We start from the raw sequence: 115343 nt of genomic DNA on the forward strand, positions 1-115343 counted from the left end.
TTGCCTATCGATCTATAAGGGAAATAGTGCAAGTTCATGATTCTTGCCGTTTTTAGATATTGATTTTTGGGAGACAGGTCAAATTGAGCCCCCGATTTTGCTTTTTCCCAAAAAAGTTGTTTTCCCATTGTGAGGTGTATCCCCATTTGAGGTACAATATTGTCATGGGAAGAGTTTTACATAAAAGGTAGTGATGCAGATGCATAAAGGATACGATCGTTCCATCGCAAATTATCAACAAGCGGTCAAAGTGATTCCCGGCGGGGTGAACAGCCCGGTTCGCGCGTTTAAATCGGTGAAGATGAACCCGGTGTTCATCGATCGCGGATCCGGTTCCACGGTGGTGGATGTGGACGGCAACCGCTATATCGACTATATTGGCTCTTGGGGTCCCCTCATCTTGGGGCACGCCCATCCCAAGGTGGTGGAAGCCGTCAAGACCACGGCGGAAAAAGGAACCAGCTTTGGAGCACCGACTGAATTGGAGACGATGATGGCCGAATTGGTGGTTGAACGCATGCCATCCGTAGAGATTGTACGCATGGTCAACTCGGGCACGGAAGCGACGATGAGCGCGTTGCGCTTGGCCCGCGCATATACCGGTCGCAATAAAATTCTGAAATTCGAAGGGAGTTATCACGGGCACTCCGACAGCCTGCTCATCAAGGCCGGCTCAGGTGTGGCCACCCTCGGTTTGCCCGATAGCCCTGGTGTGCCTGAAAACACGGCTCAGCATACGTTGACGGTGCCATACAACGATTTGGAAAGCGTGAAGCTGGTATTTGAAAAATACGGCCATGAGTTAGCCGCCGTAATCTTGGAGCCGGTGGCGGGAAACATGGGCGTGGTGCCGCCGCAGCCAGGCTTCTTGGAAGGGCTGCGCGAGCTGACGGAACAACATGGCACGTTGCTCATTTTTGACGAAGTGATGACGGGTTTCCGGGTGGATTATTATTCCGCGCAAGGCCGCTATGGCATCACGCCTGATTTGACGACGATGGGAAAAGTGATCGGCGGCGGCCTCCCGGTGGGGGCGTACGGCGGCAAAAAGGAAATCATGGAACAAATCGCGCCGGTCGGCCCGGTATATCAAGCGGGCACTTTGTCAGGGAATCCGTTGGCCATGGCGGCGGGTTTCGCAACATTGACGGAGATGACCCCTGCCGCTTATGAAGAGCTGGAGCGCAAAGGACAAATTTTGGAGGAAGGGTTGCGACGCAATGCGGAAGAAGCGGGCATTCCGCATCATATCAACCGCGTCGGCTCGATGGTTTGCCTTTTCTTCACGGGTGAAGCGGTGATGAGCTACACACAAGCGAAACAAGCTGATACGGAGCGCTTTGCCGAGTATTTCCGTCATATGATGGAGGAAGGCGTGCTCATTCCGCCATCGCAGTTTGAAGGCATGTTCATCTCGATGGCCCACAGCGAAGAAGATTTGGCCCGTACGTTGGAAGCGAATCGCCGCGCGTTGGCCAAGCTGAAAAAATAATTGGTTGGCATGGTGAAGCACAAAGCCCAACTTTCCCCGGTTTGGGGAGGGTGGGCTTTTTTGGTTTGCAATTTTTTAGAGACGGGGACTTCCAGCGTAATAGAAGTTTCATGGCAACATAGATAGAGGTAACGGGTTTTTCTCCGTATCCTCATAATCTTGTTTTTGATGACTTGTCTGGTTGGGGTTATAACTCCATTTTGACCGCATATAGATACAGTAACGTCTAACCGATGACCTCATGCGAGAGCTAGAAAAGGGGTCAAGAGGTACGGCACTGCCTCAGAAGGAGGGACTGTGTATATGGAAAACTGTTTTACCCAACTCCGCTTTGATATCTCGGAAAATGTTCGACTCCAACCACAACAACCGGGCATCGATACCCTCCTGGAGCTGGATTTATATCCGGATATTGAGATCAAAGATGAAGGGCAACATCTGAAAATTCAGGGGTATCTGCGGTTAAATGGGGTTTATCTCAGAGAACAGGAAGATGGGCCGGATTTACATACGGATAGGATGGAGGAGAATCAACAAGAATTGGCTTATGTCATTCCAGTGGAGATAACATTGCCACGTGACCGTGCGGAAGAAGAGAAAATCTCGGCGGAAGTGGAGACGTTTGATTATCAAGTCTTGTCTCCCTTTGAACTGAAGATTGACGCGATTCTGATGATTGACGGATTGTTGCCTGAAAGAAAAGAGGTGGGCCATGAAGCGGGTGGGCCGGAAGAACTAATGGAGTCGATGCCGGTTTTCACGGGCCAATCGGCGCAACCGATCGCTTCTTTGTCGCATCAAGAGGATTTCTTACAAGATGATCCCAAAGTGGAGATTGAATTGGAAACGCCGGATGATCCGCCGGTGGAAGAGGGAGGGGAACAAGCAGTTCACCTGATTCAGCCGATCGAGTCGTTGCAAGCCCAAACGGAAGAACAAAAACCGCAAGCAATTAACCCACGAGATTTCTGGAGCGAACGTCAGGCGAGCAAGCAGGCGCAAACGGCGGAATCGATCAAGGAGATGGATCAGGCCGAGCCAGTGGACATGACGGGCGGGCGAGAGGAAGCGGTAACAGAAATAGAAACAGAAGTGGAAACAGAAGTGGAAACAGAAGTGGAAACAGAAGTGGAAACAGAAATAGTAGAGGCAGAAGCGGATGCGGAAAAAGCGCAAGACAAATCAGGGGAACAGGAGTCCTCTTCCTGGATCGGCTGGTTGCTGCGGGACAAAGAAGAGTCGTTTGTGCCGCTGAAAATGGTGATCGTGCAGCAAGAAGACACGATTGATACGCTGGCCAACAAATATGAAGTATCAGCGAATGAGTTGATCAGATTGAACCAATTGCAGACGGATTTGTTGACCGAAGGGCAGATTTTGTGTGTGCCGCAGCGGTCGGGCCCCAACCAAAAAATTCAGAATCCGGTTATTTCCTCGTTTGGTTGGTATGGCAAAAAGCAATGATGTCAGGCGAAAGGGGGTACGGCAGTGGATCAATCGGCTATAGTGTGGGAAGTGTTGCGTCAGTATGGGTATGAAGATGCGTATATGGAGAATGCGGGTGACGTGGTTTATCTGGCAGTTCCGGAAGGGGAATATGCACTAAAGCGTTCCAGCGCACCGCGGGAGAAATTAATCCTTCTGCATCACCTGTTGGATAGGGCGATCCAATCGGGATGTGACCATCTTTTGCCTTGGGTCAAGACCAAACAGGGAGATCCGATTGTGGAAATCCGGGGCACTTGTTGGTATTTGGTGCCTTGGAAACGACAGTCGACCCAGGAGGGGAAACGCTGGTCATCGACGGAAGGGATGGCGGCTTTGGCTCGGTTGCATCAGGCGACCGAGCCGGGTTGCAAGGAGTTAACCGAACTGGCTCCGTCCATTAAGCAAAAGGAGATCGAAGTCTGGAAGCAAAAGTTGGAGAAACTGGAACAGTATGCGGAACAAGGGAAGGGACGCGAATTTGCTTCCCCCTTTGATCGGGCGTTTGTGAGCAGCAAGGATCAACTGGTGCGCAGTTTTCAATTTGCCATTCGCGGACTGGAACGCTACAGGGAAAGTGAGGATGGAGCCGTTCCGCGCGCGGTTCTCTGCCATACTCGCCTTCATCCAAGCAATGTGGTACAGGACGGAGAACAGTTATATTGGATCGATTTCGATCATGCGCAGGTGGATACGCCTGTACGTGATGTGGCCTTGGCGATCCAACGGTTTTCACTCTACGATGGGGAAAGCCCGTTTGCGTTATTGGAGGCATATGAGCGGGAGTGGAAGTTGGAACCGAAAGAGAAGCGCTTGTTGGCTTTGTATCTGTCCTATCCCGAGCGGATTCTGAAAACGTTGGGACGGTATTACGACCAGCCGCGCACCGCCACGGTGGAGCCGCAATTTACCAAGCGCTTCGAACGGGAGATTGGACAGTTTGAACAGATACAAGAACTGGTGAAAAGCTTATGGCCGTCCAAAAAGAAACAAGAAGAAGGGGAAAAAGCCCAGGTCGCAACGGGCCAACCCGGACGCAAAAAGAAAAGAAAAAAGAACCATCGCCACTCTTAACCGGGTCATCCCCGGTTTTTTATTTTTTGTAAAAGTTTGTCCAGGGCTTTTAATGGTAAACTAAGGGCAAGCACCCATAAGATCACTTCCAACATATGGATCTCCTCGCTTACATAAAGGATTGCAAAGAAAAATAAGAAAGCAGGAAAAGTAGGACAAGCGTCCCGCCATTTTTTATAGCCCAAAGAAAAAAAGTTGCTTTCGACCAAATTATATGCGGGATGTCAAGATTTTGTTTGGTTTTTTGGCTAATTAGGGAGAAAGACTAGACAGATGTGTACGAAACATGGAGAATAAGAATATGTTATAGGGATAAGAAACTGGATGCTGACAGGAAGGGGATTTTGAAGTTGAGTATGGTAAAAGCCATGGTGAAAAAGGCATATCGCGGTGTATTGTTTTTGGTTTTTCTCAGTATCCTGATGCTCGTAACGGTATTGTTGATGACGTTCTTGGCTGACCCTCAAGCGATGTATGATCACATCAGACATACGTTTGGTGTTCGCTGATATATGTAAGTCCGGACTCATATTTTTATCGGCGATGTCGATCGCCGTTTTTATTTTGCATGGGTGTTTGTTTGACTCTCTTATCTAAACGTTGTAATATAATAAACAAACAATGGATGGTTAGTGAGCTATGAGAGGGAAGAGTAGACGGGAGATACCTGTCAGAGAGAGAAGCCCACGGCTGGAAGGCTTCTTCAGGCAAAGCCGTTGAACGTCACCCTTGAGCTGAGCATCTGAAGGCGTTCTCGCTGTGTAAGATGTTCCGGCGCCAACCGATACCTGGCTCTTGAGTGCGCTGAATCAAGTGAATGGGTTCAGTGAACAAAGGTGGTACCGCGAAATAACCTTTCGTCCTTTGCAATGGGACGGAAGGTTTTTTATTTTTCGTTAAAGTAAGGAGGACTCCAAATGGGTGAAACTTTGAAAAGCAATTTGCCTCCTGCCTATGATCCAAAACAGGCGGAAGCGAAATGGTACAAGTATTGGATTGAAGGAAAGTTCTTTGAAGCGGGGAAGGACCAAGAGAAAGAGCCTTTTACCATTGTGATTCCCCCACCGAACGTGACGGGCAAACTCCATATCGGCCATGCGCTGAATATGACATTGCAGGATATCTTGACACGGTTTAAGCGGATGAAAGGGTATGATACGCTCTGGTTGCCGGGGATGGACCATGCCGGGATCGCCACCCAAGCGCGGGTGGAAGCGAAACTGCGTGAACAAGGACTGAGCCGGCATGACCTGGGGCGCGAGAAGTTCTTGGAAGACGTGTGGAAATGGAAAGATGAGTATGCGGCCAACATTGCGGACCAGTGGCGCAAGATGGGCTTGGGATTGGATTATAGCCGGGAGCGTTTCACATTTGATGAAGGGTTCTCCGACGCCGTTAAGGAAGTGTTTGTGCGTCTCTACGAGAAGGGGCTGATTTACCGCGGCAAGTACATCATCAACTGGGACCCGAAAGCGCGTACCGCACTGTCCGATATTGAGGTCATCCATAAAGAAGTGAAAGGCGCGCTGTACCACCTGAAATATCCACTTACAGACGGATCGGGCTTCATCCGGGTGGCGACGACGCGCCCCGAGACCATGCTGGGCGATGTGGCAGTGGCCGTTCACCCTGAGGATGAGCGGTATCAGGATCTGATCGGCAAAACAGTGATCTTGCCGTTAGTGGAACGGGAGATTCCCATTATTGCCGATGAATATGTGGATCCGGAGTTTGGCAGCGGAGCGGTGAAAATTACGCCAGCGCATGACCCGAACGACTTTGAAATGGGCAACCGACATCAGTTGCCACAAATCCTGGTGATGAATGAAGATGGCCAGATGAATGAACTGGCGGGCAAATACCAGGGGATGGATCGGTTTGAATGCCGCAAGCAGATCGTCAAAGACCTTGAAGCGGACGGTTTCTTGATCGAAATCGAAGAGCATGTGCATTCCGTTGGCCATAGTGAACGGACGGGAGTCGTGGTCGAACCCTATCTGTCCACCCAATGGTTTGTCGCCATGAAGCCTCTTGCCGAACGGGCGATCGACGCGCAAAAGAGTGGCAAAGGCGTTCGGTTTGTACCAGATCGGTTTGAGAAGATTTATCTGCACTGGATTGAAAATGTACGTGATTGGTGCATTTCGCGCCAATTGTGGTGGGGACACCGCATTCCGGCATGGTATTGTGACACGTGTGGCGAGATGACCGTTGCCCGTACCGCGCCGCAGGCTTGTTCACACTGCCAAGGCGAGAAGTTGCGCCAAGACGAAGACGTGCTCGACACTTGGTTCAGCTCGGCGTTATGGCCTTTCTCCACGCTGGGATGGCCAGAGCAAACGGCCGACCTCAAACGTTACTTCCCTACGGATGTGTTGGTGACAGGGTATGATATCATTTACTTCTGGGTAGCGCGCATGATCTTCACGGCGCTTGAGTTCACGGATGAGATTCCGTTCAGGGACGTATTGCTTACGGGTCTGGTCCGCGATGCGGAAGGCAGAAAGATGTCCAAGTCGCTGGGGAACGGGGTTGACCCGATGGATGTGATTGATCAGTACGGCGCTGATGCGATGCGGTATATGCTGTCAACGGGATGCACTCCCGGAAATGACCAACGTTTCCGCTATGAACGGGTAGAAGCGGCGCGCAACTTTGCCAATAAGATTTGGAACGCTTCCCGTTTTGCGCTCATGCATCTGGAAGGCGTATCGGCAGAAGAACTGGAGCTGAAAGGTCCGTTCTCCATCGCTGACAAATGGATTTTGCATCGCCTGAACGAAACGGTAAAAGATGCGACCCGTCTCTTGGAGCGTTATGACTTTGGTGAAGTGGGCCGTGTCATCTACAACTTCATCTGGGATGAACTGTGTGATTGGTACATTGAATTTGCGAAGTTGCCTCTCTATGGGGAAGATCATGAGGCGAAGCGCGTGACCCGGGCCGTTTTGAATTATGTGTTGGATCAGTCGTTGCGTCTGTTGCATCCGATGATGCCATTCATCACGGAGGAGATTTGGCAGCACCTGCCGGTTGAAGGGGAAAGCATCACCATTGCCGCATGGCCGGAAGCGAACGAAGTGTTTGAAGCCCCGGAAGCAGTCCGTGAAATGCAAGTGTTGATTGAAACGATTCGGGCCGTGCGCAATATCCGTGCCGAGATGGAAGTGGCCCCCAAGCATCAAGTGGAGTTGTTGGTGCGTCCTGATGAGGACACGGTCCAAGTGATTGAACGGAATGAAGCGGCCATCAAGCGGTTGTGTGGCGTAAACCGACTCATCGTCGATCCCGATTTGCGGCGCCCGGATAAATCGATGACAGCGGTTGTGACCGGCGCTGAGCTGTTCTTGCCCCTTGCTGGATTGGTCGATATTGAACAAACAGTGAAACGTCTGGAGGCAGAGCTGAAAAAGCTGAACGCTGAAGTGGAACGCGTGGAGAAGAAATTGTCCAACCCCGGGTTTGTCGCGAAAGCCCCGGACCATGTGGTGGAAGCCGAGCGGCAAAAAGGGGAAGAGTACAGGGAAAAACGCGAAAAAGTGTTGGCGCGGATTCAAGAGATCAAAGGATAATATAGAGACTGGAGATGGGAGGAAACAAAGGGATTTTCCTCCCTTCCCGTTGTTGTTGACGGGACGTCTATTTAAATGCAAAATGTACAGAGGTAGTTTTTATTGTCTAGTGAAGGGGAAGAAGCTCATGCATCAAATGACTTCGTTTGCTACACCAAGTGATGTGTTTGGCTGGATGGAGCAAACTTGTGCTCAAGCGATTCAGCCCGGGTTGGAACGAATGGAATGGATGCTTGAACGATTGGGACATCCCGAACGAAGATGCAAATTCATTCATATTGCCGGAACCAACGGCAAAGGATCAACAGCGGCGATGATCGCTTCGGTATTGAAAGAAGCGGGATACCCCACAGGCTTATTTGTTTCTCCTTATATCCTTTCATGGCGTGAACGGATCCAAATGGATGGGGAACCCATTGCGGAGGAAGCGTTTGTGCATTGGGCCAATCAATTGCGTCCGTTGGCTGAAGAAATCAAAACGGAAGGTCCCGGCGCGATCACTCCGTTCGAATTTTGGACGCTGTTGGCCATTTTATATTTTGCCAAAGATGCGGTACCTTGGTTTGTCGTGTGGGAAACGGGCCTTGGCGGTCGCTTGGATTCAACCAATGTCTGCCATCCGCTGGTGTCTGTGATCACCCAAGTCGGCTTGGATCACCAAGAGTGGCTGGGAGATTCCCTTGGCGAAATCGCGCAGGAAAAAGCGGGCATCATTAAAGCGGGCGTCCCCGTCATCTGTGGCGCGGAACAACCGGAAGCGCAAGCGGTGATCCATGAAGTGGCGCAATTGAAAAAATGCAAAGTCTATCAATCGGGTCGCGATTACCGGACTGAGGCGATTGCGCAACAGACAGGAGAGACGGGACAAGCATTCTCTTTCACCAATGTTTATCGTCAGTTCACGTCCCGGGTGTCCCTGATGGGTGAACATCAGCTGAAGAACGCCGGTACGGCTTTGATGACGTTGGATGTATTGCGTCAGGGATATGCCACGGTGATTGAGGAAGAACATATCCATCGCGGTTTAGCCAATGTCCATTGGCCTGGCCGGTTGGAAAAGGTGAGTGAACATCCGCACATCCTATTGGATGGCGCTCATAATATAGATGGGGTTCGCTCATTGGTCAAGGCGCTCCATGACCAATATACTTATGACCGTCTCGTTTTGGTGTTGGCGATGATGAAAGATAAGCAGGTGGAAGAAATGCTTCAGCCATTGGTGGAGATAGCGGATCTGGTTATTGCCACCCAAGTCGCTGGGCAACCGCGTTCGATGAAGGGAGAGGAGTTGGCTGAGTTGATTCGACGTCTCAAGCCATCCATTCCGGTGTCGATCACATCAAAAGTAGGCGAAGCGTGTGGGCTGTTACGGGAACAGTTGGGTGAACGTGATCTCTGCGTGGTCACGGGTTCTCTCTATCTCGTATCAGAAGCGCGCCCGTTACTGATACAAGCAAAAGGCGAATAAGGTATTTAAAAAGGCTGGTGATTCTGTTGGATAAGAAAAAAGTGCATTTTGTAGGAATTGGCGGATATGGGATGAGCGCGATTGCGCGCGTGTTGTTGGATTTGGGACATGAAGTGTCCGGTTCTGACGTGGCGGAAAACGCCTTGGTGCAAAAGTTGATTGAGCGTGGCGCCAATGTGACCATCGGACATCACGAGGACAATGTCAAAGGGGCGGACATGGTTGTTTTCTCCACAAGCATCGCCGAAGATAATGTGGAGCGCGTCGCAGCCAAAGCGCAAGGGATTGAAGTGTTGCACCGCTCTCAAATGCTGGCCCGTCTGTTGAATGACAAGAAAGGGATCGCCGTAGCCGGAGCGCATGGGAAAACAACGACTTCGTCCATGATCGCCCAAACATTGGAATTGTGCGATGTTGATCCGACTTACATCATCGGCGGGGAAATCGTCAGCCTGAAGGGCAACGCCAAAGCGGGCCAGAGTGATTATGTGGTGGCCGAAGCGGATGAGAGCGACGGTTCTTTCCTGGAATACCATCCCTACTTGGCGGTCGTGACCAACATTGAGCCGGACCATTTGGAAAACTATGACGGCGATTTCGAAAATCTGAAAAAGGCGTATCGCCTGTTTGCCAGCCAAGTGCGTCCTGAAGGGGCGGCGATTTTGTGCTGGGATGACGCCTTTGTCCGCGCCATCGCCCCCGAAGTGCGCGGCCGTTATATCACTTATGCCCTGGATCATCCAGCTGATTATGTTGCGACCAACATCCGTGAACAAGAGCGCGAGATGACGTTTACGGTGGTCAAAGGGGAAGAGGAGCTGGGAGAGGTGACCCTCCGCATCCCAGGCCGTCACAATGTGGCCAATGCGCTTGCGGCCGTCATCGCTTGTTTGGAAGTGGGCGTGCCATTTGAACGTATTGCGGCGGCACTGTATCAATTCCAAGGGGCGAAACGCCGCTTCCAAGTGATTGGCGAAGTGGATGATATCTTGGTGGTCGATGACTATGCGCACCATCCAACCGAGATCGAAGCGACATTGAAAGGAGCCAAAGCGTTGGGCCGCCGGATGATTGCCGTATTCCAACCGCAGCGGTATTCCCGCACGCATTTATTGATGGATGAGTTTAGCCGGGCGTTTGGTTTGGCGGATAAGGTCATTATCAACACGCTGTATGCTCCGGCTGGGGAGCAACCGATCCCGGGCGTGACTGCTGAGCGTTTGGCGAAATTGATTGCGGAGAACAGCAACCCAAATACGCAATTCATCGCCGCCAAGGAAGATGTGATTGATTATCTATTGAATCATGTCCAGTCGGGTGATCTTGTGCTCACCATGGGTGCCGGCGACATCTGGCGTGTTTCCCACGGATTGGTGCCCGAGTTGGAGAAACGTGTTGTGAAAAAATAAAGCTCTTTGCACTCATCAATTGCTTTAATCAAGGTGTGCAGGGTAACCGCTCAGAGGTTGCCCTGTTCAATCCCATCACATTTGCAGATAGGAGATGACTTTTTGTGAATTTATTCACATATAAATGGCTCCCCCTGTGCATTTGCCTCTTTTTGCTGGTGACAGCTTGCGCGCCAGCCGACCCTGCCCCCACCGATTCTGAGCAACAGAACACGGCGGACAATAATGATGTGTCAGATTTGAATTGGCGTGTGCCTGATTTTGAGTTTACCGATCAAGCGGGGAAGACTTTTGGCTTGAAGGACCTGAAAGGCAAGGTTTGGTTGGCGGACTTCATTTTTACCCGCTGTCCCAATGTGTGCCCGCCGATGACGGCCAACATGGCCAAGGTGCAGGACGAATTGAAAAAGGCCGAGGTTCAGGTAGAATTGGTTTCTTTCAGCGTTGACCCCGATTATGACAAACCGGATGTGTTAAAAGCGTATGCGGAAAAGCATCAAGCGGACTTCAGCAATTGGCATCTTTTGACCGGTTATTCGTTGGATGAGATAACGAAGATGACCAAAGACACGTTTAAGGCGCAAATTGCGCATCAAAAAGGGACATCCCCTGACGTGCCGCTATTGGTTACCCACCCGACGCAATTTTATTTGATTGACGGTACGGGGAAAGTTGTCCGTTTTTACAATGGGTTGCAACCCGATGCGACACAGATCGCGAAAGATATTAAAGCTATGGGTAAATGAAACAAAACAATAGGCGATGGAAGGGTTGAAGAAGGGATTGGAAAGCCATTCCCTTCTTTTATTTTTTCCTGCGGTTGAGCATGAGCGCCCCCGCGCCATTGATGACAAGGAAGAGAACAAGTTCCGTCCCGCCCAGCCATCCGGCCAGGAAGCTCACGAGCGCGGTGAATCCGGTAAACAGGGCCATCAACAGGAAGGATATCTGCCTGATGGCTTGCACTCGTTCAGATGCCGGGCGGGGCATGAGCTTAAAGAAAATCGGATAATGCACGGCATCCCCGACGCTTTGCAATTGCACGATAAACATCCAGTTGCCCAAGAAGGTGAGAAGCGTGATCACCGCGGGATGAGGCCAGCAAAAGGCGAGAAGGAGCACCCAGGCCAAGAGGCGGACATGGATCGTTAACAGATCGCTTCGCCTTGCCAACGTGCGCCAAAAGAGGTAAGGATAGACGGCCTCTCTGTTGATCCAGGGGTTGACAAGGCGAATCAGCCACTTGCGTTCGCGCAAGGGACGTTTGTATTGGGGCACGTCCACAAACCAATTGGCGATGGCGTAGTAACGCGCAACGGTTTCCTGCTCCAACTGGCTTAAGCGTCGCCATGGGTAAGGGGCTCGGGGCACGGCATGAGTCCAGTAACGGTACCACGCCCCCAACACGGCGAGAGCCAAAATCGCGAGCCACCATACTGATTCCAGCGCCGCGTAGGAGAGCAGAAAATTCAAGACTCCACGCAGTCCCTTCAACGTGTGTAAGCGACGCCAACGCCCACTCACTGTCAGCCGCAAGGATTGCCACTCCAACAGCAGGTTGAGCGTATGGGCACACGCCAACAGAAGAAGCGTGACCGCATAGGGGCCCGCTGTTCCCAACTTGGCGTGATACAACGGATAAAGGATAACGCCCAGGACACTCAAGTTGAAGAGTTGAATCGCTCCAGTGTAGAGCAAGCTTGCCCGGAAATACCCTCCCATTTGTGGTTCCAAAGGCAATAAAAACACCAGATCGGTTGGGGTGATCCAAGTGCGGATGCGATGACGGGTCAAGAAGAGTCCAAGGATCACTGCCAAGACAGGGGCAAGCGGGAAATCGTTCGGCAACCAGGCCAGCAGTTGGTTATATCCAAACGAAAAGGCGATAATGGTGATCCCCACAAGGAGCGGGGTGCCGCCTCCGCTCGCGATGACGCCAATCAGGCGCAGCGCTTTTGTCCAGGATCGGCGCATGCGGTCCCTAAATAGCATCGATGTCTCCAAGCGTTTCACCCTTTCGCGATCTTAATGAATAGTTGCTCCAAGCTGGCCTGCGGCTGAGAGAGCGTTTGCCGCATCTCCGACAAATTTCCTTTTAACTGAATGCGCCCATCGTGCAATAAGATAAAGCGGTCGCAATATGTTTCGGCCATCCCCAGAATGTGAGTGGACATCAAAATGCCCATTCCTTGCCGTTTGCCTTCTTGCAAGAGATCAAGCAGCGCCTGGATGGCAAGCGGGTCAAGGCCGACAAAGGGTTCATCGACGATCAGAAGGGATGGTTGAACGAGAAACGCGCATAAGATCATGATTTTTTGTTGCATCCCTTTGGAAAAGGTATGGGGGAACCAGTGTTTCACTTTACTCATGCGAAATTGATCCAGCAAGGCATTGGCGCGTTCGATATAAAGGGTTTCATCTAATCGATAAGCCCGGGCGGTTAACTCCAGATGCTCCCATAAGGTGAGTTCCTCATAAAATTGGGGTGATTCCGGTATGAAGGCGATTTGGGACCGGAACGCGGCGGGATCTTCGCGCAAGGTCTTGCCGTTCAGTGTGACGTTTCCTGCAATCGGGGTCATTAAACCGAGGATATGCTTGATCGTCGTGCTTTTGCCGGCCCCGTTTAAGCCGATCAAGCCGACGATTTCACCCGGTTGCACATCAAATGATAGGGCATGAATGACGGGTTGCTGGCGTGAATAACCGCCTGTCAGTTGTTGAACTGTAAGCATACGTCGCTCCTTTGGAGTAGGATGGATTCTTCTGTTAATCTACTTGATTGTGGGGTGGGAAGCAAGCGATTAATAGGAGATGCCCAAATTTTCTTGATATGGACATGTTCCTTTTCTTGTTTTTTCCTTAAAATGGAATTGGGTGATCATAGAAAAGGAGGAAGTCATGTGCAAATCATTGATTGGATATCCTTGGCCATCATGAATGAAGCCTCTGACCTGCACTTGGTGGAAGGCCAACCTCCACGGGCGCGCATCCAGGGGAAAATGGAGTTGTTGGCCGAAGAAAAGGTGGAAGGAAAAGGGATCAAGTCGTTTTTGGCTGAACATGAACAAGTGATTCGGGAACGAGAAGTTGATTTTGCTTATCAGTTTGAAGAAATTCGCGTGCGTATCCATGCTTACCGGCTACAATCGGGCATCGGGCTGGCGATCCGCTTTTTTCCGCGCGAGATCCCCAGTCCGGAAGAGCTGCGCCTTCCTTCGACGCTTCTCGATTTAAGCCAAAAGAAACAAGGAATTCTGTTGGTCACCGGTCCGACGGGGAGCGGAAAATCGACTACGCTTGCTTCATTGTTGGAGTGGAAGAACCAGACCAGCCCTTCCTTGATCATGACATTGGAAGACCCGATTGAATATGTGCATCATTCCCGGCAATCCCTCATGATCCAGCGGCAGGTCGGGACGGATACCGGCAGTTATTACGCTGGCGTATATTCGGCATTGCGCCAAGATCCCGATGTCTTGATGATCGGGGAATTGAGGGAGCGGGAAGCAGTGCGCGCGGCGTTGTATGCGGCGGAGGCGGGAAGATTGGTGATGGCCACTATGCACGCTTCACGGGCGGTGCAAGCCATCCATCGGTTAATCAATCAATTCCCGGCCGAAGAGCAACCGCTGATCCGCACGCAGTTGTCATTCAGTCTGCTGGGAATCGCTTCGCAACGTTTGTTTCCCGGCAAGGGATACCAAAATCGGATCGCGGCGTTTGAGGTGCTGGTGAATACCCGGGCTGTGCAACATTTGATTCGGGCTGATCAAATCCATCAAGTCGACTCCATCATGCAGGCAGGCCAACAAGCGGGGATGCAGACGATGGAGATGGCCGTTCAGTCATTGATGAGACACAAGAAAGTGGAGCAGTCTGCGGTGAAAGAAGAAGGGGTGTTAACCCATGGCTGACGAACAAGCGCTGGGCGTGGTGCTGGCGGGGATGGGGGCCTATTGGCTGCCCGAATGGGCGGAAAGCTTGCTGAGGCGAAGAACGACTGACCGATTTGTGCGCGCTTTTTACGATGAAATGCGGAGCTCAACAGAACGGTGGTTTTTTGCTTATTCCCGGCTGGGAGGGATGGCGCTCCATGCGTCCATCGCTTGGTGGCTGATTGAGCAACCGTTTCTTTTTCTCGAGAAGCTGATCATGTGGATTTTTCTTGTGATGCTGCATGTGATTGTTCTGACAGACCTGATGGCCTGGCTGATTCCCAATTCGGTCACATATGGAGGGAATCTTCTCTTCGCTTGCTACTGTTGGCTCGACCGACCGGCTTCGTTTACGCGGATTGGTTTGGCGGCTTTACTCACCTACGGGATCGGCTATTTGGTCTGGCGAATCACGGGCGGGATTGGAATGGGAGACGTTAAGTTATTGTTGATGTCTGTCTGGTTGTTGGGCTTTGATTTGCTCATCGCCTTATGGCTGTCCAGCTTGAGCGCTTTGTTGACGGTGATCGGGAGATCGCTTGTTCAAGGGAAATGGACAGGGGGTTCCCCTTTTCCATATGGTCCCCATCTGGCAGGAGGAATCACCGTGACGCTGTTCTGGGGTGATGCGGTAAGCCGCTGGATCGGTTTATAGAAAAAAAGAGGGTTCTAGTTCTATCTTCTCTATGAATTCATAAACTCTAGTAACAGATTTTTGAAGGAGCGGATCAATGACATGGAGTACCCAAAACCGAGAATCTCTTCCCATCAATCAGGCATGAAAGTGACGATACAACCCCATCCTGAATCGTCTTCTCCCGGCAAGGCGGGAAGGGGGGCAGAGGGACAAGCCATCGCGATTTCGAAACGGCAGGAGAGAATCAACGGCCAATCGGATTGCGCCGGCAACCAATCGGCCAATTGGGAAAAGATAGAGAAGACACCGATTTCGGCTGCGTTCCAGCAGGAAGAGGGACGGCGAGCGAAGAAATCAGCTGTCACCCAAGTTTGGGAAGAGCGTTCTTTTGCCAAGAGCTTCACCGATAATAAACAGCATGTCATCGAGTGGAGTTCGCCCAACAATCCCTTCCTGCAAAAACGGCTGAAAATTCGCCCGCCGGCGGCCAACTTGGGACAACTCTTGTTATCGATCGCCGCCGCCATTTTGGTGGGTTTGGTTATGGGCTTCTCCATCTTGCGGATTTTCTTTTTGGAAAATGCCCCCCATTCCGCCCGTTCGATCGATGATCATCTGCCCAAAACCAATGTCGTGGCGGAAAAGCCACTCATAGATCAAAAAGGAGTGGGAAACCTAGAGAAAGAGGTGAGGAATCCCCTTCCTTCCTTGCGTGTCGTGATGTTGCAAGCGGGACATTTCCAAACCAAACTGCATGCCCAAAAGAAAGTGCAGGAATACCGCACGCAAGGGCTGGCGGCGGTGATGTCAGACCATCCGCCTTATCGCATTTTCTTAGGACTAGGATTGACACGCGACGATGCCTTAAAACTTTCCGCGATTTATCAAAAAAAAGAAGTGGAAGTGTATTTGAAAGAGTGGCGGATGGTTGGACAAATGCCAAAGGGAATGAAGAAAAAAGAAAAACTGGCGCAATTGCTTGAAGGCGGGAACCGGCTCATTCAACAGTTGGGAAACGCTTCGATCGCCAACATACAGAGCAACCCCGTGAAAGAAGCGCCCGCTTTTGCCTTTCAAACCACCTGGAAAAAAGAGTATCGCCAGATTCTCACCGACTTTCATGCGCTGGAAAAGGAGTTGCCTCCAAAGTTGAAGACTTCACTCAGCCAATGTATCGCTGCATTGGATCTTGCGATTCAGAGTGGAGAGACGGCCAACAAGCACCCGAATCAAGTCCTACTGTGGCAGATCCAAGAAGGGCTGGTCAGGTATGCGTTGGCGTATGAACGGGTGGTTGGGGCGATGGTGGGAGATGAGGAAAACAAATTTTGACAAAGCGTTGTCCATCGCTTGTTGAGTGTATCTTCATCTGCTAAACTGAAATTGTTCCAAGGTTGGAAGGCACCTTCATTCGAAGAGGTGCTTTTTTCCGTGAACGGGATGCGATCCGTTTGAAAAAGGACCATCCTCCTTTTAATTTTTTACGATACCGAAAGGTGTGTGCTCGATATGCGGCCGAAGATTGTTCTGGCATCCGGTTCTCCGCGAAGACGTGATTTGCTTGCGAGCTTGGGAGTGCCGTTTGAGGTGAAATCAAGTCAAGTCGATGAAACTTTTGATGGGACGTGTTCACCCAGTGAAGTGGTAGAAGATTTAGCGCATCGCAAAGCAATGGATGTGGCCAGAACGTGCGATACCGCCCTCGTGATCGGTGCGGATACGATTGTCGTGTGCGATGGTGAAATCTTGGGCAAGCCGCGGGATGAGACAGAAGCGGTGCAGATGCTATCGAAACTGCAAGGCCGCGCACATCAAGTATATACGGGGATTTCTTTGGTTGAAGTATTGGAGGGTCAAGTGATTCGTGAACGCGTCAGCCATCGAATGACCCATGTTTGGATGAGGCCACTGTCAGATGAGAAAATTACTTGGTACGTGGACTCAAAAGAGCCGTTGGACAAAGCGGGGGCCTATGGCATTCAAGGATTGGGCGCATGTTTGATCGAAAAAATCGAAGGCTGTTACTTGAATGTGGTTGGATTGTCTGTAGCTGAGCTGGATCAAATGTTTGCGGACCTGAATTATTCTTTGGTGCAATAACACAAAATCAATGAAAAATACAACACCTCTGCCGAGCGCATCCGAGGAAAATTTCCTGAATTGGAGTGGAGAGAGGCAGAGGAGGGAATATATGATGGATGAAACCGGGCGGAATTACATGCTGTTGCGCGATGTGCCGGAAGAGGAACGGCCGCGCGAACGCATGGTTCAGTTGGGGCCCGAACACGTCTCCAATGCGGAGCTGATCGCCCTCTTGTTGCGCACGGGAAGCACGGGTGAATCCGTGATGGTGTTGGCGCAGCGGGTTTTAAGCAAAGCCGGTGGGTTAAAAGGTTTGACTCGACTCTCGTTGCAAGAATTGATGGAAATTCACGGGATCGGGCCGGCCAAAGCGGTTCAATTGATGGCGGGGATTGAGTTGGGACAGCGGATTTCACGGATGTTGCCTGAGGACCGCTATGCGATTCGTTCACCGGGTGACGCCGCCTTATATGTAATGGATGAACTCCGTTTTCAGCAGCAGGAGCATTTTATTTGTCTATTTTTAAATACAAAATATCGTGTAATTGACAAAAAATGCATATTCAAGGGCAGTTTGAATACCTCGGTAGTTCATCCGCGCGAGATTTTTCATGAAGCGATCCGTTCCAGCGCCGCCGCTGTCATTTGCGTACATAACCACCCAAGCGGAGATCCCACGCCTAGCCCTGAAGATCTGCTGGTTACGGAGCGGTTGGTGGAAGCGGGAAGACTATTGGGGATCGAAGTGGTCGATCATCTCATTACTGGAGACCAAACGTATTTCAGCATGAAAGAGAAAGGGCTGATTCCAGACTAGAGGCTAACGGACGCGATTCAGCCCTTGCGCTCCGCTCTTATTTCCTTATTGACGAAATTGTTGGAATCCATACCAGAAATAGAGCAATATGAATTGGCTTACTCCATGAAATGGCTTTCATTATCTAAATAAACGGATTGTGAACGAACGAGAGGAGGTTTTTGTTGTGTTGGGCGGATTTGTAAAAGATATGGGGTTGGATTTGGGCACAGCCAATACCTTGGTTTATGTGAAGGGACAAGGGATTGTGGTACGTGAACCCTCCGTCGTGGCGATGGAAGTGGGGACAGAGGAAATCAAAGCGGTGGGGAACCAAGCAAAAGCGATGATCGGGCGCACCCCTGGCAACATTGTGGCCATTCGGCCAATGAAAGACGGCGTGATCGCCGATTATAACACGACGGCGGCCATGATTGAATACTTCTTAAAACAGGCGTCGGATCAGCACATTATCTTGCCTCGCAAGCCCAATGTGATGGTCTGTGTGCCTTCGGGTGTGACGGCGGTTGAAAAGCGGGCTGTCGAGCAGGCGACTGTAAGGGCAGGTGCCAAGGAAGCGTATACGATTGAAGAACCATTGGCAGCGGCGATCGGGGCAGGCTTGCCCGTCTGGGAAGCGACCGGAAGCATGGTGGTTGACATCGGCGGCGGGACAACGGAAGTGGCGGTTATTTCCTTAGGGGGGATCGTGACTAGCCATTCGCTAAGGATCGCCGGCGACAAAATGGATGAAGCCATCATCCAATATATCCGCAGAAAATTTAATTTATTGATCGGAGAGCGTACGGCGGAAACGTTGAAGTTGGAGATCGGCTCGGCCCTTCCCGAAGACCAGGCGAAAGACTCGCGCGAGATCAAAGGGCGCGATTTGATCACAGGTTTGCCGCGCATGATTGAGATCACGTCACAAGACATCGCTGAAGCCTTAAGCGAAACGGTGTCTGCGATCATTGACTCCGTCAAGCAGACATTGGAACAAACGCCACCGGAGTTATCGGCGGACATCTTGGATCGGGGCATTACTTTAACGGGTGGCGGGGCACTGTTGCGCAATTTGAATGTCCGCCTCAGTGAAGAAACGAATATGGATTGCCATGTGGCGGAACACGCGCTGGATTGTGTGGCGATTGGAACGGGCTCGGCGCTTGAGCAAATCGAGCTGTTTAAACCGACTTCCACGATGGACCGCTATCGTCGCAAACGTTTTTTCTAGGTAAGGAGTTGACCCAATGAGACGCAATGAGGCTCATCGAATTCTCATCTTCGTTTGTTTGGTACTTCTCCTGTTCATCTCGGTTGGGATGACGCGTGGTGAGCGAGGGGTTCTGGTCGGACCGGAAAGTTGGGTGAAGAATACGGTTGCGGTGATTGAGGGCATTTTTTATTCGCCTGTGCGTTCGGCACTGGCCCTTTCTCCGTCGTCTGAGGCTGCATCCCCCAAGTCGGAGGAGATCGCCCGGTTGGAAGCGAAACTGAAAGAGTTGCAAAGGGAGAACGAGGAGTTGAAAAAGCAGTGGGGATACGCCAAAGAAAAACCCATCGACTATATCGCGGCGCGCGTGGCCTTTCGCAATCCCGACCGCTGGCATAACCGGGTAGTGATCAACCGGGGCAAAGAAGATGGTGTGGAACCCAAAATGCCGATTGTGACATCACAAGGGTTAATCGGACGGGTGCAGTCCGTGACGGGACACATGGCCGATGTCCAGCTGTTGACGGACATGGGAGACGGCCCCAGCATCGCCGCAATGATCCAAGGGGAGAAGGAAGAGGTTTTGGGCATCATTGAGGGATACGATGCGCTGAAGAAACGGTTGATCTTAAAAAAAGTGGCGGTCACCGCGAAAATCAAAGCAGGGGAACCCGTGGTCACATCGAGATTGTCAGATATTTATCCAGGTGGTATTCTGATTGGGACGGTTGCTGAGATCAAACTGGGCGAAAGTGGGGCGGAACAGTTGGTGTATGTGAAACCATCCGCCACATTTGAACAGCTGGACTATGTGATGGTCGTAAGGGATCCGGAGAAACTGCAACTGAATCAACACAATAACGAGGTTCAATCCAAAACGGGAGGGGAAAAACGATGAAAAAGAGTTTCGTCGCTTTCCTCTTCATCCTCTTCTTATTTGAAGGGTCAGTCTTCCAGTTGTTGCTCCCTCAGGCGTGGGGGAGCACTTTTGTCGTTATTCCCCAATTGGTGGTTAGTGGGATCATTGTCATATCTTTGTATTTGCCTAAACGCTATGTGCTGATTTTTGCCGTCTCCTTTGGTTTGTTGCATGACATCGTGTATGGGCCAGCGTGGGGAATCACCGCTTTTACCCTGGCGATGGTGGCCTATGGCACATACTTGCTTGCCAATCATTTTCCGCCTTTTGTTTGGATTGTTGGTGTGGCGGTCGTGTTGGGACAGCTCAGTTTTACGCTCTTGGTATACGGTTGGTACCGCTTGTTTGGGTTTACAGATATGCCCTTCCTCCTTTCATTCGCGACGCATGTGTTGCCGACGTTGGCCTTTAACACGGTCTGCGCTTATCCCATTTTTCGTTTCATTCATTATATTTATGTGAAAAAACGGAATCGGCAGGTTGTGTTTGATACGATCATTCGTTGAGCGGCTTGAATCGGCAAAGGAAGGAAAATAAAGGGAAGAAGCGAAATCATTAGTAAGGCGGGTGACGTGAGTATGGGGAAAGTGATGAAACCGGGCGTAACGATTAAAGGCAACAAAGACGGCCTGCTCTTTATTTTAGATGATTCGCGCCCCTTTTCTTATGTTCTCGAGGAATTAAAGCATAAGTTGGAAAACACGCAGGCGGCCCAGATTTGGGATGGGCCGGATATGAAAGTCACCATCAAATTAGGACAAAGGCAGATTACCCGAACAGAAGAATTGGCGGTGCGAGAGCTGTTTTCCATCCGTCAAAACCTGATTGTTCATGCGTTTGAATCGGAGGGCATGACGTATTTGCGAGGGGCGGAGACGGACCTGCAGATCAAGGCTGGGACGGTGCGTTCCGGACAAGTGTTAGTACATAGTGGAAACTTGTTATTTTTAGGTGATGTCAATCCTGGAGGGACGATCCAATGCACCGGCAGCATTTATGTGCTTGGCGCACTTCGCGGATTGGCTCATGCGGGTAGTCAGGGAGATCAACATGCGGTTATCGTCGCTTCCACATTGCGTCCAACCCAACTTCGCATCGCTGATGTCATTTCCCGCCCGCCGGACAGATGGGATGACTCAGAAGTAGGGATGCGGTTTGCCTATATGGCAGATAATCAGATCATCGTGGAAAAAATTTCTCAACTTGGACAATTGCGTCCCGAGCTCGAGTGGAATGAGAGTCGCAGACGATTAAATTTATAAACATCTTACGTTCGCACATTGAAATAAACAGATGTGGTTCATGAGAGTGTAGGATTTAGACGGAGGTTCAGGATGGGGGAAAGTATCGTTGTCACATCTGGTAAGGGGGGCGTGGGCAAGTCGACCACTTCAGTCAATATCGGGACCGCGCTCGCTTTAACCGGTAAAAAAGTATGTCTTGTCGATACGGATATAGGTCTTCGCAATCTCGATGTGTTGATGGGTTTAGAAAATCGCATCATTTATGATTTAGTCGATGTGATTGAAAAAACGTGCCGCATAGAACAAGCGCTGATTAAGGACAAGCGCTGTGAAGAGCTTTATTTGCTTCCGGCAGCGCAAACCAAAGACAAAACGGCAGTGACAAGCAATCAATTGCGCTGGTTGGTGGCGGAGTTAAAAGAGCAGTTTGATTATGTGATCATTGACTGTCCGGCCGGAATCGAAAACGGCTTTAAAAACGCCGTGTGCGGTGCTGATCAAGCAATCGTCGTAACGACACCGGAAAATGCCGCGATCCGTGATGCGGACCGGGTAATTGGGTTGTTGGAGAAAGAGGAGATCGCCCCGCCCAAGTTAATCATCAACCGCATGCGCAAGCAAATGGTGCGGGATGGGGGCATGATGGATGTGGATGAAGTCGTGGCGGTGTTGGCGATTGATCTTTTGGGGGTTGTGCCGGATGATGAACAAGTAATCCGTTCAGGCAATCTGGGAGAACCGATTACCTTTGAGAATAAAAACCTCGCCGCCAAAGCTTACCGCAACATCGCCCGCCGCATCCAAGGCGAAATGGTGCCGCTTTTGTCCTTGGACAAAGAACAAAGTGTGGTCATGCGGATGAAGCGTTGGTTAGGGTTTGCTTAGGAGTAGCTAAGGAATGGTCCCTGGATGGGGAGCCATTCCTTTTTTGTATTCTGCATATCATGAAGCGGTCGTTCATATCTTGTTAGAAAAACATGGGACAAACAGGTGATGACGATGCGCAATGAATGGTCGTTCCAGCATAAAAAACGGCGTCAAGAACAAATGCGATTATGGAAGAAAGGACTCCCCGCCGAGCGAACGTGGGGAAAAGAGGTGGATTTCTATAAGGAGCATCCAACCCCCGAGCTTGCGCCGTGGAATCAGACGACTTGGAAACAGCGGGTTTCGGCCAAAGGAAAAAAGAAATTTCAGACGCAACTCATTGTGACAATGATGTTGTTTGCATTAACTTTTCTGGTGTTTCGCTCACAGTCACCTGCCATGCATCCGGTGCAAGCGTGGATGACGGATTCTTTGACGAAAGAAACGGCATTCACCCGCATATCAGAGTGGTTTGAGCGGTATGCGGGGGGATCTCCCGCGATTCTGCCCGCCTTTTTGCCAGGGAAAAAATCGGCATCCCAACCGCAAGAAGTGCCCTGGCTCATTCCTGTACGCGGGGAACTCGTGCTGCCATTTGATGAAAAGCGGAAGGGGCTGATTCTCCGTACCGCCCCCCATGCCTCCGTCCGTGCGGCCCGGGATGGCTGGGTCACGTTTGCGGACGAGAAGAAAGGGATGGGGCGGTTAGTGGTCGTTAAGCATGCCAATGGACAAGAAACGTGGTATGGTTGGTTGCAGGAAATCAAAGTGAAGCAAAAGGATTGGATCAAGCGCGGGCAAGTGATTGGCTCGGTCCCTGAGATGAAGGAACAGGCGTATTTTTATTTTGCCCTAAAGAAACAACAGCAATTTGTCGATCCCGCGGATGTGATTCCATTTGAATAAACATCGGGGCGGGAGAACACCGTTCAAAATCCATCCGCTGTTTTGGCTGGTGATCGGATCGGGCGTATGGACAGGATATTTTATTGAGTTATTCACCCTGTTTGTCGTCGTACTTGTCCATGAATTGGGCCATCTCGCCGCGGCACAGGCGGTGGGATGGCGAATACGCTCATTGGAACTGCTCCCGTTTGGCGGGGTGCTGCATGTAGATGAATGGGGGACGGTGCCAGCGCGGGATGAAGTGGTGGTGGCCCTGGCCGGCCCCTTTCAGCATTTATTCATGATTTTATTCAGTCTCCTCTTTTACCGCATCGGCTATTGGAGTGAGCATTGGACGGTGTACTTTATTCAGGCGAACTGCATGATTGCCTGTTTTAATCTGTTGCCGATTTATCCGCTTGACGGCGGAAAAGTGCTGCAAGCGGTGATGAGTTATTTCTTTCCTTATCGTTTGTGCATCAGCTTTACCCTGATCTTCAGCATGGTCTTGTCCTGTTTTTTGCTTGTTTGTGCGTTTCTCCTGCCTGAGACCGGGATATGGCTCCACCTTGCCGGCATCGCCCTGTTTCTCCTCTTTTCCAATGTTATGGCCTGGCGGCAGAAGAACTTCCAATATATCCGCTTCTTGCTGAGCCGTTCCGAGATTCACCCACCACCGTCCGGACATAAGAAAAAACTGAGCGTTTTGGCGGATACGCCCTTGAAACGGGCGATTAAACACTTATACAAGGAAAAGATCCATGAGTGGGAAGTGTTGGATCGACAAGGGCGTGTACTCGGGTGCGTGACGGAAAAACGTATGCTGGACATGTGCGTGAACAAAGGCTTGCATTATCTGAAAGTGAAGGAACTCTTGCCCAAGAGCGGCTAGCGAAGCAGTATATGTGTTATAATATTGACTATTTTTCGCGCTCTTAGATGCATAGTTGCAAAAATCATTCGCCAACCGACTAGGGCGTGTCTGGCAAATCAAGTTGACCATTGGGAGAAGGCGGAAAACCCTTTTCCCAATGAGCGCCGATGGACAAGTGAAGCGAATGGGAATACGGTTTTGGAGCCGCCGACATATTTATCAGACACGTCCTAATAAAAATTTATTTAAGTCCCATCATCCTTTTTGCAGGATTTTCATAAAGGTTAGCAAGAGTTACCATCAGAAAAGCTTTTGACAAGAGCAAACGGGTATGCTAACATAAGTCTTGTTGTCATTACCGCACATTACAGGATTTGAAAATAGGCCTAAGCCTTTCCTGACCATGGCGAGTCTCTATTAAGAGGAGGATTGTAGATGTACGCTGTAATTGAAACTGGTGGTAAACAATACCGCGTGGAGAAGAACAGTGTTCTGTTCGTCGAAAAACTGCACGCTACTGAAGGCGAAACTGTGACTTTTGACAAAGTATTGCTCGTGAATAATGACGGTGAAACCAAAGTGGGCTCTCCGGTTGTTGAGGGTGCCAAAGTAGTTGGTAAAGTAGTTAAGCACGGCAAAGGAAAAAAAGTAACCGTGTTTAAATATAAACCAAAGAAAAACTACAAGCGTAAAAAAGGTCATCGTCAGCCATTTACCCAAGTTGTGATCGAAAGCATCGAGGGCTAATGATACGGATTCTGGTGGAACGAAACGCGACTGGGCAAGTGGAGCGAGTGCTGGTCAAAGGGCATGCGAATTTCGCTGAAGAAGGGAAAGACCTCGTCTGTGCGGCAGTATCGGGGATCTCCATCGGTATGGTGAATGCCATCGAAACGATGTTCGGTGTACAAATTCATGCAGATGATGATGGAGATGGCAAAGTAGATTGCCATCTGCCACGTGATGTGCATGATCCCGAGACTAGAGAAAAAATTCACTTGTTGCTGGAAGCCATGGTCGTTTCACTAAAGAATATGGCTGATGAGTTTCCGAAATATGTTACAATACAAGAACGTAATAGAAAATGAAAAGAGGTGGACAACATGTTAAAACTTAACCTGCAATGCTTTGCATCTAAAAAAGGTGTAGGTTCCACAAAAAACGGTCGTGACAGCATTTCCAAACGTCTGGGCGTAAAACGCGGAGACGGTCAATTCGTATTGGCTGGCAACATCCTCGTTCGTCAACGCGGAACCAAAATCTACCCAGGTCTGAACGTAGGCCGCGGTGGAGACGACACCTTGTTTGCAAAAGCTGATGGTGTAGTACGCTTTGAGCGCTTTGGTCGTGACAAAAAGCGTGTAAGCATCGTTCCTGTAGCTGAAAAAGAAGCCGCTGCAGCACAAGCTTAATCATCGAAACTGTAGCGCAACCACAAGCCCTGGCAACTTGCCGGGGTTTTTATTTTCCCGCAAAGTAAGGTAAAATAAGAAATTAAATGATAAAAGCAAGATGGGAGAGATTAGAAGTGGAGCGAACCCTGTTTCAAATGATCAAAACCTACCTGCCAACCATTCTTATCATGATCGGTTGGTTGATTCAACCATTTGGAAAATTGGGGGAGCTCATTTTTTTTCTAGCCACTCTGGTTACGCTATTATGTAGTGGTTATTTCTCTTACATAAACTTCAAAAAACAAACTTGTCTTAAAGAAGCGGAACGGATTAAACAATTGCTGAGCCATGAACGGCATGATGCACTAAACCACATCCAAGTGATGATGGGTTATATGATGCTGAAAAAAACGGATCGGATCAAGACGTACTTAGAGCAGTGGGTGGAACGCGCCGGACAGGAGCGTCTGCTGTCCGAGTTTCGTTTCGCCCCGTTGGCGGTTGCCTTATTGACGCTCAAATATCGTTTTAAACATTGGGATCTTCAAGTGAAAATGGATGAAGCGATGAAGATGATCAGCCAAGAGGATGAGCAGCGGCTTTTATACTCCATGAACGCGCTCTTGGGCTGGTTGGAGAAAAAATTGGCGGATGAGAAAAGCTATCTAAAAGTGACGCTGACATTGAAGCAAGAAGCGGATATCATGGTAATGGCGATCGACGTGCTCGCAGATCAGGGGGAGCCCGTCACCTTGTTTGGTTCGGCGCAGGATTGGAGAAAATTACAACGAACCGTTTGTCGTTGGAAAGGGTCATGTAAGCTGATGGAGCACGGCAAAGGCTTGGAGTTGCAATTGAAGACGGGTCAGCAGAAATAGACAGGAAGGTGACGCTACGCATGTTTGTAGATAAGGTCAAGGTATATGTAAAAGGCGGCGACGGCGGCAACGGGATGGTGGCGTTTCGACGCGAGAAGTATGTCCCGCTGGGAGGTCCCGCCGGTGGTGATGGCGGCAAAGGGGGCGATGTGGTTTTCGTGGTGGAAGAGGGGCTTCGCACCTTGATGGATTTCCGCTTCCAACGCCACTTCAAAGCCAAGCGCGGCGAAAATGGACGGTCCAAATCACAACATGGTGCGGGTGCGGATGATCTCATCGTGAAAGTGCCTCCGGGCACCGTGGTGCGTGATGCGGAAACGGGAGCCTTGATTGCTGACCTGACCGAACACGGACAACGCGCGGTCGTGGCGCGGGGCGGAAAAGGGGGACGTGGAAATATCCGTTTTGCCACACCCGTCAATCCGGCACCAGAGATTGCGGAAAATGGGGATTTGGGTGAAGAGCGATGGGTGGAACTGGAGCTGAAACTATTGGCGGATATCGGTTTGGTTGGGTATCCCAGTGTGGGAAAATCCACTTTGCTATCCGTCGTGTCTGCCGCCAAACCCAAAATAGCTGCTTACCACTTTACCACCTTAACGCCTAACTTAGGCGTGGTTCGCATTGATGATGGCCGCAGTTTTGTCATGGCCGATTTGCCCGGTTTGATTGAAGGGGCGCATCAAGGCGTCGGATTGGGACACCAGTTTTTGCGCCATGTGGAACGTACCAAAGTGATCGTGCACGTGATTGATATGGCGGGATCCGAAGGACGCGATCCTTATGAAGACTATGTCCAGATCAACGAGGAATTAAAGTTGTACCGACAAGATTTGGAACATCGTCCGCAGATTATCGCTGCCAATAAAATGGACTTGCCTGAGGCGGAGGAACAACTGGAACGGTTTAAAGAGCAATTGGGGCCGGATATTCCCGTATATCCCATCTCTGCGGCAACCAGACAGGGACTGAAGGAATTGTTGTACGCCGCGGCCGATCTCCTAGACAAAGTGGAACGGGAAGCGCCGCCCGAACCGGTGGCGGAGCAACAATTTATTGCGGAACGGAAAGTGTACAAAGCGGAAGCGGACAAGCCAGACTTTACGATACGGCGTGAGAACGAGCTGTATGTGGTCGAAGGGGAGCGCATCGACCGATTGGTGCAAAAAACCAATTTTCAATATCAAGACAGCGTGATGCGGTTTGCGCGCACCTTGCGCCAGCTTGGCGTTGAAGAGGCCCTTCGCAAGCGTGGGGCGGAAAATGGAGATACTGTGATTATCGGTGGCATGGAATTTGAATTTAACGATGAACTTGATTTTTAAGCTGGACGGGCAAAGGTCCAGCTTTTTTTGCAGGTGATAACAAAGACCGGTGGGTGGTAACGATTGTGGAGCGCCGTATGGCCATGGATCACCCATAACTATCAGTTCCGCTTGGTTGAGTGGCGGGACTGGTGGCGCTTTACAGGTTGTGCTCTTTTTTGATCTTGTCAAGCAAATAGCGGCAACCGGCGGAGATCAAGCGATAGGTTTCTTCAAAATCGCCGGTATACCAAGGATCAGGCACTTTGGTATAAGTGGTGCCGGGGATGAAATCGACAAACCGGTACAGGGTGACGTCCGGGTTGCGGGCAATCTTGCGCATATTGCTGACATTGCTGTCATCCATGCCGATGATATATGTAAACTCATCAAAGTCGTTGGGCTTCACTTGACGCGCTTTTTGTCCGGCGTAGGAGATTCCCGCTTCATCCAATTTGGCGCGGGTTCCATGATGGGGCGGTTCCCCGATATGCCAGTCGCCGGTGCCGGCAGAATCGATATGGATTTGATCTTCAAGTCCTTCAGCTTTGACATAGTGGCGAAAAACCGCTTCTGCCATGGGTGAACGGCAAATGTTGCCCAAGCAAACGAATAATACAGAAATATTCAAGGACAATTCCCCCTTGATGTTGATTTTTATCATATGTTTGGCAATAACGTTATCTTAACATAAAATAAGCAAAATCTGACTAGAAGCTATTTCAGAAGGCCACAGGAATGGGGAATATTGCGGTTATACCTGCTTTGGCATAGTTATTATAAATAAAAATGATCCACGGCATGCAACATATTTGGTCAAATGGAATGTCAAGGGTTATCACTACCTGGAAGATGTTGGGGAGGATGCGTTCATTCTGGTTGTCATGGTGCCGGGTTTATGATAATGTATGTGTAAACGGTTACATAAAGGAGGGGGGAGATTGGCTACCATCAGAGATGTGGCAAAAGCAGCAGGAGTATCGGTCGCCACCGTTTCGCGAGTGTTGAATGAAACGGGATATGTGCATGAAGACACAAGAAAGCGCGTGCTGGAAGCGATCAAACAGTTAGACTACAGCCCAAATGAAGTGGCTAGATCCCTTTTTAAAGGAGAATCAAGATTAATCGGGCTTCTACTTCCTGATATCACCAACCCCTTCTTCCCGCAATTGGCGCGCGGCGTGGAAGACGTGATGCAAAAACAAGGATTTCGCTTAATCTTTGGCAATAGCGATGAAAACGCGGAAAAAGAACTTGATTATATCAATACGTTTATGCAAAACCATGTGATGGGCATTGTTTCGGCGACGTACAAGCCGGGCAACACCAACTACCGGAACTTACCCATTCCCATCGTTTTTCTTGACCGGACGTCAGATGGCAATCCTTCGGTATATGCGGATGGGAAAGAAGGCGGAAGAATAGCGGCGACTGAGATCATAAAGCGGGGAAGCAAACGGGTCACTTTATTAAAGGGTCCGGAACATATACGGCCGGCACTGGACCGCTTTCAGGGTGCGCTGGAAGTATTGAGTGGATCCAAAGTGGATTTTTATGTGATGACCACAAACTCTTTTTCGTTTCAAGACGCCAAAAAGTGGGCAAACGAGCTGTTTGTCAAATATCCTGACACAGACGGAGTCATCGCCAGCAATGATATTGTGGCGACGGCGATCCTGCATGAAGCGTTGCGCCTCGGAAAATCGATCCCCCAAGAGCTTCAAATTATAGGATTTGACGATATTCCGCAGAGCAGTTTATCGTTTCCGCCCCTGTCCACAATCAGGCAGCCAGCGTATGACATGGGGAAAGAAGCGGCCAGGTTGCTGATTAAGCTCATAAAGAAAGAGAAGATAAAGAAAAAAAATATTCAAATGCCCGTTACATTTGTCGAGAGAAATACGACAAGAGAGGTTGATGAACATGGTTAAGATAGCGGTTGTCGGAAGCGCCTCGATGGATTTGGTGGTGACTTCTTCCAAACGCCCGGGTGCGGGGGAAACGGTGCTCGGGGAGGCATTCAAAACCGTCCCGGGTGGAAAAGGCGCCAACCAGGCCGTCGCAGCGGCGCGTCTGGGAGCGATTGTCTCCATGATCGGATGTGTGGGGGATGATCACTATGGAAAAGCCATCCTGCAGAACTTTAAAGAAAACAATGTTCGCACCGACTATGTGAAACCGGTTACAGATATGGAAAGCGGAACAGCCCACATCGTGTTGGCTGAAGGAGATAACAGCATTGTCGTTGTAAAAGGGGCAAACGATCGCGTCACTCCGCAATATGTCGAAAAAGCACTCAAGGTTATTCGTGAATCGGATATTGTTTTGATTCAACAGGAAATTCCGGAAGAAACCGTGGAGTATGTGAGCAAGATTTGTCACGACATTCGGGTTCCGCTTTTATTGAATCCGGCTCCCGCCCGGGCTTTAAGCCAAACCGTGATTGAAAAAGCGACATATTTGACACCAAATGAACATGAAGCATCCATCTTATTCGGTGGACTTAAGTCTGAAGAGGCATTGCGACGGTATCCAAACAAAGTGTTTATCACAGTTGGGAACAAGGGAGTGCGTTATCACGATGGTGAAAACGAAGTGCTCGTTCCAGCTTATCAAGTGGAAGCGGTGGATACGACGGGGGCGGGAGACACCTTTAATGCAGCGTTCGCGGTGGCTTTGGCAGAGGGAAAAAGCTTGCGGGAAAGCTTGCGTTTTGCGAACCGGGCAGCCTCTTTGTCCGTGATGAAGTTTGGAGCGCAAGGCGGAATGCCAACAAGAGCAGAAGTAGAGGAGAGCCTTGAATGAAACGGAACGGGATTATAAACAGCCATATCGCGAAGGTGTTAACAGACCTTGGACATACGGACTATATTGTGATTGCCGATGTGGGCTTGCCGATTCCCGAGGGGGTGCGACGAATTGACTTGTCTTTAAAGTTGGGGGTTCCCAGCTTCAAAGATGTGGTCGATGTTGTAGCGGATGACATGGTCATTGAAAAGGTTTTTCTGGCACACGAAATCATAGCGGCAAATCAACCATCCTTTATGTATATAAAGCAAAAGTTTTCCGACGTGACAATCGATTATCTGTCCCATGAAGAGTTTAAACAATTGACGAAACAGGCGAAAGCGGTGATTCGAACAGGAGAGGCAACGCCTTATGCCAATTGCATTTTACAGGCCGGCGTCATCTTTTAGCAAGGGGTGAGTTTCATGCGGATCGAGATGAGCAATATCCATAAAGCATTTGGCAAAAACCAAGTGTTAACGGGTGTCGACTTTGTTCTTGGCGAGGGGGAAGTCCATGCGTTAATGGGAGAAAACGGCGCGGGCAAATCAACCTTAATGAATATCTTGACCGGACTTCATGAACGGGATCAGGGAACGATTCTGATTAATGGCACAGAAACGGTTTTTTCCAATCCCAAAGAAGCCGAGCAAAACGGCATTGCTTTCATTCATCAAGAATTAAACATATGGCCGGATATGACCGTTTTGGAAAATTTGTTTGTAGGAAAAGAGTTGCGAACCAAATTTGGTTTTTTAAATTCAAGCGAAATGAAAGCGCTAGCAAAAAAGCAATTTGACAAACTGTCTGTATCGATACCATTGGATCAGGAAGCGGGCCGGTGTTCAGTGGGGCAACAGCAGATGATTGAAATTGCAAAAGCGTTGATGGCAAACGCTGAAGTCATCATCATGGATGAACCGACAGCGGCTTTGACGGAGAGGGAAATTGAAAAGCTATTTGAAGTGATTGACTCTTTAAGAACAGAAGGCGTGTCCATCGTCTACATTTCCCACCGGATGGAAGAGATTTTTGCGATTTGCGACCGAATTACGGTCATGCGTGATGGAAAAACCGTTGATACCAAGCCGATAGCGGAAACCCATTTTGATGAAGTGGTGAGAAAGATGGTTGGCCGCGAACTGACAGAACGCTTTCCCGAACGGAATCCCACTTTGGGTGAAACCGTACTTGAAGTGAAGAAGGCAACGAGAAACGGTGTGTTTGAAGATGTCAGCTTTTCCGTGCGCTCGGGTGAAATTCTCGGCATAGCGGGCTTGCTGGGAGCCGGGCGAACAGAAATAATGAGGGCCATATTTGGGTTAGACCCAATGGATGCCGGAGAGATCTGGATCAACGGCCAAAAAGAGGTCATTAAAACGCCACATCAAGCGGTGAAGCTGGGTATTGGATTTATTACGGAAGACCGCAAAGACGAAGGGCTTGTTTTAGATTTTTCCATTCGGGAAAACATGGCGTTGCCCAACCTGTTCAGCTTCGCTCCAAAGGGTTTAATCAATCAAAAGAGTGAACAAGAGTTTGTGGATATGCTGATTAAACGCTTAATGATCAAAGCTGAATCGGCGGAAACGAGCGTGAAAAATCTCTCGGGCGGAAATCAGCAAAAGGTGGTGATAGCCAAATGGATCGGCATTGGACCGAAAGTGTTGATTTTAGATGAGCCAACAAGGGGAGTGGACGTTGGAGCAAAAAGGGAAATCTATCAACTCATGAATGAGTTAACATACCGTGGGGTGGCCATTATTATGGTGTCCTCTGAGCTTCCCGAAATACTGGGGATGAGCGATCGCGTGTTGGTTGTTCATGAGGGCAGGATACGTGGAGAGTTGGCCAAACATGAAGCCACGCAAGAAAAAATCATGAAACTTGCAACAGGAGGGAAGTGACATGAAAACAATGAGTGAAAGGAAAGCCGTAAATAAAGGTGATCGTGCCGGCCACGTGATTGAGAAGCTCGGGCCATTGCTGGGACTTTTCATCCTCATCTTTATCGTTTCTACCTTAAACCCAAGCTTCTTGGCCCCTTTAAACATTTTGAATCTGTTGAGGCAAGTCGCCATCAATGCGCTGATTGCGTTTGGCATGACATTTGTCATTTTGACGGGTGGGATTGATTTATCCGTTGGCTCCATTTTGGCATTGTCCAGTGTCTTGATGTCAGGGATGATTGTTGCCGGTTTGGATCCCATTTTGGCCATTCTGGTCAGCTGTATGATGGGGGCCGTGATGGGAATGGTCAATGGTCTGATCATAACGAAAGGGAAAATGGCCCCCTTCATCGCGACGTTGGCGACGATGACTATTTTCCGTGGATTGACGTTTGTATACACGGACGGCAATCCAATCACAGGGCTTGGGGATGATTACTTATTTCAATTGTTTGGTCGTGGATACTTTTTAGGGATTCCCGTACCCGCCATCACCATGCTCATCTCATTTGCGGCGTTATGGATAATTCTTCATAAAACTCCATTTGGCCGCAAGACTTATGCGATCGGGGGAAACGAAAAAGCGGCGATGATATCAGGCATTAAGGTGCCGCGCGTGAAAGTGATCATTTATTCATTGTCCGGTTTGCTTTCCGCTTTGGCGGGAGCCATTTTGACCTCTCGTTTAAATTCGGCTCAACCGACAGGGGGAACCTCTTATGAGTTGGATGCCATTGCGGCGGTTGTCTTGGGTGGCACCAGTTTATCGGGCGGACGTGGCCGCATTGTTGGCACGCTCATTGGCGCGTTGATCATTGGCACATTGAATAACGGACTCAATTTGCTGGGCGTCTCTTCCTTTTATCAAATGGTTGTCAAAGGGATTGTTATTTTAATCGCCGTCTTAATCGATCGCAAAAAAGCGGCATAGGAGGGATTCTCATTGAAAAAGGTTTTATTGTTATTCTTGTCACTGTCGTTTCTCATCTTGGAAGCTTGTTCATTGGCGCCTCCAGAATGGGCAAAACCTGCCGCAAAAAAGGATTTGCAAAATGTTAAAATCGGATTGTCCGTCTCAACGCTGAACAATCCGTTCTTCGTATCATTAAAAGGCGGGGTTGAACAAGAGGCGAAGAAACGTGGGATCGAAGTGATTGTCGTGGATGCACAGAATGACACATCCAAACAGATTAATGATGTGGAAGACCTGTTACAACAAGGTGTGGACGCGCTACTCATCAATCCCACAGATTCAGCCGCGATTTCCACAGCTGTGCAATCAGCCAATAACGTGGGCGTGCCCGTTATTACACTTGACCGCTCGGCGGACAAAGGGGATGTTGAAGCATTTGTTGCCTCCGATAACGTAAAAGGCGGGAAAATGGCCGCGGATTATATTGCGGAGCGGCTCGGTGAGGGAACGAAAGTGGCTGAATTGGAGGGTGTTCCAGGCGCTTCGGCGACACGTGAACGCGGCGAAGGATTTCATCTGGTTGCGGATAAAAAATTGAACGTTGTGGCGAAACAATCGGCAAATTTTGACCGCGCCAAAGGCCTGACGGTCATGGAGAATATTTTGCAAGCAAATCCGGATATACAGGCTGTATTTGCGCACAATGATGAAATGGCGTTAGGCGCGATTCAAGCGATTAACAGTTCGGGCAAAGAGATTCTTGTCGTTGGTTTTGATGGGAACGAAGACGCTCTGAAATCCATCAAACAAGGAGAATTAGCCGCCACTGTGGCCCAACAGCCGGATCTTATCGGAGAATTGGCGGTAAAAGCAGCGGCAGACGCATTGCGGGACAAGAAAGTCGCCAAAAAAATCCCTGTTCCCTTAAAGCTTGTGACAAAGGAATAGTCCGGAGAACAGCCTCTTGCTCTTGTTAAAGCAAGAGGCTGTTCCTCTTCATTGCGGACGAAAACAAAAAGAACTTGATTGATAGCGCTTTCAAAAGGTAAAATGTGCGCAATATTAACGCAAGATCGCATGGTTGGAGGAACATGATGGGTAGTGAACCATTTGTATTGGTGCGATTAGATATGTTGCCGGAAGCGATGCAAAAAACGTTGGAAGTGAAGCGGATGCTTTCGGCGGGCGAAGTCAGCAATGTGCAGGAAGCAGTCAAACGTGTAGGACTAAGTCGCAGTTCATTTTATAAATATAAGGACAGTGTATTTCCTTTTAACGCCATGGTAAAAGAGAAAATCATCACGCTGTCCCTCACCTTGGCTGACATGGCTGGGGTCTTGTCCAGCGTCTTGGTCTACTTGGCGCAAGCCCATGCCAACGTCTTGACGATCCATCAAACCATTCCCCTCCAAGGGGAAGCCAATGTGTCCATGTCCATAGACACTTCGCAAGTGGAAGCGATTGAAGAGGTGATCGCCGGCTTGCGCCATATAAATGGCGTCCGTCGGGCCATGGTGGTGGGGACGGGGGAAAAAGATGAAGGAGCGAAGGTTCGATGAAAATAAAAGTTGCTTATTTGGGGCCGGTAGGTACCTTTACGCACGCAGCCGCCAGCTCGTTGTTCGAAGGGAAAGAAGTGCGGTTGGAGCCTTATCCCACGATTGTTGACACTCTGCAGGCTGTGGCTGAAAAGAAAGTGGATGTGGCCGTAGTCCCCATCGAAAACGCGTTGGAGGGGTCTGTGCATATGACATTGGACCATCTTGTGCACCAAGTCGATTTGCCGGTGTTGGCGGAGCTGATTTATCCGATCTCCCACTGTCTATTGGCGCACCCCGATCAAGCCACAACCCAGCTGTCGGAGTTTACGCATGTGTTGTCACATCCGCAGGCGATTGCCCAATGTTATCATACGGTAAGGAAACTGATACCACATGCGACATTTGTCCATACGGACAGCACTGCTTTGGCGGCGGCACAAATCGGACAGCAACCGGCCAACAAGTGGTTGGCGATTGGCACGTCGCAAGCGGCCGAATGTCATCAACTTGTGGTGCGTCAAGAAAATGTGCAGGATCAGGCCAACAACTATACCCGGTTCTGGGCGGTGGGCTATCAACCGTTGGAGATCAATGACGCCGATTCAAAACAAAAAACTTGTTTGCAAGTCACCTTGCCAGCTGATTACCCAGGTGCGTTATATCAAGTGTTGGCTGCTTTTTCTTGGCGCAAAATCAACTTGTGTCGGATCGAGTCGCGTCCGACCAAAACGGGACTCGGCAATTATTTTTTCTTGATTGAAGCGGAGATGGCCATCAATCATGTGTTGATGCAAGGAGCGATTGATGAAGTGACCGCGCTTGGATGTAAAGTGCGGGTATTGGGATCGTTTCCTTATCATTACCATCAGGAGCGCCAGACTTTGTTGGGGAAGTAAGTTTGGTTCGCTGTGGGTGAAATCTGAAAATACGCGGTTTTTTTATCGGTGATTCCCATCATCGACAAAGAAAAGACTACCGACAATCAAGAATCCTGTCGGTAGCCCGGGCACCTGTGGGGCAGGTGCTTTTTTATTGACTAAGTCGTTGCAAACGCTCATGCACCTGTTCCGGAGTCATCCCATGCGCATTGATGACGGGACATTGTTGCACCACGTCTTGCATCCCTCCCACGTTTTCGTCTTGACCGGAAAGGATGATGGCGGCATAATTCCCTTGATTCGTTTGGGCGGCAGAGGCGTTCAGGTTCTCCACCTGATAGCCTTGTCGGCTTAAGTATTCCCGAATAGGGGAAAGGGTCGCTTCTACGGCAACGCGTTTCATCTCAAGTCCTCCCAATGAGTATATTTACCTTTAGTTTGTTTAAACCAAGGAGCTTTATACGGAAACCGGAGAGGAAACTCATGCTAACACATCGCGCTGTGTGAACGACACAAACGCGACAATGAGGGAGGCGACTGACCAAACGCCTAAGATCGTCAACGAGAAAGGCAGCGTGACATTTTCCAACATCATCGGTTGTCCAGCGAGATAATCAGTCAAGTTCAAATGAGTAAAAGCCAGATATTTGAGCGCGCTCCAATTGGGGGCGAGTTGGGACAATAAACTGCCAGAGATCACCGCAGCCAACATGACGCCCATACTTGAGGCCGTATTTTTCATCAGCACGGACACCATAAATGAAATGGTGGCGACAGCGATGCAAGAGAACCAAGCCAATCCATAAGCCATTAAAATATATTTCCATTGCGGGATCAGCTGCACATGATCCACATTGAGATGTTCCCCTTGCTGGTTGAATCCGATCATGACTTGGAGTGACCATCCATTATAGCCGAAGATGATGCCTGAGAGCAGATAGCCGAGCACGATCGTCAACAGAAGCATGAGCGATACGCTTAAGAGCAACGCGATATATTTGCTGAGCAATATTTTCCAGCGCGATACGGGACGTGTCAACAAAAGTTTGATGGTGCCGCCCGCATGCTCTGATGAAACGATATCGGCCGCCAAAATCACCACGAGCAAAGGGAAAAACAAGGTGATGGCATCCTCGGCAAATTTGCGGACAAACGTGGGGGCTCCCGGTGCGGTCGGATTGATGTCGTGATCAAGATAGTATTGTTGTTGTTGAATATTGAGCTTGATGTAGCTTTTCCATTCTTCCGGAACGCGGGTTGACGTGAGCCGGTTTTGTTGATCGACGATTTGCTGTTGGAGCACGGCCCGCCAGTCCGAGGTACCCAATTGCTTAATTGTGTTTTGCGTCGTCCGATATTGCGCATAAGTGAAGATGGGGATCAATACCAATAAAATAAGCGCGATCACCCAAAGCCGTTTTTTGCGTATCATTTTGACCATTTCGTTATAAACGAGTTTCGTCACGGGCGGGACCTCCTGTCATCTCAAGGAATATATCTTCTAATGTAGGCTGGTAGGCGCGGATTTCGGTGACTTGGATTCGTTCGCTCGCAAGATAGGCATTGGTTTCGGCGATTTTATCCCGGGGCATCTGCACGATCACGCGGGATGGCTGGCGCTGTTCGACTTGGGAGACGTAGGAGAGTTGTTTCAGCTTATCCAACCCGTCCGTCACCGGTTGCAGTTCCCATTCAACCAGCGTTTCTCGTTGCACCAGTTCATTGACAGCCGCTGTTTTGACGATCGTCCCTTGATTGATGATGGCCACTCGATCGCACATCAGCTGCACTTCATGCAGGATATGGCTGGAGATGAAGACACTGATGCCTTTTTCTTTGGCCAAGCGGCGGATAAATGCGCGAAGCTCGCGAATGCCTGCGGGATCAAGACCATTGGTTGGTTCATCCAAGATGAGCAACTTGGGGTTGCCCAACAGGGCTTGGGCGATCCCAAGTCGTTGTCTCATTCCGAGTGAATAGGTTTTGACCAAGTCGTGAATGCGCGGCGTCAATTCAACAAACTCCACGACTTCGGCAATTCGTTCGGGAGTGGCTTCGGGAAGCATGCGGGCAAAGTGTTCCAAGTTTTCTTGCCCGGTCAGGTATGGATAGAGTTCAGGATTTTCCACGATACAGCCGACATGGCGGATCGCTTTCAAAAAGTCCGTACGAAGCGAATGGCCACAGATGTGAACCGTGCCGGAGGTTGGTTTGATCAACCCGACCAACATCCGAATGGTGGTGGTTTTGCCTGCGCCGTTTGGACCAAGAAAGCCAAAGATTTCTCCCTCTTTCACATCAAAGCTAATGTGCCTGACAATGTCTCGTTTGCCGATTTTCTTGCCCAAATCCTGCACTGAGAGAATGATGCCCTTGTTATTTTCCATATGCTGTCTTCCTCTCCCTTGACTGATCTAAGATCACCTGCAATAATCGATCTGCCATCCGCCGATAACCTTGTTCATTGGGATGGAAATGGTCGCTGTACAAATATTGCCGGGGCGCCAACTGAAACAGGTCAAAGGTAGGCACAACGACGACGCCTGTAAATTGTTCCGCAATTTGTGTGATCGTATCGTTCCATTTAATCACATAATGATCGGTATCTTGGATGTTCATGTCACCAAAAGGATTATATAGGCCGAACAGAAAAACGGTCGCATCCGGATTGGTGCTTTTCACTTCGCCCAGGATCGTTTGCAGGTTTTTTTCATAACGCTGGCGGGCCCGTTCAATCTGCCCCGGGTCTATCTTTTGCAGGCGCTCACTGCTGCGAAACAGATCATTGCCACCAATGGTGATGACGATCCATTGGGCTTGTTTGACCAATTGTTTGGTTTGACTTTGTTTGATCTGTGACACTAAATCGTGTGACGTCTGTCCGCTGATGCTTAGGTTAATCGCGCTTAGTCCGCCATGTTTCTCTTGCAGTTCCCGTTTGACCATACCAAAATAACCTTGCCCATTACTGTCGCCGATTCCCCTGGTAAGCGAATCGCCTAGCCCAATCAAGGTTCCCTTGGCAGCGACCGATGCGTCGGTCTGTTCGGAAAGCTTGCTCGTCACATTGTTTTTGGCCGGGTGAATCAACGTATTCACCGACAGAATAAAGCCAGCACCAAGCAAGATAAAGGAAAATACGGCTAATGTGTGCAGAAAAAATTGAAAGATTTTTTTGCTTTTGCGCATTATGTAAGCCTCTCTTCTTTATCTTATTTAATTACTATTTTAAAGTTAATTGGCGTCAAAAAAAATGGCAGGATGACGAATGTTTCAATGATGTCTTAGCAAGATCGTGTTTTGTCGTGCATAGGATAATATTGACAAAGCGTATATAAGGGGGTTGTTTCATGAAAATCCACATAGCCCGAGCGGGCGAATCCTTATGGCAACTTGCCCAAAAGTATAATATCCCAGTTGAACGATTACGTGAAGCCAATCCGGCATTAGAGGGGGCTGTTGAGCTGAAAGCGGGCGACAAGATCCGCATCCCTACCGGCAAAGTGCCGTTGATTGCCACGCAGCAAGACAAAAAACCGGACACACCGGCCTTTTCTGACCTGCAAGAGCAGAAAACGGTGGCTAAGCCAGAGCCGGAGGAAGGGCAGAAGCCCTTTTCCACTTTGCCCACCCCACCCCAAATGCCTGAGATGCCGGATTATGAAGTGTTTGATTGGGATTCTTCATCTCCTTGGGAACCTTCGTTTTACGAAGAGGCCTCTTATCCAGTTCATTATCCGCCGCCAATGCCACCGTTTCCCGGATTTGTCCACGGGTTTTGGCCGGCTTTTCCACCTGGCCATCCGACAGCTTATCCATCTGCTTATGATCCATATGTTCCCGTGCCGGCCCCGATTCATCCGGCTGCTTATCCGATGATTCAAGGAGGACTGGGGGAAGGGGTTGGGAACCATCAGGGCTACGCTGCGTACGCCCCTTATCCGGAGGCTTCGGCAACGTCTTATTATTCAGCGGAAGGCTGGAATCCACCGGGTTATTGGCAACAACCCCAAGTGGCGCAGATGGAGCCGGCCAGATTTAAGGAAAGTTCTTCTACAATAGCTTAAAGAGAAAGGAAAGGAGCGATGAAACAACCTCACCCAACCCTTGTGGAAACTGTATTACATACCAAGGTGCATCGGATGAGACCTTACCGCAAAAATTGGTGCATTGAAACAAATCAACATAAATGGATTGCCAAACACGTTCATCCAAGCTGGTTGCATTGGTGGGTGCAGGTGGACCGGGAGTTGCGTGCGCGGGGGTTCACCGCGATGCAACCCATCTACACAGACGGCGGGGAATGGCTGTTCATGCCATTTATCGAAGGGAAAACAGGTCGGTACACCATTAGAGAAGATGTGGAACAAATGGTTGAGACATTAGCCATATTCCATCGTTTGGGACGGGGATTGATGACGCCGCCGGCAGATGAGGCGGCTTTTCTCCTGCCTGAGCGCATTGCCCAACGGTTGAACGAATTTTACCGAGTCTTGCAACAGGCCGAGAGGTTGCCCACTCCCTTGCGGGAACTTCTGTTGGCTTATGGCCGCGACTTTTATCTGGACGGCCTGGCGGCTTGGGAGCGACTGCGGCAGATGCCGCTGACCCGCTTTTCTTTGAAAGAGCGCCGCCTGCATGCGCTGACCCATCGCGACTTGGCCAGCCACAATTGGATGATTGATTGTTCGGGCCAAATCTGGCTGATTGATTTTGAAACGGCAACGTATGATGCCCAGATTGGCGACGTTTGGCAGATGGCTTCACGAATTTTAGTGGAACATGCGTGGTCGGAAGAGTGGTTGCAAATGTTCCTTAGCCAATATGAGAAAGGGCGCCTCTTGTCATCTTTTGAAAAAAAAGTCCTTTCGTTATTGCTGGCCTTTCCTAACGAATTTATGAGGGAAGTGATCGGTCTTGCCGAACAAAAACGGGGCTACCAGATGAAATATTCCTTGCCTTATTTACAGAAAATAGCAGAAGGAAGAAATAAATGGAAATATCAATTGAAACAACTCTTCTATTGGTAGATGGAAAAGCTTATGGTATGATGTAGATTGATTTTATAAAGCCTTGTTTTTGCCTGAGGAGGCCAAAGCATGAGAATAGGACTTGCACAGATCAGACCACGCTTGGGGCGAGTGGATATTAATTTGGAATTGCACGAGGAAATGATCCACCAGGCCCGAGAGGAACAGGTGGATCTTTTGATCTTTCCTGAGTTGAGCCTGACGGGTTATAATCTGTTGGATTTGACCTATGAGATGGCCAGAGACCCGTTTAGCCCGGACATTCAGCGACTGATTCAAGCGGCAGGGGAGATGGATCTCGTCTTCGGCTTTGTCGAACATAGCCCTGAGCACACCTTGTATAACTCTGCGGCATATATTACGCAACAGAATCTTCATTATCTGCATCGGAAGGTATACTTGCCTACATATGGAATGTTTGATGAGGCGCGTTATTTTGGCCATGGCCAAATGATCCGCAGTATTCCTACCCGATTCGGACAAGTGGGCATCCAAATTTGCGAAGATGCTTGGCACCCATCCACTGCTTATTTGTTGGCCCAAGATGGGGCGCAAATCTTGATCATCCCATCCAATTCGCCAGCACGCAACACACATGGTGAAGGATTGGGTTCGCAAGAGGCGTGGGTTAACATCATGAAAACCCAAGCTATGTCGCACGGGTGTTATGTCTTGTTTGCCAATCGAGTGGGGACGGAAGACGGGGTTTCCTTCTTTGGGGGATCCGCGGTGGTAGACCCCTTTGGCGAGGTTGAGAAACAGGCCTCCCTCTTTAAGGAGGAGCTGCTCATTGCCGATCTCGAAATAGACAAAGTAAGGAAAGCGCGGTTCCAGATGCCGATGTTGCGTGATGAGAACTTGGATATCACCTTGCGTGAATTAAACCGTATCAAACGCAAACGGAGCGGGGAGGGAACATGGCTATGAAGATGGTCACGGATATGTTGGAACAAGCGCCTTTCCTGCGGCTGAATGAAGAGCTGACCACTGATCTCCTTACGACCGCCCTCCGTGAAGAAGTGATGAAAGCCGGTTTTGACAAAGTGATTTTAGGCTTGTCCGGTGGGATTGACTCGGCTTTATCCTTATACTTGAGTGTGCGCGCCTTTGGACCGGAGAATGTGGTTGCAGTCAGAATGCCATATAAGACAAGCAGCCCGAGCAGCTTGGAAGATGCCGAAACGGTCATCGCGGCGACGGGGGTTGAGGCACTCACGATTGATATCACTCCGCAAATCGACGCTTACTTTGAATTGATGCCGGAGGCGACGCCTCTGCGTCGTGGCAACAAAATGGCGCGTGAGCGGATGACGATTCTCTATGACTTGTCGGCCCACTACAACGCCTTGGTCATTGGGACGAGCAATCGAACCGAGCTGCTGTTGGGTTATGGAACACAATATGGTGATGCCGCTTCCGCCATCAATCCGATCGGGGACTTGTATAAGACGCAGGTTCGCCAGTTGTCGGCCCATCTCGGTGTGCCCGAGTCGATCATCGCCAAACCGCCAAGCGCCGATTTGTGGGAAGACCAAACCGATGAAGGTGAATTGGGCTTCTCTTATCTTGAGGTGGACTGTTTGCTCCACTATATGGTGGATCAACGTTACACGTTGGACCAATTGCGTGCCCTTGGGTTTGAAGATGAATTTATTTCCAAGGTGAGCAAACGGATTATTCTTAACCAGTATAAGCGCAGAATGCCAGTGATCTTAAAGGTGGGAAACCGGACGGTCGGCATTGATTTTCGCTATCTGCGCGACTGGGGGCTATAAAGAAGAGTAGGGAGAGTGAGTCTGATGGCAGGACACTCCAAGTGGAAGAATATCCAGCACCGCAAGGGTCGGCAGGATGCCTTGCGTGGCAAAGTGTTCGCCAAATTGGCGCGAGAAATCTACGTTGCCGCTCGAATGGGTGACAAAGACCCGGCCAATAACCATCAGTTGCGCTTAGCCATCGCCAAAGCCCGTGCGCAAAACATGCCAAACGACAATATTGAGCGCGCGATCAAAAAAGCCGCTGGCGGCGGCGACGGCAAAGAGTATGAAGCGATTACGTATGAAGGATATGGCCCAAGCGGCACCGCGATCATGGTTGAGACGTTGACCGACAACCGCAACCGCACTGCCGCCGATATTCGCCATATTTTCTCCAAACGCGGTGGAAACATGGGGGAAAGCGGTTGTGTGTCGTGGATGTTTGAGCGTAAAGGCTTGCTGGTGATCGGTCGGGAAACTTCCCCGCTCGAGGAAGAAGAATGCTTGTTGGTCGCGTTGGAAAGTGGGGCGGATGATTTTGAGGCAACTGAGAAAGCGTATGAAATCACCACCTCGCCCGATGCTTTTGAAGAAGTGAAGCAAGCGTTGGAAGAAGCGGGAGCGACCTTCACCACAGCCGAAGTGACCTTTGTTCCGTCCAATAAAGTGCAACTGACAGGGGATGCGGTCAAAGAAGTGTTCAATCTGATCGATGCCCTTGAGGATCATGATGATGTGCAAAACGTGTATGCCAACTTTGATGTGGATGAAGAAGAACTGGCGAAATATGCAGAGTGAACCAAACCCGGGATAGCCAATCCTGGGTTTTCTGTATTTCGCAGTTGAAGTTTTATTCCGTTTATTTTCGATCATCCATAATGACGCTTGAACAGTATGTATTTTGGGAATGAACATGGGAGAACGTATGGAAACGAGGTGAATCGAATGCGAGTGGAACAGGCGTACTTGGAGTCGGTGTTGGCAAATTTCCGCGATATCAAGCGGACAGGGGAAGGAGTGCTGGATCAATTGAGTGAGGCGGACCTCCATGTGATCCCAGCCGAAGGGTCCAACAGCATCGCCATTATCGTCAAGCATTTGGCGGGCAATATGCGTTCTCGGTGGACGGATTTTTTGACGACGGATGGTGAGAAGCCCACCCGGAATCGGGAAGAGGAGTTTGAGGGGGGCTATGCGACGCGGGAGGCCCTCATGCGGGATTGGGAGGAAGGATGGCAAGTGCTCCTCGATACGGTGGAGAGCCTGACGCCTGGCGATTTATTGAAGACCGTCACGATCCGCGGCCAGAAACATACGGTGATCCAAGCGCTACAAAGACAGGTGGTTCATTATTCCACCCATATCGGGCAGATGGTGTATGTCGGGAAATGGTTGAAACAAGCGGCCTGGCAGAGTCTGTCGATTCCGCGCGGGCAATCACAGGCCTATCTGGAGCAAATGCTGAGACAGGCGCAAGGAGAGACTGAGAACTAACAGAATCAACATGGCCAGTCGGCATATGCGGTCAAAAAAGCCCCCCTTTCCGTCAGCACGGAAAGGGGGTGTGATCACACTTGCTGGTCATTTGAAGAAGTCAGTTCTTGCCGGAGCTGCAACCGTTGCCACCACCTTGTGATCAAGCCGTGTCGTGGTGATAAAAACAAGGCGAGGACGAAGAAGAGGCCCGCCATCACGGTCATCGCGCCGGCGACAGATGCGTCGAGGAAACTGGCCAAGAAATATCCGGTGACGGAACTGAGGCAACCGATCAGGACACTGTAAAGCAACATGAGACTTAAACGATCAGTTAAGAGATAGGCGGCAGCCGCGGGGACGATTAACATGGCGACGACCAGAATCGCACCTACGCTTTCGAACGAAGCGACGGTCGTAACGGAGACCAGCCCCATCAGCAGGTAGTGGAACAGGGCGACAGGAATGCCGACGGCGGCTGCCATGGCAGGGTCGAACGCGCTGATTTTCAGCTGTTTATAGAAGAGCAGGATGATGCACAGGTTTAAGGCGAGGGTGCCGACCACTTGCCAAACGGCCTTGGGACCCCAATCGATCCCGTTCCAAATGATGGTGTCCCAGGGAACATAGATGATTTCGCCATACAACACGCAATCCAAATCCAAATCGACTTGCCTTGCGAACAAAGAAATCAGGATAATCCCAAGGGAGAACAGGGAGGTGAACGTGACGCTGATGGCTGCGTCCGCTTGCACCCCCGTTTGGCGCAAAGATTCAATCAGTATGGTGGTAATCAGTCCAAAGGCGGCGGCCCCCAACAGCATGGGCAGTGAGTGACGATCGCCCGTAAAGAGAAATGCGATGACGATTCCGGGCAGAACCGCGTGGCTGATGGCATCGCCAACCATCGCCATCTTTCTTAAGATGAGAAAACAGCCCAATAGCGCACAACTTGAGGCGACCAACATGCCCGCCAAGATGATCCAGAATTCGCTCATAGGAACCCTCCCTGTTCAGATGGCGTGAGGTGTTGTGGCAATAACCTCGGCGCATGCTGGTGCTTTTGCAACAGTGTTTGAAGAGTGTTTGCAAGTTGCGAGGGGAGTTCTTCTTTTTTCTCCACTTCTTGCAAGGGAATGGGACTTTCCAATGTGGTTTCATACATCGACCAGATTTCCATGAGCCGTTTGAAGAGAGTTGTGTTGTAAGCTTCTTTCCAACCCATCTCGCTGAAAGTGAGATAGCCTCCTTTTCGATGGATCCAGCCTTTTTGTTCGATGTTGGCTATCTGTTTGGCGGATAAGTGAGATTCCTGCAATATCTTTGGGAGCTCAGTCTCTGCGATGGCTGTGCGTTGCTTCCGTTCCATCCACTCATATAAGACGGTAAGTGTGATCTCTTCGGCTACTTTGCTTTTGAGCTTCATCAAGTGCAACCCTTTGGCGATCAATCCGCGTTCAGGGGCGCATAACATGGACAGAAAAAAGAGCGCGGTGGAGGACAACACGATGATGGGTCCAGTCGAAAGTTGGGCGCTCCATGTGCTGATCCATGAACCAAGCAGTCCGGAAAGTCCGCCAAAGCAAGCGGCGATGATGATCATCCGTTCCAAGCGTTCCGTCCAATAACGGGCCGCTGCCGCGGGCGTGATCAGTAGAGCGGCCATCAAAATCACACCCGCCGCCTGCAATCCGATCACAACGGTGGTAACCAAAAGCAACATAAACAGAAATTCCAATTGGCTGAGCGGAAATCCTATGCTTTTGGCGAAAGCAGGGTCAAAGGAAAGCAATTTCAGCTCTTTGAAAAAAAGAAAGCAGACGGTAACCAACAGGAGCGAAACGATGCCCAACCATTGCAAGTCTGATTGGACAATGGCGGCCGCCTGCCCAAACAAAAACTTGTCCAGCCCACTCTGGTTTCCGTTCGGACTGTGCTGAATTTGCGTAAGCAGCACAATCCCCAGCCCGAAGAAAACGGATAAGATCAGTCCAAGCGCCGTATCCTCTTTAATCCTGGAGCGCCCCGTAATGAAATTGATGGCGAAAGAAGCGATTAAGCCGGTAAACAAAGCCCCGATCAAAAAAGCAAACATGTTTTTTGCGCCGGTGATCATAAACGCCATACAGATTCCGGGCAGAGCGGCGTGAGAAAGAACGTCTCCCATTAAGCCCCGTTTTCGCAAGAAAGCGAAACTGCCTATGATTCCGCTGGTAAAACCCAAGGTGGTGGTACCTGCGATAACCCATAATGTATTAGGTCCTATCATCGTTTTCACCCCATTATTTCCAAATCAGACTGTTTAGGCAACAGTGCGAGTCGTCCGCCATAAGTTTTTTGCAGGTTTTCCACAGTGAAGGTCTGTTTTGTGGGACCCGCTGCGATTAAACGCATGTTAAGCAGCATAATCGAATCGAAATAATCCGTGACGGTCTGTAAGTCATGATGAACGACAAAGACCGTTTTTTGCTGTGCTTTCAGTTCCTGCAATACCTGAATGATTGCTTTTTCTGTGGCGGCATCCACGCCTGCGAACGGCTCATCCATAAAATAAATGGTCGCATCTTGTGCTAATGCGCGCGCCAAAAAGACTCGTTGCTGTTGTCCGCCCGACAACTGACTGATTTGCCGTTTGGAGAAGTTGGTCATCCCCACTTTTTCTAGGCAGGACATGGCGATTTCCCGATCCGGTTTGCCGGGGCGCTTAAACCACCCCAACTTCCCGTATCTCCCCATCAGAACCACATCGAGCACATCTGTTGGAAAATCCCAATCGACGGATTCACGCTGCGGAACATACCCGATGAGTTGTTGTTTTGCCCGATAAGGTTGCCCATAGATTTTCACTGAGCCGCTCGTAAGCGGCAACAACCCCAAGATCGCTTTGATAAAGGTGGATTTTCCCGCGCCATTAGGGCCAATGATCCCTATGAGCTCACCTTCTGGGGATTCATAGGTGACTTCCCTCAAAACGGGCTTTTTGTGATAAGCAACGGATAAACGCTCGACTGATACAGGACTTGTTCTTGGTTTCATCAATGATCACCCCGCTCGTTTTTATTTTAAAGCCCCGGTTATCACGTCCACATTGTGCCGCACCATGCCAATATACGTCCCGGATGGTGTCCCCTCTTTGCCCATTGCATCGGAGAATAATTCCCCTCCGATTTCCACCTCGTGACCGCGTTGCCGGGCTCCTTGCACAACCGCTTCGATTGAACGTTTAGGCACGCTGGATTCCACAAATACCGCTTTGATTTTACGGGAGGTCAACAAATCGACCAGCTTGGATACATCAGCGACGCCGTACTCGGAGTTCGTGTTGATTCCTTGCAACCCCACAACTTCAATGTCATAAGCGCGGCCAAAATAGCCGAACGCGTCATGAGCCGTAACCAACACGCGCTGTTGTTTGGGGATTGTGGCGATTTGCTCGCGGGAATAGTCATGCAATTCTTTCAATTCAGTCATATACAATTCCGTTTGGCGCTTGTAATCTTGCTGGTGCTTGGGATCGATCTTGCTTAAGGTATGTTCCACCCGTTTGGTTGCATCCATCCACAAGCGAACGTCAAACCATACATGAGGGTCGGTTTGGTTTTTTTCCGCAATCAAAAGCTTTTCTTTGGGAATTTGGTCAGTAACGGCGACCACGGATTTGGTTTTTCCGATTTTCCCCAGGATATCTCCCATTTTTCCTTCAAGATGGAGCCCATTATAAAAGATAAGATCAGCATCATTTAGTTTCTGGATATCACCTTGGGAAGCTTTGAACAGATGGGGATCGACGCCGGGCCCCATCAGGCTGGTCACCTGAACATGCTTTCCCCCCACATGTTTCACAATGTCTGCGATCATGCCAGTGGTTGCAGTCACACGGATGGGATGGCCGACCGAGTGGTTCGTCGATGGTTGACAAGCGGTAAGGGTAAACAGCAACAAGGATAATACAATGATTAAACTGCGACGGATCCACAAGTTCATGCTTGTCTCCTCCTGTGGTCAAAAAGTTTCTTCCATGAATTTCATCAAACATTGTCCAATTCCACATATTATGGATAAGGCCATATAAGTTGGCTTAATGCAAAACTGATTAATTATATTGTAGATAACACCATTCTATATTGTCAACAAATAAGTTTATTCCGGGTCGTAAACAGGGGCCCCTATCCCAACATAAAAAACTTTTCCTGTGTGGCATTCATCACGGAATGCAAGAAGGAAAAAGGATTTGATGTTTTCTCTTGTCAGTGCTTTCTACAAGGTGGAGCTTCCCTAATTTCCTAGTCATACAAAAAATGGGCTAAGGGGATACTTATTGAGAGGGGATAACGGGTATTATTATTGATAAAACCGACCTGAATACTTTATTTTAAACAAGAAAGGATGTGGAGAGATGTCCGTTCTTTCTCAACCATGGTCGGACCGATTGCGCTTTTTTTATTCTTTTATTAAATCGCCGCATCTAGTGGGGAGTGTGGTCCCAAGTTCCCGCTATTTGACCAATGCGATGATGAGAAAGATTCCGTTTGAATCCGCATCGCGAATAGTGGAATTAGGCGCGGGAACTGGGGTATTCACGAAAGCATTGGCCCAATTGGCGCGGCCTGAGTCACAAGTCTTGATATTTGAACAGGATAAACGGTTAAGAGAGCCCCTGCAAAACCGGTATCCCCAGTTTCATGTGGAAACGGATGCCCTTGAGCTGCTCCTTGCATTAGACCGGTACGAGTGGGGAAGAGAGTCGGTCGATGTGATTGTTTCCGGCCTTCCGTTTGCATGTTTTCCACAGAAATTGAGAGATGAACTGTTGGGTCAAGTGGTTGGCGCCCTTAAGCCAGGCGGGATCTTTGTCGCCTTCCAATATTCATGGCAAATGAAACGTCAGTTCTCGGAGCAGTTCAGCGAGTTGTCGATGCAGTTTGTGCCGATGAACTTGCCGCCTGCGTTTGTCTATACTTGCCGCAACTGAGCCCTACAACTTCTCCCTCGCGATGTTGCCCGCGTTCCCATCCAATTGGATGGTTTTTTTGGAGGCATTTGTCTGTTTTCTTTGAAAATTTGTCAAATGGTGGATGTCGAGTTTTTATAGGTTGTGTTAGAATGATTCCGTAATATGGAAAGGTTGTTCTGATTTTGATGCACAAATCGCTTATCCACGGTATACGTTGCATATGAAATGATTTTCTGCTTTTTGCGGGAGTGACTCAACATGGCTGGTTACAAAAGGGCGAGATGGGCATTTCTCGGTTTATGTATACTTCTTTTAGTGGGGTGCATGCTGGAGAAAACGACGCTCCAACCGGTGAAACCAGTAGGAAAGCCGCTTCGAGCCCCTCAAGCGAAAGATGGTTCCAATGAAATCGATCAACAAGCCAAAGCGTCACCGCCATTGACAAATGAACCGGCAAAGCCTGTTGTCAACATGAAGCCGAAGGTGCGCACGGAGAAGGTGACGAATAAGCTGACGGTGGCAGAACGGAAACAATTGGAAGCCTTAAAATCCCAACCCCTGTTTTACCGGGGGCCGGCATTTCGCAAACAAGTGGCGTTGACGTTTGATGATGGCCCCGATGAGCGATTCACTCCGCAAGTGTTGGCCATACTGAAAAAGGAACAGGTTCCAGCCACGTTTTTTGTGGTGGGAAAGATGGTGGAGCGATATCCCGAAGTGGTGCGGCAAATAGTCGAAGAAGGGCATGTTGTGGGAAACCATTCTTATTCCCATAAGGAATTGACCAAGCTGTCGCTTGCGCAAGTGGATGCTGAAATCGACCGCACGGGTGCTTTGGTTTACGACGCAATTCATAAAAAGCCACTGTTCATTCGCCCCCCGTATGGAGCGATTGATGATGAAATCACCCTCCATTTAGGGAAACGCGGATATAAAGTGATTCAATGGAGTGTGGATACGTTGGATTGGCGCAAAGGCAATTCCCCCTACAACATCGTCGATAAAGTGAAAGCCAACATCGAAGCGGGTGGAATCATTTTGCAACACTCTTTCGGTGGAACGCAAATTGGCAATTCGGTCGAGGCATTGCCCTATATTATTAAATATTTGGAGGATTCCGGATATGAATTCGTGACGGTTGACCGGTTGCTTGATATTCCCGCTTATTCCGAGACGGAATAGGCAACAACCTTCCCCCTTTTGGCAAAGGGGGCGTTTTTTTGTGGATGGCAGGAAACTCCAGCAGCGGAGTGCGGTCGTTCTGAAGCTTGTTAAAAACCACTCGCCAAGAACGGCCAGTATGTTATAATTTGCTCAGAATGAGTGTTCGCTTCAATGGAGAGGGGTTTACTATGCATGCGAATCATGGGGATTGATCCGGGGATTGCCATCGTCGGATTTGGCGTGCTGGATCAGAATGGAAACCACTTAAAAGCGATCGAATACGGCAGTATTCAAACGGAAGCCGGCTTGCCGACGGCCACCCGTTTAAAACAGATTTATGATGCGTGCACCAAGCTGTTTCGCACCTATCAACCGGATGTGGTTGCGATCGAGAAGCTGTTTTTTAACCGCAATGTGACAACGGCGTTCACCGTGGGACAAGCGCGCGGGGTGATGATGCTGGCGGCGGAGGAGGCGGGAGTGCTGATCACGGAATATACGCCCCTGCAAGTGAAGATGGCGGTGGTCGGTTACGGCCAGGCCGAAAAGAAACAGGTGCAGGAGATGGTGAAAATGCTACTTCACTTGCCGCGTGTCCCCAAGCCGGACGATGTGGCCGATGCTTTGGCCATCGCCATCTGTGAAGCGCATTCATCCCAATCAGTACATAAGTTAAGCAAGTGGGGAATGAAATCATGATTGAATTCGTCAAAGGGGAAGTCGCCTACCACGAAGCCGATTATCTGGCGGTCGATGTGCATGGGGTTGGCTATCAAGTTTTTGTCCCCAATCCGTTTGTGTTTTCAGATGGGGAAGAAGTGATGTTATATGCACACTTTGTCGTGCGTGAAGATGCGCAATTGCTCTATGGTTTTAAGACCAAACGGGAGCGGAATCTGTTTCGCCTGTTATTGGAGGTGTCCGGTGTTGGACCGAAAGCGGCTTTGGCGATGCTGACGCATATGCAGCCGGAGGCGCTCGTTCAGGCGATCCAAATCGAAGACGTAAAAACCTTGACCAAGCTCCCTGGTGTGGGCAAGAAAACGGCGCAACGGCTTGTGCTTGACCTTAAAGACAAGCTGGCCAAGCTGGGTTGGGAGCAAGGTCCCTTACTTATGCCGGAGACCGCGCCGGGCCCGGCATTGGCGGGTGGAGAACGTGATGTGATTGATGCGCTTCTTGCCCTTGGCTATAATGAGGAAGAAGCGGAATGGGCGGCGCGTGAGAGCAAACAAAAAGATGGAGTGGAGATGGGCACCGAAGAATGGATCAAAAAAGCGTTGCAAGCGATGATGAAGCGATGAGGGGGAACGGACGATGGATGAACGGATCATCTCAGCCAAATTGACCAATGAAGAAGAAGAGATGGTCGAATTTAGTCTGCGCCCTCGCTTTTTTAGTGAATATATTGGGCAGTCGCGGGTAAAAGAAAATTTGAAAGTCTATATTGAAGCGGCCAAACTGCGCGGGGAAGCGTTGGACCACGTCTTGTTATACGGCCCGCCCGGACTGGGGAAAACCACGCTTTCCAATATTATCGCCAACGAATTGGGTGTCAGCATCCGAACCACCTCAGGACCCGCGATTGAGCGGCCTGGCGATTTGGCGGCGATTTTAACCAATTTGCAGCCGCACGATTTGCTGTTTATCGATGAGATTCACCGCCTTAATCGTTCGGTGGAGGAAGTGCTTTATCCGGCGATGGAAGATTTTGCGCTCGATATCGTAATCGGCAAGGGGCCGAGTGCGCGGTCTGTCCGGCTCGATCTGCCCCCCTTTACACTGGTGGGAGCGACGACCCGGGCCGGTTCTCTTTCGTCCCCGCTCCGCGATCGGTTTGGCGTGATGAGTCGACTCGAGTATTATACGGTGGATGAATTGACCCTGATCGTGGCACGGGCGGCGGACTTGCTGCAAGTGCCGATCCAGGAAGCGGGGGCGATCGAAATCGCCTCAAGGGCCAGGGGAACGCCGCGGATTGCCAACCGTCTGCTGAAGCGGGTCCGTGACTTCGTGCAGGTGCGCGGCGATGGGATTATCACCGAAGAGGCGGCTCGTGACGCATTAGATCGAATTCAAGTGGATAAAATGGGGTTAGATCATGTGGATCACCGTTTATTGATGACGATCATCGAGAAGTTTCGTGGGGGTCCGGTTGGACTGGAGACGCTCGCGGCGACGATTGGCGAAGAGTCGCATACAATTGAGGATGTGTACGAGCCGTATTTGATGCAAATCGGCTTCTTGCAGCGCACCCCGCGCGGGCGGATGGTAACCATGCGTTGTTGTGAACACTTACAAGTGGAGTGGCCCAAATGAATCCAGTGGCTAAAACATTGATCATCATTGGCGGCATCTTGGTGCTGATTGGCCTGATCTGGCAAGTGGGTGGCAAATACTTGCCGTTGGGCCGCTTGCCAGGGGATATCGTGATTGAGAAAGAGAATGTGAAGGTTTATTTTCCGATTGTGACTTGCATTCTGATCAGTGTGATCCTGTCATTGGTCAGTTACCTGATTCGCCTGTTTCGCTAAGCAAATGGGCGATTTCTTTTTTGACTTGGTTGAGGGTAGGGATAGAAATGGATGTAGCGCAATATCATTTTGAATTACCGCAAGAGTTGATCGCCCAAACTCCCATGGCTGATCGCGCCAGTTCCCGGTTGATGGTAATTGACCGCAAGCGGCAAACGTGGACGCATACCCAGTTTCCGCACTTGCTTGACTATCTGGAGCCGGGCGATGTGCTGGTGTTGAATGACAGTCGGGTTCGGCCGGCCAGGCTGATCGGGGTGAAAGAAGGGACTGGCGCCAAAATTGAACTGCTTCTTTTGAAGCCGTTTGGTGGGGATCGCTGGGAAGCCCTGGTGAAGCCGGCCAAACGGGTAAAAGAAGGCACTGTGGTTTCATTTGGTGAGGGCCGCCTGCGGGCAGTGGCCGAAGCGCCGACAGAGGTGGCGGGCGGTCGCGTGTTTCGTCTGCAATATGAAGCGGACGATGTGGAGAAATTGTTTCAAGAATTGGGGCAAATGCCATTGCCGCCTTACATACATGAACAATTGGATGATCCGGAGCGTTATCAGACGGTGTTCTCCAAGGTGATCGGCTCGGCTGCCGCACCCACGGCAGGCTTGCATTTCACGCCGGAATTGCTGGAGCGAATCGAGCGGAAAGGGGTGAAATTGGCGTTTGTCACCCTGCATGTCGGATTGGGCACATTTCGCCCGGTGATGGTGGACAAAGTAGAGGAGCATCAGATGCATGAAGAGTATTATGAGCTGGGCGGGGAGACGGCGGCGATCATCAACGAGGCCAAGCGCAAGGGGCATCGGGTGATCGCCGTGGGAACGACTTCTGTGCGCACGCTCGAAACGGTGGCTTCCCGCCATGGAGGAGAAGTTCTTGCCGACAGCGGTTGGACGGATATCTTCATCTATCCTGGTTATACCTTTAAAGTGGTGGATGGTCTCATTACCAATTTTCACTTGCCACAGTCGACTCTGCTCATGCTGGTGAGCGCTTTTGCCTCAAGGGCATTGATCATGAAAGCATATGAGGAAGCGGTGAATCAACGTTATCGGTTCTTCAGTTTTGGAGATGCGATGTTGATTATTTGAGGCAATCATCTCTATAATGGTAGACAAGGAACTTTTGCAGCAGCAATGTAACCGTAGTGGGAGGAAGCATCTTGGCTGTTCGATATGAATTAATCAAAGAATGCAAGCAGTCTGGTGCCCGGTTGGGCCGTTTACATACACCGCACGGAACGATTGAGACGCCGATCTTTATGCCTGTGGGAACGCAGGCCACCGTCAAGACGATGAGTCCTGAAGAATTAAAGGAGATGAATGCACAAATCATCTTGTCCAACACCTACCATCTCTTTTTGCGACCGGGACATGAGATTGTCAAGGAAGCGGGAGGCCTTCATTCCTTTATGAACTGGGATCGGCCCATCTTGACCGACAGCGGTGGATTTCAGGTGTTCAGCCTGAGCCAGCTGCGCAATATCACAGAAGAAGGGGTAACATTCCGCTCTCACTTAAGTGGGGAGAAATTGTTCATCAGTCCAGAAAAGGCGATGGAAATCCAAAATGCGCTCGGGGCGGACATCATTATGGCATTTGATGAATGTCCCCCTCATCCGGCAGAAAAAGAGTATGTGAAGGCTTCCACAGAACGTACATACCGCTGGTTGAAGCGCTGCATGGAAGCGCACCAGCGTCCAGAGGATCAAGCGCTGTTTGGCATTGTGCAAGGTGGCATGCATCAAGACCTGCGGGAAGAGAGTGCCAAACAGCTGGTGGAATTGGACTTGCCAGGCTATGCGGTTGGCGGATTAAGCGTAGGCGAACCAAAGGACATCATGTATGAGGTTTTATCTTATACCACACCGCATTTGCCCAAACATAAGCCGCGTTATCTGATGGGGGTTGGCTCGCCTGATGCCTTGATACAGGGAGCCATCTTGGGGATTGATATGTTTGATTGCGTGTTGCCGACGCGAATTGCGCGCAATGGCACCACGATGACAAGCCAAGGTCGGTTGGTGGTGCGCAATGCGAAATTTGCAAGGGATTTCACCCCACTTGATCCGGAATGCGATTGTTACACCTGCCGTAACTACACGCGTGCGTATTTGCGCCATCTGATTAAAGCAGACGAGACGTTTGGATTGCGCTTAACGACTTATCATAACCTCTATTTCCTGCTTAACTTGATGGAGCAAGTGCGGCAAGCGATTCGCGAAGATCGTCTGCTCGATTTCCGTGATGAATTCATGATGAAGTATTATGGATCGTTAAATCCAGATACTGCTTTTTAATTGAAGGGGAGGATGTAGTCATGAGTCAACAATTAATGGGAATACTGCCTATGCTTTTGGTGTTTGTCGCTTTTTATTTCTTTTTGATCCGCCCACAGCAAAAACGCCAAAAAGAACGCACGCAAATGCTGGGTAACTTGAAAAAAGGGGACAAAGTCGTTACGATTGGCGGTTTGCACGGTACCATTGTGGAATTGGGCGAAGAGAAAGTGACTTTGAAAGTGAGCGACAATACCCGTTTGGTTTTTGAGCGTTCCGCCATCAACAGCGTGGCGAACGCGGAAGAAGCGGGTGCGGCGAAATCAGCCGAGTAATGAAGCTGGTAAGCTCTTGGTTATAGGGCCAAGAGCTTTTTTCTGCATATTAAATCCGATCAATTAGATTGGAATTATAAATTTTTTTGCTCGAATTATTTGTCAAAGTTAAAAATCTTATTATATAATTCCAATTAAATAGATATGGAATAAAATACATTTATATTTTGATTAGTCATTTCCAGCATGCCAACAGTGGAAATTGACCAATAAAAAGTGGAACAAGTCTGGCTCAGCCTATGCGCAGAGCCTTTTTTGGAGAAACGGTGAAGCAGTATATCATGCGCCGCTTTTTGCAAATGATCCCATGTCGATTGGTTGGAGCCCCTGCTTGAGCATAAGCTGCTCTCCAAGGAGGAGGCCCGGGGAAAAGCGCTGGAGCTGATTGCCAAAGTGGACATCCCTGACGGCGAGGAGATGATGCGGCGGTATCCGCATGAGCTGAGCGGTGGAATGTTGCAACGCATCATGATTGCGATCGCTCCAAGTTGCAATCCCAAATTAATTATCGCGGAAGCACTTTGATCCTCTTGATTACGCACGACTTGGGGGTTGTGGCCGAGATGGCTGATCATGTGGCGGTGATGTATGCGGGAAAAGTCATTGAGGAGGCACCTGTGCTTGAATTGTTCCAACGCCCGAAACATCCGTACACCCAGGCTTTGCTTTCGGCGGTGCCCATTCCCGACCCAACCCGCCGTCGGGAGAGAATCGTATTGAAAGGCGATATTCCCAGTCCGATCAACCCGCCATCGGGCTGCAAATTCCATACCCGCTGCCCATTGGCAGAACCCATCTGCCGTGACCAGGTGCCGGTTGTGCGCGAAGTGGGGGTCGGACATCAAGTCGCTTGCCATCTCGCTTAAACAATCCCTCCCCTCCCGCCAGTATGAGGGGAAGGGGTTCCTTGGTTTAAATATTTGCGTTCGAATAAAAATCCTGTTGACAATGTGACAAAGACTTTTTATAATCATTTTTAATAAGTTAATCAATGGTTCTTTTTGACAAAATTTTTGATTGTCATCCTATTTTCATTTCATGAATGTTGGTTAATAAATTCAATTTTTGGTTCATTGATTGACAAAGGACAAGGGAAGTTCTATAATGCGTATAATAAATTGATTGAAAAGTGAAAATGTTTGAGTTTGAGATCAACATACTGGGTATTACCTCAGACCAAAAGCGTTGAAGAGGACTAGTAGAAGGGCAGAGGGCGTACAGAGATCCGTCTCCAGGCTGAAAAGGCGGTCGCACTCTCGCTTCGAATCTCACCTTGGAGCTGTGTTTTTGAAAGGGCCTTGTGTCGCCTGAGTATGAAGCAACGGTTTGCCCACGTTATTGGGCTGGAGTCTGTTCAGACTTGTCGAGTCTGTTTTCGTGAGAAAGCAGAGAAGCTGAGTGGTACCGCGAAACTCTCGCCTCAGCAATCGAATCAACCGCTCCCTTAGGGAATGCGCGCGTTTGATTGCTGAGTCGAGGGTTTTTTGTTTTTACGCTTATATTTCACCACATGATAAGGGGGAACATGGAATGAGGGAAACATGGGTTTATCTGAATGGTGAATTTGTTCCAAAGGCAAAGGCGGTTGTCTCGGTATTCGATCATGGATTCTTATACGGTGATGGCATTTTTGAAGGGATCCGTTGTTACTCTGGCAATATTTTTTGCTTAAAAGAGCATATTGTGCGCTTATTCGAATCCGCCAAATCAATTATGCTGGATATTCCCTTGACACCGGAAGAGATGGAAGCCGTTGTGGTGGAAACAGTGGAAAAGAACGGCCTTCCCGATTCATATATTCGCTTGGTTGTTTCCCGCGGCGAGGGGGACTTGGGGTTAGATCCGAGAAACTGCAAACAGGCAAGCGTCATCGTCATTGTGGAAGAATTGAGCATTTTCCCGCAACAGTTTTACGATGAGGGGTTGGAGATCGTCACAGTCGCAACCCGCCGCAATGTGCCAGACGCGTTGAATCCCAAGATCAAATCATTAAACTATCTCAACAACGTTTTGGTGCGCATTGAAGCTACGCGGGCCGGCGTGTTTGAAGCGCTGATGCTCAACCACGAAGGGTATGTGTGTGAAGGGTCGGGGGATAACGTCTTTATCGTGAAAAACGGAAAAGTCTTCACTCCGCCGACTTATGTGGGCGCGCTGGAAGGCATCACCCGGAATATCGTCATCGAATTGTGTCGTGAGTTGCAGATTCCATGCGAGGAAGTCCCCTTTACCCGTCATGATGTCTATGTTGCCGATGAAGTTTTCCTGACGGGCACGGCAGCGGAAATGATTCCGGTTGTGAATGTGGATGGCCGGTTGATCGGAAGCGGGAAGCCCGGACCGATGACGGCGAAGTTGACCCAAGCTTTTCGGCGGCTTACGGTGCAGCGCGGCACCAAAGTGCCGGGATTCTTTTCTACCAGTGCCTAGTTCTCACGCAAGGGTGAAGGAGGTGAGGGCACCCCGATTGGCGATGAGACGAGTGGAGTTGTGAGAATGAAGAATAAAAGGAGAGCGAAGAATGAAAAAAATCGAGATTTTTGATACCACTTTGCGAGACGGTGAGCAGTCGGCTGGAGTCAATCTGCACGCGGATGAGAAGCTGGAGATCGCTTATCAGTTGGAGAGATTGGGTGTGGATGTGATTGAGGCGGGATTCCCTGCTTCTTCGCGAGGTGATTTTCTCTCGGTTCAACGAATTGCCAGATCGATTCGACAATGTTCTGTCGCTGCATTGGCACGCTCCACAGAAAAAGACATCGACGCGGCATGGGAGGCGATCAAAGAGGGCGCCAATCCACGCATCCATGTGTTTATTGCGACTTCTCCGATCCATATGGAGTATAAATTGCGCCTGACACCGGACCAAGTGGTTCAGAAGGCGGTGGAGTCGGTCCGTTACGCTGCCCGCTACACCACCAATATCGAATGGTCAGCCGAAGATGCGACGAGAAGTGATTGGGATTATCTCGTCAAGGTCGTGACCCAAGTGATTGAAGCGGGTGCGACGGTGGTCAACCTGCCTGATACCGTCGGCTATTCCACGCCACATGAGTATGCGGAGATGTTTCGCTACTTGAAGGAACACGTGCCAAACATCCACCGGGCCAAGCTGTCCGCTCACTGTCATGACGATCTGGGCCTGGCTGTTGCCAACTCTTTGGCGGCGATTGCGGGGGGAGTGGAGCAGATAGAGTGCACGATCAATGGCATTGGTGAGCGGGCGGGCAACGCTTCCCTGGAGGAGATCGCCATCGCGCTGGCGATCCGCAAAAATGTGTTCCAAGCGGAAACGGGACTGGAGCTTAACCAAACGGTGCGCACGAGCCGTCTTGTAAGCAAATACACCGGTTTTGCCGTACCTCCAAACAAAGCGGTGGTCGGGGCCAATGCGTTTGCGCACGAATCGGGCATTCACCAAGATGGGGTGCTGAAAAACAAATTAACTTACGAGATCATCAGTCCGGAAATGGTTGGGCTTTCTTCCAACGCGATTGTGCTCGGCAAGCATTCCGGCCGACACGCGTTCAAGAAAAAGTGTGAAGAGTTGGGAATCCAGTTGGATGAGGATCGGTTTAACCATTTGTTTAAAAACTTTAAAGAATTGACAGAAAAGCGCAAAGAAGTGACCGACGATGATATCATGGCCCTGGCGACCGACTTGACCGGAAAAGAGACTGGAACTAAGACGTATGAGCTGGTCTTTTTGCAAGTCAACTATGGGGCACAAGGCGTATCCACGGCAACGATTGGGATCAAGACGCCAGAAGGGGAATTTGTGCAAGAAGCGGCCACGGGAAATGGCAGTGTTGAAGCGATTTACCAGACGATTCAGCGTTTGTTCAGCGATCCGATTGAGTTGATTGACTATCGCATCCAATCGACGACAGCAGGCATCGACTCGTTGGCGGAAGTCTATGTGAAAGTGACCCACCAAGGCCATACCAGCACGGGGCGCGGCATTGACAATGATGTGCTTGGCGCATCAGCCAAAGCGTTCTTGGATGCGATCAACCGCATCATCTTAAAAGTGCAAGCAAGCACCGTATTTGAGACAACCAGCGTTAGCGGAAGGGAGTAAAGTTGATTGAGTAATCGCATTGCAGTGTTGCCAGGAGACGGAATTGGACCCGAGATCACCAAAGAGGCGGTAGTCTTGCTGGAGGAGATCGCTCGCCTCTTTGAACGGAACATAGACATTCGCTATGGCAAAATCGGCGGGATTGCCATTGATGAAGAGGGAACGCCGTTGCCTGAAGCGACCCTTCAATTATGCCGTGACAGTGATGCCATCTTGTTAGGGGCAGTCGGTGGGCCCAAGTGGGACAAACAGCCGGCCCATCTTCGACCGGAAACCGGATTGCTCGCCTTGAGAAAATCCCTTCAGCTGTACGCCAATTTGCGTCCAGTCAGCGTTTTTTCCAGCTTGGCCGATGCTTCTCCTTTGAAGCGGGAGCTGTTGCGGGATGTGGACATGGTGATTGTGCGGGAGTTAACCGGCGGCCTTTATTTCGGTACGCCAAAGGAACGGCGCGAAGGAGAGCAAGGATTAGAAGTGGTGGACACTTTGTACTATACGGAAGCGGAAATGGAACGTATCTTGCGCCTAGGATTTGAAATGGCCCGGCACCGCCGCCGCCACTTAACATCTGTGGATAAGGCCAATGTGCTGGAAAGCAGCCGGGTATGGCGGGAAACGGCGGAACGGTTGGCCGGGGAGTATCCTGATGTGACGCTGACGCACATGCTGGTCGATAATGCGGCGATGCAATTGATCAAGAATCCAAGCCAATTTGATGTCATCGTGACGGAAAATATGTTTGGGGACATCTTGAGCGATGAAGCCGCGATGATTACAGGTTCCATCGGGATGTTGCCCTCTGCGAGCTTGAGTGAGTCGGGGCCGGGGTTGTATGAACCGATTCACGGTTCCGCTCCCGATATCGCGGGCCAAAACAGAGCTAATCCATTAGCCACCTTTTTATCTGTTGCGATGATGTTGCGCCAGTCATTCCAATGGACAAGAGAAGCGGATGTCATCGAACGGGCCATTGAAACGGTATTGGCTGAAGGATGGCGCACCCGTGATCTGAGCAAACCGGGAGAGTCCTGCTTAACCACAGCGGAGATGGGTGCCAAAGTACGTGAAGCACTTGTGCAATATGTGAAATAGGGGTGAACGCTTGTGGCGGGAAAAACGATGTTTGATAAAATTTGGGATCAACATGTCATCGTAGAAGAAGAAGGCAAACCACATCTACTGTACATCGATTTGCATCTGGTGCATGAGGTTACCTCGCCCCAGGCGTTCGAGGGATTGCGCCTGGCGGGGAGAAAAGTGAGACGGCCTGATCTCACTTTTGCGACGATGGATCACAATGTACCGACAGATAATCCGTTTGTCGTGACTGATCCGATTGCGGCCAAGCAGATTGAGACCCTGAAAAGCAATTGTGAGGCGTTTGAAATTCCTTTGGCCGATCTGCACAGCGAAGAGCAGGGGATTGTCCATGTCATTGGACCGGAATTGGGGTTGACTCTGCCCGGCAAGACGATTGTGTGCGGGGATAGCCACACTTCGACGCATGGCGCCTTTGGTGCGCTGGCGTTCGGAATTGGCACAAGCGAAGTGGAACACGTCTTGGCGACCCAATGCCTGTGGCAAGCCAAACCCAAGTCATTGTTGGTTGAATTGACGGGAAAACGGCGGATGGGAGTTACCGCGAAAGACGTGATCCTCGGCTTGATTTCACAACATGGGGTCGACTTTGGTACGGGGTATGTGATCCAATTTGCCGGAGAAGTGGTTCGCGCCATGTCGATGGAAGAACGGATGACCATATGCAACATGTCGATTGAGGCTGGCGCGCGGGCGGGATTGATCGAACCGGATGAAACGACCTTTGCTTATATCGAAGGGCGTCCTTATGCCCCGAAGGGAAAAGCGTTTGCCGCTTGTGTGGAATGTTGGCGTGAACTGGCGTCTGATCCCGATGCGGAATTTGACCATACGATCCGGTTTGATGTCTCCACCTTGGAACCACAGATCACGTGGGGAACCAACCCCGGCATGGGAACAGGCATCAATGGCACGGTGCCGGACCCTGACTCGTTTGAATCGGAAGTGGAGCGGCGCGCGGTGAGACAAGCGTTGGAGTACATGGGCCTTGAACCGGGCACGAAAATGTCGGATATTCCGATTCAACACGTGTTCATCGGTTCATGCACCAACTCGCGGATTGAAGACTTGCGGCTGGCGGCCCAAGTGGTACGAGGACGTCAAGTCGCACCCACGGTGAGGGCGATGGTGGTTCCGGGTTCCAAGCAAGTCAAACGGCAGGCGGAGCAAGAAGGGTTGCATGAGATTTTTATGCAAGCGGGTTTCGAATGGCGGGAGCCGGGTTGCAGCATGTGCTTGGCGATGAACCCTGACGTCATTCCGGCGGGAGAACGATGCGCTTCCACCTCAAACCGCAACTTTGAGGGCAGGCAAGGTAGGGGAGCGCGCACTCATCTCGTTTCGCCTGTGATGGCCGCCGCCGCTGCGATTGCGGGGCGGTTTGTCGATGTGGAGCAATTGATGCAAACGGAGGGGGTTTAAATAATGGAGCCATTTATTCGTCACAGAGGGACCGTCGCGCCTCTTGACCGGGCCAACGTGGACACGGACGCGATCATTCCCAAGCAGTTTTTAAAGCGGGTAGAGCGGTCCGGTTTTGGACAATTTCTCTTTCATGATTGGCGGTTTCAGCCGGATGGGAAATTGGATGAAGCATTCGTGCTGAACCAGCCGCGTTTTGCCGGAGCGAGCATCTTGCTTGCGCGCAACAACTTCGGTTGCGGATCATCGCGCGAACATGCCCCTTGGGCTCTGGCTGATTTTGGATTTCGTGTGATTCTTGCCCCTTCGTTTGCGGACATTTTCCACAACAACTGCTTTAAAAATGGCATCCTGCCCATTGTTTTGCCGGAAAATGTGATCGACCATCTCTTCCAACAAGCGGATCAGGGGCAATATTGCCTGGAAGTGGATTTGGAAGCGAAAGTGATTCGTGATGACCATGGGGCGGAGTGGACATTCGAGGTGGACCCCTATCGGCGCAAATTGCTGTTGGAGGGCTTGGATGATATCGGCGTTACCTTGACGTATGCCGAACGCATCACAGAGTATGAACAAACGGCAAAAAATGTCTACCAAGGGGTGTTCGGACCCACCCGGTCGGCGTTATAACAAAACAACCACCTTCTGCTGTCAAACGACAGGGGAGGTGGTTATTTGTGTTTATGGTTTGGTATTCACGCCGATCATGCCGCCCAACGCGCTGATCGCGAAGGCAAAGGCGATAAAAGCCAAGGGGTTGACGGCGGGGGCCGCATCAAACGCCAGAAAGCTTAACAACCAGACAAACAAGGCATATATCAGTCCTTGGACGCCGCCGATCATCAATCCTTTTTGCCCCGATCGACGTCCGGAGGCCAACCCACCGGCGAAAAGGGCACCCGCATTCACAATATAAGAGATGGCCGTCAAATTATCTGATGGCAAAGAAGTATAACGCAATCCCAACGCGGCCAGGAAAGAGCAAAAGAGAATAATCCCCCAGATCCAGTATTGACCCACCAGCCAAGGAGATTGCCAACCCCTTCTTGCCGTATCAAGAAATGTTTCTTTCATCCTTTAACCTCCTTTGAGGAAAGTTGGTACATGTTATGACGAAGCGAGCCAAAATATCACTGCTTGTTCAAGACATAAAAATGGGGCCCATGGTGGAAACTAATTTCGAATATCACTTCATTGGGCGGGACATGAATGAAGGCGAACGACAGACAGAACACGCTTATGCGAAAGGAGGTTGCCAAACAAGTGGGTCCCATCCTCTTCCGCACGGTTTTTATTTATTTGTTTCTCCTTGTCATCCTGCGTGTGATGGGAAAGCGGGAGATTGGAAAGCTTTCGGTCTTTGACTTGATTGTTTCCTTTATGATTGCGGACATTTCAGCCATGGCCATAGAAAATAATGATGAACCGTTAGTAACCTGGATTGGCCCCATCATCCTGTTAGCGGCATTGCAAATACTATTGTCGTATATCTCACTGAAGAGCAAGAGAATTCGCGATTGGGTGGATGGGAAGCCGATCATGCTGATTGAAAACGGGAGAATTGTGGAGAAGAACATGGCGAAATCACGATATAATCTTGATGATTTGTTAACCCAATTGCGTGAAAAAAACATCCCTGACGTTTCAGATGTTGAGTTTGCGGTGTTAGAAACGACAGGGAAATTGACTGTTTTTCCAAAAGAAGAGAAAAGGCCGGCGTTCAAGGAGGATGTGAATGCCGCCCTACGCCCATTTCGTATGCCCATCGCTGTGATCATTGATGGGAAAGTACAGGAAGAGGGATTGAAAAAGCTTGGGCAAAACCGTTTCTGGCTCAAGACGGAGATTCAGAAGCGGGGGTTTAAGGATTTTAAAGAGATTTTTTATGCGAGCGTGAACTATGAAGGTCGATTGTATGTCGATGGAAAAGACTGACCCAACCGTTAATGGGGTAACATCTTCGCCATCCACTTGCCCACATAAGGAATGCGCCGTACGTCATCTTTGCGGACCAAGGTGAACAACACCAAGCATATGCCATAAATGAACATGCTGCTGAAAAAGCTGATGGCGGTTCGCGTCAGCAACGGCCATTGTTCCGCATGAAGGCAGGAATAGTTGACCAAACCCGCAATGATGGTGGCGAGGCAAAGCTTGCTCAAATCCTTCAGATGGATTTGGAAGGAAACTTCTTTTAAAATATCGATAAAATGCAAGATCGTAACAATGACAATGCCACTGTTTATGGCCAGGGCCACCCCGTCAATTCCGAGGTCCGCCCGGGAAGCGAGGACAAAAATCAAGATCGTTTTTACCACAGCTCCGATGATGGAATTGCGCATCGGGGCTTGTGCATTGTCCAACCCTTGCAGCACGGAAGCGAAAGGGCCTTGCATGGCGTGCAATACCGTAAACGGAGCCATGATTTGAATCAATCTCGCCACATCGCTCTGTCGATAGAGCAAGATGGATAAAGGTTCCGCCAGCATATACATGAGCAGCGCGCTCGGCAGGGCGACAATCAGGCATAATCGGATCGCTTGCTGCAATCGGTGAGACACCAACTGCGCCTTGTTTTGCGCGGCCGCTTCACTGATCGCAGGCACGAGCGAGACGGAAACCGCATAGGTGATAAACGAGGGGAAAAAGACAAGCGGAATGGCCATTCCTTCCAATTGGCCATATAGGGCAGTCGCTGTGGCTGTAGCGATGCCGGCAAGAGCCAAGCTTTGGGAAACCACAATCGGTTCAATCGCATATGAAAACGAACCAACCAAACGGCTGGTGGTTACAGGAATGGCCAGGCGCAACAGGTCGCGCAAACTCCCTTTCCATTGCCGCCACTTTTCTTTCCTTGTCAAAATTTGGTGAGGTTTGCTCAGCTTGGGCCGCCCCGGATCCCGTTTGAATGAGAACAAGAGATACAACAAACCGGCGAATTCTCCAATTACCATCCCGATCATCGCGCCTGCGGCCGCGTATTCGACTCCATAAGGAAGCAGGTAGATGGCCAGTATCAAGACAGTGAAGATGCGCACCGCTTGTTCGATAATGGTGGATAAGGCGTACGGGCTCATATTTTGCCGACCCTGAAAGTAACCACGGAAGATCGAAGAGATGGCGATGATTGGAATGATTGGCGCGATGCCAAGCAACGCATAAACCGCTCGTTGGTCTGTGAGCAATGTTTTGGCGATCCATGGTGCGAACAACAGGACAGAACTGGTAATCAAAATACTGGTGATTACAACGATAAAGATCGATACAATGAGAATAGAGCGGATTCGTTCCGTTTCGTTTTTCGCTTCTGCTTCGGAGACCAATTTGGAGATGGCCACGGGCAATCCTGCGGTGGTGATCACAATGGTGAAGATCAGGATGGGAAAAGCCATCTGAAACAGTCCCATGCCTTCGTCTCCGATAATACGGGAAAGAGCGATCCGATAAACAAAACCAAGGATTTTGGTGATAAGACCTGCTCCGACTAAGATGAGCGTCCCATATAAAAAGCCCTTGCTTTTCATAGTTCGGCCTCTCTTTCACAAAAGTTTACTAAAACGTATGACTTGTCTTTACGGCTCATACCAAAAAATTTTGTAGAATGTGTAGGTAGGATTTTGTATCCTGGAAACAGAAGAGAATAGAAACTTAAGACAGGTCATTGAAACGTAGAGCGAGGAGGAGCATCATGGCAAGACAAGGATCCTTAAAGTCAGTGAGCCGTCAAAAGCAAGCCCAGCGCGAATTCATGAGTGAGCAAGAATTGATGACATGTATCGAGGATCTTTGCAACAGCAAAGCAAAGGAATTCCGCATGTACGGATATGAGAATGTGACTGGCGAACAGATTTGGGCCTGTGTATCTGAAAACTACCGGCGCGGCTGGCCACGTCTAAATCGCCTGGTTAATGATATCATGTCGCTCAAAGCGAATCGGTTTATGAACTGGTTGATGCTATCGGTATATAAAGATGATGGCCAAAATTAAAAAACAGGCGGCGTTCTTCAGCGAATGAGAGAATGTCGCCTCTCTTCTTTACAGGGCAGTCCGCATTCATTACAATCAGATTTAAGTGTTGCATCCACTTTCGGATGAACTATTCTGAAAATATAAAATGGTTTTTTGTTATTTAACATATTCGGGCCATCCTCGAAATTGACATTCCCAATGGTGCGCCGGATAATGAGTATGTTGGTGTGATACATAAAAGGAGGAGCAACAATGAAGATTCGCAAGGGCAAACTGGTAGCTTTTTGCCTGTTGGTGGTGGTGATTTTGGGTATCGTCGCCACAACCACACTCGATGTATGGAACAACATTACCAAAGGGCTTGACCTGCAAGGCGGTTTTGAAGTGCTGTATGAAACGGAACAGAAAAACGTCAGCATGGAAGCCTTGAAGGACACCGCCGCCGCCTTGAACAATCGGATCAACGTGTTGGGGGTAAGCGAACCGGAGATCACGATTGAAGGTAGCAACCGCATTCGCGTGCAACTGGCCGGGGTCAAAGACCAGAATAAAGCGCGAAAAATGCTGGGAAAACAAGCGCGGTTAACTTTCCGTGACCCGTCCGGCAAGACGGTTCTGATGGAAGGGAAAGACCTGAAGGAAAATGGGGCCAGCGTGGGGTATGACGAATTGAACCGACCCGTTGTGACGCTGAAGCTCAAAGACCCGAAGAAGTTTGAAAACATCACCCGCAAGTATTTGGGACAACAGATTCCCATTTACTTGGATGAGACTTTGCTCAGTGACCCACAAGTGCAACAAGTGATCTCCGGTGGGGAAGCGCAAATCTCCGGGCAGAAAGATGCTAAAGAAGCGCAGGAACTGGCTGACCTGCTCAACGCCGGTGCCATTCCGCTGAAGCTGAAGGAAGTGCAAAGCTTCTCCGTCGATGCGTCATTGGGCGCCGATTCGTTGCGTGACAGTTTGGTTGCGGGCTTGTATGCGATTATCGCCATCTTTATCTTCGTCATCGGACTGTACCGCTTGCCTGGCTTCATTGCGGTCATTACGCTGATTGCTTACGCTTATCTCAATCTGCTGACGTTTATGTTGCTTGATGTGACCCTGACTTTGCCGGGAATTGCCGCGTTTATTCTCGGGATCGGGATAGCGGTCGATGCCAATATCATCATGGGCGAACGGATTCGCGACGAGCTCCGCGTCGGACGCAGCATTGCCGGTGCGGTCAAAGCGGGCTCCAAGCGTTCGTTCTTAACTATCTTTGATGCCCACATCACCACCATTATTGCGGCGGTTGTACTGTTCATCTTCGGCACATCCGCGGTGAAAGGATTCTCCGTGTCCCTGATCGCGGGGATTTTAATCAGCTTTATCACTGCTGTTGCGTTGTCACGGATCATGATGACGCTACTTGTTCGATCCAATTTGCTTAAGCGTCCAGGACTGTTTGGCGTAAGGGAGGATGAGATCAGTGACCTATAAATTGGATATCATCAAGCACCGCAAAACATATCTGCTCATCGCCCTGGCTGTGCTTGCGATTTCCGTCATATCGCTGTTGGTTCAAGGATTGAACCTAGGGATTGATTTCAAGAGCGGGACGCGCCTTGACATTTCGGTCACACCCAACGCAAGCATTGAAAAAGCGCGCCAAGCCTTGGAAAGCATGGGATTTGACAACCCCAACGTCCGCATTGGCGGCCAAAACAATCAGGTTGTCATCTTCCGTGTGGATAAACCGATGTCACAACCGGACATTCAAAAAATCAAAGCCAAATTTCAAGAAACGTTTAAAGTGACACCCAAAGTGCAAGAGCAAAAAGTGGACCCGATCATCGGGCGCGAACTGGCCCGCAACGCGATCATGGCAACTGTCATTGCTTCACTCTTCATCGTGGTCTATGTAGCGTTCCGCTTTGAGTGGCGCTTTGGGGTGGCCGCTGTGTTCGCGTTGGTTTATGATGCGATGTTCACCATCGGGATGTTTTCGTTGTTGCGTTTGGAAGTGGATGTCGTCTTCATCGCGGCGATCTTGACGATTGTGGGTTATTCGATCAATGATACGATCGTCATTTTTGACCGGATTCGTGAAAATCTGGACACAATGAAACCGAAGAAATGGGAAGACTTGGCCAACGTGGTAAATGTGAGCATCAATCAGACCTTAAACCGCTCTATCAATACCGTACTGACTGTTGTATTTGCGGCGTTCGCCCTATGGCTGTTGGGTGGGGAAAGCATCAGCAACTTCTCGCTGGCGCTTTTGTTTGGCTTGGTTTCCGGCGCCTATTCTTCGATCTTCGTGGCGAGCCCGTTGTGGATCGGCTGGAAATGGAAAGCGATGCAAAAGGAAAAACAAGAATCGGTGGCAGCCGACTAAGCTGCTGCTATGCGCTCTGGGGAAGCTACAGTAAGGAGACTGTGGCTTCTTTTTTTGGCAATAACTTTTCTCCTGGCCTTTTTTGTCTTTGTGTTATAATGAATGACGCGAAGTGAGGTGAACGTGGGCGTGTTGCATGCAAAAACGCGTTGGCATAAAGCGGAGATCGATGAAACGTTGGCTGCCAGATTGGCCGCTGATTGCGAAGTCGACCCCTTGATCGCCCGGATGTTGGTGCGCAGGGGAATCGCCGACAGCGAGGCGGCCAAACGGTTTCTTAAGCCGAAGTTAGAAGATTTACACGATCCTTTTTTGCTTGACGGGATGGCAGAAGCGGTAGCGCGCATCAGGCAAGCGTTGACGAATAAAGAAAAAATCCTTATTTATGGAGATTATGATGCGGACGGCGTGAGTAGCACCAGCCTGTTGCTCTTCGTGATGAAAACGCTCCAGGCGGAAGTGGATTATTATATTCCCAACCGTTTTCGCGAAGGATACGGGATAAACAAAGAAGCGTTGGTCTTGGCCAAAGAGCGCGGCTTTGGGCTGGTGGTGTCCGTCGATACGGGCATTAGCGCGGTGGCAGAAGCGGAAGCGGCCAAAGAACTCGGACTCGATCTCATCATCACGGATCACCATGAGCCGCCGGAACAGTTGCCGGACGCTTACGCGGTGATCAATCCCAAAAAGCCGGGGTGCCCCTATCCCTTTAAGATGCTGGCGGGTGTGGGGGTTGCGTTTAAACTGGCTACCGCCTTGCTTGGACGCATTCCGGAAGAGTGGTTGGAATTGGTCGCCTTGGGCACGATTGCCGACTTGGTTCCCTTGACGGATGAAAACCGCATCTTGGCGGCGTTTGGATTGAAACGGATGGAACAGCGGAAACTGATCGGATTGCGGGCCTTGTTGGAGGTAGCCGGGATCGAGCGAGAAGTGACGGCGGGACATGTGGGGTTTGCCATTGGGCCGCGGATCAATGCCAGCGGGCGCTTGGGTTCAGCTGATGCGGCCGTTCGCCTATTGACCACGGAAAATGAAGAAGAAGCGCGGCGATTGGCGGAAGAGCTGGATGAGATGAACCGGGAACGGCAAGAATTAGTGGAAGAGATGACCCAAGAGGCGATTGCGGAAGTGGAACGGGACAAAGATCAGCACCAACACGTGATCGTCATTGCCAAAAAAGGTTGGAACGTGGGCGTGGTCGGCATTGTCGCGTCCCGTTTGGTGGAAAAATATTACCGTCCTGTCATTGTGCTGAGTATTGATGAGGAGAAGGGCATGGCCAAAGGTTCCGCGCGCAGCATCGCCGCCTTTCATCTATATCAAGCGCTGGCGGAGTGTCGGGAATGGTTGCCTCACTTTGGTGGGCATGCGATGGCGGCGGGCATGACGTTGCCCCTTGAAAACATTCCCGCTTTGCATCAAAAGCTCAGCCAACTGGCTCAGCAGTGGTTGACTGAAGAAGATTACGTGCCGCAAACGGTATTGGAAGATGAACTCAGTTTAGGGCAGATCCAGCTGCCTTTAATTGATCAAATCGAAGCCCTTGCCCCTTATGGCATGGGAAATCCCACTCCCCTGTTCGCTTTGAACAACCTGAAGTTGTCCCGTTTGCAGTTGATGGGACGATCCAATGAACATGTGAAGATGATCGTGCAGGATGAGGCCCATCTCTTAGAAGCGGTTGCTTTTCGGGCGGGCGGCATGGAAAGGGAGATTGCCCCCTACGCAAGACTGCATGTGTTGGGGGAATTGCAGGTGAACGAATGGAACGGGAAACGTTCCCCACAGTTGATTGTCCGTGATGTTGCGATCCCGCATTTGCAGATTTTCGATTGGCGTAGCAACCGCAAGCAATTGGATCGCTTCTCTGAGATGGATACGGATCAATGTCTCTTTGTCTGTTCGGCGGGTACCGAGGATGAGACGCTGTTGCGACAATCCAAGTACAAGGTGGCTTCCTGGGAAGAGCTGGAGCGGGATCAGTGGGACGAGGCGGAGATCAAACAAGCGAAACATGTGGTATGGGTGCAGGCGCCCCCCACGATGTCGTTATGCAAAAAAGGGTTGCCTTTTTTTGCTGATGCGGAACGGTTCTATCTGTTGTTCGGCGATAAAGAGTTTGACGATATGTTGGTCAAAACACCAACACGGGAGGAATTTAAGAAGTTGTATCGTGTGTTGGCCGGAAAGGAAAAGCTCTCTTTGTCCAAACATTTTTCTTCTTTAGCCCGGGTTACGGGATTGCAAAAACGCGCGCTTTCCTTTATGATTCAAGTGTTTGCGGAGTGTGGCTTTATTTCGATCGATCAAGATGAAATCAAAATTCATCGTAACCCAAACAAAAAACCATTAACTGAATCGGCACATTATCAAAAACAAATGGAACGAGAAGAAGTGTTTCGCACCCTTGTGTACTCAACGTATCTGGAGTTGTGTCAGTTCTTGGTATCAACGATTGCTTTTACACATATAGGAGGCTTAGCTAATGAACTTCAAAGAGAAAATTCGAGTGATTCCAGACTATCCGCAACCGGGGATCCGTTTTAAAGATATCACCACCCTCTTAAAAGACGGCGCAGCATATCAAGCAGCGATTGACCAATTGAAAGAGCAATTGAAAGGCAAAGAAATCGATGTAATCGTGGGACCGGAAGCGCGAGGCTTTGTCGTGGGAGCACCCTTGGCCTATGCTTTGGGGGTTGGCTTTGTGCCCGTTCGCAAAAAAGGAAAGTTGCCAAGTGAAACGATTGAAGCCAATTACAGCTTGGAATACGGAAAAGATTCGCTCGCTATGCACAAAGATGCGATTCAACCAGGCCAAAAAGTGTTGATCGCCGATGACTTGCTGGCCACGGGCGGAACGATTTCCGCTACCTTGGACTTGGTCAAGCAATTACAAGGTGTGCCGGTGGCCGCCGCGTTCCTGATCGAGTTGAACTATCTGGAAGGCCGCAAGAAATTGGATGGACTCGATGTGGTTTCCTTAGTACAATATGATTAAGAAACAAAGTCACCCTGGTGTGGGGTGGCTTCATTTGTTGAAAGAGGTGTCTGAATGATCGAAACAGAGCGACTTTTGTTTCGGCCTTATCGGGAGGATGACGGTAGAGCTTATCGCTACATCTGGCGTGGCAACCCACATCCATCCACGATAGTTCCATCCTAAATTTTGACGTAGCGTCCATTCGCTAGACAGGAATCATTTTACGGTAGGACTGTTTCCTCCTACCAACCCCATATGATTCAGTTATCAATGTTCGAGTATTTTAACGAGTTTTCGCTTAAATGATAGTTTTAAGTGTTTCCGCACTCCATGTCAATATTATGCGGTTGCTCTAAGCATCCCCCACAAGGGGGAGCTTATTTTTTTGTTATTCTGTATTAATACAGAGGTTGCATTATGCACTCTGTTATAATATAATGAATATAAATTCATTTACAGTTGGGAGGAAATCTTCTTGATATCCCATTCCTTTGCCTATGAGGCATCGTTCGTTGAGGAGAAGGTTGAGCAAACGAACAGAGACAATGAACAATGGGCAGAAGAGTCACCAGAAAAAATCATTCGCGATTATTTGTTTGAATATTATAATAGAGGCAGCAAATAAATAGGTCGGCCAACGCCGACTTTTTTCTTTGCTTCGCGGCATGATATAGTGAAGAAAGAGTTGGTTTGGAAAGGCGGGGTGACGATCCATGGCGAGAATCCGCGTTTCGCGCAAATGGTTTGCCAAGTATCGCAACCTTCAAGATGCCATTGTCGATGCGACACCAGGCACGACGATTGAGGTTGAACCAGGCATCTACCATGAAGATTTATGGATTGATCGCTATATTGAAATCGTTGGCCTTGGCGCCCAGGGCGATGTTGTGATTCAGGGCAAAAAGCTTGCCACGGTCGAGATGGGGACCGGCTATGCGGTGATCAAAAATGTCACCATCAAGCAATCGCGCAATGTACAAGCTCCTGTTGTGCTGATGAATAAAGGCTCTTTGGTTTTGGAAGATTGTCACGTCTTGGCAGGCAAGAGCCCGGCGATCTCGATCTTGCATGATGAGGCCGAGCCGATTGTGCGCAGATCGTTGGTGTTCAGCGAGAAAAATGTGGCAGTCCAATGCCAAAGCATGGGGAAAATCCTGTTTGAACAATGCGAACTCCTCAGTCATGGCGACTTGGCTGTGGTGTTCATTGCACAGGGAAACCCCACTTTTCGCAAATGCAAGTTGACGGGTACGTTGGGGTATGGGGTGTTTGTGGAAGAAGCGGGGCAAGGCCAATTTGAAGAGTGCAACCTGTACGGATTCCATCACAGTCCCGCGGTGGGGATTCACGGAGGCAATCCGACGTTTTTGCGGTCGCAGATTCATGATGGCAAAGCCACAGGCATTGTGATTCAAGGAGGAAAAGGTGTTTTTGAGGAATGCAAATGCTTTGCCCTTGGCAAAGAGCGGGCAGCGGTGCGGGTAGCGGGACGCGCTCATCCTCGCTTTCATCATACGGAGATCAAAAACTGTCCCGGAGGGGCCTTTCTCTTTGAAGAGGAAGCAAGCGGCATCGTGGAGCACTGCGACTTGTATGGGTTTATCGATAAGCCCGCAGTGGTGATTCGGACGGAGGCGCAACCCCAATTTTTGCGGACACGGATTCACGATGGTGACCAAGGGGCCATCACTTGCTATCACAACGGAAAAGGAATTGTGGAAAGTTGTGACCTGTTTGGGTTTAACCGCGCCATTGTCACCGTGCTTGATGATGGACGGTTGGATTTGTTGCGTTCCAAGGTATACAACGGACAAGAGTATGGGGTTTATTTTGCGCAAAAGGCGGAAGGGATTTTGCAAGAGACGGAGATAAGCCACTTTCCTTTCCGGGGTGCCGTCTGTGTGGCCCATGCCGCGGATCCCACGTTGATTCGTTGCCGCATATCCGATTCAAAAGTGGGGATACACGTCATCGACAATGGACGGGGAACGTTTGAAGAGTGTTTGGTGACGCAATGTGAGGATGCGCCGTGGTTAGTGGAGAATGGGCATCCGACCATCCGCCATTGCCGGACGGATCAACCTTTATCCTCCCCCAAACCATCCGATCAGGCTGCCGCGGATGAGGAACCGCTCCAAGCTTTATATGCCGAATGGGCCCATGTCATAGGGCAAGAAAAAGTAAAACATAAGATGCGGGATGTGATTGCTTACTTGGACTATCAACAAGACCGTAAGCAATTGGGTTTGCCGCTTTCAGATGAGATGCCGATTCACGCGGTCTTTTATGGTCAGCCAGAAACCGGCAAGCGGGAGATGGCCCGTTGTTATGGACGGATATTGCAGAAGATGGGCATCTTGTCCACTGACCGGGTAACCCATGTCGATGGAAGGTATTTAGTGAAGCAACCAGGGGAAGCCATGCTGCAAGAGTGGCGCCGTTTAGTCAATGAGGGGAATGGGGGTGTTCTCTTGATTGAACATCTGCCCCTTTTGACCAAAACCGAAAGTGCGCTTGCCCAAGGGCAAATCATTTTAGAGCAGCTTTATCAGATGTTGCAGAAGCGGGAGGCGGATTGCGCCCTTATCTTTGCGGGTGATGAACGGTCGCTCAAGGAGTGGCTGGCAGGACAGGTATGGTTGACGAACTTGGTGAAAAACCACTTTGTCTTCACTCCCTATTCGCCTAATGAGTTGGCGATGTATTTTGAGCGTTTCGCGCATGAAGAACAGTATATGATCCATCCTTCGGCCAGGGAAGAATGGCTCAAGGCGATGAATGAGATATATCGGACTGAAGAAGGGAAAAGCCAGTTAGAGCGGCTGCGACGGTACTTCCAAAAAGTAAAATTCAATCATGGACGGAGATGTGCCAAACTGCCTAAAGAAAAGCGGAACAAAGAGATGCTGGTCACCTTTTTGCCCGAAGACTTTGTGATGACGGAAGACACGGATATACGTCCGGAGAATCCGGCATGGTTGTCTGAAATCGAGCGATTTCTGCATTGAAACAAGAAGTGGAAAGTTTATCCACTTCTTGTTTTGTTTCTGTCAAGCTTCAAGTAAGCCAAGTTCTTCTTTTTGGGTTATAATGATAATCCGTAAAGTTATAAAAAATTACCTTGACAATTCAGGTTTATGTCAAGTGAATTGCTTTATCATATTTAGATTGTTGATGGAGGCGGATTTTGAGTCTTCGTTCGTTCCTAGGTTGCCTTGTAGGGAAGCACCTCCCGGTATCGAAGCTATCATCCGCAGGGTACAGGCAAAACGCCTTTCGCTCTAATGGCTCTGCTGGTTTACGCATTATTCCGAAGTTCATCAGACAAACAATCACGGGACGGAATGTCCATGTTGAAGGGGGTGAGTCGTTTGGCGACAGTATTGTATGTTACAGCAAATCCCAAACCGGAGCAGGAATCCGTCTGTTTGCGCATGGGTCGAGCATTTGTGCGAACATATGAGCTTACCAATCCGCTGGATGAGATCGTGGAATTGGACTTGTATCGCGACCCTATTCCGCTGTTGGATTCCGATGTCTTCAACGGATGGAGCAAATTGAATGAAGGATCTCCGCTCACGCTGGAGGAGCGGCAAAAGGTGGGACGGATCAGCGAGCTGGTTGAGCAATTTATCGCCGCGGACAAATACATTTTTGTCACGCCGATGTGGAATTTCGGCTTGCCGCCCATGTTTAAGGCTTATATGGACCTGGTTTGCATGCAGGGGAAGACGTATCAATATACCGCAACGGGTCCGGTCGGATTGCTATTAAACAAAAAGGCGGTTCATATTCAAGCGCGTGGACAAGTTTATTCACAAGGCCCAGCGCAAGCGATGGAATATGGTGACAGTTATGTGCGACTTGTGCTGGGATTGATGGGAATTACTGATGTCCAATCGATCATTGCGGAGGGGACTTCCGATCCGCTTCGGTATGCCCAGATTCTACATCAAGGGATACAGCTGGCCAAACAACAGGCGGTCCAGTTTGCGCAAAGCTAAAAAAGGTGAATCAAATGTGAAATGATTATTCATAATACATAAGGAACGACATGGCTTGACAAAAAAATAATGGTCTCATATACTTACAAAAGATAAGTTATTACTTTTTGTTTAGGAGGAAGACTAATGGCTAAAGTCCTGTATATCACTGCCAATCCAAAAGCTGAAAACGAATCTTTTAGCCTGAAATTGGGAAAAGGTTTCTTGGAAAAATACCAAGAAGTCAACCCACAAGACGAAATCGTTCATCTCGATCTGTATCAAATCGACCTTCCTTACATCGATGCGGATGTATTCAGTGGTTGGGGCAAATTGGCCAAAGGGGAAGGGTTAAGCGAGGAAGAGCAGCGCAAAGTCTCGCGGATCGCTGAACTGACCGACCAATTTGTTGCCGCGGACAAATATGTGTTTGTGACGCCAATGTGGAACTTCCTTTTTCCACCGCGATTAAAAACCTACATCGACACGATTTGTGTGGCAGGGAAGACCTTCAAATACACAGAACAAGGGCCAGTCGGTCTGCTGGATGGCAAAAAAGCGGTTCATCTGCATGCGAGTGGGGGCGTATACTCCCATGGGCCAGCCCAAGAATTAGGTTTTGCAGACCGTTACTTGCGCGCGGTGTTGAATTTCATCGGCATTACCGACGTGCAAACGGTTGTTGCTGAGGGAATGGCCGCACAACCCGATCGGGCAGAGCAAATCCTGCAAGAGGCGATTGCCAAAGCCCAAGATACGGCTGTGCAATTTGCAAAATAAATGAAAGTGACACCAGGCTGCGGCGAACCATTCGCCGGCAGCCTTTATTTTAGTGGCGAATATAAGCGGAAGCGCTCTTTTTTCAAGCTGATGTTCTCTTGCTCAAATTCATAAATTTTCCCTTCGCTCGAGTTGATTTCCCTGATGGGATGGGTCTTTTCCGGTGGATCGATGCGAAAGAGTTCCCATTCTCCCGTCAAAATTTTCTCTTCTCCATCATGAGAGAGATTTCGATATTTGCCTGTGACATAGTAATCCTTATAGGTATCAAGCACGACTTGGTCTGACGGGACATTGTTTTCCATCAGGATCAGGTATTTTTTGTTGGCCACGAAAAATTGTGCCAATAAACCGATGATCAGGATGCTGATAAACATGATACTGGCAAAAAGGGCAAAAAGGGAGTAAAGTTCTTTAAAGTGCAGTTTATCCATGTTCCGTACCATATAGCGGATCAAGATGGTGGTGCACAGGGCCAAGATCATCAGAATGAAAATGTCGAAGTTTTCGGATAGGATATGGTAGCATTCCAGATAAAGATTTTTCAATAACAAGAAGAAAGAAGCGTCTGTCTGCATCGATTGGATATAAATCCAAAGAAGCAAAATCGTCGGGGTAATACACAGAAACAGGATGATTCCTTTGCGGAAAATGGAGTATAACAAAAAGACCACCGTACAGGCGATATAGATGAAAAACAACAGGGTGGGTTCCAGCAATTTGTTTAAGTTCATTTCAAAGTAGATCGCGGGGATTTCGTATTTGAAATAGGGGATGAAATTATACCAATAGCAGTAAACATACCACATAGCAACCAGAATGACGGTAAGCACCTCCGATGGGATGACATCGGTTACCATTTTCATGCGGATGATCTGCTCCCTTTCCTTCATTTCCTCTTCCATCAAATCTTCTTCATGGGCAGGATGGTTCATACAGGCCTCCTCGGTCATCTTCTTATTCTCCATCAATATTCACCCATATTCACGGAATGCGTTCAGATATGACAAAAGAGCCCTTTTTGAGAAAGAGCTCTTTTTGCCGGGATTGAGGGTTATGGATGTGTACAAAAAATCGCTTCCAAGCGAGTAGGTTCAAAAAACCAGAGTAGGCTGCAGACCACAAACAACAACAAACTAAGCGACAAGCTGGAAAGAAACAATTCTTTATTCAACTGGCTTCACCCTTCAAGTGCGCTTTATTTTTCTACCTATATAGACTCTTCAGATGAAGCCTGGGTTGCGGAAAATAACCACAAGTGATGTCATAAGTTGTATGGTTGAGCATCTAGGGCGTGTCTGGCAAATCAAGTTGACCATTGGGAGAAGGCGGAAAACCCTTTTCCCGATGAGCGCCGAAGGACAAGTGAAGCGAATGGGAAAACGGTTTTGGAGCCGCCGATATATTTATCAGACACACCCTAGAAGATCTTCACACCCAACACGTGATCGATCGGGATGCAACCAATTTCCCTGCTGTCCCTGCTGTTATTGCGGTTATCTCCCATGACGAAGATCTGGCCTTCCGGAACGACGAACTCAGCGTCCGGCGTGTCAATCATCGCTTCTTTGATGTAATCTTCTTTCAATAGTTGCCCGTTCCGGTATACCTTGTTGTGTTTGATGGTGATGATGTCCGCAGGGACGCCGATGACGCGTTTGACCCAGACGTCATGGTTGCGGTTTTCTTTGAAGACCGAGAACAGCGGGGTATCCAGGAAATCATCTTTCCATGTTCGCTTGCGGTCGACCCGGCTGTCGATGATCACAATGTCTCCTATTTGCGGTTGGTAAGAGAGCGCGCGGGGGAGCTTGGATACGTAAATGTGATGATTCGGCTTTAAGGTGGGTTCCATTGAACTGCCGAGAACCTTTGTTGGTTGAAAGATGAAAATACTGATGAAAAGTGCGATCGTAATACCGAAGACAATCGAGCTGCCCCATGCGAATAGTTCTTTCAGGATCTTCATTATTCGAAAGACATCTCCTTACTTTGTATTGGAAAAAAGAGGTTTTGAAGATGTTTATTAATTCAATGCTTTTGCGAAAATTCCTTTTGGATATTAATATGTTGTTAAAATCGATTAACTGGAAGTGTTGTTTTAGCCCGGACGGACGTGGTGAAGGGGTTTTCTTTGTGAATGGCAGAGGGAAACGTTTTGATAAGAAATAAATTTTGTATTTTGATAAAATAGTGAATAGATGAATATAGGAGGGGAGTGCCATGCCGTTTTACCGTCGTTTGGGAAAAATCCCAGCCAAGCGCCATATTCAGTTTCGACAACAAGATGGAAGTTTGTATCGGGAGCAGGTGATGGGCACGAAAGGATTTTCCGGCATTCAGTCCATTCTGTATCATATCCATCCTCCCACACAAGTGAGGGAAGCCAGGTTCCTGCGGGAGTGGGCCGTTCAGCCGGAACAAGAAGGCGCCAATCGCCATCGCCATTTTTTAAGTTTTGAGGCACCTGGAGGAAAAGATCCGATTGAGGGGAGAATTCACTGGTTGGTGAATGAGGATGCGGCGATTGCCACGGTAACTCCAACAGAGCCGATGTCCTATTTTTTCCGAAATAGCGATGGGGATGAAATTCTCTTCGTCCATGAAGGAGAGGGGGTCTTGGAAACCATTTTTGGTGATCTTCCCTATCGCGCGGGGGATTATCTGGTCATTCCTGTGGGCACCACCTACCGTTTGGCCATGACAAGTGCGAAGACCCGCTTGTTGGTGATTGAATCGACAGGGGAAATCACGCCGCCGCGCCGCTATCGCAATGAGGTGGGCCAATTGATGGAGCATAGCCCCTACTGTGAACGGGATATTCGGACGCCGGAGAAGTTGCAAACCCGTCAGGAGAAAGGAACATTTGAAATCCGCGTCAAGTCACGTAATCGCTTACATTCCTATATTTACGATTTCCATCCATTCGACGTGGTGGGGTGGGATGGATATCTTTTTCCATGGGCGTTGAATATTGAGGATTTTGAACCGATCACGGGTTCGATCCATCAACCGCCGCCGGTTCACCAAACCTTCGCTGGCCCCAACTTTGTCGTCTGCTCTTTTGTGCCGCGGATGTATGATTATCATCCACTGGCGATTCCCGCCCCATACTACCACAGCAATGTGAACAGCGACGAGGTGCTTTATTATGTGCGGGGCAATTTCATGAGCCGAAAGGGCATTCGCGAAGGATCCATTACGTTGCATCCGAGTGGGATTCCCCATGGACCCCATCCGGGAAAAGCGGAAGAGAGCATCGGAAAAACATGGACTGAAGAATTGGCGGTCATGGTGGATACGTTTCGCCCGCTCAAAGTGACGCAAGCGGCGCTTAAGCACGAGGTGCCAGATTATATGGCTAGTTGGTACCCTGCGGAGACGGAGGAATAAGATGCGCATTGATCCCAGAAAGCAGTCGAAAACGGATAATTACAAGTTATTGATCGGCAGTGTTTTGCCCCGGCCGATCGCTTTTGTGACATCCAAGGGTCCGAATGGGGCAGTGAACGCGGCCCCCTTCAGTTTCTTCAACGTGTTGGCCACGGAACCCCCTTTGGTGGCCTTTTCCTGCCTGCGCAAGCCTGGCGGTATCATGAAGGATACGGCGCGAAACATCGTGGAACACGGAGAGTTTGTCATTCATATCGTGGATGAGCGTATCGTCCCGCTTGTCAATGAAACCGCCGTCGAATTCCCGGCGGAGGTGAGCGAAGCGGAGCAGGTTGGATTCACTTTGGTGGAGAGCGCGGTCGTGGGGGTTCCCCGTCTGGCGGAATGCAAGGTGCAGATGGAATGTCAGTTACATCAGCATTTGGTGCTTGGAGGAAGCTTAAAGGAGCCCAACAGCGATGTGCTGATCGGGGAAGTGGTGCAATTCCATGTCGCTGATGAACTGATCGATCAGGGAAGAATCGACACGATGAAGTTGCAACCGGTGGGACGGATGGCGGGAGCCACCTACAGCAAGCGGGGGGAGTTGTTTGACATTCCGCGGATGAGTTATGAAGAGTGGTTGGAGAAGAAGAGGAATCAGTGACTCTTTCCTGATGGACCTCACCTTCTCAAACCATGGTTGGATTGATCATGTAAGAGGGGAAGAAGGAAAAGAGCAGGTTCGAAACGCGCGAACCTGCTCTTTTTTCTTTAATCGGGCTGTACTTCATATTTCTTCTGCTTTTGATAACGCGCCCGCTCATTTTTGGCAAGGTATTTCTTCCGCAGGCGGAACGTTTTGGGCGTGATCTCCAGCAATTCGTCCTCTTTCATGATCTCCAGTGCATCGTCAATGCTCAGCTGGCGCGGGGTGTCGAGGCGCAACGCTTCTTCGGCGGTGGCGCGGCGAATACTTGTCAGGTGTTTCTTTTTGCATACGTTCACTTCCAAATCGTTCTCACGGATGTGTTGACCGACGACCATGCCCTCATACACTTCGGTTCCCGGTGTGATATAGAGTTGGCCGCGTTCTTGGGCCGAGTGTAACGCATAGGTGGTGGCCGTACCCGCTTCCCATGCGATCAGCGAACCGAACTCATGCGTTTCCATTTCACCGGCGTAAGGCTCATATCCGGCAAACAAGGTATTCATCAACGCTTCCCCACGGGTGGCGGTCAGGAGCTGAAGACGGAAGCCCAGCAAACCGCGAGACGGCGCTTTGTAGACAAAGAGAATGTTGCCGCTGTCCAATACGGTCATATCGAGCAACTGGCCTTTGCGCTTGCCCAAGAGTTCCACGACAGCGCCTTGTTGCTCACTGCTCACTTCAATTTCTACTTGTTCAAAGGGCTCATACTTCTGGCCGTTGATCAGTTTGACAATGACTTCTGGCTTGCTCACCTGGAATTCATATCCTTCGCGGCGCATGTTCTCGATCAGGATGCTCAAGTGCAACTCCCCGCGGCCAGACACGAGGAAGTTATCGGCCGAGTCCGTATCTTCCACGCGCAAGGCCACATCTTTCTCCGCTTCGTTATAAAGGCGTTCGCGAATTTTGCGGGAGGTGAGGTAGGTCCCATCTTGACCCGCGAAAGGACTGGTATTGATGCCGATCATCATGCGCAAAGTGGGTTCCTCCACCTTGATTGGCGGCAGCGCATCAGGATGATTGGGGTCGCAGAGGGTATCGCCGATCCCCACTTTGCCCAGTCCGGTGAGGGCGATGATATCTCCAGCGAACGCTTCTTCCACTTCTACACGATCCAAGCCTTGATGGGTGAACACTTGACCCACTTTCACTTGTTTGTTTTCCCCGTTGGCTGTCATCAGCAAAAGGGGTTGATTGCGGCGAATGGTGCCGCGGTTCAGGCGCCCGATCACGATTTGTCCTTTGTACTCGTCAAAGCCGAGAAGGGTCGCTTGCATCTGAGTGGGGCCTTCAGAGTCCACCGTGGGGCCGGGAAGGTATTCCAAGATGGTTTCAAACAGCGGTTCCATCGACGGGGTGAGTTCATCTGGGGCGTATCCGGATGAGCCGGTCAAGCCGCTCGCATAAATGATCGGAAATTCACACTGCTCTTCACTGGCACCCATATCGACAAAGAGATCAAAGGTGGTGTTGACCACTTCATCCGGGCGGGCGTGGGGCCGGTCGATTTTGTTGACGACGACGATGGCCTTATGTCCGCGCTCCAACGCCTTTTTCAGCACAAACTTGGTTTGCGGCATGGGCCCTTCAACCGCGTCAACCAATAACAGCACACCGTCCACCATGTTCATCACGCGCTCCACTTCGCCGCCGAAATCGGCGTGTCCGGGCGTGTCGACGATGTTGATGTTTATTCCTTTATATTGGATTGCGGTATTTTTTGAAAGAATGGTAATGCCGCGTTCACGTTCCAAGTCATTGGAGTCCATTACACGTTCATCTACTTGCTGATTGTCACGGAAGATTCGACTTTGTCGTAACATCGCATCAACCAACGTCGTTTTGCCATGGTCTACGTGTGCGATGATAGCGATATTGCGAATGTTATTCTCTTTGTTCATGTTATGGTGAGGAGTCAATGCGACTCCTACCCTCCTTTTCGTTTCTGATTCCCAAACGGAATCGTACCATAAATGAGGGAATTTATGCTAGAGGGAGGGGTTTTTCCGCTTGATTCTTTTTTTCCGCAACAAGATAAGACCGACGGACAGACCGATGAGGAGCGGATACAAGAGAGCCCAGCCGATAAACGGAATGATCGTGAGTGTAAAAATGAATGACACCCAGCTAAACATGGCGCCGGGCACCGAATCGCGCAATAGTTTGATGCCGCTCGCACATCCGGCGAGATAAGTGAGGATAAACGTCGCATTGGGGAGTTGCAACAATTGCGCAAGCGTTATCCATTGGCTGCCATAGGCCGACAACACCACCGCAAAACAAGCGCTTAAAAAGAGCAGGCCCCCGATGGGAGTGCGTTGTTGGGATGATTGCCGGGTAAAGAAGCGGGGTCCATGACCAGCCGCCCCCAAGGCAAAAGCGAGGCGTGAAGCCGCCCCGCTATAGGCGATCACCGTCGCGGTGCAGATGAGGAATGAGGTAAGACCGATAAACAAGCTTCCTGCGGGTCCGATCGACTTCATCACCAACGCGCTTAAGGCTTGTGCCCCGGCATGCTGGGTGCCCACCGTGACAAAGGCGGTCAGAAAATAGAGCAGTCCCACGATTACGGCGGCGATGAGCACGCCCACAATCGTGTCGCGTTTGGGATTGACAAACTCACTGGAAAGATGGGACACCGCTTCCCAACCAATATAGCACCAGAAAAGGATCGTGGCCGCTTCCCCCACCGGAAACCATCCATGCGGCAGAAACGGGGTAAAGTGGTTGATGTTCAACATGGGCCAAGCACTGAAGATGACGCTGAGCAACACGGCGATAATGCCGATGACGAGCAAGAATTGGATATTGCCGCCCAACTTCATGCCCAACCCATTGATGAGGAGGGCGAGCAAGAGGATGAAGAGGGCGATGGCGATTCGTGCCATTTCCCCCAAGCCCAGTGCTTCACTCAGGTAACCGGCTCCCGTCAGAGCGGCGACAGGAGCGCCAACGGCGACTGACATCAGAAAGAACCATCCGACATAAATGCTCCATTTTTCGCCAAAAGCCAAAGAGACGAAGTGGGCGACCCCACCAGAATGAGGGTGGCGAGAAGAAAGCAATCCCATCGTCAACCCCATGGGCAACACCAGGAACAACATCAATCCCCAGGCGAGCAAGGAGGCGGGTCCGGCCAGTTCTGCCGCCAAACCGGGAACAAGCAAGATGCCCGACCCCAAAACGGCACCAACATATAAGGCGACGGCTTGTGGCAACCGAATGGTTTGTTGCAAGTCATGCATTGGATTTTCACCTCTTCGTTAATGAATGGTTTTCTTTATCTTACTTTTCGCTTTAACATCAGTAAAATAGATAGATATAATGAAGTTGATCGATGAAATCGATGGGTTGGTGAGAACATGGAGATGCGACAGTTAAAAACATTTGTAGCCGTTGCGGAACGAGGGGGGTTCACACGGGCGGCAGCCGAGTTGGGATATGCCCAATCCAGTGTCACCGCGCAGATCCAAGCGTTGGAGGAAGAACTGGATACGCCATTATTTGACCGCTTGGGCAAAAAGATCGCCTTGACCGAAGCGGGAAAACGCCTGCTCACCTATGCGGTGGAGTTATTGCGCCTGCATGATGAAGCGATCCACCATGTCCGTTCCCATTCAGAGCCATGCGGCACTCTGACCATCGGGTCGCCAGAATCCATCGCGGCCTTTCGCTTGACCGAGGTGATATTGGAGTACAAGCGGCGATACCCTGATGTCCATTTGGTGATCAAACCGGGCCTCTGTTCGGAAATGAGCCAATTCGTGCGCTTGGGGGAAATCGATGTGGCCTTCACCATGCTGAAAGAACCGCTGGTTGAACAAGATATCCATCTGGAGACGCTGGTTCGGGAAAAGATGGCTTTGGTCGCGGCGTCGGACCACCCCTTGGCGCAACTTGACCGTGTGGAACCACGCGATCTGATTGGCCAGACCTTTTTGCACACGGAGACGGGATGCAGTTATCGGGGACTGTTTGAACATTATTTGTTAAAACAGGGGATTGTCGCGCGGGGGGAAGAGTTTTGGAGCATTGAGGCGATTAAAAATGGGGTTTACGCGGAGTTGGGCATTGCGCTGTTGCCGATGATCGCCGTGGAAAAAGAGTTGCTTGAAGGGAAATTGGTCCGGCTGAACTGGGATGATGAGGAATGCCGAGTGTGGACGCAGATGATTTACCACAAAAACAAATGGTTATCCCCCGCTCTCAAGGCCTGGATTGATCTGGTCCAAACATGGGCGCAAACATGGCGAGGAGAATAAGTGTTGCAAAGTCGTTTTCTTCATCCGAAGAAAACGACTTTGGGTTTCATAACGTACGTTCTTGAATTGTGCGAAGGGAATAGTATGATGCATGAAGGTTGCAAATAGTAATATATATAGTATGTAAATTAAAATGTTTAGAAATGTGTTTACATTGGCCAATCGGTGCGATAAGATGAGTGTATCGAAATTTTTGACAAGAAAAATATTTGCTTAATCCATTCCCAATAGCATAGAAAACGTGTTTTTGGGGGAGTGGGGGTGGAAAAATGACGATCTTTCGTCAGTTATGGTGGTACTTTAAACAAGAGAAAAAGAGTTATCTTATCGGGGTCAGCGCGTTGTTGTTACTCTCCTTAACCCATCTGGTTACCCCTTATGCGGTGCGCGTGATTGTCGACGCCATCGTGGCGGATGCGTTGACTTGGCAACTGCTCTTGTTCTGGACGATTGTGAATGTGGTGGTCGCCGGATGCAAATATGGGTTGGGCATCACTTGGCGGGTGATGTTATTTGGTGCGGGGAACCGGTTGGGAAAGTTGTTGCGGAATCGGTTATATAAACAGTTCACCCGCATGTCTCCACGGTTTTACCATCAGCGGCGCACGGGGGACATGATGGCCCATGCAACCAATGATATTCAGGCCGTGGTCATGACCGCGGGGGATGGGGTGCTCACCTTGGCCGATTCATTTATCTCCGGAAGCATGGTTGTATTGACGATGTTTTTCTTCATCGACTGGAAATTGACCTTGATCGCGCTGATTCCCATGCCGCTGGTCGCTTTGGCAACAAGACGTTATGGGAAGTTGCTCCACCAACGCTTCCACTTGGCGCAAGAAGCCTTCTCGCGCACCAATGACAAAGTGCAGGAGAACATCTCCGGGGTGCGGGTCGTCAAAGCTTTCGGGCAGGAAGAGGATGAAAAACGGGAATTTAAGCGGTTATTGGATGACGTGGTGGAGAAGAATTTGGCGGTGGCGCGGGTGGATGCCTTATTCGACCCGACCATCGTGTTGGTTGTGGGCTTATCGATGCTGCTTACCGTCGTGTTCGGTTCGGTCTTTGTGGCTGAAGGGCGGCTGACGATCGGGGCGATGCTTCAGTTTACGATTTATCTCGGGCAATTGATTTGGCCGATGTTGGCTTATGGTTTGTTGATCAATATTGTGGAAAGAGGGCGCGCTTCGTATGAGCGGGTGAAAACCTTGTTGGATATTGAGCCCGATGTGGGAGAGCGACCGGATGCGAGGGAGGACCAGCCGGCAGGGGATATCCGGTTTAGAGTGGATTCGTTCACGTATCCTGATTCGGAAGCGCCGGCGCTCAAAGGAATCCATGTGCGCGTGAAACGGGGAGAGACCTTGGGCATCGTCGGGAAAACGGGCAGTGGCAAAAGTACATTGCTGCGCCTGCTGCTGCGGGAATTTGATGTGACACATGGGGAGATCCGCATAGGGGAGCATCCCATTGCAGATTACACCCTGCATGCGCTGAGGGGAGCGATCGGATACGTTCCGCAAGACCATGTGCTGTTCTCGGCAACGGTCGCGCAAAACATCGCCTTTGGCCATCCCGGGGCGACGCGGGAGCAGATCGAAGCGGCGGCGAAAATGGCTTGTGTCCATGAAGATATCCTCCAGTTTGAACAGGGGTATGAAACGTTGATCGGTGAGCGGGGAGTTACGGTGTCCGGCGGCCAAAAACAGCGGCTGTCCATTGCCCGCGCCCTTCTCCTCGAACCGGAAATCTTGATTTTGGACGATGTCTTGTCGGCTGTGGATGCGAAGACGGAGCACGCGATTTTGGAAGGGTTGCGGCAAAACCGCGCCGGCAAGACGACATTGATTTCCGCCCATCGCTTGAGCGCGGTGGAGCATGCGGATACCATTATCGTGTTGGATGAAGGGCGGATCATTGAACAAGGAACGCATGAAGAACTGATGAAGCGTGGCGGTTGGTATAGCCATATGGTCGAACAGCAACAGTTGGAGTCACTTGTATTGAAAGGGGGCGATGAGCATGGTGCTGAGACGGCTTCTCCATTATCTTAAACCGTACCGGTCCCGCTTCGGGATTGCCTTTGCCGCACTCTTGGTCGCCACAGGCGCCGAAGTGTCGGTGCCCCTGTTGGTCAGCCATTATATCAACCACTATCTTGTGCCCAAGCAGTTTGATGCGCAAGTGTTGGGGATGTTCGCTGCCTTGATCCTGCTGTTGCAGATCATCACGGCTGTCTTGCTTTACTATCAATCGCTCTCTTTTCAAACCATCGCCCAGTGGGTTGTGCGCCGGCTGCGCGTCGATGTGTTCGGCAAGGTTCAGCATCTGGGGCTCTCTTTCTTCGACCGGATTCCCGATGGATCACTCGTGTCACGCATCACCAATGATACTGAAGCGATTAAAGAGTTGTTCATCTATGTGCTTTCTTCTTTTTTGCAGAACTTTATGATGGTTGTGGGCGTATTTATCGCCATGTATATCCTTGACTGGGAATTGGCTTTGTGGGCGTCCCTGTTTTTGCCGATTGTGGTCGGCTTGATGCAAGGATTTCGCCATTTGAGCTCCAAAGTGTATCGGGTCTTGCGTAGCAAGTTGAGTCAGATGAATGCCAAGATCAACGAATCGATCAACGGCATGAACATGATTCAGGCGTTGAGGCAGGAAGAGCGGATGTGCAATGAGTTTGCCCGGTTAAATGAGGACCATTATCGGGCGACGATGAAAAATATCCGGCTATTTGGTCTGATGCTCCGACCGGCAACCCAGTTGTTGAGCGTATTGGCTGTCGTCATGGTGTTGAACTACTTTGGGGGCCTTTCCTTTTCCCAATCGATTCAAGTAGGGGTTTTGTACGGGTTTATCGATTTGTTCGGCCGTTTCTTTGAGCCGATCAACCAGATGATGATGCGGTTGAATCAATTGCAACAATCGGTGGTGTCGGCGGAACGGGTTTTTGCATTGCTTGACCAAACGGAATATGCCCCACGGAAAGAAGGGGACGCCCATCCCGTGATCACAGCGGGGCGGATTGAGTTTGACAATGTCACCTTCTCTTATGACGGGAAAACGGATGTGCTTAAAAACATCTCGTTTGTCGCCGAACCGGGACAAACGGTGGCCTTGGTCGGCCATACGGGCAGCGGGAAAAGTTCCATCATCAACTTGCTGATGCGCTTTTACCAAGTAAACCAGGGGGAGATCAGGATTGATGGCCACCCCTTAAAGAGCTTTGATGAGGAAGAGTTGCGGTCTAAAATGGGCCTGGTCCTGCAAGACCCGTTTTTGTTCGTGGGCGATGTGAAAAGCAACATCCGTTTGCACAACGCAAGCATTACGGATGAAGAAATCAAAGCCGCCGCCGAGTTTGTGCAAGCCACCTCCTTTATCGAGAAATTGCCCCGGCAATATGAGGAACCGGTGGTGGAACGCGGAGCCACTTTCTCCAGTGGGCAGCGCCAATTGATCTCATTTGCCCGCACCATGGCGTTCCAACCGAAAATCCTGGTCCTGGATGAAGCGACGGCCAGCATTGACACGGAAACGGAAGAAGCGATTCAGACCGCCTTGGAGAAAATGCGCAAAGGACGAACCACCATCGCCATCGCCCACCGTTTGTCCACGATCCAAGACGCCGACCTCATCTTGGTGCTGCATCGCGGGGAAATCGTGGAACGGGGCACGCATCAAGAGCTGTTGGCCAAACAGGGACTGTACCACAAGATGTATTTGTTGCAGCAGGGGGCGGTTCGCGCGGTTTGACAATGGAACGTGAGTAAAGGGGCAAGATCAGATGCACAGATAGCCCGTCAATTTTTAACATTAGGTGAAAAGGTGGGATGTGACCAGAAAAGAAAAAACCTATGGTGTAGGTTTTAGATGAAGATTACCAATGGAAGGTCCTATTGTATAGGGCCTTTTTGTTATTTCCGACTCAATGGCGTAAATCGAAAAGTCATTTGAAACGTCATGATTAATACGATCAATATACTACTGATAACGATTATTATTTACAAAATGAATGGTTATTCCCTATAATAGAACCAGTTGAATTGTGATAACGGTTATCAATGTATGTGCCGAGGTGTTCAAAATGTTACTAACTGAGACAGCGCAAGGAGAACAAGTTCGCATTACAGACATGACAAGTGTGAGCCAAATTGTGCGGCGCCGTTTAGTTGATTTGGATATTGTGGAAGGAACGATTGTCAGCTTGAAACGAGCTATGTTTTTTAAAGGGCCGATCGCGATTGAAGCCCAAGGACAGTGTATTGCCATTAGACGAAAGGATGCAGAAGCAATTCTGGTGGAACGCTTATGAGTACAATTGCTTTGGTTGGAAACCCAAATACGGGAAAAACATCTTTGTTTAATGTATTAACTGGTTCATATGAGTACGTTGGTAACTGGACTGGTGTCACGGTAGAAAAGAAAGTCGGGGAATTAAAGAATCAAAAAGGAGCTTTAGTTGATTTGCCGGGCATCTATTCGTTAAACCCCATTTCACGTGATGAAGGGGTTGCGACACAATTCCTCCTTTCAGGAGAATTTGACTCCATGCTTAATATTGTGGATGCCTCCCAACTAAAAAGAAATTTATACTTAACCTTGCAATTACTTGAGTATGGAAAACCTTTGTGCATCGGGTTAAATATGGTGGATGTGGCTGAAAAGCGTGGTTTTAGAGTAGATCAAGCTAAATTGAGCCACCGCTTGGGTTGTCCGGTTGTTCCCGTTGTGGCGCGGACAGGAAACGGTTGTGAAGCGCTATCAGATCTGCTCACTGCCCGAAAACTGGAGGCGAAACCGTTTGCGATAGATTATGGTGAGGTATTGGAACGCGCGATTTCCACATTGATGGACCATTTACCTGACCATGACCATATGCCTCCGAAACGATGGTTGGTATTGCAGTTATTGGAAGGCAATCGTTTGGTGAAAGAGTGGCTAAAACAGCAGGAGATTGTCTGGGATCAATGGCAAGAATGGATTCGTCAAACAGAAGCGGAAGTTTGTGCCGAAACGGGAATCCATTCCCTTCATCAAGCGATCCACATGATCCGTGGCAGCTATATTGATTCGATTATGGAAGAGTGTTTGGTGCGCCACAAGCAAGAGGAAATTCCGTTGTCGGAACGGATTGACCGGATTGTAACCCATAAATTTTGGGGAATACCTATATTTCTTTTGTTTATGTACCTGATATTTAAATTGACGTTTGACTGGTTGGGCAGCCTGCTTTCGGATCAAATGGATGTGTTAATAAATGGCCCTATTTCCGAGTGGCTGGTGGCGTTATTAAACAAAGTGGGTGCATCCCCATTTATTAAAGATGTGGTGACCCAAGGGATTATTGCTGGGGTGGGGGGCGTCCTTGTCTTTGTTCCCCAGATTTTCATCCTGTTTTTCTTAATTTCCTTGATTGAGGACTCTGGATACATGGCCCGGGTGACGATGGTGATGGACAAGGTAATGGAGAGCGTGGGTTTAAATGGGAAAGCCTTTATTCCGATGATTATCGGATTTGGTTGCAATGTTCCGGGCGTCATGGCCGCGCGAACCATTGAACAACCAAAAGAACGCTTGTTAACCATGCTGTTAACACCACTCATGTCCTGTTCCGCCCGCTTGACGATTTACAGTTTATTTGTGGCTACGTTTTTTAAAGAGAATCAAGCTATTATCGTGCTTTCATTATACGTATTAGGCATTGTCATCGCTTTGATTTTAGCAAAACTCTTTTCTGCCCGTATTTTAAAAGGCGAAGAGTCGGTTTTTGTGGTGGAGTTGCCTCCCTATCGTGTGCCGCAAGGATTGACCCTGCTCAGGAGCACATGGGAGAAAGGGAAAGGATTTGTGCGAAAAGCGGGTACCTTTATATTTGGTGGGTCCGTGGTTATCTGGCTGTTGGGTTACACCGGCCCGGGTGGCTATGGGGTAAATATGAACGATAGTTTCTTGGCGCTGATCGGTGGCTTGATCGCCCCTTTGATGGCTCCGCTCGGCTTCGGCGATTGGCAAGCGGGTGCATCCCTCATTACAGGCTTTTTGGCAAAAGAGGTAGTAGTGTCAACGATGAATATCATCTATGCTGCTCCTGATATGACGGCCCTGCAAGGGGAGATTGGTCAATTTTTCACACCTCTCCAAGCTTACAGTTTTATGGCTTTTACCCTATTGTATATCCCTTGTTTGGCAACCGTGGCTGTCATGAAAAAAGAATCCGGCTCGGTTAAATGGACTTGGTTTTCAGTTATTTATGCCCTGATCGTTGCTTACATTGTGTCATTGATCATTTATCAAGGCGGCAAACTTATTGGTTTTCATTAATGGATTGGAGGTTCCTATATGGTGGTTAATCTCTTATTTGGGGTAGCTATTTTTGGTTATGCCGCTTACACATTGATTCGTTTTGTAAACAAAAGCAAGCAAGGGAAGTGTGCTACTTGCGCAATGAAAGAAGGTTGCCAAACCGCTTGCGATTCCAGTAAACAATAAATGAGTGGGTAGTACAGAAGGCTCAGTTTTCTTTCTAAGGGAACTGAGCCTTGTACATTTCGTTGATTTGGGTCGACTTCAACCATGTTTTTTAATGTTTTCATTCCACCGAAATGATGAGTTTCATGGAAGTTGGCTAAATTGAAAAATGTCAGCCACTGCGTTAAGTGTGAGTCTGTTGGGAAGGAGAATGGTAAATATTATTGCAATCCATTTCATTTCTAGTATGATTATTTTATATATTATAACATTTGCTTCGGGAGGGGAAATATTGGGAGAGATCAAGGATTTATTGATTTATGGATTTTATTCTTTGATGACGTTGGGAATCGGTTTGATTGCCCTGATATTGCAACGAAAGTTGAAAGATTAAACATAGATCAGCCTTGGCAACAAGATGCAGATCGCTAAGGCTGATCCTTCCATCACTGCGAAACAATCGCCTTTCTTATCCATCGGTTATCCCTCCCCCCGCATGGGAGGAAGGGTTACAGGGCATGAAGCGCGGCTTGATTGACGAAATGCCATGGTTTGTTGAAATGGGGTTGGAAGAAGAAATCGGTTAATGCCAATTGCTCCATGGTCATGCCGTTCTGGATGCAGACGGATAACGTATTGATGGCTTGCGTGAGATCGGCTTTAGACATCAGTTGCGCACCGAGGAGTTGCCGGGAGACGGCATCGTAAACCACCTTCAAAGTAACGACTTCATTGGTGGGCATAAAGTCGGGGCGAACGGACTCGGCTATTGTGATGGATTTCGCATTTAGCCCTGCATCAAGAGCCGATTGCTCCGTCAACCCCGTCGAAGCGATGTGCCGATCATATAGCTTAATCCCGGACGTTCCTTGTGTTCCTGGATGTTTCAACTTGGGTTCGCACAAATTATGGGCGGCGATGGTTCCCATGCGAATGGCATTGGTGGCAAGCGGAACATATTTGGGTTGCTTGAGCGGATTGAACATGACCGCGCAACAGTCGCCTGCGGCAAAAAGATCGGGTTGGCTTGTGCGCATGTATTCGTCCACGATGATGGCGCCATTCTCCAACATGTCAACATGACCTTTGAGGAGATGGGTTTGCGGACGGAAACCGACACACAGAATCACGAGATCCGCGTCATATTCACCTCGGGTGGTCATCACTTTTGACACGTTGCCATTTTGTCCGACAAATTGTGTTGCCGTTTGGTTCAAAGCAAGCTCAATGTTCCGGCTACGCAATAGCTGTTCGATTGGTTCGGTGATCTCCTCATCAAGATATTTGCTCAAGATTCGGTCGCAACTGTCAATGAGGGTGACCCGTTTTCCTTGCGACTCAAAGGCTTCGACCAATTCAATGCCGATGTAACCTGCGCCGATCACCACAATGTTGCGCGCATTTGTGGCGTTTGCGGCAATGTGGGTGGAATGGTCAACGGTTTTGCAGAGATGGATATTGTTCAGATTGATCCCGGAGATCGGTGGCAGGATAGGCCAAGAACCCGTAGTTATCAGCAGCTTGTCATAAGTGTCCGTCAGTTCTACGCCTGTGAGCGAATGGCGGGCGCGCAAGGTTTTTTGCGTGGGGTCCAGTTCGATCACTTCATGGTTCATTTTCATTCTGATGCCAAGCTCAGTCATTTGCTCGGGAGAGGAATAAAATAACGCTTCCTGATCCTTGACCACGCCTCCGACGTATAACGCGATTCCGCAAGAGAGGAAGGAAATCGTGTCATTGCGTTCGTATACGGTAATCGTGGCGTCGGGATAAAGGCGTCTGGCGTTTATGATGGCGGCGGTGCCCGCATGTGTGCATCCAATCACGGCGATTCTCATGGTGATTCCTCCTAATCATGTATAAGTGAATAATTTCACAAACTATATTGTGTTTGTTGTTGTATATATCTATTTTATGGTGTTGTTTTTGCTAGATTGCAAGGTTTGTTTGTGATTTATTTCACAAAAATTGGAGATAGACAGACTAAATGAAGAGCAAAAATGGTTGATTTTTGTGGCAATTGTTTCTGGCGGCATATAAAAGGTAATATAGTGTAATAAGTCTGCTTGGCATCTTTTCATCTTTTTGATTGTGAGAGGAGGTCACATTTTTGATTATTTATCGCGCTCGAGAAAATCATTTGTATTACCCTTCAGATATGGAACGGAGAAAGCCCTCTTCTCGCGATCTGACAGACCCCCGTGATTCGTTTGAAAAAGATTATGGGCGGATTGTCCACAGCGCCGCTTTTCGCCGCCTGCAATCCAAAACGCAAGTGATCGGCAGTGTGGCTGGTGATTTTCACCGCACGAGACTGACGCATTCGATGGAAGCGGCGCAAATCGCCAGGGGGATAGTGATCCATCTGAATGCCCATCACCCTTTATTCGATAAAGAGCATGCGCTGGATGTGTCATTGATCGAAGCGGCCGCTCTGGCGCATGACTTGGGTCATCCTCCCTTTGGCCATCGGGGTGAAGAAGCCTTGCATGAATGCATGCTGGATTATGGTGGATTTGAAGGGAATGCCCATACCTTTCGCATTCTGACGCGATTGGAGGGAGAGAAAGAATTTGGGCTGAATCTGACCCGGGCGCTGTTGTTGGCGATCATGAAATATCCGGTTGTGCTCGATGAGGCGGTGAATGAAGCCCAGTACCGCAAAACGGGCAAATCCCATCCCCCGAAAGCGAGTGTTTTTGCCTGTGATCGGCAGGTGTTTGAATGGGTATGTTCTTCATTTACCAAAGAAGAAGCGAAATTTTTCCTTTCCATAGAAGATCATCCAAACCGGCATCGGCAGACAAAGAATAAAACGCTGGAATGTTCCATCATCGAGTTGGCGGATGATATCGCTTATGGCACACATGATGCTGAGGATGCCGTTCACCTTGGCTTCATCCGGTTGGAGCAGTTAAAGGAATGCATCCGTCCCTATGCCCATTCCGATGTGTACAAGGAGTTGCATGAGGCATGGAATTTGTTGAACCCTTTGCATCAGGAACACGACCATCTGCGTTACAAATTGAAAAAAGTGATTACGGCGCTGATCTCCACGTTTATCACCCATATCCAAGTGGAGATGAATGATGAGCATTTTTATTCACCACGCCTGAAATATCGTGTCTATCTTCCGCAGGAGTTGCAAACGCTGTTGAATCAGTTGAAACAATTGGTTTCTGATAAAGTCATTGACTCGCAACGGGTACAAACGATTTCATGGAAAGGGGCCTATGTCATCAAACAGCTGTTTCAAGCGTTTATGAATGAGGAGCGCTTGCTGACGGAGTACGACCGTTACCAATTCATCAATGCGGCTTCTGATGAACAGCGGGCGCGGATTGTGTGCGATTATATCGCGAGTATGACCGATTCATTTGCTGTTCGGATGTATGACCGATTATATGGACAATCTCGCAACTTCTTTGATATCTAGAGGTGGGTTGGACTTTCGCAAGGGAGTCCAACTCATTAATTATTTTCTTAATAATCGGTTAATTGATTGTGGCCCTGGTCAGGGAATGGCATAGTGTAGATAATCTCAGCAAACCATTGGATAGGTTTCACACACATGAAGACAAGGGGGGATTAAACCAACAACCTCAAACATTCATGTGTTGCGCGCGCTAACACCGGTTTGCACCACATAAAGCTACATTCTCGATGAGGGTGTGGTTATTTTGTTTTTATAGGGAAAAACTAGCATTTGACAATGATATGTCGATGCGATTAAGATGAAAATGTTGGAAAGGCATAAATCCGAACCCGCTAACTCGGGATTACTATGATTAGGAGAGTGGATCATGACCAGAAACATGCGACGTATGTTTGTTATCTTCCTGGCATTTGCCTTGTTTAGCGTGATGGTTGCAGGATGCAGTGTGCAAAAACAAGAAGACTTGTTAAGCCAAATCAAGGAACGGGGCACCATCCGCATTGGGACAGAAGGAACTTATAAACCTTTTAGTTTTCATGATGAAAAAAGCGGAAAATTAACAGGGTTCGATGTCGAAGTGGCAGAAGAATTGAGTAAGCGGATGGGTGTGAAAGCACAATTTGTAGAAACTCCTTGGGAAGGGATGCTAACCAGCTTAAAAACGGGTAAAATTGATATGGTAGCTAATCAGGTGGGCATTAAACCGGATCGCCAGAAGATATTCGATTTTTCGAAGCCATATACGGTTTCATTCTCGCAAATAGTTGTCCACCAAGATAATCAGGATATTAAAAGCATCAAAGATGTCAAAGGGAAAAAAGCGGGCCAAACACCTACCAGCAACTATGGGCAAATGGCTAAAGACGCCGGTGCCGAGCTCATCGCCTACGATGACATGATGGGAGCGATGAAGGATGTGGCTGCAAAACGGATCGATCTGAGCATTAATGACCGTTTGGCTGTGGCGGAAATGCTCAAAACGGTGGATATGCCACTGAAAACGATCGATGTGGCGGCAGACCGTTCGGAAAGTGCGTTTCCGGTACCTAAGGGAAACGAAGCGCTCATTAATGAAATCAACAAAGCGTTGGACAGTATGCGCAAGGATGGAACGTTGACGAAGATTTCCCAGAAATGGTTTGGCCAAGATATTACGAAATGATGTTGTCCGTCGCCTAAGTCATGAACTCTTCCTCTATGATGGGAAGAGTTTTCTTGTACAACCAGCCCATAAGGATTAGAGAGGCTGTCGTTGTACAAATAATGGTTATACTTCATACCTTTAAAGGGTTTTTGTTCATTATTTAATTATTTTACTTATGTTTTGAGAAAAAATTGCCTAAAAATCTTGCGCATTTCCTCATCTTGAAGCAAAATAAGGTTTGCTTCAGACGGATGGATCTTGCCGTGTTATCCGAATGATCAAGGGGACAAAATCACATATTAAGCGCAAAGGCGTGTTCGAGCATGTTTTTAAAAAGGAGTGAAACCATGACTCATTCCCGAGTGAGTGAACCATTTTCGATGGTGATTTTTGGCGCAACTGGAGATCTGGCTAAGCGGAAACTGTTCCCGGCCCTCTTTAGCTTGTATATGAATAACCTTCTGCCGGATGCGTTTCGGATTGTTGGTGTGGGACGCACACAGCGGACACATGAACAATTTCGGCAAGCCGTGCGCGATTCGGTCGAGCAGTTTGCCCGAATCAAGGTGACCGATGAAGCGTCTTGGCAACAGTTTATCAAAAACTTCACTTATGCGATTGCCGACGTGAAAAATCCGGAAGGTTACAGTGAAATCAAATCATTGATTGAAGGGTTTGAATCCCATCATGATGTGCCTACAAATCGATTGTTCTATCTAGCGATTGCGCCAGATTTATTTGCGACCGTTTCCCATAACATAAAAGTGAATGGCCTGGCCAATACGAAAGGCTACAAGCGATTGATCATTGAGAAGCCGATCGGACATGACTATGCTTCAGCCAAAGAGATCGATGAACAGATCAAAAGGACTTTTTCGGAAAAAGAAATTTACCGGATTGACCATTATCTCGGCAAAGAAATGGTGCAAAACATCAATGTGATCCGCTTTGCGAATAGCATTTTTGAACCGCTATGGAACCATCATTATATCGAATGTGTTCAAATCACCGCGAGTGAGACGGTGGGAGTAGAAGAGCGCGCCGCTTACTATGACCATGCGGGCGCTTTAAGAGATATGGTGCAAAACCATCTGTTGCAGATGTTAATGATGGTGTGCATGGAGCCGCCGAGCCGGCTGAAAACGGAAGCGATTCATGATGAGAAGATTAAAGTGCTGCGTTCCTTGCGGCAGTACAGTGAAGCGGAAGTGGGGAAGTATGTGGTGCGCGGTCAATATCAAGCGGGGGTGTTAAACGGGAAAGACACGCCGGCCTATCGTGATGAGAAAAATGTGGACTCCGCTTCGCAAACGGAAACGTTTGTGGCCGCCAAGCTGTTTGTGGACAATCTGCGCTGGGCGGGAGTGCCTTTTTATGTGCGGACTGGGAAGCGGATGGGCGCGAAAGCGACCGAGATTGTGATACAATTTAAAGAAATGCCCAAAAATCTCTATTTCAACAAGAATAACGATCTTGGTCCCAATCTGCTTGTCATCACCATTAATCCGGATGAAGGCATCCATATGGTGCTGAATACCAAAAAACCGGGCTCCGATAATCAGATCATCCCGATTGCGATGGAGTTTTGCAATAACTGTGAACAAGGGACGCCGGAAGCGTATGAATCCCTGATCCATGATGCGATCATCGGGGATCAGACCTTCTTCACCCATTGGGAAGAGGTCTCCTTGGCTTGGGAGTTTATTGATCCGATTCGTCGCGCGTGGGACCAAAACTTGTATCCGCTTGACTTCTATGAGAGCGGTTCTTGGGGACCCGAATCGGCTCACCGCTTGTTGGCGGAAGAGGGGCATCAATGGTGGCCTGTGACGAAAGAACGGCAACATCGCATCATCAAAGCAAATGAAATGATCACTACATAGAGGCTGGGAGAGAGCGAACAATGAAAATGTATGACGTGTCCATGTCGATTGTGGAAGGGATGCAGGTTTATAAAAACAAGGAAGCCAAGCAACCCCGCATCTCCGTTGTGCAGGATTTTGACACGGCCCCGTGTCGTGAGTCGCGGATGGATATGGATGTGCACTGCGGGACCCATGTGGATTCGCCGTTGCACATGTTGCCCGATGGCGGCACGATGGAGACCATTCCGCTTGAGCGCTTGGTGGGTCCATGCCGGGTCCTGGACCTGACCCATGTCACCGATGGGATTGCTCGTGCCGATCTGGAGAAGTTCAACATCCAGCCAGGGGAGTTTTTGCTGTTGAAAACAAAAAACTCCTATAAAGAAGAATTTGATTTCGAATTTATTTTTCTGGCCAAAGACGGCGCAGAGTACCTTGCCGAAAAAGGCATTAACGGGGTGGGCATCGATGCGTTGGGAATCGAACGTTCGCAAGCTGGACATCCCACTCACAAGACTCTATTCCTTGCTGACGTCATCATCATGGAAGGGCTGCGGTTAAAAGAGGTGCCGGAAGGCTCATATTTCATGGTAGCCGCTCCAATCAAATTGGTTGATACGGAAGCGGCTCCTGCGCGTGTTATCCTGCTTGAAGGGGTAACCGTCTAATTTTCGTACAAGAACGACTGCTATCGCGTTGATGGGAGTCGTTCTTGTGTTTGACAAGAATAAACCCGAGATATAAGATAGAAATTATTGAATATAAAATAGTAAGTGATTGGAACCAATTGGAGTGTTTAGAATGGACACATTACAAGCGATACAGTGGGAAAATCTGTTTGATATCAATCTGGCCAAAGAAGCGGCTCCGCAATTGTTGATTGGACTTTTGGATACGATTTGGATCAGTTTGCTGACGATGGGGATCGGACTCATCTTGGGATTATTCACCGCAGTGGCCCGGATGTCGGGGAACCCGTTGTTCCGTTACCCGGCGCGCGCCTACATCTCGCTCATTCGCGGCACGCCGCTATTGGTGCAGATTTTCATTTTGTATTTTGGCTTGCCAGTGATCGGAATCACCTTAACGCCACTCTTGGCCGGGATTATAGGCTTGTCCCTCAATGTCGGGGCATATACTTCGGAAACGATTCGCGGCTCCATTCTCTCCATTCCCAAAGGGCAATGGGAAGCGGCTCAGTCGCTCAACATGACATATTGGCAAACGATGCGGCGCATCATCATCCCTCAGGCAACCCGAGTGGCTTTGCCATCACTGGCCAATACGTTCATGAGCTTGGTCAAAGACACTTCCCTCTTGGCGATGATTACCGTGCAAGAGATGTTCTACCAAGCGAAAGTGATTGGGGCGCGGGCATTTGATTATATGACTGTATTTATCATGATCGCTGTTTTCTACTGGGTGGTATGTACCTTATTAAGCTTTGTCCAAGACAAATTAGAACGGCGTTATGGACGTTATGTCGCGTAGGAAGGGGGGCAAGCGATGATTCGTGTCAAAGGATTGCATAAGACATTCAATCAAAATGAAGTGCTTAAAGGAATTGACCTGGAAGTGGATCAAGGGGAAGTGATCTGCATTATCGGACCGAGCGGGTCCGGCAAATCCACTTTTTTGCGCTGTTTGAACTTGTTGGAGCGCCCGGATGCCGGGGAGATCGAACTGGATGGGGCCATTGTGCGCTTTACGGGCAAAGAAGTGGCCACCAAGGATATACGAAAGTTGCGGGAAAAAACAGGCATGGTGTTCCAGAGTTTTAACCTTTTTCCGCATAAGACGGCGTTGGAAAATGTCATGGAAGGGCCGCTCGTGGTGAAAGAGCAACCGAAAGACAAAGTAAGGCAAATGGCAGAAGCGTTATTGGCCAAAGTGGACTTGTCGGAGAAGAAGGATTTATTTCCCGCGCAATTGTCAGGTGGTCAACAGCAGCGGGTGGCCATTGCTCGGGCCTTGGCGATGGAACCGCAAGTTCTGTTGTTTGATGAACCGACATCCGCGCTTGATCCGGAACTGGTGGGGGAAGTGCTGAAAACGATTCAAGAGTTGGCCAGGGAAGGACAAACGATGGTGATCGTCACCCATGAGATGGCTTTTGCGCGTGAAGTGGCGAACCGCATTGTTTTTATGGACGGAGGAAAAGTGGTCGAATCCGGTCCGCCTGAGCAGGTTTTTGCCCATCCCAAGGAAGAGCGGACCCGTCAATTTCTGGCGAAATTCCTTGTGACAGAAGCATAAGCAACTTTGTTAATGAACAACCGTTTGTCAGGCGACAGGCGGTTTTTTGTTTATGACGGGCTAAAGTGGATGGCGGTGAATGGATGGTGAGACGAAACTCAGGATGATGACCAACCTTGGAGGAGGAGATTTTTGCCTGTACCTTGTGGGGGAAAGCGGGCAACCGGAGCGATAGCGACAACGAAAGTGATTGTTGCCCTCACAGCGCACGAGGACAGCCCGCCACCGAAGTTCGGCGACGGAGCTACTTCTCGATAAAACGACCAGGGAACGGAGACTCAAAAATCGACGCAGTGGACTTTGTCAGCGAACTTACTTTCTTTGATAAAATATTCCCTATAGCGTTTCTTTTTTGTTGTTTTATGTTAACATATACGTTAAGGGTTATTGTGAAGTTTACGATTGCTGATGAATAGGATAAAATACAGGAGGAAATCCTGACAGATGAGATTCAATGAATATGGCTTATTGGAACCAGGCGATTATCCAATGACTTTTTCACAGTTGAAGGAATCCATTCTTGTCAAAGGAGAAGAGGACTCGCTGCTTCCATGGGACTCGTTTTGGCGTAGCCGCTTGGTGGAGAACTTGGAGGTCTGTGTCAAGCAGTTATGGACTTGTGGGGTAGAGGAGATTTATATCGACGGTTCTTTCTGCACTGATAAATATCAGCCCAATGACATTGACGGCTATTTTATCCCTCCTGATCCCAAGGCGGTGTTTGACGGGCGGCTGATTGAGGAATTGAATCGCTTGGACCCTTACAAATGCTGGGGATGGAATCGCCACCGGTTGGATGAATACGGCAATCTCCAATTGGAGATGTGGCATCGCTATCGGGTGGAATTATTTCCGCACTGTATGGGGGTATACTCCGGGGTTGAGAATGATCAAGGGCAAAATATGAAGTTTGATGAGTTTTTTCGCCGGGAGAGGGATTTTGACATGGTGAAGGGGATTGTGAAATTGATGAAAGGATGATCATGATGATTAAGACAGAGCAAGAGTATAAGCGGTGTATGGCGCAAGTTGCGCAACAGGAACAACTCTTGGCGGCACAGCGGGCCGAACTGGAGAAAATGGGCTTGGAGGAGGAGCAAATCGAACGGGGATTGGCGCCAGCGCGTTTTTTCGGGGAACGGTTAAGGCGGGAAATCCACGAATATGAGTGTTACAAGTCTGGCCATTTTGATATGAGCTGCACATTGGATAATATTGGTCGCCAATTGATCGCCTTTCGCATCTATAAGGGGCTGTCGCAAGCGGAACTAGCCAAGAGGTTGGGAGTCTCCCCGCCCCAAGTGTCGCGAGATGAGCGCAATGAGTACGGTGGTGCGAGCATGGAGAAAATCAAGCAGGTGTTGAAAGCGTTGGAGATGGAAGTGTTGATCGTGCCAAACGAGCTTGAGAAAGTGTCTGGTTGATTGGCTGGGCTGCCAATCGGGAACAAAAGAATAGGGACTGCCTGAATTGACAATCCCCTACGAAAACTACGGCGACGATCCTGTCGCTTTTTTTGTTTTCAAGAAAACGCATTGGTTTCTGCATAGAACAATCCTGCATTGATGCAATGGAGTTCCGCGCGGGGGTAGTACTGCCAGATGATTTCCTCGCGACGTTGTTTGTTATCACGCCTGGCTTCTTCCGTCAACGGTTCGGGGTAAAAGGCTTCCAGTTGTTCCAATTCCAGCTCGCACCGTTCTTTGGCTTGTTCGGCCCAAGTGAGATCCTCACCCTGAATACGCTCTTGGATATGGTATTCCAGTTCGCCCACGGCTTCACTGAGCGAAAGGTGTGGCGGTAACAGATGGCGATGCGCCGGCAGTTTACTGATCCAACGATGGGCTTGCGCCTGTTGATAAAAATTGGGCAAAATCTGCCCGCTGATAAGATTGATCCCCACCGGTATCAGAATATCTTTTTTCTGGTCGCAAATATAGGAAAGTTTATAATTGACGCCCAACCAAGGCGTATACGCCAGGGTATCCGGATCAAAGAAACCGCGTCCTTGGGGCTCTTGATACAAACGGACAAAACGCCCATGCTTTTGGGTTGAGCGCAACATTTCCTTAAACCGGGGCGCGCCAAAAAAGAGTGTTTCCCCCTTGAGATCGGGCGGATGGTTTTCCGGATCAAACACAAAACGGAGGGTGACGGGTTGGGGCGCGATGTTCATCTTCTCCACGTACATCCAGTAAAATGGACGATCAAGCAAATCTTTGTCGGCCTGGATCGAGAGCCGGGTGGTCAGATAAGTGGGACCTGATTCGAGAATATGGCAATCATGCAATTGGAGATACCGTTCCGCAAATGATCTAATTTGTTGTTGGTTCATAGAACAGCACTTCCTCTTTCGTTTCTTTCTCGTGCTCGACGGTATGGCGCGCATGATGGAACGTATCGCCCCAGTGGCTGAGGCGTTGCCGAATTTGTTTGTCATCGTGCGTTTCCATCATGATGCGCATGACATTGTGTTCCAATGATTCCTCCTCCATCTTCTCCAATATGGTTTCCAGTTCGCCGATGACCGTTTCGAACAGTTGGATTTTCTCATGTAACAGCCAGATGATATGTTCTTCAATGGTGTTGAGGGTGGCGAAGTTGTAAATGGATACATCATGTTGTTGTCCCAGGCGATGGATGCGACCAATCCGTTGTTCCACGCGCATGGGGTTCCATGGCATGTCAAAATTGATCATATGATGGCAAAACTGCAGATTAATCCCTTCGCCGCCAGCCTCGGTCGCCACCATCACTCGGGCGCGTTTTTGGAAAAGTTCCATCATCCAATCTTTTTTGTTGCGATTGAAACCACCCCGAAACGGAACGGCGGGGATGCCTGCTTTGGTGAGTTCGCGCATCAGCATTTCTTGGGTTGCGCGGAATTCGGTGAAGAGAATCACCTTTTCCGGTGACAATTCTTTAATCAGGTTGAGCGCTTGGTTCACTTTTGACGAAGCCTGCACATTGCGCAGCAGTTGTATCAGTTCAGCCACTTCGGGTGACACTTGCTCCTTTTGTTGTTCCCCCTTTTGAATCAATTTGAATAAGGTATGGAATACCGCATCGCGACTGGAGCACACTTCTTTTTGCAATACCAGGAGCGACAGCATGCTTTTCAGATCGGAGCCTTCACGAAACCTTGAACGGATGAATTGGGTGATGCCATCATAAAGGGCCCGTTCTTCGGGCGAAAGCTCAATCGTGATGGTTTTCACTATGCGTTTCGTCAGATTCAATTGACTGTCGCGGCGGCGATTCCGAATCAATACCCGACTGATCTCTTCTCGCAGTTGCACCTCGTTTTTCGCTTTTCGCTTTCCGGCGACATAATCGCTCTGGAAATCGGCTTGTTTCCCAAGCTGTCCCGGTTTAAGCAGGGTGACCAGATTATACAGCTCATCCATCTCGTTTTGCACTGGCGTCGCTGTGAGCAAGAGGCAGTATTTTTTCTGCAATTCATTGATAAACTGCCAGTTTTTCGTGCGCCGATTTTTTAACTTGTGCGCTTCATCGACAATCACCAGATCATAGTGTTTGCTGAGCACAAACGAACGATGAGGTTCCCGTTTGGCCGTGTCCAGCGAAGCGACGATAAAATCATATTTGTCCCACATCCACTCCTTCTTCTGCGCGACGGCGGGGATCTGGAACTTTTGATTCAATTCCCGCGTCCACTGCAGCACGAGGGAGGATGGGACGAGAATGAGCGCTCGCTTCACCAACCCGCGGATCACATATTCCTTCAGGATTAAGCCGGCTTCAATCGTTTTGCCCAAACCCACTTCATCCGCCAGGATGGCCCGGCCGCGCATCTCGTTGATGACACGTTTGGTCACTTCAATTTGATGCGGAAGAGGATGAAACCCTTGAATTTGTTTTAAACTTTGGATAGATTCAAACGTAGGGACGATTTCCGCTTCGGCTGCTTCAACGGCGAGTTGGAAGCGTTCCCAATCAGCCCAGTCGCTGTCACGTTCGACCCTTCTTTGAAATTCGCCTACCCAGGTACGATCCATGCGAATCGGGAGTGATTTCATTGTAAATCTCTCCACCTTTCTTCGGCCATGATTTCCCATTCTAGTATGAGATAAAATGAGGAAAATCATGTGCTTGAAGAAAAAAGCGAACTTTTTTAGATAAAGGTATCGAAATTTATCGGGAAATGTGGCACAATGTGGTTGTAACAACTTCATATTGTTCGGCGGTTGAAAGCGGGAGGAGAGACCATACCCCTGGTATGGCGCCGAAGGAGCAAACCTTGACAGGTGAATCTCTCAGGCAAAAGGAGGCCCGCTGGACGCCACTCTGGAGAGAGCTCGCAGCTCTGCGAGCCACCAACGGGGCAACTCTATCAATCAGGATGGAGCAACTCTCAGGTAATCAGGACAGAGTGATCCCTTTTTTAAATCACAATGGGGGATTCTCTGTCTTTTTATATTTGTAGGAGAGTGCGAGGTGGAACAGATGTCTGAGTTGAAACGAACACCGCTGTATGAGGTTTACCATGGTCAAGCGAAGATGGTTCCCTTTGGCGGTTGGGAGATGCCGGTGCAATTTGTTGGTATCAAGCAGGAACATGAAGCGGTGAGAACCAAGGCCGGCCTCTTTGATGTGTCACACATGGGTGAGGTGCGTGTCAGCGGTCCCGACGCGCTGGCCTTTATCCAGAAGATCACCACCAACGATGCCGGCCGGTTGCAAATTGGGGATGCGCAATATTCGTTGATGTGCTATTCAAACGGTGGAACGGTTGACGATTTATTGGTATACCGCACTGGTGAGAATGAATACTTGCTCGTTATCAATGCTTCCAATATCGACAAAGATGTCGCTTGGATGAAAGAGCATCAAACGGGTCAAGTTAATATAGAAAATATCTCAGATGATGTCGCACAGCTCGCTCTGCAAGGACCGCTGGCGGAGAAAGTGTTGCAAACATTGACAGCAACCGATTTGTCTGAAATCAAATTTTTTAAATTTAAGCAAGATGTGGAAATAGCGGGTGTGCCGGCGCTCGTTTCCCGAACGGGGTATACCGGGGAAGACGGGTTTGAGCTCTATTTTGCCAGCGCTGAAGCGCCGCATCTGTGGCGAACCATCTTAACGGCGGGCGCAGAAGAAGGTGTCTTGCCGTGTGGTTTGGGCGCCCGGGACACGCTCAGGTTTGAAGCGCGTTTGCCCCTGTACGGCCAGGAATTGTCGCCGGAGATTTCACCGCTGGAAGCGGGACTCGGTTTTGCCGTCAAATTGGATAAAGGGGAATTTATCGGTCGCGATGCGCTGGCAGAGCAAAAAGAAGGTGGCGTTCCCCGTAAGTTGGTTGGCATAGAGATGATCGACCGCGGCATTCCCCGCTCCCATTATCCGGTCTATGTGGGTGACGAACAGATTGGTGAAGTGACGACAGGAACGCAATCGCCAACCTTAAAGAAAAATGTCGGCTTGGCGCTTGTCAAGGCGGAATTCGCCAACCTGGATCAAGTGGTGGAAGTGGAGATTCGCGGCAAACGCTTAAAAGCGCAAGTGATTAAAGCGCCTTTCTATAAACGGGCGAAGTAAAAGTGTTGGCGTACAGCTGAAGATGGTAGGGGGAGAAGACAAAGATGAAATTTCGCTATTTGCCAATGACGGAACAAGATCGGAAGCAAATGTTGGAAACGATTGGAGTGGAGTCCGTCGAAGAATTATTTGCCGAGATTCCGGAAAGCGTGCGTTTTAAAGGGAGAATGAATCTTCCGGAGCCGATGGCCGAACCCACCTTGGTAAGGCACATGAATCGTTTGGCGGCCCGGAATGCCTCGATGGACCAATATGTTTCATTCTTGGGGGCCGGGGTGTATGAACACCATATCCCAAGCGTAGTGGGGCACGTCATATCCCGTTCGGAATTTTATACCGCTTATACCCCTTATCAACCGGAAATCAGCCAAGGGGAACTGCAGGCCATTTTTGAGTTTCAAACCATGATTTGTGAATTGACCGGCATGGATGTAGCCAACTCCTCTATGTACGATGGACCGACGGCGCTGGCGGAAGCGGCGAGCATGGCGGCAGCCACTTCCCGCAAACGGAAAATCGTCGTCTCCGCAACCGTTCATCCTGAGGCAAGGCAAATCCTGCAAACAAACGCAACGGGATTGGGTTTGCAGGTGGAGGAGGTTCCGTATCGAGACGGCGTTACCGATTTGGCGGCGCTCTCCCATGCGGCGGATGAAGAAACGGCGGCCGTCATTGTGCAGTCACCCAATTTCTTTGGAAATATTGAAGATTTGGCGCAAGTGGAGAAAATCGCCCATGCCCATAAAGGTTTGTTCATCGTCAGTACCAATCCTTTGTCGCTCGGATTATTGAAACCGCCAGGCCAATATGGGGCCGATATCGTCGTGGGTGACGCGCAACCGTTGGGGATTGCCCCATCATACGGTGGGCCGCACTGTGGTTACTTTGCGACGACCAAAGCGCTCATGCGCCGCATTCCGGGCCGGATCGTCGGGCAAACCGTGGATGAAAACGGCAAGCGTGGTTTCGTGCTCACCCTGCAAGCGCGGGAACAGCATATCCGCCGTGATAAAGCCACTTCGAACATCTGCTCCAACCAAGCGCTGATGGCTCTCGCGGCTTCTGTTTATATGAGTGCGCTAGGGAAGCAAGGAATGCAAGATGTCGCTCGCCTTAATCTGCAAAAAGCGCATTATGCCAAAGAGCGGCTGGCGCAAGTGGCGGGAGTCGAAGCGGCATTCAGCCAGCCGTTCTTCAATGAGTTTGTGATCAAACTGTCCCGTCCCGTGGGTGAAGTGAACCGCAAGCTGTTGGAGCAAGGCATCATTGGCGGATATGATCTGGAGCGCGATTATCCGGAACTGGCCAACCACATGTTGGTAGCGGTGACGGAAGTGCGGACAAAAGAAGAAATCGATCAGTTGGCGAATGGTTTGGAGGGTCTGCTGTGATGAAAACAACAGAAGAAAAAGCACTCATTTTTGAAATGAGCCAACCAGGGCGTGTGGCCTACAGCTTACCGGAAGCGGATGTGCCGGACGGTGACTTTTTGCCGCCAGAGTTGTTGCGGGAAACGCCTGCGGAGCTGCCTGAGGTGTCTGAGCTGGACTTAATGCGCCATTATACCGAATTGTCCCGCCGCAATCACGGGGTGGACAACGGATTTTATCCGCTGGGATCTTGCACCATGAAATACAATCCGAAAGTGCATGAAGATGTGGCTCGCTTACCGGGCTTTGCCAAGATTCATCCGTATCAAGCGGAAGAATCAGTGCAAGGCGCGTTGCAATTGCTGTATGAATTGCAACTGGACTTGGCGGAAATCACCGGCATGGATGCGGTCACATTGCAATCGGCGGCCGGAGCCCAAGGGGAATGGACAGGATTGATGATGATTCGGGCCTATCATGAGTCCCGCGGTGAGACGAAACGGGATAAGGTGATCGTGCCTGATTCCGCCCATGGAACCAACCCGGCAAGTGCGACGGTGGCGGGCTTTAAGACCATCACGATCCCATCCAATGAAAAGGGATTAGTGGACGTGGAGGAACTGAAAAAAGTGTTGGGTGATGATACGGCGGCATTGATGTTGACGAATCCCAACACGTTGGGTTTGTTTGAAGAAGAGATCAAGGTGATTGCTGATTTGGTTCACGAAGCGGGCGGCCTGCTGTACTATGATGGCGCCAACGCCAATGCCATCTTAGGCATAGCCCGTCCCGGGGATATGGGCTTTGATGTTGTGCACCTTAACTTGCACAAAACCTTTACCACCCCACACGGCGGCGGAGGTCCCGGAGCGGGTCCGGTTGGCGTGAAGAAAGCGCTGGTTCCGTTCTTGCCAAAACCGATGGTCGCCAAAGCGTCCAATGGAACCTACTATCTTGATCATGACCTGCCGCAATCGATTGGCCGTGTCAAAGGTTATTACGGGAATTTTGGCATCTTGGTTCGTGCTTACACGTACATTCGCACCATGGGACCCGATGGGTTGCGCCAGGTTTCCGAAAATGCGGTGCTGAACGCCAACTACATGATGCGTCGGTTGGAGCCGTATTACGATCTGCCATATGCGCAACATTGCAAGCATGAGTTTGTCTTGTCAGGCAAACGGCAGAAAAAATTGGGTGTTCGCACCTTGGACATCGCCAAACGCTTGCTTGATTTCGGTTTCCACCCACCAACCATCTACTTCCCGCTGATCGTGGAAGAGTGTTTGATGATTGAACCTACCGAGACGGAAAGTAAAGAAACCTTGGATCATTTTATTGACACGATGATTCAAATTGCCAAAGAAGCAAAAGAAACACCTGAGCTGGTGCAGGAGGCACCTCATCATACGGTGGTCAAACGCCTTGATGAAGTGACGGCTGCCCGCAAACCCGTACTGCGTTGGCAAAAGCAAGGGTAAAGATGAAGCGGATAGGCGTGTTGCCTATCCGCTTTTTGCTGGCATCATTAAAATTAGAAAGTCATTGTTTAATTTTATATTTATCTCTTTGTCTTTTTTTGTTGGTGATCCATGATGTCAACGACATGGAAAGTGGATATTCAGTCAATTAACTCCCTTTAATCCGACCTTTTTTCTGTTTTTTATCCACTTAGCAGAAATTATTTTTATGGCTAAATTGTTTAATTTTATTTACCTAATCGGTTGCCGGTGTTATACAATGATGTGAGAGGGAATGAAACGGAAAGGGAGAACGCCCATGAAGCAGGACAAAGGGAAATGGTGGCAACTCTTTCTTTCTTTTTGCAGGGTCAGCCCCGTCACTTTTGGAGGGGGCTTTGCTGTGTTGCCGTTGATAGAAAAGGAAGTGTTGCACAAACGCCGCTGGATGGATGAGCAGGAATTTGGGGAAGTGACGGCCATTGCCCAATCGATTCCCGGCGCTGTTGCCGTGAATGTGGCCATGATCATAGGATATCGTCTGGCCGGAATGGTTGGTGTGTTATGGGCAACGGCTGGAATTGTGTTTCCTGCATTTGTGATCGTGCTTGCCATGTGTCTCGGGTTTTACCGCATTCACACATGGGGATGGGTGAATGGAGCGTTGGAAGGGATTCGGGCCGCTGTCGTCGCCTTGATCCTGTATGCGGCGATTCGCATGGGGAAATCGGCGCTTTCGGACAAGTGGACTTGGATCATCATGGGAGGAGCCGTCGGTGGGTTGTTCTTTTGGCATGTGCCCCCTTTGGTGGTGATGATGTCCGGCGCGTTAGGTGGCATGATCTTCGTTAGCGTAAAACATGTGCTGGCCATCATGCGGCGCAACCGATAAACATCATGACGGGAGGGCAGAAAAGATGCTCATCGACTTATTTGTCACTTTTTTTAAGATCGGCTTGTTTTCGTTTGGCGGGGGTTATGCCATGATTCCAGTGATTGAGCACGAGGTTCGAATCCATGGCTGGATGAGTGCGCAAGATTTCTCAGAAGTGATTGCGTTGGCAGGGATGGCACCTGGTTCGCTGGCGATGAACAGCGCGGTGTTTGTCGGTTACCAGGCGGGAGGAGTGCTTGGTGCGATGGTTGCCTTGCTGGGCATGGTGTTGCCTTCGTTGCTTTTGGTGGTGCTGATTACGGCGGTGATCTTTCGTTTGCACAAGCATCCCTTGTACAAATCGGCGCTGTACGGGTTGAAGCCCATGATTATCGGGTTGATCGTTTATGCTGCGATTCGTTTTGCCGACGGCAATCTCATCGTGAGCGAGTGGAACGCGCATACGATCAGCTTGCTTCTGATCTTTCTTTGCGCGCTCTTTGCCTTGGTGCGGTACAAAATCCATCCCATTATGGTGTTGGCCATGTCTGGGATGGTGGGTGTGGTTTTGTATCAATGACTCTTCACTTGAAAAACCAGGTGAGGAGTTTTTTTCATTTTTATGATGTTAGCAAATTCATTTTATTATAAAATAATGAATGGGCATTCAATTATGAGAAAAAGGAGCGTGTCGGAATGAAAGGAAAAACAGCGATTGTCACAGGCGGAAGCAATGGGATGGGAAAAGCGATCGCCACCCGTCTGTGCCAAGAGGGAGCAAACGTCGTGATTACCGCGCGCAATGAAGAACGGTTAGAAGCGGCGCGCAAAGAGATGGAAACGTTTTCGGGGCAGGTGTTGGCGGTTCCAATGGATGTTCGCCACTTAGACCAAGTCGAGGCGACTGTGCAAAAAGCGAATGAAGTCTTTGGCCATGTTGATTACTTGGTCAACAATGCGGCTGGCAACTTTATCGTGCCAGCGGAGAAATTGTCCCCCAATGGTTGGCGCTCAGTCATTGATATCGTGTTGAACGGGACATGGTATTTTAGCCAAACGGTGGCAAAAGGGTGGATCGCGGAAGGGCGCCCAGGTTCCATCGTCAACATCGTGGCAACCTATGCTTGGACCGGGGCGGCCGGGGTTGTTCACTCCGCGTCCGCCAAAGCGGGGGTGTTGGCGATGAGCCAGACGTTGGCGGTGGAATGGGGAAGCAAAGGAATTCGTGTCAATTGTATTGCGCCCGGACCGATTGAGAACACCGGTGGGGTCGAAAAATTGATCGCCGACGAACGCGCCCACCAGGCCGTCATGCACTCCGTACCGTTGAAACGCTTTGGGAAGCCGGAAGAGATTGCCGCACTGGTCAAATTTCTGTTATCTGACGAGGCCCAATATATCAATGGGGACTGTATCACAATGGATGGTGGCTTGTGGATGAACAGCAGTCGCTTTTTATAGAATGTGACTCATCTCTTCCAGTTTGGGGAGCGGCCAAATGCCGAGGAAAATTCAGCTAGGTTTATCATCGCGGAAAACAGGTTATGCCTATAGCAGCATAACCTGTTTTTTTTCGACGGAAGCATTTGTCATGGTTGGTTTTGAAATGATAAAAATGATATTTAAATCATAAAGGAGTTGTTGCCAACACACTCATCCATAAATAATTCGGGATTGATTTTTCTTGTCTTTTTATCGTATATTGCTTGTTATCGGATCAGTGGTTGAGAGAGAGGTCGAAACAGACATGAGTGAACCATTTCGCATCAAAAAGATCCTCAATAACAATGTCGTCATTGCGGTACATCCGGAATGGCATGAGGTTGTCTTGATCGGAAAAGGGATCGGGTTCAAGAAAAAGGTGGGGGAACTGATCCAGGAAGAAACGGTGGAAAAGTGCTTTGTTCTGAAAGACAAAAAAGAACAAGAACAATACAAACAGCTATTGTCGCAAGTGGATGAGCAGTTGGTTGATGTGATGAATGATGTGGTTCTTCATATTCAAAAGCGTTTTCAAACACCGCTGAATGAACACATTCATACGGCTCTGATGGATCATATCGGCTTTGCGATCAAACGATTGGAACAAGGCATTGAATTCGCCAATCCGTTTCTGATTGAAACGCGAGCGTTGTATGAGCGGGAGTATGAAGTGGCGGAAGAGATTGTCGATATGATCGAGATCAAGTTGGGGGTTCGCTTGCCTGAATCGGAAGTGGGATTTATCGCGATGCATATCCATAGCGCGCTAACCCGGAGGCACTTGGCGGAGATTCATCAGTATTCACGATTGATTATCAGATTGATCCATATGGTGGAAACGGCCTTGAAGAGGAAAGTGGATCGCAAGAGCATATCTTATCTGCGCTTAGTCACCCACTTGCGTTTTGCCATTGAACGCACCGTGGAGGAGGAAGAAATTTCCGAGCCGGAAGGGTTTACAGACCTCTTGCGCACTCAATATCCCGTATGTTATGATATCGCTTGGAAGCTAGCCAAGGTGATGGAACGGGAGTTAAAGAAACCGGTTCCTTTGGCTGAAGTGAGTTACTTAACTTTGCATTTGCAACGAATTGCCAGTAATTGAATAAGTTTAGCTCTTGTTTTCACGTGTTACTGACCCGATCAGGCATGAGTGAAAAAAGGCGTGATGATTTGACTTGTTCAAGGGAGTTTTTCCCTTTTGCAAGCGCTCGCATCTGTCTTTTTTTGCTCATGCCTTTTTATTTTGCGATGGGGTTGGGCAAAACAAGTGATAACAGGAGAGTGAACGTCTTTATTCCACTCATAATCGTTCTTTGACAACTATTTTAGGAGGAGACGACCAAGATGTTTAAAAAACTCTTCGGGATCCTACAGCGAATAGGGAAATCGTTGATGTTGCCGGTGGCGATTTTGCCGGCGGCCGGTTTGCTGCTTGCGTTCGGGAATAAGTTGCATATCGGGATTTTGGAAAGCGCAGGGAATATCGTCTTTGCGAACTTGGCCTTGATCTTTGCCATCGGGGTAGCGATCGGTCTCGCCAATGGTGAAGGGACAGCTGGTTTGGCGGCGGTTGTTGGCTATCTCATCATGAACACCACACTGGGTGAAATGGCCAAGCTCTATGGCGTGAAAACAGTGGAAGTCCTTGGGATTCCCACCTTGCAGATGGGGGTCTTCGGCGGGGTCTTCATCGGGGTTGTGGCGGCCCTCTTGTACAATCGCTTCCATGCGATTGAACTGCCCTCGTATTTGGGATTCTTTGGCGGCAAGCGTTTCGTGCCGATCATTACCGCTGCGTCGGCGTTCTTGCTGGGCTTGCTGTTCTTCTTTGTCTGGCCGCCGATTCAAACGCAAATCGATAAGTTGTCCCATATCGTGACGACGCAAAATACGGCAGTGGCGGCTTTTATCTTCGGGGTCATCGAGCGTGGCTTGATTCCATTTGGCTTGCACCATATCTTCTATTCGCCGTTCTGGTATGAATTCGGTACTTGGACCAACGCGGCGGGCGAAGTTTTCAAAGGGGACCAAACGCGTTTCTTCGCGGGGGACCCAACGGCGGGAACGTTTATGTCCGGTAAATTCCCATTCATGATCTTCGGTTTGCCGGCGGCGGCCCTGGCGATTTATCAAGAAGCGCGTCCGGAGAAGAAAAAACTGGTCGCCGGGATTATGCTATCTGCGGCACTGACCTCGTTCTTGACGGGTATTACCGAACCGATTGAGTTTTCCTTCCTGTTTGTGGCACCAGTCTTGTATGCGGTTCACTGTGTGTTTGCCGGATTGTCCTTCATGTTGATGGACATTCTCGGCGTGAAAGCGGGATTGACCTTCTCCGGTGGGATTATCGACTTGATCATGTTCTGGGATGTCGATACGAAACCTTTACTTATCATTCCGGTCGGTCTGGCGTTTGCGGTCGTTTATTACTTCGGTTTCCGGTTTGCGATTCGCAAATGGAACCTCAAGACACCGGGCCGGGAAGATGAAGAAGAAAATGACAACATCACGGCGGCGGATACGGGCGACCTGGCGGCAAACGTGTTGGAAGCGCTGGGCGGCAAAGAAAACTTGTCCAACTTGGATGCTTGCATCACCCGTCTGCGCATCTCCGTCAATGATGTGAAGAAAGTGGACAAAGATCGTCTGAAAAAGTTGGGGGCATCTGGCGTCTTGGAAATGGGCAACCATTTGCAAGTGATCTTCGGACCGAAGTCGGATATCATCAAAGAGCAGATGAAGCAAATCATGATGGGCAAAAAGCCAACCGCGGCGCCTAAAGCGGCGGAACCGGCCAGAGAAGTGAAAGCGGACGCTAAGCAAGGTGAATTTGCGGCTCCGCTGACAGGGAAGCTGTTGCCGCTCAGTGAAGTGCCTGACCAAGTGTTCTCCCAAAAAATGATGGGGGATGGGTTTGCGATTGAGCCGACAGAAGGAACAGTCGTTTCCCCAGTGGATGGTGAAATCGTCAACTTGTTCCCAACCAAACATGCGATCGGCATCCGCGCCAACGATGGTCGGGAAGTGTTGATCCATGTGGGCATTGACACCGTCAATCTGGAAGGCAAAGGGTTTGAATCCTTCATCGCTGAAGGGGACAAAGTGAAGAAAGGCCAAAAGTTGTTGGAAGTAGATTTGGCTTATATCAAAGAACATGCTTCTTCCACAATTACGCCAATCATCTTTACCAACTTGCCAGAAGGGGCGAGTGTGAAATTGAATCAAACGGAAACCAAACGTGGAGAAGAGAACATTCTCACGATTGAATAAGGGTAAGTGTGCGATTTTAAAGCGGCCAGTAAGACGACTGGCCGTTTTTTTTCGCTTAAATATTAAGGAATAATCAGTTAATATTAAATTGACATGATTTAATTAGAAATGTTTTTGCTCCCGTCTCGACAGATCCGTCATTTACCCTCAAGGAGGAGATCTTATGAAAACAATGGCAAGTGGGTGGCTATGTCTGACCTTGGCTATACTCTTGGTATGCCAGACAGGTTTCATACGTGCGGACGACTCCTATACTCCCGAAGCGGCGCTCTGGCAAATGACGCTGGAAGAAAAAGTGGGCCAGATGATCATGGCGGGCTTTTATGGGGAGAAGCCGACTGAAGAAGCGCGTAGGTTGATACAGGACGGACACGTGGGCTCCATGATTCTGTTTGCGTATACCGGCAATGTCAAGACGCCATTGCAAACGGCCCAGTTGACTAACGGATTGCAAAAGCTGGCCAAGGAGACGCGACTCGGATTGCCCCTTTTGATCGCAACCGATCAAGAGGGGGGAGTGGTCGCCCGCTTGACGACAGGAGCGACCGAATTGCCGGGGAATATGGCTTTGGGGGCAACCCGCAACCGGGAGTTGGCCCGCCAAGCCGCTGAAATTACGGCGAAAGAGTTAAAGGCGATCGGGATCCAAATGAATCTGGCCCCCGATTTGGATGTGAATGTCAACCCGGCCAATCCGGTGATCGGTGTTCGTTCTTACGGGGAGAAGCCGACCCTGGTGGCCCGGTTTGGGGCGGAGCAAATCAAGGGACTCCAAGAAAACGGTGTCATTGCGACCGTGAAGCATTTCCCGGGGCATGGCGACACCAATGTCGATTCCCATCTTGGGCTTCCGGTGATCCATAAGAGCAAACAGGAGCTGGAGCAAGTGGAATTGGTGCCGTTTAAAAAGGCGATCGCCACCGGCACAGATGCCATTATGACCGCCCATATCCATGTTCCCGCGCTTGATCCGACCCCCAATCTGCCAGCTACGTTGTCCAAGCCCATCATCACAGGGCTATTGCGCGAAGAGCTGGGATATAACGGATTGATCATCACTGACAGCATGACGATGGCGGGAGTGGCCAATTATTTTGGTGGCGTGTCCCAAACGGCTGTCAAAGCGGTGGAAGCGGGAGCCGATATCATTCTGTTGACGCCTGAGCTGACGACGGAAGAACAGCTTGACGTTCACCAGACGATTGTCCAAGCTGTACGGCAAGGCAAGATCAGCGAAGACCGGATTAACCAATCAGTTCTCCGCATCCTGCGGGCAAAGATGAAATACGAATTGTTTACCGAACGTATCGTTCCATTGAAACAAGTGAGCAAAAAGGTGGGCATCGAGAAACATCAATCAAGGGCGCTCGAGATGGCAAGGCAAGCCATCACCTTGGTCAAAAATGATGCGGGCATCTTACCGCTCCACTTGGATGTGGGTCAAAAGTTGGGGATCATCAGCCAGTATTCGCTTTTGGATCAAGTTCAACCATATCATTCAAATGTGGAAGAGATGCATATCAAACAGGTAAATCCCAGCGATGAGACGATAAACCAAGCGCTTGCGCTGGCGCAAGACAAAGATGTGTTGTTGGTGGGAACATATAGCGCCAACCTGTATCCCCAGCAAGTGAAGTTGGTGCGGGCATTGCAAAAGCTAAATAAACCCCTCATTGTGATCGGCTTCCGCAACCCTTATGACATCAAGGAGTTTCCAGAGGTGGATGCTTATCTGAACGCCTACGGCTTTCGCAAGGGTTCTTTGCAATCGGCCGTGGAAACGATATTTGGGGCCAATCAACCGCAAGGAAAACTGCCTGTCACCATCCCGGGGCTGTATGAGTATGGGCATGGATTGTCCTATGGGACCCAATAGCACGGCAAGCTGGCTACAGTCCATCACGGCTGTGGCCTTTCTCTTGGCATGGTATAGTAGAATAGATGGAAGGTGACTTGAAAGGAGAACGCAGTGGAATGAGGGTA

At 49.5% G+C, this 115343-nt stretch carries 112 protein-coding genes, 1 riboswitch and 2 other annotated features (2 of these 115 only partly in view); of the genes, 92 read left to right on the top strand and 20 right to left on the bottom strand.

The features are described from left to right. From ACFQNG_RS06605 to ACFQNG_RS06645, 9 genes are all read left to right on the top strand, one after another. Positions 1–18, top strand: the 3' portion of a protein-coding gene (locus ACFQNG_RS06605; protein WP_379864104.1) for a transglutaminase-like domain-containing protein. Its footprint begins 591 nt before the window's first position; only the last 18 of its 609 coding nucleotides appear in the window; its start codon lies off the left edge, out of view; it ends in the stop codon at positions 16–18. Between the two features lie 181 nt (positions 19–199). Further along, on the top strand, positions 200–1492 hold the full coding sequence (gene hemL, locus ACFQNG_RS06610; RefSeq protein ID WP_379864105.1) for a glutamate-1-semialdehyde 2,1-aminomutase: 1293 nt from the start codon (positions 200–202) through the stop codon (positions 1490–1492). Positions 1493–1795: 303 nt separating this feature from the next. After that, positions 1796–2956, top strand: a complete 1161-nt coding sequence (locus tag ACFQNG_RS06615; protein WP_379864106.1) for a LysM peptidoglycan-binding domain-containing protein — start codon at positions 1796–1798, stop codon at positions 2954–2956. Positions 2957–2980: 24 nt separating this feature from the next. Continuing rightward, complete coding sequence (locus tag ACFQNG_RS06620; protein WP_379864107.1) at positions 2981–4051, top strand: phosphotransferase; 1071 nt, start codon at positions 2981–2983, stop codon at positions 4049–4051. A 350-nt stretch (positions 4052–4401) separates the two neighbouring features. Continuing rightward, on the top strand, positions 4402–4560 hold the full coding sequence (locus tag ACFQNG_RS06625) for a hypothetical protein (RefSeq protein WP_379864108.1): 159 nt from the start codon (positions 4402–4404) through the stop codon (positions 4558–4560). 121 nt (positions 4561–4681) lie between these two features. Continuing rightward, positions 4682–4919 (top strand) — a binding site (T-box leader). A 49-nt stretch (positions 4920–4968) separates the two neighbouring features. Then, complete coding sequence (locus ACFQNG_RS06630) at positions 4969–7623, top strand: valine--tRNA ligase (protein ID WP_379864109.1); 2655 nt, start codon at positions 4969–4971, stop codon at positions 7621–7623. A 127-nt stretch (positions 7624–7750) separates the two neighbouring features. Next, entirely contained in the window at positions 7751–9091 is a 1341-nt protein-coding gene (locus ACFQNG_RS06635) for a bifunctional folylpolyglutamate synthase/dihydrofolate synthase (RefSeq protein ID WP_379864110.1), read from the top strand. Positions 9092–9111: 20 nt separating this feature from the next. Next, positions 9112–10500 carry a UDP-N-acetylmuramate--L-alanine ligase gene (gene murC / locus ACFQNG_RS06640; protein ID WP_379864337.1) on the top strand — a complete coding sequence of 463 codons (1389 nt, stop codon included), beginning with the start codon at positions 9112–9114 and terminating at the stop codon, positions 10498–10500. 104 nt (positions 10501–10604) lie between these two features. Beyond that, positions 10605–11246: an SCO family protein gene (locus tag ACFQNG_RS06645; protein ID WP_379864111.1), complete on the top strand. Its 642-nt coding sequence runs from the start codon at positions 10605–10607 to the stop codon at positions 11244–11246. A gap of 58 nt (positions 11247–11304) precedes the next feature. Here ACFQNG_RS06645 and ACFQNG_RS06650 read toward each other — a convergent pair whose 3' ends face one another. Further along, positions 11305–12492 (bottom strand): ABC transporter permease, encoded by a 1188-nt coding sequence (locus ACFQNG_RS06650; RefSeq protein ID WP_379864113.1) that lies wholly within the window; start codon positions 12490–12492, stop codon positions 11305–11307. Positions 12493–12509: 17 nt separating this feature from the next. Next, positions 12510–13235: an ABC transporter ATP-binding protein gene (locus ACFQNG_RS06655; protein WP_379864114.1), complete on the bottom strand. Its 726-nt coding sequence runs from the start codon at positions 13233–13235 to the stop codon at positions 12510–12512. Between the two features lie 168 nt (positions 13236–13403). On the opposite strand from ACFQNG_RS06655, the gene ACFQNG_RS06660 reads away from it, so the two are divergent. From ACFQNG_RS06660 to obgE, 17 genes are all read left to right on the top strand, one after another. Continuing rightward, complete coding sequence (locus tag ACFQNG_RS06660) at positions 13404–14417, top strand: type IV pilus twitching motility protein PilT (protein ID WP_379864115.1); 1014 nt, start codon at positions 13404–13406, stop codon at positions 14415–14417. Further along, on the top strand, positions 14410–15093 hold the full coding sequence (locus tag ACFQNG_RS06665; RefSeq protein WP_379864116.1) for a prepilin peptidase: 684 nt from the start codon (positions 14410–14412) through the stop codon (positions 15091–15093). The genes ACFQNG_RS06660 and ACFQNG_RS06665 overlap by 8 nt, the downstream gene beginning before the upstream one ends. An 81-nt stretch (positions 15094–15174) precedes the next feature. Continuing rightward, on the top strand, positions 15175–16407 hold the full coding sequence (locus ACFQNG_RS06670) for a hypothetical protein (RefSeq protein ID WP_379864117.1): 1233 nt from the start codon (positions 15175–15177) through the stop codon (positions 16405–16407). Positions 16408–16584: 177 nt separating this feature from the next. Further along, positions 16585–17175 carry a Maf family protein gene (locus ACFQNG_RS06675; RefSeq protein ID WP_379864118.1) on the top strand — a complete coding sequence of 197 codons (591 nt, stop codon included), beginning with the start codon at positions 16585–16587 and terminating at the stop codon, positions 17173–17175. Positions 17176–17269: 94 nt separating this feature from the next. After that, complete coding sequence (gene radC, locus ACFQNG_RS06680; RefSeq protein WP_379864338.1) at positions 17270–17974, top strand: RadC family protein; 705 nt, start codon at positions 17270–17272, stop codon at positions 17972–17974. A gap of 166 nt (positions 17975–18140) precedes the next feature. Continuing rightward, on the top strand, positions 18141–19187 hold the full coding sequence (locus tag ACFQNG_RS06685; protein WP_379864120.1) for a rod shape-determining protein: 1047 nt from the start codon (positions 18141–18143) through the stop codon (positions 19185–19187). Positions 19188–19203: 16 nt separating this feature from the next. Next, positions 19204–20064 carry a rod shape-determining protein MreC gene (gene mreC, locus ACFQNG_RS06690; protein ID WP_379864122.1) on the top strand — a complete coding sequence of 287 codons (861 nt, stop codon included), beginning with the start codon at positions 19204–19206 and terminating at the stop codon, positions 20062–20064. Next, a complete protein-coding gene (gene mreD, locus ACFQNG_RS06695; RefSeq protein ID WP_379864123.1) occupies positions 20061–20591 on the top strand; it encodes a rod shape-determining protein MreD in 531 nt (176 codons plus the stop codon). Before mreC ends, mreD begins: the two co-directional genes overlap by 4 nt. Positions 20592–20663: 72 nt before the next feature. Further along, on the top strand, positions 20664–21347 hold the full coding sequence (locus tag ACFQNG_RS06700) for a septum site-determining protein MinC (protein ID WP_379864339.1): 684 nt from the start codon (positions 20664–20666) through the stop codon (positions 21345–21347). A 72-nt stretch (positions 21348–21419) separates the two neighbouring features. Continuing rightward, positions 21420–22214, top strand: coding sequence for a septum site-determining protein MinD (gene minD / locus ACFQNG_RS06705; RefSeq protein ID WP_379864124.1), 795 nt, complete (start codon positions 21420–21422; stop codon positions 22212–22214). 114 nt (positions 22215–22328) lie between these two features. Further along, positions 22329–23102 (top strand): peptidoglycan DD-metalloendopeptidase family protein, encoded by a 774-nt coding sequence (locus tag ACFQNG_RS06710; protein WP_379864125.1) that lies wholly within the window; start codon positions 22329–22331, stop codon positions 23100–23102. Further along, positions 23095–23973, top strand: a complete 879-nt coding sequence (locus ACFQNG_RS06715) for a site-2 protease family protein (RefSeq protein WP_379864126.1) — start codon at positions 23095–23097, stop codon at positions 23971–23973. Before ACFQNG_RS06710 ends, ACFQNG_RS06715 begins: the two co-directional genes overlap by 8 nt. Positions 23974–24390: 417 nt before the next feature. After that, the gene (gene rplU, locus ACFQNG_RS06720) at positions 24391–24702 is read left to right on the top strand and encodes a 50S ribosomal protein L21 (RefSeq protein WP_379864127.1); all 312 of its coding nucleotides are present in this window, start codon (positions 24391–24393) and stop codon (positions 24700–24702) included. Then, positions 24702–25043 (top strand): ribosomal-processing cysteine protease Prp, encoded by a 342-nt coding sequence (locus ACFQNG_RS06725; RefSeq protein ID WP_379864128.1) that lies wholly within the window; start codon positions 24702–24704, stop codon positions 25041–25043. The genes rplU and ACFQNG_RS06725 overlap by 1 nt, the downstream gene beginning before the upstream one ends. A gap of 15 nt (positions 25044–25058) precedes the next feature. Next, the gene (rpmA, locus tag ACFQNG_RS06730) at positions 25059–25367 is read left to right on the top strand and encodes a 50S ribosomal protein L27 (protein WP_379864129.1); all 309 of its coding nucleotides are present in this window, start codon (positions 25059–25061) and stop codon (positions 25365–25367) included. A gap of 116 nt (positions 25368–25483) precedes the next feature. Beyond that, positions 25484–26227 (top strand): Spo0B domain-containing protein, encoded by a 744-nt coding sequence (locus ACFQNG_RS06735; RefSeq protein ID WP_379864131.1) that lies wholly within the window; start codon positions 25484–25486, stop codon positions 26225–26227. 20 nt (positions 26228–26247) lie between these two features. Further along, entirely contained in the window at positions 26248–27552 is a 1305-nt protein-coding gene (gene obgE, locus ACFQNG_RS06740; RefSeq protein WP_379864132.1) for a GTPase ObgE, read from the top strand. A 139-nt stretch (positions 27553–27691) separates the two neighbouring features. Here the strand turns inward: obgE and ACFQNG_RS06745 are convergent, their stop codons facing one another. Continuing rightward, on the bottom strand, positions 27692–28111 hold the full coding sequence (locus tag ACFQNG_RS06745; protein ID WP_379864340.1) for a low molecular weight protein-tyrosine-phosphatase: 420 nt from the start codon (positions 28109–28111) through the stop codon (positions 27692–27694). A 361-nt stretch (positions 28112–28472) separates the two neighbouring features. On the opposite strand from ACFQNG_RS06745, the gene ACFQNG_RS06750 reads away from it, so the two are divergent. The 8 genes from ACFQNG_RS06750 to pheA all read left to right on the top strand — a co-directional run bounded on the left by ACFQNG_RS06750 (position 28473) and on the right by pheA (position 35617). Next, a complete protein-coding gene (locus tag ACFQNG_RS06750) occupies positions 28473–29462 on the top strand; it encodes a LacI family DNA-binding transcriptional regulator (RefSeq protein ID WP_379864133.1) in 990 nt (329 codons plus the stop codon). Beyond that, on the top strand, positions 29455–30336 hold the full coding sequence (gene rbsK / locus ACFQNG_RS06755) for a ribokinase (protein ID WP_379864134.1): 882 nt from the start codon (positions 29455–29457) through the stop codon (positions 30334–30336). The genes ACFQNG_RS06750 and rbsK overlap by 8 nt, the downstream gene beginning before the upstream one ends. Then, positions 30333–30728 (top strand): D-ribose pyranase, encoded by a 396-nt coding sequence (gene rbsD / locus ACFQNG_RS06760; protein WP_379864135.1) that lies wholly within the window; start codon positions 30333–30335, stop codon positions 30726–30728. Before rbsK ends, rbsD begins: the two co-directional genes overlap by 4 nt. A gap of 15 nt (positions 30729–30743) precedes the next feature. Next, positions 30744–32225 (top strand): sugar ABC transporter ATP-binding protein, encoded by a 1482-nt coding sequence (locus ACFQNG_RS06765; RefSeq protein ID WP_379864136.1) that lies wholly within the window; start codon positions 30744–30746, stop codon positions 32223–32225. Between the two features lie 10 nt (positions 32226–32235). Continuing rightward, positions 32236–33198, top strand: a complete 963-nt coding sequence (gene rbsC, locus ACFQNG_RS06770) for a ribose ABC transporter permease RbsC (RefSeq protein ID WP_379864341.1) — start codon at positions 32236–32238, stop codon at positions 33196–33198. A gap of 12 nt (positions 33199–33210) precedes the next feature. Then, positions 33211–34128: a ribose ABC transporter substrate-binding protein RbsB gene (gene rbsB, locus ACFQNG_RS06775; protein WP_379864137.1), complete on the top strand. Its 918-nt coding sequence runs from the start codon at positions 33211–33213 to the stop codon at positions 34126–34128. Positions 34129–34274: 146 nt separating this feature from the next. Continuing rightward, positions 34275–34739 (top strand): ACT domain-containing protein, encoded by a 465-nt coding sequence (locus ACFQNG_RS06780; RefSeq protein ID WP_379864138.1) that lies wholly within the window; start codon positions 34275–34277, stop codon positions 34737–34739. After that, positions 34736–35617 carry a prephenate dehydratase gene (gene pheA / locus ACFQNG_RS06785; protein ID WP_379864139.1) on the top strand — a complete coding sequence of 294 codons (882 nt, stop codon included), beginning with the start codon at positions 34736–34738 and terminating at the stop codon, positions 35615–35617. Before ACFQNG_RS06780 ends, pheA begins: the two co-directional genes overlap by 4 nt. 133 nt (positions 35618–35750) lie before the next feature. Here pheA and ACFQNG_RS06790 read toward each other — a convergent pair whose 3' ends face one another. The 4 genes from ACFQNG_RS06790 to ACFQNG_RS06805 form a co-directional block, all read right to left on the bottom strand. After that, positions 35751–36002 carry a YkuS family protein gene (locus ACFQNG_RS06790; protein WP_379864140.1) on the bottom strand — a complete coding sequence of 84 codons (252 nt, stop codon included), beginning with the start codon at positions 36000–36002 and terminating at the stop codon, positions 35751–35753. A 78-nt stretch (positions 36003–36080) separates the two neighbouring features. Beyond that, positions 36081–37040, bottom strand: coding sequence for an ABC transporter permease subunit (locus tag ACFQNG_RS06795; protein WP_379864342.1), 960 nt, complete (start codon positions 37038–37040; stop codon positions 36081–36083). A 4-nt stretch (positions 37041–37044) separates the two neighbouring features. Beyond that, positions 37045–37986 (bottom strand): ABC transporter ATP-binding protein, encoded by a 942-nt coding sequence (locus tag ACFQNG_RS06800; protein WP_379864141.1) that lies wholly within the window; start codon positions 37984–37986, stop codon positions 37045–37047. Beyond that, positions 37976–38788 carry a GDSL-type esterase/lipase family protein gene (locus tag ACFQNG_RS06805; RefSeq protein ID WP_379864142.1) on the bottom strand — a complete coding sequence of 271 codons (813 nt, stop codon included), beginning with the start codon at positions 38786–38788 and terminating at the stop codon, positions 37976–37978. Before ACFQNG_RS06805 ends, ACFQNG_RS06800 begins: the two co-directional genes overlap by 11 nt. Before the next feature lie 161 nt (positions 38789–38949). Here ACFQNG_RS06805 and ACFQNG_RS06810 point away from each other — a divergent pair, with 161 nt between their 5' ends. The 6 genes from ACFQNG_RS06810 (at position 38950) to ACFQNG_RS06835 (ending at position 43880) form a co-directional block, all read left to right on the top strand. Further along, entirely contained in the window at positions 38950–39666 is a 717-nt protein-coding gene (locus ACFQNG_RS06810) for a LysM peptidoglycan-binding domain-containing protein (protein ID WP_379864143.1), read from the top strand. An 18-nt stretch (positions 39667–39684) separates the two neighbouring features. Beyond that, the gene (locus ACFQNG_RS06815; RefSeq protein WP_379864144.1) at positions 39685–40629 is read left to right on the top strand and encodes a phosphotransferase; all 945 of its coding nucleotides are present in this window, start codon (positions 39685–39687) and stop codon (positions 40627–40629) included. A gap of 69 nt (positions 40630–40698) precedes the next feature. Beyond that, on the top strand, positions 40699–41556 hold the full coding sequence (locus tag ACFQNG_RS06820) for a nitrilase-related carbon-nitrogen hydrolase (RefSeq protein WP_379864145.1): 858 nt from the start codon (positions 40699–40701) through the stop codon (positions 41554–41556). Continuing rightward, on the top strand, positions 41547–42404 hold the full coding sequence (locus ACFQNG_RS06825) for an NAD+ synthase (protein ID WP_379864146.1): 858 nt from the start codon (positions 41547–41549) through the stop codon (positions 42402–42404). Before ACFQNG_RS06820 ends, ACFQNG_RS06825 begins: the two co-directional genes overlap by 10 nt. A 24-nt stretch (positions 42405–42428) precedes the next feature. Beyond that, positions 42429–43184, top strand: a complete 756-nt coding sequence (locus ACFQNG_RS06830) for a YebC/PmpR family DNA-binding transcriptional regulator (protein ID WP_379864147.1) — start codon at positions 42429–42431, stop codon at positions 43182–43184. A gap of 147 nt (positions 43185–43331) precedes the next feature. Continuing rightward, a complete protein-coding gene (locus tag ACFQNG_RS06835; RefSeq protein WP_379864148.1) occupies positions 43332–43880 on the top strand; it encodes a DinB family protein in 549 nt (182 codons plus the stop codon). A gap of 74 nt (positions 43881–43954) precedes the next feature. Here the strand turns inward: ACFQNG_RS06835 and ACFQNG_RS06840 are convergent, their stop codons facing one another. From ACFQNG_RS06840 to ACFQNG_RS06855, 4 genes are read right to left on the bottom strand one after another with little or no spacing between them, the layout of a single operon-like run. Then, complete coding sequence (locus ACFQNG_RS06840; RefSeq protein ID WP_379864149.1) at positions 43955–44857, bottom strand: metal ABC transporter permease; 903 nt, start codon at positions 44855–44857, stop codon at positions 43955–43957. Beyond that, the gene (locus tag ACFQNG_RS06845; protein WP_379864150.1) at positions 44854–46128 is read right to left on the bottom strand and encodes a metal ABC transporter permease; all 1275 of its coding nucleotides are present in this window, start codon (positions 46126–46128) and stop codon (positions 44854–44856) included. The genes ACFQNG_RS06840 and ACFQNG_RS06845 overlap by 4 nt, the downstream gene beginning before the upstream one ends. 5 nt (positions 46129–46133) lie before the next feature. Then, on the bottom strand, positions 46134–46895 hold the full coding sequence (locus ACFQNG_RS06850; RefSeq protein ID WP_379864151.1) for a metal ABC transporter ATP-binding protein: 762 nt from the start codon (positions 46893–46895) through the stop codon (positions 46134–46136). Positions 46896–46916: 21 nt separating this feature from the next. Continuing rightward, the gene (locus tag ACFQNG_RS06855) at positions 46917–47843 is read right to left on the bottom strand and encodes a metal ABC transporter solute-binding protein, Zn/Mn family (protein ID WP_379864152.1); all 927 of its coding nucleotides are present in this window, start codon (positions 47841–47843) and stop codon (positions 46917–46919) included. 412 nt (positions 47844–48255) lie between these two features. Between ACFQNG_RS06855 and ACFQNG_RS06860 the strand changes: the two genes are divergently transcribed. From ACFQNG_RS06860 to leuD, 16 genes are all read left to right on the top strand, one after another. Continuing rightward, positions 48256–48831, top strand: a complete 576-nt coding sequence (locus ACFQNG_RS06860) for a class I SAM-dependent methyltransferase (protein ID WP_379864153.1) — start codon at positions 48256–48258, stop codon at positions 48829–48831. A 240-nt stretch (positions 48832–49071) separates the two neighbouring features. Continuing rightward, positions 49072–49995 carry a polysaccharide deacetylase family protein gene (locus ACFQNG_RS06865; protein WP_379864154.1) on the top strand — a complete coding sequence of 308 codons (924 nt, stop codon included), beginning with the start codon at positions 49072–49074 and terminating at the stop codon, positions 49993–49995. Positions 49996–50169: 174 nt separating this feature from the next. Next, positions 50170–50676, top strand: a complete 507-nt coding sequence (gene ruvC, locus ACFQNG_RS06870; RefSeq protein ID WP_379864155.1) for a crossover junction endodeoxyribonuclease RuvC — start codon at positions 50170–50172, stop codon at positions 50674–50676. Beyond that, on the top strand, positions 50673–51281 hold the full coding sequence (gene ruvA / locus ACFQNG_RS06875) for a Holliday junction branch migration protein RuvA (RefSeq protein ID WP_379864156.1): 609 nt from the start codon (positions 50673–50675) through the stop codon (positions 51279–51281). Before ruvC ends, ruvA begins: the two co-directional genes overlap by 4 nt. Before the next feature lie 13 nt (positions 51282–51294). Then, positions 51295–52296 (top strand): Holliday junction branch migration DNA helicase RuvB, encoded by a 1002-nt coding sequence (gene ruvB, locus ACFQNG_RS06880; RefSeq protein ID WP_379864157.1) that lies wholly within the window; start codon positions 51295–51297, stop codon positions 52294–52296. Beyond that, positions 52293–52511, top strand: a complete 219-nt coding sequence (locus ACFQNG_RS06885) for a DUF2905 domain-containing protein (protein ID WP_379864158.1) — start codon at positions 52293–52295, stop codon at positions 52509–52511. The genes ruvB and ACFQNG_RS06885 overlap by 4 nt, the downstream gene beginning before the upstream one ends. A gap of 47 nt (positions 52512–52558) precedes the next feature. Continuing rightward, positions 52559–53593, top strand: a complete 1035-nt coding sequence (gene queA / locus ACFQNG_RS06890) for a tRNA preQ1(34) S-adenosylmethionine ribosyltransferase-isomerase QueA (RefSeq protein ID WP_379864159.1) — start codon at positions 52559–52561, stop codon at positions 53591–53593. A 71-nt stretch (positions 53594–53664) separates the two neighbouring features. Then, on the top strand, positions 53665–54801 hold the full coding sequence (tgt, locus tag ACFQNG_RS06895) for a tRNA guanosine(34) transglycosylase Tgt (RefSeq protein WP_379864160.1): 1137 nt from the start codon (positions 53665–53667) through the stop codon (positions 54799–54801). Positions 54802–54821: 20 nt separating this feature from the next. Then, positions 54822–55115, top strand: a complete 294-nt coding sequence (yajC, locus tag ACFQNG_RS06900) for a preprotein translocase subunit YajC (protein WP_379864161.1) — start codon at positions 54822–54824, stop codon at positions 55113–55115. 318 nt (positions 55116–55433) lie between these two features. Next, complete coding sequence (locus ACFQNG_RS06905; protein ID WP_379864162.1) at positions 55434–55640, top strand: ATP-binding cassette domain-containing protein; 207 nt, start codon at positions 55434–55436, stop codon at positions 55638–55640. 38 nt (positions 55641–55678) lie between these two features. Then, positions 55679–55981: an oligopeptide/dipeptide ABC transporter ATP-binding protein gene (locus ACFQNG_RS06910; RefSeq protein WP_379864163.1), complete on the top strand. Its 303-nt coding sequence runs from the start codon at positions 55679–55681 to the stop codon at positions 55979–55981. Positions 55982–56291: 310 nt separating this feature from the next. Then, positions 56292–56541 (top strand) — a binding site (T-box leader). A 104-nt stretch (positions 56542–56645) separates the two neighbouring features. Then, positions 56646–57545 carry a branched-chain-amino-acid transaminase gene (gene ilvE / locus ACFQNG_RS06915; protein ID WP_379864164.1) on the top strand — a complete coding sequence of 300 codons (900 nt, stop codon included), beginning with the start codon at positions 56646–56648 and terminating at the stop codon, positions 57543–57545. Between the two features lie 91 nt (positions 57546–57636). Next, complete coding sequence (locus tag ACFQNG_RS06920; RefSeq protein ID WP_379864165.1) at positions 57637–59196, top strand: 2-isopropylmalate synthase; 1560 nt, start codon at positions 57637–57639, stop codon at positions 59194–59196. A 6-nt stretch (positions 59197–59202) separates the two neighbouring features. Then, the gene (leuB, locus tag ACFQNG_RS06925) at positions 59203–60288 is read left to right on the top strand and encodes a 3-isopropylmalate dehydrogenase (protein ID WP_379864166.1); all 1086 of its coding nucleotides are present in this window, start codon (positions 59203–59205) and stop codon (positions 60286–60288) included. Between the two features lie 27 nt (positions 60289–60315). Then, on the top strand, positions 60316–61716 hold the full coding sequence (gene leuC, locus ACFQNG_RS06930; RefSeq protein WP_379864167.1) for a 3-isopropylmalate dehydratase large subunit: 1401 nt from the start codon (positions 60316–60318) through the stop codon (positions 61714–61716). 3 nt (positions 61717–61719) lie between these two features. Beyond that, on the top strand, positions 61720–62346 hold the full coding sequence (leuD, locus tag ACFQNG_RS06935; RefSeq protein WP_379864168.1) for a 3-isopropylmalate dehydratase small subunit: 627 nt from the start codon (positions 61720–61722) through the stop codon (positions 62344–62346). Positions 62347–62397: 51 nt separating this feature from the next. Here the strand turns inward: leuD and ACFQNG_RS06940 are convergent, their stop codons facing one another. Next, entirely contained in the window at positions 62398–62790 is a 393-nt protein-coding gene (locus ACFQNG_RS06940; protein ID WP_379864169.1) for a TIGR04086 family membrane protein, read from the bottom strand. Between the two features lie 135 nt (positions 62791–62925). Here ACFQNG_RS06940 and ACFQNG_RS06945 point away from each other — a divergent pair, with 135 nt between their 5' ends. Next, complete coding sequence (locus tag ACFQNG_RS06945; RefSeq protein WP_379864170.1) at positions 62926–63651, top strand: DUF421 domain-containing protein; 726 nt, start codon at positions 62926–62928, stop codon at positions 63649–63651. Positions 63652–63659: 8 nt separating this feature from the next. On the opposite strand, the gene spoVB is transcribed toward ACFQNG_RS06945, so the two are convergent. After that, positions 63660–65240 (bottom strand): stage V sporulation protein B, encoded by a 1581-nt coding sequence (gene spoVB, locus ACFQNG_RS06950; RefSeq protein WP_379864171.1) that lies wholly within the window; start codon positions 65238–65240, stop codon positions 63660–63662. A 164-nt stretch (positions 65241–65404) separates the two neighbouring features. Here spoVB and ACFQNG_RS06955 point away from each other — a divergent pair, with 164 nt between their 5' ends. The 8 genes from ACFQNG_RS06955 to ACFQNG_RS06990 all read left to right on the top strand — a co-directional run bounded on the left by ACFQNG_RS06955 (position 65405) and on the right by ACFQNG_RS06990 (position 75815). Next, positions 65405–65704: a post-transcriptional regulator gene (locus ACFQNG_RS06955; RefSeq protein WP_379864172.1), complete on the top strand. Its 300-nt coding sequence runs from the start codon at positions 65405–65407 to the stop codon at positions 65702–65704. A 234-nt stretch (positions 65705–65938) separates the two neighbouring features. After that, positions 65939–67168: a protein translocase subunit SecD gene (gene secD / locus ACFQNG_RS06960; protein WP_379864173.1), complete on the top strand. Its 1230-nt coding sequence runs from the start codon at positions 65939–65941 to the stop codon at positions 67166–67168. Further along, positions 67158–68066: a protein translocase subunit SecF gene (gene secF, locus ACFQNG_RS06965; protein ID WP_379864174.1), complete on the top strand. Its 909-nt coding sequence runs from the start codon at positions 67158–67160 to the stop codon at positions 68064–68066. Before secD ends, secF begins: the two co-directional genes overlap by 11 nt. Before the next feature lie 129 nt (positions 68067–68195). Next, complete coding sequence (gene recJ, locus ACFQNG_RS06970) at positions 68196–70616, top strand: single-stranded-DNA-specific exonuclease RecJ (RefSeq protein WP_379864175.1); 2421 nt, start codon at positions 68196–68198, stop codon at positions 70614–70616. Beyond that, on the top strand, positions 70555–71070 hold the full coding sequence (locus tag ACFQNG_RS06975; RefSeq protein WP_379864176.1) for an adenine phosphoribosyltransferase: 516 nt from the start codon (positions 70555–70557) through the stop codon (positions 71068–71070). Before recJ ends, ACFQNG_RS06975 begins: the two co-directional genes overlap by 62 nt. 695 nt (positions 71071–71765) lie before the next feature. Next, complete coding sequence (locus tag ACFQNG_RS06980; RefSeq protein WP_379864177.1) at positions 71766–74060, top strand: right-handed parallel beta-helix repeat-containing protein; 2295 nt, start codon at positions 71766–71768, stop codon at positions 74058–74060. A 363-nt stretch (positions 74061–74423) separates the two neighbouring features. Next, positions 74424–75056, top strand: coding sequence for an FMN-dependent NADH-azoreductase (locus tag ACFQNG_RS06985; RefSeq protein WP_379864178.1), 633 nt, complete (start codon positions 74424–74426; stop codon positions 75054–75056). 126 nt (positions 75057–75182) lie between these two features. Further along, positions 75183–75815: an FMN-dependent NADH-azoreductase gene (locus tag ACFQNG_RS06990; protein WP_379864179.1), complete on the top strand. Its 633-nt coding sequence runs from the start codon at positions 75183–75185 to the stop codon at positions 75813–75815. Positions 75816–75859: 44 nt separating this feature from the next. Here the strand turns inward: ACFQNG_RS06990 and ACFQNG_RS06995 are convergent, their stop codons facing one another. Beyond that, positions 75860–76750 (bottom strand): hypothetical protein, encoded by an 891-nt coding sequence (locus ACFQNG_RS06995; protein ID WP_379864180.1) that lies wholly within the window; start codon positions 76748–76750, stop codon positions 75860–75862. A gap of 485 nt (positions 76751–77235) precedes the next feature. Then, on the bottom strand, positions 77236–77784 hold the full coding sequence (gene lepB / locus ACFQNG_RS07000; RefSeq protein ID WP_379864181.1) for a signal peptidase I: 549 nt from the start codon (positions 77782–77784) through the stop codon (positions 77236–77238). A 254-nt stretch (positions 77785–78038) separates the two neighbouring features. On the opposite strand from lepB, the gene ACFQNG_RS07005 reads away from it, so the two are divergent. Beyond that, on the top strand, positions 78039–79208 hold the full coding sequence (locus ACFQNG_RS07005) for a homogentisate 1,2-dioxygenase (protein WP_379864182.1): 1170 nt from the start codon (positions 78039–78041) through the stop codon (positions 79206–79208). 1 nt (position 79209) lies between these two features. Continuing rightward, the gene (locus ACFQNG_RS07010; protein ID WP_379864183.1) at positions 79210–79854 is read left to right on the top strand and encodes a flavin reductase family protein; all 645 of its coding nucleotides are present in this window, start codon (positions 79210–79212) and stop codon (positions 79852–79854) included. Positions 79855–79961: 107 nt separating this feature from the next. Here the strand turns inward: ACFQNG_RS07010 and typA are convergent, their stop codons facing one another. Continuing rightward, on the bottom strand, positions 79962–81800 hold the full coding sequence (gene typA, locus ACFQNG_RS07015; RefSeq protein WP_379864343.1) for a translational GTPase TypA: 1839 nt from the start codon (positions 81798–81800) through the stop codon (positions 79962–79964). A gap of 87 nt (positions 81801–81887) precedes the next feature. Further along, positions 81888–83144 (bottom strand): APC family permease, encoded by a 1257-nt coding sequence (locus ACFQNG_RS07020; RefSeq protein ID WP_379864184.1) that lies wholly within the window; start codon positions 83142–83144, stop codon positions 81888–81890. A 117-nt stretch (positions 83145–83261) separates the two neighbouring features. Between ACFQNG_RS07020 and ACFQNG_RS07025 the strand changes: the two genes are divergently transcribed. The 6 genes from ACFQNG_RS07025 to ACFQNG_RS07050 all read left to right on the top strand — a co-directional run bounded on the left by ACFQNG_RS07025 (position 83262) and on the right by ACFQNG_RS07050 (position 90659). Beyond that, positions 83262–84161: a LysR family transcriptional regulator gene (locus tag ACFQNG_RS07025; protein ID WP_379864185.1), complete on the top strand. Its 900-nt coding sequence runs from the start codon at positions 83262–83264 to the stop codon at positions 84159–84161. Positions 84162–84430: 269 nt separating this feature from the next. After that, on the top strand, positions 84431–86215 hold the full coding sequence (locus tag ACFQNG_RS07030) for an ABC transporter ATP-binding protein (protein WP_379864186.1): 1785 nt from the start codon (positions 84431–84433) through the stop codon (positions 86213–86215). Further along, the gene (locus tag ACFQNG_RS07035; protein ID WP_379864344.1) at positions 86184–87923 is read left to right on the top strand and encodes an ABC transporter ATP-binding protein; all 1740 of its coding nucleotides are present in this window, start codon (positions 86184–86186) and stop codon (positions 87921–87923) included. The genes ACFQNG_RS07030 and ACFQNG_RS07035 overlap by 32 nt, the downstream gene beginning before the upstream one ends. Before the next feature lie 331 nt (positions 87924–88254). Next, positions 88255–88482 (top strand): FeoA family protein, encoded by a 228-nt coding sequence (locus tag ACFQNG_RS07040; RefSeq protein ID WP_379864187.1) that lies wholly within the window; start codon positions 88255–88257, stop codon positions 88480–88482. After that, on the top strand, positions 88479–90491 hold the full coding sequence (gene feoB, locus ACFQNG_RS07045) for a ferrous iron transport protein B (RefSeq protein WP_379864188.1): 2013 nt from the start codon (positions 88479–88481) through the stop codon (positions 90489–90491). Before ACFQNG_RS07040 ends, feoB begins: the two co-directional genes overlap by 4 nt. A gap of 18 nt (positions 90492–90509) precedes the next feature. Beyond that, positions 90510–90659 (top strand): FeoB-associated Cys-rich membrane protein, encoded by a 150-nt coding sequence (locus ACFQNG_RS07050; protein ID WP_379864189.1) that lies wholly within the window; start codon positions 90510–90512, stop codon positions 90657–90659. Positions 90660–91147: 488 nt separating this feature from the next. On the opposite strand, the gene ACFQNG_RS07055 is transcribed toward ACFQNG_RS07050, so the two are convergent. After that, positions 91148–92476 (bottom strand): FAD-dependent oxidoreductase, encoded by a 1329-nt coding sequence (locus ACFQNG_RS07055; RefSeq protein ID WP_379864190.1) that lies wholly within the window; start codon positions 92474–92476, stop codon positions 91148–91150. 272 nt (positions 92477–92748) lie between these two features. Here ACFQNG_RS07055 and ACFQNG_RS07060 point away from each other — a divergent pair, with 272 nt between their 5' ends. The 9 genes from ACFQNG_RS07060 to ACFQNG_RS07100 all read left to right on the top strand — a co-directional run bounded on the left by ACFQNG_RS07060 (position 92749) and on the right by ACFQNG_RS07100 (position 100763). Continuing rightward, on the top strand, positions 92749–94074 hold the full coding sequence (locus ACFQNG_RS07060) for an anti-phage deoxyguanosine triphosphatase (protein ID WP_379864191.1): 1326 nt from the start codon (positions 92749–92751) through the stop codon (positions 94072–94074). A gap of 367 nt (positions 94075–94441) precedes the next feature. Continuing rightward, complete coding sequence (locus ACFQNG_RS07065) at positions 94442–95236, top strand: transporter substrate-binding domain-containing protein (RefSeq protein ID WP_379864192.1); 795 nt, start codon at positions 94442–94444, stop codon at positions 95234–95236. 329 nt (positions 95237–95565) lie between these two features. Then, a complete protein-coding gene (gene zwf / locus ACFQNG_RS07070) occupies positions 95566–97101 on the top strand; it encodes a glucose-6-phosphate dehydrogenase (protein ID WP_379864193.1) in 1536 nt (511 codons plus the stop codon). A 20-nt stretch (positions 97102–97121) separates the two neighbouring features. Next, positions 97122–97751: a cyclase family protein gene (locus ACFQNG_RS07075; RefSeq protein ID WP_379864194.1), complete on the top strand. Its 630-nt coding sequence runs from the start codon at positions 97122–97124 to the stop codon at positions 97749–97751. Between the two features lie 133 nt (positions 97752–97884). After that, positions 97885–98574 (top strand): amino acid ABC transporter permease, encoded by a 690-nt coding sequence (locus ACFQNG_RS07080; RefSeq protein ID WP_379864195.1) that lies wholly within the window; start codon positions 97885–97887, stop codon positions 98572–98574. Positions 98575–98589: 15 nt separating this feature from the next. Next, positions 98590–99339 (top strand): amino acid ABC transporter ATP-binding protein, encoded by a 750-nt coding sequence (locus ACFQNG_RS07085; protein WP_379864198.1) that lies wholly within the window; start codon positions 98590–98592, stop codon positions 99337–99339. Positions 99340–99471: 132 nt separating this feature from the next. Beyond that, entirely contained in the window at positions 99472–99597 is a 126-nt protein-coding gene (locus tag ACFQNG_RS07090; protein WP_379864199.1) for a hypothetical protein, read from the top strand. A 186-nt stretch (positions 99598–99783) separates the two neighbouring features. Next, the gene (locus ACFQNG_RS07095; protein ID WP_379864200.1) at positions 99784–100320 is read left to right on the top strand and encodes a DUF6932 family protein; all 537 of its coding nucleotides are present in this window, start codon (positions 99784–99786) and stop codon (positions 100318–100320) included. Between the two features lie 5 nt (positions 100321–100325). Next, the gene (locus tag ACFQNG_RS07100) at positions 100326–100763 is read left to right on the top strand and encodes a helix-turn-helix domain-containing protein (protein WP_379864201.1); all 438 of its coding nucleotides are present in this window, start codon (positions 100326–100328) and stop codon (positions 100761–100763) included. Between the two features lie 98 nt (positions 100764–100861). On the opposite strand, the gene ACFQNG_RS07105 is transcribed toward ACFQNG_RS07100, so the two are convergent. After that, the gene (locus tag ACFQNG_RS07105) at positions 100862–101674 is read right to left on the bottom strand and encodes a YqhG family protein (RefSeq protein WP_379864202.1); all 813 of its coding nucleotides are present in this window, start codon (positions 101672–101674) and stop codon (positions 100862–100864) included. Beyond that, the gene (locus ACFQNG_RS07110; RefSeq protein ID WP_379864203.1) at positions 101655–103379 is read right to left on the bottom strand and encodes a DEAD/DEAH box helicase; all 1725 of its coding nucleotides are present in this window, start codon (positions 103377–103379) and stop codon (positions 101655–101657) included. Before ACFQNG_RS07110 ends, ACFQNG_RS07105 begins: the two co-directional genes overlap by 20 nt. Positions 103380–103547: 168 nt before the next feature. Further along, a riboswitch (glycine riboswitch) is annotated at positions 103548–103642 on the top strand. A gap of 164 nt (positions 103643–103806) precedes the next feature. On the opposite strand from ACFQNG_RS07110, the gene gcvT reads away from it, so the two are divergent. The 10 genes from gcvT to ACFQNG_RS07160 form a co-directional block, all read left to right on the top strand. Next, positions 103807–104901, top strand: coding sequence for a glycine cleavage system aminomethyltransferase GcvT (gene gcvT, locus ACFQNG_RS07115; protein ID WP_379864345.1), 1095 nt, complete (start codon positions 103807–103809; stop codon positions 104899–104901). A 44-nt stretch (positions 104902–104945) separates the two neighbouring features. Continuing rightward, the gene (gene gcvPA, locus ACFQNG_RS07120; RefSeq protein WP_379864204.1) at positions 104946–106292 is read left to right on the top strand and encodes an aminomethyl-transferring glycine dehydrogenase subunit GcvPA; all 1347 of its coding nucleotides are present in this window, start codon (positions 104946–104948) and stop codon (positions 106290–106292) included. Next, positions 106292–107752: an aminomethyl-transferring glycine dehydrogenase subunit GcvPB gene (gene gcvPB, locus ACFQNG_RS07125; protein WP_379864205.1), complete on the top strand. Its 1461-nt coding sequence runs from the start codon at positions 106292–106294 to the stop codon at positions 107750–107752. The genes gcvPA and gcvPB overlap by 1 nt, the downstream gene beginning before the upstream one ends. A 298-nt stretch (positions 107753–108050) precedes the next feature. After that, entirely contained in the window at positions 108051–108623 is a 573-nt protein-coding gene (locus tag ACFQNG_RS07130) for a chromate transporter (RefSeq protein WP_379864206.1), read from the top strand. 25 nt (positions 108624–108648) lie between these two features. Beyond that, positions 108649–109185 (top strand): chromate transporter, encoded by a 537-nt coding sequence (locus ACFQNG_RS07135; RefSeq protein ID WP_379864207.1) that lies wholly within the window; start codon positions 108649–108651, stop codon positions 109183–109185. A 116-nt stretch (positions 109186–109301) separates the two neighbouring features. Further along, on the top strand, positions 109302–110066 hold the full coding sequence (fadH, locus tag ACFQNG_RS07140) for a 2,4-dienoyl-CoA reductase (RefSeq protein ID WP_379864208.1): 765 nt from the start codon (positions 109302–109304) through the stop codon (positions 110064–110066). Between the two features lie 286 nt (positions 110067–110352). Further along, the gene (gene glcT / locus ACFQNG_RS07145; protein ID WP_379864209.1) at positions 110353–111192 is read left to right on the top strand and encodes a glucose PTS transporter transcription antiterminator GlcT; all 840 of its coding nucleotides are present in this window, start codon (positions 110353–110355) and stop codon (positions 111190–111192) included. 242 nt (positions 111193–111434) lie between these two features. Continuing rightward, positions 111435–113360 carry a glucose-specific PTS transporter subunit IIBC gene (gene ptsG / locus ACFQNG_RS07150; RefSeq protein WP_379864210.1) on the top strand — a complete coding sequence of 642 codons (1926 nt, stop codon included), beginning with the start codon at positions 111435–111437 and terminating at the stop codon, positions 113358–113360. Positions 113361–113523: 163 nt separating this feature from the next. Next, entirely contained in the window at positions 113524–115236 is a 1713-nt protein-coding gene (nagZ, locus tag ACFQNG_RS07155) for a beta-N-acetylhexosaminidase (RefSeq protein ID WP_379864211.1), read from the top strand. 98 nt (positions 115237–115334) lie between these two features. Then, positions 115335–115343: the beginning of an NAD-dependent epimerase/dehydratase family protein gene (locus ACFQNG_RS07160; protein ID WP_379864212.1), read on the top strand. 954 nt of this gene lie beyond the right edge of the window; the window shows 9 of its 963 coding nt (coding positions 1–9); it begins with the start codon at positions 115335–115337; the stop codon falls past the right edge of the window.

The organism is Laceyella putida, assembly GCF_042665195.1.
Classification (GTDB): domain Bacteria; phylum Bacillota; class Bacilli; order Thermoactinomycetales; family Thermoactinomycetaceae; genus Laceyella; species Laceyella putida.

Coding starts and splice junctions, on each gene's coding strand:
- hemL (WP_379864105.1), top strand. CDS start 200: ATGCATAAAGGATACGATCGTTCCATCGCAAATTATCAACAAGCGGTC.
- ACFQNG_RS06615 (WP_379864106.1), top strand. CDS start 1,796: ATGGAAAACTGTTTTACCCAACTCCGCTTTGATATCTCGGAAAATGTT.
- ACFQNG_RS06630 (WP_379864109.1), top strand. CDS start 4,969: ATGGGTGAAACTTTGAAAAGCAATTTGCCTCCTGCCTATGATCCAAAA.
- ACFQNG_RS06635 (WP_379864110.1), top strand. CDS start 7,751: ATGCATCAAATGACTTCGTTTGCTACACCAAGTGATGTGTTTGGCTGG.
- ACFQNG_RS06650 (WP_379864113.1), bottom strand. CDS start 12,492: ATGCTATTTAGGGACCGCATGCGCCGATCCTGGACAAAAGCGCTGCGC.
- ACFQNG_RS06655 (WP_379864114.1), bottom strand. CDS start 13,235: ATGCTTACAGTTCAACAACTGACAGGCGGTTATTCACGCCAGCAACCC.
- ACFQNG_RS06665 (WP_379864116.1), top strand. CDS start 14,410: ATGGCTGACGAACAAGCGCTGGGCGTGGTGCTGGCGGGGATGGGGGCC.
- ACFQNG_RS06670 (WP_379864117.1), top strand. CDS start 15,175: ATGGAGTACCCAAAACCGAGAATCTCTTCCCATCAATCAGGCATGAAA.
- ACFQNG_RS06675 (WP_379864118.1), top strand. CDS start 16,585: ATGCGGCCGAAGATTGTTCTGGCATCCGGTTCTCCGCGAAGACGTGAT.
- radC (WP_379864338.1), top strand. CDS start 17,270: ATGGATGAAACCGGGCGGAATTACATGCTGTTGCGCGATGTGCCGGAA.
- mreC (WP_379864122.1), top strand. CDS start 19,204: ATGAGACGCAATGAGGCTCATCGAATTCTCATCTTCGTTTGTTTGGTA.
- mreD (WP_379864123.1), top strand. CDS start 20,061: ATGAAAAAGAGTTTCGTCGCTTTCCTCTTCATCCTCTTCTTATTTGAA.
- ACFQNG_RS06700 (WP_379864339.1), top strand. CDS start 20,664: ATGGGGAAAGTGATGAAACCGGGCGTAACGATTAAAGGCAACAAAGAC.
- minD (WP_379864124.1), top strand. CDS start 21,420: ATGGGGGAAAGTATCGTTGTCACATCTGGTAAGGGGGGCGTGGGCAAG.
- ACFQNG_RS06710 (WP_379864125.1), top strand. CDS start 22,329: ATGCGCAATGAATGGTCGTTCCAGCATAAAAAACGGCGTCAAGAACAA.
- rplU (WP_379864127.1), top strand. CDS start 24,391: ATGTACGCTGTAATTGAAACTGGTGGTAAACAATACCGCGTGGAGAAG.
- ACFQNG_RS06725 (WP_379864128.1), top strand. CDS start 24,702: ATGATACGGATTCTGGTGGAACGAAACGCGACTGGGCAAGTGGAGCGA.
- rpmA (WP_379864129.1), top strand. CDS start 25,059: ATGTTAAAACTTAACCTGCAATGCTTTGCATCTAAAAAAGGTGTAGGT.
- obgE (WP_379864132.1), top strand. CDS start 26,248: ATGTTTGTAGATAAGGTCAAGGTATATGTAAAAGGCGGCGACGGCGGC.
- ACFQNG_RS06745 (WP_379864340.1), bottom strand. CDS start 28,111: ATGGCAGAAGCGGTTTTTCGCCACTATGTCAAAGCTGAAGGACTTGAA.
- rbsK (WP_379864134.1), top strand. CDS start 29,455: ATGGTTAAGATAGCGGTTGTCGGAAGCGCCTCGATGGATTTGGTGGTG.
- rbsD (WP_379864135.1), top strand. CDS start 30,333: ATGAAACGGAACGGGATTATAAACAGCCATATCGCGAAGGTGTTAACA.
- ACFQNG_RS06765 (WP_379864136.1), top strand. CDS start 30,744: ATGCGGATCGAGATGAGCAATATCCATAAAGCATTTGGCAAAAACCAA.
- rbsC (WP_379864341.1), top strand. CDS start 32,236: ATGAGTGAAAGGAAAGCCGTAAATAAAGGTGATCGTGCCGGCCACGTG.
- ACFQNG_RS06780 (WP_379864138.1), top strand. CDS start 34,275: ATGGGTAGTGAACCATTTGTATTGGTGCGATTAGATATGTTGCCGGAA.
- pheA (WP_379864139.1), top strand. CDS start 34,736: ATGAAAATAAAAGTTGCTTATTTGGGGCCGGTAGGTACCTTTACGCAC.
- ACFQNG_RS06790 (WP_379864140.1), bottom strand. CDS start 36,002: ATGAAACGCGTTGCCGTAGAAGCGACCCTTTCCCCTATTCGGGAATAC.
- ACFQNG_RS06795 (WP_379864342.1), bottom strand. CDS start 37,040: ATGGTCAAAATGATACGCAAAAAACGGCTTTGGGTGATCGCGCTTATT.
- ACFQNG_RS06800 (WP_379864141.1), bottom strand. CDS start 37,986: ATGGAAAATAACAAGGGCATCATTCTCTCAGTGCAGGATTTGGGCAAG.
- ACFQNG_RS06805 (WP_379864142.1), bottom strand. CDS start 38,788: ATGCGCAAAAGCAAAAAAATCTTTCAATTTTTTCTGCACACATTAGCC.
- ACFQNG_RS06810 (WP_379864143.1), top strand. CDS start 38,950: ATGAAAATCCACATAGCCCGAGCGGGCGAATCCTTATGGCAACTTGCC.
- ACFQNG_RS06815 (WP_379864144.1), top strand. CDS start 39,685: ATGAAACAACCTCACCCAACCCTTGTGGAAACTGTATTACATACCAAG.
- ACFQNG_RS06820 (WP_379864145.1), top strand. CDS start 40,699: ATGAGAATAGGACTTGCACAGATCAGACCACGCTTGGGGCGAGTGGAT.
- ACFQNG_RS06825 (WP_379864146.1), top strand. CDS start 41,547: ATGGCTATGAAGATGGTCACGGATATGTTGGAACAAGCGCCTTTCCTG.
- ACFQNG_RS06830 (WP_379864147.1), top strand. CDS start 42,429: ATGGCAGGACACTCCAAGTGGAAGAATATCCAGCACCGCAAGGGTCGG.
- ACFQNG_RS06835 (WP_379864148.1), top strand. CDS start 43,332: ATGCGAGTGGAACAGGCGTACTTGGAGTCGGTGTTGGCAAATTTCCGC.
- ACFQNG_RS06840 (WP_379864149.1), bottom strand. CDS start 44,857: ATGAGCGAATTCTGGATCATCTTGGCGGGCATGTTGGTCGCCTCAAGT.
- ACFQNG_RS06845 (WP_379864150.1), bottom strand. CDS start 46,128: ATGATAGGACCTAATACATTATGGGTTATCGCAGGTACCACCACCTTG.
- ACFQNG_RS06850 (WP_379864151.1), bottom strand. CDS start 46,895: ATGAAACCAAGAACAAGTCCTGTATCAGTCGAGCGTTTATCCGTTGCT.
- ACFQNG_RS06855 (WP_379864152.1), bottom strand. CDS start 47,843: ATGAACTTGTGGATCCGTCGCAGTTTAATCATTGTATTATCCTTGTTG.
- ACFQNG_RS06860 (WP_379864153.1), top strand. CDS start 48,256: ATGTCCGTTCTTTCTCAACCATGGTCGGACCGATTGCGCTTTTTTTAT.
- ACFQNG_RS06865 (WP_379864154.1), top strand. CDS start 49,072: ATGGCTGGTTACAAAAGGGCGAGATGGGCATTTCTCGGTTTATGTATA.
- ruvC (WP_379864155.1), top strand. CDS start 50,170: ATGCGAATCATGGGGATTGATCCGGGGATTGCCATCGTCGGATTTGGC.
- ruvA (WP_379864156.1), top strand. CDS start 50,673: ATGATTGAATTCGTCAAAGGGGAAGTCGCCTACCACGAAGCCGATTAT.
- ruvB (WP_379864157.1), top strand. CDS start 51,295: ATGGATGAACGGATCATCTCAGCCAAATTGACCAATGAAGAAGAAGAG.
- ACFQNG_RS06885 (WP_379864158.1), top strand. CDS start 52,293: ATGAATCCAGTGGCTAAAACATTGATCATCATTGGCGGCATCTTGGTG.
- queA (WP_379864159.1), top strand. CDS start 52,559: ATGGATGTAGCGCAATATCATTTTGAATTACCGCAAGAGTTGATCGCC.
- yajC (WP_379864161.1), top strand. CDS start 54,822: ATGAGTCAACAATTAATGGGAATACTGCCTATGCTTTTGGTGTTTGTC.
- ACFQNG_RS06910 (WP_379864163.1), top strand. CDS start 55,679: ATGGCTGATCATGTGGCGGTGATGTATGCGGGAAAAGTCATTGAGGAG.
- ilvE (WP_379864164.1), top strand. CDS start 56,646: ATGAGGGAAACATGGGTTTATCTGAATGGTGAATTTGTTCCAAAGGCA.
- ACFQNG_RS06920 (WP_379864165.1), top strand. CDS start 57,637: ATGAAAAAAATCGAGATTTTTGATACCACTTTGCGAGACGGTGAGCAG.
- leuC (WP_379864167.1), top strand. CDS start 60,316: ATGTTTGATAAAATTTGGGATCAACATGTCATCGTAGAAGAAGAAGGC.
- leuD (WP_379864168.1), top strand. CDS start 61,720: ATGGAGCCATTTATTCGTCACAGAGGGACCGTCGCGCCTCTTGACCGG.
- ACFQNG_RS06940 (WP_379864169.1), bottom strand. CDS start 62,790: ATGAAAGAAACATTTCTTGATACGGCAAGAAGGGGTTGGCAATCTCCT.
- ACFQNG_RS06945 (WP_379864170.1), top strand. CDS start 62,926: ATGAAGGCGAACGACAGACAGAACACGCTTATGCGAAAGGAGGTTGCC.
- spoVB (WP_379864171.1), bottom strand. CDS start 65,240: ATGAAAAGCAAGGGCTTTTTATATGGGACGCTCATCTTAGTCGGAGCA.
- ACFQNG_RS06955 (WP_379864172.1), top strand. CDS start 65,405: ATGGCAAGACAAGGATCCTTAAAGTCAGTGAGCCGTCAAAAGCAAGCC.
- secD (WP_379864173.1), top strand. CDS start 65,939: ATGAAGATTCGCAAGGGCAAACTGGTAGCTTTTTGCCTGTTGGTGGTG.
- ACFQNG_RS06975 (WP_379864176.1), top strand. CDS start 70,555: ATGAACTTCAAAGAGAAAATTCGAGTGATTCCAGACTATCCGCAACCG.
- ACFQNG_RS06980 (WP_379864177.1), top strand. CDS start 71,766: ATGGCGAGAATCCGCGTTTCGCGCAAATGGTTTGCCAAGTATCGCAAC.
- ACFQNG_RS06990 (WP_379864179.1), top strand. CDS start 75,183: ATGGCTAAAGTCCTGTATATCACTGCCAATCCAAAAGCTGAAAACGAA.
- ACFQNG_RS06995 (WP_379864180.1), bottom strand. CDS start 76,750: ATGAACCATCCTGCCCATGAAGAAGATTTGATGGAAGAGGAAATGAAG.
- lepB (WP_379864181.1), bottom strand. CDS start 77,784: ATGAAGATCCTGAAAGAACTATTCGCATGGGGCAGCTCGATTGTCTTC.
- ACFQNG_RS07005 (WP_379864182.1), top strand. CDS start 78,039: ATGCCGTTTTACCGTCGTTTGGGAAAAATCCCAGCCAAGCGCCATATT.
- ACFQNG_RS07010 (WP_379864183.1), top strand. CDS start 79,210: ATGCGCATTGATCCCAGAAAGCAGTCGAAAACGGATAATTACAAGTTA.
- typA (WP_379864343.1), bottom strand. CDS start 81,800: ATGAACAAAGAGAATAACATTCGCAATATCGCTATCATCGCACACGTA.
- ACFQNG_RS07020 (WP_379864184.1), bottom strand. CDS start 83,144: ATGCATGACTTGCAACAAACCATTCGGTTGCCACAAGCCGTCGCCTTA.
- ACFQNG_RS07025 (WP_379864185.1), top strand. CDS start 83,262: ATGGAGATGCGACAGTTAAAAACATTTGTAGCCGTTGCGGAACGAGGG.
- ACFQNG_RS07030 (WP_379864186.1), top strand. CDS start 84,431: ATGACGATCTTTCGTCAGTTATGGTGGTACTTTAAACAAGAGAAAAAG.
- ACFQNG_RS07035 (WP_379864344.1), top strand. CDS start 86,184: ATGGTGCTGAGACGGCTTCTCCATTATCTTAAACCGTACCGGTCCCGC.
- ACFQNG_RS07040 (WP_379864187.1), top strand. CDS start 88,255: ATGTTACTAACTGAGACAGCGCAAGGAGAACAAGTTCGCATTACAGAC.
- feoB (WP_379864188.1), top strand. CDS start 88,479: ATGAGTACAATTGCTTTGGTTGGAAACCCAAATACGGGAAAAACATCT.
- ACFQNG_RS07050 (WP_379864189.1), top strand. CDS start 90,510: ATGGTGGTTAATCTCTTATTTGGGGTAGCTATTTTTGGTTATGCCGCT.
- ACFQNG_RS07055 (WP_379864190.1), bottom strand. CDS start 92,476: ATGAGAATCGCCGTGATTGGATGCACACATGCGGGCACCGCCGCCATC.
- ACFQNG_RS07065 (WP_379864192.1), top strand. CDS start 94,442: ATGACCAGAAACATGCGACGTATGTTTGTTATCTTCCTGGCATTTGCC.
- zwf (WP_379864193.1), top strand. CDS start 95,566: ATGACTCATTCCCGAGTGAGTGAACCATTTTCGATGGTGATTTTTGGC.
- ACFQNG_RS07075 (WP_379864194.1), top strand. CDS start 97,122: ATGAAAATGTATGACGTGTCCATGTCGATTGTGGAAGGGATGCAGGTT.
- ACFQNG_RS07080 (WP_379864195.1), top strand. CDS start 97,885: ATGGACACATTACAAGCGATACAGTGGGAAAATCTGTTTGATATCAAT.
- ACFQNG_RS07085 (WP_379864198.1), top strand. CDS start 98,590: ATGATTCGTGTCAAAGGATTGCATAAGACATTCAATCAAAATGAAGTG.
- ACFQNG_RS07095 (WP_379864200.1), top strand. CDS start 99,784: ATGAGATTCAATGAATATGGCTTATTGGAACCAGGCGATTATCCAATG.
- ACFQNG_RS07100 (WP_379864201.1), top strand. CDS start 100,326: ATGATTAAGACAGAGCAAGAGTATAAGCGGTGTATGGCGCAAGTTGCG.
- ACFQNG_RS07105 (WP_379864202.1), bottom strand. CDS start 101,674: ATGAACCAACAACAAATTAGATCATTTGCGGAACGGTATCTCCAATTG.
- ACFQNG_RS07110 (WP_379864203.1), bottom strand. CDS start 103,379: ATGAAATCACTCCCGATTCGCATGGATCGTACCTGGGTAGGCGAATTT.
- gcvT (WP_379864345.1), top strand. CDS start 103,807: ATGTCTGAGTTGAAACGAACACCGCTGTATGAGGTTTACCATGGTCAA.
- gcvPA (WP_379864204.1), top strand. CDS start 104,946: ATGAAATTTCGCTATTTGCCAATGACGGAACAAGATCGGAAGCAAATG.
- gcvPB (WP_379864205.1), top strand. CDS start 106,292: ATGAAAACAACAGAAGAAAAAGCACTCATTTTTGAAATGAGCCAACCA.
- ACFQNG_RS07130 (WP_379864206.1), top strand. CDS start 108,051: ATGAAGCAGGACAAAGGGAAATGGTGGCAACTCTTTCTTTCTTTTTGC.
- ACFQNG_RS07135 (WP_379864207.1), top strand. CDS start 108,649: ATGCTCATCGACTTATTTGTCACTTTTTTTAAGATCGGCTTGTTTTCG.
- fadH (WP_379864208.1), top strand. CDS start 109,302: ATGAAAGGAAAAACAGCGATTGTCACAGGCGGAAGCAATGGGATGGGA.
- glcT (WP_379864209.1), top strand. CDS start 110,353: ATGAGTGAACCATTTCGCATCAAAAAGATCCTCAATAACAATGTCGTC.
- ptsG (WP_379864210.1), top strand. CDS start 111,435: ATGTTTAAAAAACTCTTCGGGATCCTACAGCGAATAGGGAAATCGTTG.
- nagZ (WP_379864211.1), top strand. CDS start 113,524: ATGAAAACAATGGCAAGTGGGTGGCTATGTCTGACCTTGGCTATACTC.